Origin of the sequence: Streptomyces sp. CoH27 (genome assembly GCF_020181035.1) — a bacterium.
In the GTDB taxonomy this organism is placed as follows: domain Bacteria; phylum Actinomycetota; class Actinomycetes; order Streptomycetales; family Streptomycetaceae; genus Streptomyces; species Streptomyces camelliae.
Genome location: NZ_JAIQYY010000021.1, coordinates 121,849 through 204,278, shown reverse-complemented (window position 1 = coordinate 204,278; position 82,430 = coordinate 121,849). Strand labels below are relative to the sequence as shown.

Annotated in this window: 79 protein-coding genes and 4 pseudogenes; 57 read left to right on the top strand and 26 right to left on the bottom strand. The window is 70.2% G+C overall.

The genetic code is table 11. From position 1 onward, the window contains the following. Positions 1-332: 332 nt before the first annotated feature. Together LE548_RS32450 and LE548_RS32445 are read right to left on the bottom strand one after the other, a co-directional pair. Positions 333-860, bottom strand: a complete 528-nt coding sequence (locus LE548_RS32450; protein WP_225100578.1) for a DUF6083 domain-containing protein — start codon at positions 858-860, stop codon at positions 333-335. Between the two features lie 153 nt (positions 861-1,013). Further along, positions 1,014-2,033, bottom strand: coding sequence for a LacI family DNA-binding transcriptional regulator (locus LE548_RS32445; protein ID WP_225100577.1), 1,020 nt, complete (start codon positions 2,031-2,033; stop codon positions 1,014-1,016). 300 nt (positions 2,034-2,333) lie between these two features. Here LE548_RS32445 and LE548_RS32440 point away from each other — a divergent pair, with 300 nt between their 5' ends. From LE548_RS32440 to LE548_RS32415, 6 genes and pseudogenes are all read left to right on the top strand, one after another. Next, on the top strand, positions 2,334-3,722 hold the full coding sequence (locus LE548_RS32440) for an ABC transporter substrate-binding protein (protein ID WP_225100576.1): 1,389 nt from the start codon (positions 2,334-2,336) through the stop codon (positions 3,720-3,722). 5 nt (positions 3,723-3,727) lie between these two features. Further along, a complete protein-coding gene (locus LE548_RS32435) occupies positions 3,728-4,651 on the top strand; it encodes a carbohydrate ABC transporter permease (RefSeq protein WP_225100575.1) in 924 nt (307 codons plus the stop codon). 2 nt (positions 4,652-4,653) lie between these two features. After that, a complete protein-coding gene (locus LE548_RS32430) occupies positions 4,654-5,496 on the top strand; it encodes a carbohydrate ABC transporter permease (RefSeq protein ID WP_225100574.1) in 843 nt (280 codons plus the stop codon). A 46-nt stretch (positions 5,497-5,542) separates the two neighbouring features. Then, on the top strand, positions 5,543-7,195 hold the full coding sequence (locus LE548_RS32425) for a glycoside hydrolase family 13 protein (RefSeq protein ID WP_225100573.1): 1,653 nt from the start codon (positions 5,543-5,545) through the stop codon (positions 7,193-7,195). A gap of 200 nt (positions 7,196-7,395) precedes the next feature. Further along, positions 7,396-7,668: pseudogene (locus LE548_RS32420) on the top strand (YdcF family protein); the annotation flags it as partial. A 196-nt stretch (positions 7,669-7,864) separates the two neighbouring features. Further along, a complete protein-coding gene (locus LE548_RS32415; protein ID WP_225100572.1) occupies positions 7,865-8,191 on the top strand; it encodes a DUF6087 family protein in 327 nt (108 codons plus the stop codon). Between the two features lie 253 nt (positions 8,192-8,444). Here the strand turns inward: LE548_RS32415 and LE548_RS32410 are convergent, their stop codons facing one another. From LE548_RS32410 to LE548_RS32380, 7 genes and pseudogenes are all read right to left on the bottom strand, one after another. Beyond that, a complete protein-coding gene (locus LE548_RS32410) occupies positions 8,445-9,488 on the bottom strand; it encodes a serine hydrolase (RefSeq protein ID WP_225100571.1) in 1,044 nt (347 codons plus the stop codon). Between the two features lie 95 nt (positions 9,489-9,583). Continuing rightward, positions 9,584-10,672, bottom strand: coding sequence for a glycosyltransferase family 4 protein (locus LE548_RS32405; protein ID WP_225100588.1), 1,089 nt, complete (start codon positions 10,670-10,672; stop codon positions 9,584-9,586). Positions 10,673-10,695: 23 nt separating this feature from the next. Beyond that, positions 10,696-10,977 (bottom strand): annotated as a pseudogene (locus tag LE548_RS46650) (deoxycytidine triphosphate deaminase); the annotation flags it as partial. Positions 10,978-11,143: 166 nt separating this feature from the next. Further along, positions 11,144-11,350 (bottom strand): annotated as a pseudogene (locus LE548_RS46645) (dCTP deaminase); the annotation flags it as partial. Beyond that, the gene (locus LE548_RS32390; protein ID WP_225100570.1) at positions 11,347-12,585 is read right to left on the bottom strand and encodes a metallophosphoesterase; all 1,239 of its coding nucleotides are present in this window, start codon (positions 12,583-12,585) and stop codon (positions 11,347-11,349) included. The gene LE548_RS32390 and the pseudogene LE548_RS46645, both read right to left, overlap by 4 nt. Beyond that, the gene (locus tag LE548_RS32385; RefSeq protein ID WP_225100569.1) at positions 12,582-13,901 is read right to left on the bottom strand and encodes a UDP-N-acetylglucosamine 1-carboxyvinyltransferase; all 1,320 of its coding nucleotides are present in this window, start codon (positions 13,899-13,901) and stop codon (positions 12,582-12,584) included. The genes LE548_RS32390 and LE548_RS32385 overlap by 4 nt, the downstream gene beginning before the upstream one ends. 55 nt (positions 13,902-13,956) lie before the next feature. Then, positions 13,957-14,340 (bottom strand): ATP-binding protein, encoded by a 384-nt coding sequence (locus tag LE548_RS32380; RefSeq protein ID WP_308030857.1) that lies wholly within the window; start codon positions 14,338-14,340, stop codon positions 13,957-13,959. A gap of 176 nt (positions 14,341-14,516) precedes the next feature. Between LE548_RS32380 and LE548_RS32375 the strand changes: the two genes are divergently transcribed. Both LE548_RS32375 and LE548_RS32370 read left to right on the top strand, forming a co-directional pair. Beyond that, complete coding sequence (locus LE548_RS32375) at positions 14,517-15,788, top strand: helix-turn-helix domain-containing protein (RefSeq protein ID WP_225100568.1); 1,272 nt, start codon at positions 14,517-14,519, stop codon at positions 15,786-15,788. Continuing rightward, entirely contained in the window at positions 15,785-16,333 is a 549-nt protein-coding gene (locus LE548_RS32370; protein ID WP_225100567.1) for a flavoprotein, read from the top strand. The genes LE548_RS32375 and LE548_RS32370 overlap by 4 nt, the downstream gene beginning before the upstream one ends. Before the next feature lie 222 nt (positions 16,334-16,555). On the opposite strand, the gene LE548_RS32365 is transcribed toward LE548_RS32370, so the two are convergent. Next, on the bottom strand, positions 16,556-17,182 hold the full coding sequence (locus LE548_RS32365; RefSeq protein WP_225100566.1) for a hypothetical protein: 627 nt from the start codon (positions 17,180-17,182) through the stop codon (positions 16,556-16,558). 319 nt (positions 17,183-17,501) lie between these two features. On the opposite strand from LE548_RS32365, the gene hemL reads away from it, so the two are divergent. From hemL to LE548_RS32325, 8 genes are all read left to right on the top strand, one after another. Continuing rightward, complete coding sequence (hemL, locus tag LE548_RS32360) at positions 17,502-18,818, top strand: glutamate-1-semialdehyde 2,1-aminomutase (RefSeq protein ID WP_225100587.1); 1,317 nt, start codon at positions 17,502-17,504, stop codon at positions 18,816-18,818. A gap of 44 nt (positions 18,819-18,862) precedes the next feature. Further along, positions 18,863-19,522, top strand: a complete 660-nt coding sequence (locus tag LE548_RS32355; protein WP_225100586.1) for a histidine phosphatase family protein — start codon at positions 18,863-18,865, stop codon at positions 19,520-19,522. A gap of 147 nt (positions 19,523-19,669) precedes the next feature. Next, complete coding sequence (locus LE548_RS32350) at positions 19,670-20,938, top strand: hypothetical protein (RefSeq protein ID WP_225100565.1); 1,269 nt, start codon at positions 19,670-19,672, stop codon at positions 20,936-20,938. 130 nt (positions 20,939-21,068) lie between these two features. Then, a complete protein-coding gene (locus tag LE548_RS32345) occupies positions 21,069-21,659 on the top strand; it encodes a TlpA disulfide reductase family protein (RefSeq protein ID WP_225100564.1) in 591 nt (196 codons plus the stop codon). Position 21,660: 1 nt separating this feature from the next. Beyond that, positions 21,661-22,431 (top strand): cytochrome c biogenesis CcdA family protein, encoded by a 771-nt coding sequence (locus LE548_RS32340; protein WP_225100563.1) that lies wholly within the window; start codon positions 21,661-21,663, stop codon positions 22,429-22,431. 3 nt (positions 22,432-22,434) lie between these two features. Further along, positions 22,435-24,147, top strand: a complete 1,713-nt coding sequence (locus tag LE548_RS32335; protein ID WP_225100562.1) for a cytochrome c biogenesis protein ResB — start codon at positions 22,435-22,437, stop codon at positions 24,145-24,147. Between the two features lie 186 nt (positions 24,148-24,333). Continuing rightward, a complete protein-coding gene (gene ccsB / locus LE548_RS32330; RefSeq protein ID WP_225100561.1) occupies positions 24,334-25,413 on the top strand; it encodes a c-type cytochrome biogenesis protein CcsB in 1,080 nt (359 codons plus the stop codon). A 25-nt stretch (positions 25,414-25,438) separates the two neighbouring features. Next, positions 25,439-25,840 (top strand): hypothetical protein, encoded by a 402-nt coding sequence (locus LE548_RS32325; protein WP_225100560.1) that lies wholly within the window; start codon positions 25,439-25,441, stop codon positions 25,838-25,840. Here the strand turns inward: LE548_RS32325 and LE548_RS32320 are convergent. From LE548_RS32320 to LE548_RS32310, 3 genes are all read right to left on the bottom strand, one after another. Beyond that, positions 25,837-27,378: an ABC transporter substrate-binding protein gene (locus LE548_RS32320; RefSeq protein WP_225100559.1), complete on the bottom strand. Its 1,542-nt coding sequence runs from the start codon at positions 27,376-27,378 to the stop codon at positions 25,837-25,839. The two genes, LE548_RS32325 and LE548_RS32320, sit on opposite strands and share 4 nt — an antisense overlap. Next, complete coding sequence (locus LE548_RS32315; RefSeq protein WP_225100558.1) at positions 27,378-29,483, bottom strand: ATP-binding protein; 2,106 nt, start codon at positions 29,481-29,483, stop codon at positions 27,378-27,380. Before LE548_RS32315 ends, LE548_RS32320 begins: the two co-directional genes overlap by 1 nt. Before the next feature lie 131 nt (positions 29,484-29,614). Continuing rightward, a complete protein-coding gene (locus LE548_RS32310) occupies positions 29,615-31,030 on the bottom strand; it encodes a condensation domain-containing protein (protein WP_225100557.1) in 1,416 nt (471 codons plus the stop codon). Between the two features lie 161 nt (positions 31,031-31,191). On the opposite strand from LE548_RS32310, the gene LE548_RS32305 reads away from it, so the two are divergent. Together LE548_RS32305 and LE548_RS32300 are read left to right on the top strand one after the other, a co-directional pair. Then, the gene (locus LE548_RS32305; protein WP_225100556.1) at positions 31,192-31,665 is read left to right on the top strand and encodes a nucleoside deaminase; all 474 of its coding nucleotides are present in this window, start codon (positions 31,192-31,194) and stop codon (positions 31,663-31,665) included. Continuing rightward, a complete protein-coding gene (locus tag LE548_RS32300) occupies positions 31,658-32,623 on the top strand; it encodes an isopenicillin N synthase family oxygenase (protein WP_225100555.1) in 966 nt (321 codons plus the stop codon). The genes LE548_RS32305 and LE548_RS32300 overlap by 8 nt, the downstream gene beginning before the upstream one ends. A 107-nt stretch (positions 32,624-32,730) precedes the next feature. Here the strand turns inward: LE548_RS32300 and LE548_RS32295 are convergent, their stop codons facing one another. Continuing rightward, positions 32,731-33,333 (bottom strand): TetR/AcrR family transcriptional regulator, encoded by a 603-nt coding sequence (locus LE548_RS32295; protein WP_225100554.1) that lies wholly within the window; start codon positions 33,331-33,333, stop codon positions 32,731-32,733. An 85-nt stretch (positions 33,334-33,418) separates the two neighbouring features. Here LE548_RS32295 and LE548_RS32290 point away from each other — a divergent pair, with 85 nt between their 5' ends. Both LE548_RS32290 and LE548_RS32285 read left to right on the top strand, forming a co-directional pair. After that, positions 33,419-33,949 (top strand): hypothetical protein, encoded by a 531-nt coding sequence (locus tag LE548_RS32290; protein ID WP_225100553.1) that lies wholly within the window; start codon positions 33,419-33,421, stop codon positions 33,947-33,949. Positions 33,950-33,992: 43 nt separating this feature from the next. Then, positions 33,993-35,864: a serine/threonine protein kinase gene (locus tag LE548_RS32285; protein ID WP_225100552.1), complete on the top strand. Its 1,872-nt coding sequence runs from the start codon at positions 33,993-33,995 to the stop codon at positions 35,862-35,864. A gap of 21 nt (positions 35,865-35,885) precedes the next feature. Here LE548_RS32285 and LE548_RS32280 read toward each other — a convergent pair whose 3' ends face one another. Continuing rightward, positions 35,886-36,230 carry a hypothetical protein gene (locus tag LE548_RS32280; RefSeq protein WP_225100551.1) on the bottom strand — a complete coding sequence of 115 codons (345 nt, stop codon included), beginning with the start codon at positions 36,228-36,230 and terminating at the stop codon, positions 35,886-35,888. Continuing rightward, complete coding sequence (locus tag LE548_RS32275; RefSeq protein ID WP_225100550.1) at positions 36,227-36,802, bottom strand: DUF6232 family protein; 576 nt, start codon at positions 36,800-36,802, stop codon at positions 36,227-36,229. Before LE548_RS32275 ends, LE548_RS32280 begins: the two co-directional genes overlap by 4 nt. A gap of 337 nt (positions 36,803-37,139) precedes the next feature. Between LE548_RS32275 and LE548_RS32270 the strand changes: the two genes are divergently transcribed. Genes LE548_RS32270 through LE548_RS32260 form a run of 3 tightly spaced genes read left to right on the top strand, consistent with a single transcriptional unit; the run spans position 37,140 to position 40,787 of the window. Beyond that, a complete protein-coding gene (locus tag LE548_RS32270; RefSeq protein WP_225100549.1) occupies positions 37,140-38,417 on the top strand; it encodes a hypothetical protein in 1,278 nt (425 codons plus the stop codon). Further along, positions 38,414-40,009, top strand: coding sequence for a VWA domain-containing protein (locus LE548_RS32265; protein ID WP_225100548.1), 1,596 nt, complete (start codon positions 38,414-38,416; stop codon positions 40,007-40,009). The genes LE548_RS32270 and LE548_RS32265 overlap by 4 nt, the downstream gene beginning before the upstream one ends. Beyond that, positions 39,996-40,787, top strand: coding sequence for a hypothetical protein (locus tag LE548_RS32260; RefSeq protein WP_225100547.1), 792 nt, complete (start codon positions 39,996-39,998; stop codon positions 40,785-40,787). The genes LE548_RS32265 and LE548_RS32260 overlap by 14 nt, the downstream gene beginning before the upstream one ends. A 14-nt stretch (positions 40,788-40,801) precedes the next feature. On the opposite strand, the gene LE548_RS32255 is transcribed toward LE548_RS32260, so the two are convergent. Continuing rightward, positions 40,802-41,089, bottom strand: coding sequence for a PLD nuclease N-terminal domain-containing protein (locus LE548_RS32255; RefSeq protein WP_225100546.1), 288 nt, complete (start codon positions 41,087-41,089; stop codon positions 40,802-40,804). A gap of 151 nt (positions 41,090-41,240) precedes the next feature. Here LE548_RS32255 and LE548_RS46640 point away from each other — a divergent pair. The 10 genes and pseudogenes from LE548_RS46640 to LE548_RS32210 all read left to right on the top strand — a co-directional run. Further along, a pseudogene (locus LE548_RS46640) lies at positions 41,241-41,354 on the top strand (hypothetical protein); the annotation flags it as partial. 21 nt (positions 41,355-41,375) lie between these two features. Further along, positions 41,376-41,771 carry a hypothetical protein gene (locus LE548_RS32250; RefSeq protein WP_374116197.1) on the top strand — a complete coding sequence of 132 codons (396 nt, stop codon included), beginning with the start codon at positions 41,376-41,378 and terminating at the stop codon, positions 41,769-41,771. 68 nt (positions 41,772-41,839) lie between these two features. After that, the gene (locus LE548_RS32245) at positions 41,840-43,291 is read left to right on the top strand and encodes a menaquinone biosynthesis decarboxylase (protein WP_225100545.1); all 1,452 of its coding nucleotides are present in this window, start codon (positions 41,840-41,842) and stop codon (positions 43,289-43,291) included. After that, positions 43,279-44,184 carry a menaquinone biosynthesis prenyltransferase MqnP gene (gene mqnP / locus LE548_RS32240; protein WP_225100584.1) on the top strand — a complete coding sequence of 302 codons (906 nt, stop codon included), beginning with the start codon at positions 43,279-43,281 and terminating at the stop codon, positions 44,182-44,184. Before LE548_RS32245 ends, mqnP begins: the two co-directional genes overlap by 13 nt. Positions 44,185-44,363: 179 nt before the next feature. Beyond that, a complete protein-coding gene (locus LE548_RS32235) occupies positions 44,364-45,014 on the top strand; it encodes a UbiX family flavin prenyltransferase (protein ID WP_225100544.1) in 651 nt (216 codons plus the stop codon). Between the two features lie 53 nt (positions 45,015-45,067). Continuing rightward, on the top strand, positions 45,068-45,523 hold the full coding sequence (locus LE548_RS32230) for an Lrp/AsnC family transcriptional regulator (RefSeq protein WP_153539471.1): 456 nt from the start codon (positions 45,068-45,070) through the stop codon (positions 45,521-45,523). A gap of 38 nt (positions 45,524-45,561) precedes the next feature. Further along, positions 45,562-46,725, top strand: coding sequence for an aminofutalosine synthase MqnE (mqnE, locus tag LE548_RS32225; protein ID WP_225100543.1), 1,164 nt, complete (start codon positions 45,562-45,564; stop codon positions 46,723-46,725). Between the two features lie 45 nt (positions 46,726-46,770). Next, positions 46,771-47,295, top strand: a complete 525-nt coding sequence (locus LE548_RS32220; RefSeq protein ID WP_225100542.1) for a GNAT family N-acetyltransferase — start codon at positions 46,771-46,773, stop codon at positions 47,293-47,295. Positions 47,296-47,369: 74 nt separating this feature from the next. Continuing rightward, on the top strand, positions 47,370-47,690 hold the full coding sequence (locus LE548_RS32215; RefSeq protein WP_225100541.1) for a DUF4229 domain-containing protein: 321 nt from the start codon (positions 47,370-47,372) through the stop codon (positions 47,688-47,690). Positions 47,691-47,700: 10 nt separating this feature from the next. After that, the gene (locus LE548_RS32210; protein WP_225100540.1) at positions 47,701-48,345 is read left to right on the top strand and encodes a TetR/AcrR family transcriptional regulator; all 645 of its coding nucleotides are present in this window, start codon (positions 47,701-47,703) and stop codon (positions 48,343-48,345) included. 9 nt (positions 48,346-48,354) lie between these two features. Here the strand turns inward: LE548_RS32210 and LE548_RS32205 are convergent, their stop codons facing one another. After that, the gene (locus tag LE548_RS32205; RefSeq protein WP_225100539.1) at positions 48,355-49,164 is read right to left on the bottom strand and encodes a MaoC/PaaZ C-terminal domain-containing protein; all 810 of its coding nucleotides are present in this window, start codon (positions 49,162-49,164) and stop codon (positions 48,355-48,357) included. 221 nt (positions 49,165-49,385) lie between these two features. Here LE548_RS32205 and LE548_RS32200 point away from each other — a divergent pair, with 221 nt between their 5' ends. Both LE548_RS32200 and LE548_RS32195 read left to right on the top strand, forming a co-directional pair. Further along, positions 49,386-51,332: a long-chain fatty acid--CoA ligase gene (locus tag LE548_RS32200; RefSeq protein WP_374116196.1), complete on the top strand. Its 1,947-nt coding sequence runs from the start codon at positions 49,386-49,388 to the stop codon at positions 51,330-51,332. Between the two features lie 233 nt (positions 51,333-51,565). Next, positions 51,566-52,465, top strand: coding sequence for a LysR family transcriptional regulator (locus tag LE548_RS32195; protein WP_225100538.1), 900 nt, complete (start codon positions 51,566-51,568; stop codon positions 52,463-52,465). Positions 52,466-52,472: 7 nt separating this feature from the next. Here the strand turns inward: LE548_RS32195 and LE548_RS32190 are convergent, their stop codons facing one another. From LE548_RS32190 to LE548_RS32180, 3 genes are all read right to left on the bottom strand, one after another. After that, positions 52,473-53,123, bottom strand: coding sequence for a class I SAM-dependent methyltransferase (locus tag LE548_RS32190; RefSeq protein WP_225100537.1), 651 nt, complete (start codon positions 53,121-53,123; stop codon positions 52,473-52,475). A gap of 171 nt (positions 53,124-53,294) precedes the next feature. Continuing rightward, positions 53,295-53,609: an AzlD domain-containing protein gene (locus LE548_RS32185; protein WP_225100536.1), complete on the bottom strand. Its 315-nt coding sequence runs from the start codon at positions 53,607-53,609 to the stop codon at positions 53,295-53,297. Further along, positions 53,606-54,394: an AzlC family ABC transporter permease gene (locus tag LE548_RS32180; RefSeq protein WP_225100535.1), complete on the bottom strand. Its 789-nt coding sequence runs from the start codon at positions 54,392-54,394 to the stop codon at positions 53,606-53,608. The genes LE548_RS32185 and LE548_RS32180 overlap by 4 nt, the downstream gene beginning before the upstream one ends. Before the next feature lie 68 nt (positions 54,395-54,462). Here LE548_RS32180 and LE548_RS32175 point away from each other — a divergent pair, with 68 nt between their 5' ends. Beyond that, positions 54,463-55,026 carry a helix-turn-helix domain-containing protein gene (locus tag LE548_RS32175; RefSeq protein ID WP_225100534.1) on the top strand — a complete coding sequence of 188 codons (564 nt, stop codon included), beginning with the start codon at positions 54,463-54,465 and terminating at the stop codon, positions 55,024-55,026. Between the two features lie 101 nt (positions 55,027-55,127). Here the strand turns inward: LE548_RS32175 and LE548_RS32170 are convergent, their stop codons facing one another. After that, on the bottom strand, positions 55,128-55,331 hold the full coding sequence (locus LE548_RS32170; RefSeq protein WP_003974443.1) for a cold-shock protein: 204 nt from the start codon (positions 55,329-55,331) through the stop codon (positions 55,128-55,130). A gap of 286 nt (positions 55,332-55,617) precedes the next feature. Between LE548_RS32170 and LE548_RS32165 the strand changes: the two genes are divergently transcribed. The 6 genes from LE548_RS32165 (at position 55,618) to LE548_RS32140 (ending at position 61,816) form a co-directional block, all read left to right on the top strand. Further along, complete coding sequence (locus LE548_RS32165; RefSeq protein WP_225100533.1) at positions 55,618-56,466, top strand: menaquinone biosynthetic enzyme MqnA/MqnD family protein; 849 nt, start codon at positions 55,618-55,620, stop codon at positions 56,464-56,466. 107 nt (positions 56,467-56,573) lie between these two features. Beyond that, complete coding sequence (locus LE548_RS32160; protein ID WP_225100532.1) at positions 56,574-58,454, top strand: serine/threonine-protein kinase; 1,881 nt, start codon at positions 56,574-56,576, stop codon at positions 58,452-58,454. After that, positions 58,451-59,170, top strand: coding sequence for an A24 family peptidase (locus LE548_RS32155; RefSeq protein ID WP_225100531.1), 720 nt, complete (start codon positions 58,451-58,453; stop codon positions 59,168-59,170). Before LE548_RS32160 ends, LE548_RS32155 begins: the two co-directional genes overlap by 4 nt. A 78-nt stretch (positions 59,171-59,248) precedes the next feature. Next, on the top strand, positions 59,249-60,463 hold the full coding sequence (gene mqnC / locus LE548_RS32150; RefSeq protein WP_225100530.1) for a cyclic dehypoxanthinyl futalosine synthase: 1,215 nt from the start codon (positions 59,249-59,251) through the stop codon (positions 60,461-60,463). A 7-nt stretch (positions 60,464-60,470) separates the two neighbouring features. Next, the gene (locus LE548_RS32145) at positions 60,471-61,070 is read left to right on the top strand and encodes a hypothetical protein (protein WP_225100529.1); all 600 of its coding nucleotides are present in this window, start codon (positions 60,471-60,473) and stop codon (positions 61,068-61,070) included. Between the two features lie 50 nt (positions 61,071-61,120). Then, a complete protein-coding gene (locus LE548_RS32140; RefSeq protein WP_225100528.1) occupies positions 61,121-61,816 on the top strand; it encodes a demethylmenaquinone methyltransferase in 696 nt (231 codons plus the stop codon). 25 nt (positions 61,817-61,841) lie between these two features. On the opposite strand, the gene LE548_RS32135 is transcribed toward LE548_RS32140, so the two are convergent. Next, positions 61,842-62,150 carry a PASTA domain-containing protein gene (locus LE548_RS32135; RefSeq protein WP_225100527.1) on the bottom strand — a complete coding sequence of 103 codons (309 nt, stop codon included), beginning with the start codon at positions 62,148-62,150 and terminating at the stop codon, positions 61,842-61,844. 109 nt (positions 62,151-62,259) lie between these two features. Further along, positions 62,260-62,793, bottom strand: coding sequence for a GNAT family N-acetyltransferase (locus tag LE548_RS32130; RefSeq protein WP_225100526.1), 534 nt, complete (start codon positions 62,791-62,793; stop codon positions 62,260-62,262). A gap of 97 nt (positions 62,794-62,890) precedes the next feature. Here LE548_RS32130 and LE548_RS32125 point away from each other — a divergent pair, with 97 nt between their 5' ends. Next, positions 62,891-64,183 (top strand): geranylgeranyl reductase family protein, encoded by a 1,293-nt coding sequence (locus LE548_RS32125; protein WP_225100525.1) that lies wholly within the window; start codon positions 62,891-62,893, stop codon positions 64,181-64,183. Positions 64,184-64,190: 7 nt separating this feature from the next. Here LE548_RS32125 and def read toward each other — a convergent pair whose 3' ends face one another. Next, a complete protein-coding gene (def, locus tag LE548_RS32120) occupies positions 64,191-64,817 on the bottom strand; it encodes a peptide deformylase (protein WP_225100524.1) in 627 nt (208 codons plus the stop codon). A 163-nt stretch (positions 64,818-64,980) separates the two neighbouring features. Beyond that, a complete protein-coding gene (locus LE548_RS32115) occupies positions 64,981-65,796 on the bottom strand; it encodes a C40 family peptidase (RefSeq protein ID WP_225100523.1) in 816 nt (271 codons plus the stop codon). Between the two features lie 768 nt (positions 65,797-66,564). Here LE548_RS32115 and LE548_RS32110 point away from each other — a divergent pair. The 14 genes from LE548_RS32110 to nuoN form a co-directional block, all read left to right on the top strand. Continuing rightward, the gene (locus LE548_RS32110; RefSeq protein ID WP_003992243.1) at positions 66,565-66,924 is read left to right on the top strand and encodes an NADH-quinone oxidoreductase subunit A; all 360 of its coding nucleotides are present in this window, start codon (positions 66,565-66,567) and stop codon (positions 66,922-66,924) included. 15 nt (positions 66,925-66,939) lie between these two features. Further along, entirely contained in the window at positions 66,940-67,494 is a 555-nt protein-coding gene (locus LE548_RS32105) for an NADH-quinone oxidoreductase subunit B family protein (protein ID WP_225100522.1), read from the top strand. Further along, positions 67,491-68,261, top strand: coding sequence for an NADH-quinone oxidoreductase subunit C (locus LE548_RS32100; RefSeq protein WP_225100521.1), 771 nt, complete (start codon positions 67,491-67,493; stop codon positions 68,259-68,261). The genes LE548_RS32105 and LE548_RS32100 overlap by 4 nt, the downstream gene beginning before the upstream one ends. A 2-nt stretch (positions 68,262-68,263) precedes the next feature. Then, on the top strand, positions 68,264-69,598 hold the full coding sequence (locus tag LE548_RS32095; protein WP_225100520.1) for an NADH-quinone oxidoreductase subunit D: 1,335 nt from the start codon (positions 68,264-68,266) through the stop codon (positions 69,596-69,598). Beyond that, complete coding sequence (gene nuoE / locus LE548_RS32090) at positions 69,595-70,386, top strand: NADH-quinone oxidoreductase subunit NuoE (protein ID WP_225100519.1); 792 nt, start codon at positions 69,595-69,597, stop codon at positions 70,384-70,386. The genes LE548_RS32095 and nuoE overlap by 4 nt, the downstream gene beginning before the upstream one ends. Continuing rightward, positions 70,383-71,732, top strand: coding sequence for an NADH-quinone oxidoreductase subunit NuoF (nuoF, locus tag LE548_RS32085; protein WP_225100518.1), 1,350 nt, complete (start codon positions 70,383-70,385; stop codon positions 71,730-71,732). The genes nuoE and nuoF overlap by 4 nt, the downstream gene beginning before the upstream one ends. After that, positions 71,729-74,233, top strand: a complete 2,505-nt coding sequence (locus LE548_RS32080) for an NADH-quinone oxidoreductase subunit G (RefSeq protein WP_225100517.1) — start codon at positions 71,729-71,731, stop codon at positions 74,231-74,233. Before nuoF ends, LE548_RS32080 begins: the two co-directional genes overlap by 4 nt. Next, a complete protein-coding gene (gene nuoH, locus LE548_RS32075; protein ID WP_225100516.1) occupies positions 74,230-75,594 on the top strand; it encodes an NADH-quinone oxidoreductase subunit NuoH in 1,365 nt (454 codons plus the stop codon). Before LE548_RS32080 ends, nuoH begins: the two co-directional genes overlap by 4 nt. After that, positions 75,587-76,195: an NADH-quinone oxidoreductase subunit NuoI gene (gene nuoI, locus LE548_RS32070; protein ID WP_225100515.1), complete on the top strand. Its 609-nt coding sequence runs from the start codon at positions 75,587-75,589 to the stop codon at positions 76,193-76,195. Before nuoH ends, nuoI begins: the two co-directional genes overlap by 8 nt. Then, positions 76,192-77,034, top strand: coding sequence for an NADH-quinone oxidoreductase subunit J (locus tag LE548_RS32065; protein ID WP_225100514.1), 843 nt, complete (start codon positions 76,192-76,194; stop codon positions 77,032-77,034). The genes nuoI and LE548_RS32065 overlap by 4 nt, the downstream gene beginning before the upstream one ends. Further along, positions 77,031-77,330: an NADH-quinone oxidoreductase subunit NuoK gene (gene nuoK, locus LE548_RS32060; protein ID WP_071384283.1), complete on the top strand. Its 300-nt coding sequence runs from the start codon at positions 77,031-77,033 to the stop codon at positions 77,328-77,330. Before LE548_RS32065 ends, nuoK begins: the two co-directional genes overlap by 4 nt. 15 nt (positions 77,331-77,345) lie before the next feature. Beyond that, complete coding sequence (gene nuoL, locus LE548_RS32055) at positions 77,346-79,241, top strand: NADH-quinone oxidoreductase subunit L (protein WP_225100513.1); 1,896 nt, start codon at positions 77,346-77,348, stop codon at positions 79,239-79,241. Positions 79,242-79,246: 5 nt separating this feature from the next. After that, positions 79,247-80,818 (top strand): NADH-quinone oxidoreductase subunit M, encoded by a 1,572-nt coding sequence (locus tag LE548_RS32050; protein WP_225100512.1) that lies wholly within the window; start codon positions 79,247-79,249, stop codon positions 80,816-80,818. After that, positions 80,815-82,430 (top strand): NADH-quinone oxidoreductase subunit NuoN (gene nuoN / locus LE548_RS32045; protein ID WP_225100511.1); only part of this gene is annotated, 1,616 nt, incomplete at its 3' end. The genes LE548_RS32050 and nuoN, both read left to right, overlap by 4 nt.

Here is an 82,430-nt window from a genome sequence, read left to right as displayed (position 1 = left end):
GAGCACGTACGGGACCCGGAACCAGAATCCACCGGGCTGTGCAGGGAAGGGGGCCCGGCCCTCATAGAGTCAGGTCAGGGCCACACCAGGCAATACGGCTGATGCCCCACCTCATGCAACCGATGGCTGGAGTCCTGCCACTCGTGCAGCGAATGGGAGGGGTGGGGTGGTGACTTGGGGTTTCTCGGTGGAATGGGCGTTGACTTGGGGAAACTCGTCTCGGTAGTTCTCACGGGTCAACGCCGTTTCCCGGGCTCATGTGCCCTGGATGTGCCCTCCTCGGGACCCAGCGCCTATGCGCTCCTGTCAGTCTGGCACCGCGCAATCCGAACTCAGCCGACGTCCGGAAGACTGCCTGGGACGTGTTGCTCATCGGCCTGACGCTGCGCGCACCGCGCGTTCTCCTGACGCACTGCGTCCAGCCACCGCCACAGCCCGATCTCCTCCAGCGTCAGCCCCGGACACGCCAACCGGTGAGGCACCCGGCACTCTGCCCCCGGTGCGGGCTCCTCGTGGCCGCTGTTCCACGCCGTGCCGTTTGGGTCGACGTACCACCGGTGCCACGCCGGCACCATGTGCGCGGGCGCCGTCAGACCGGGCTGGAAGAGGACATACGCCCCGTAGTAGGTCGGGTGGCGCTCGCCGACCAGCCCACAGTGCGGGCATAGGGGCGGGGACGGCGGCTCGGGTGCGTCGGCGCCGTCCATGGCGGCTTGGGCGCGGTCGACGTTCATCCACGGCTGTGGGGTGCCAGGTGGCGGCTGCCACTGCTCGTCCGGGCTGGGTAACGGGATGACGCGCTGCATGGCATCGTCCGGGTCGGGTAATGCGCTGGTGCTCGTCTCGTCTGCTCCCCCCATGCTGTTGAGCGTCCGTGTACGGCTTATGTGTGGGTAGGGCGCAATCCGGGCGCATTGGTGGGGGAGTGCGGGGCAGGCAGGCGCGCCAAGTGACTCAGGGGGTACACGACGGCCCGACCGCCGCGCAGGACGTGGCCAGGTCGGTTCCTTGGCTCAGGATCGGGGTGGCGCGGTGCTGCCCCGGATGACGAGTTGGGTCGGTACGACGACATCGCGTTCGGTCTCCTCCCCGCGCAGGATGCTCAGCAGCATTCGCCCGGCCAGCTCTCCCTGCTCCCGTACCGGCTGCCGCACGGTCGTCAGGTCGGTCAGCTCGGCCACGGGATGGTCGTCGATGCCGATGACTGACATGTCGTCGGGGATGCGTAGACCCGCCCGGCGCAGGGTGCGGATGGCGCCGAGGGCGACCTCGTCGGAGTGGGCGTACACGGCGGTGGGCGGTTCGGGCTGGCTGAGGAGCTTGGCCATGGCGTCGGCGCCCTGGTCGCCGCCCCAGTCGACGGTGACGACGAGGCGTTCGTCGAGGGGGATGCCCGCGTCGCGCAGGGCGGCGTAGTAGGCGTGGGCGCGGGCGGAGGGTTGCAGTTCGCCGGGCTGGTCTGGGTCGACGGCGGCGATCATGGCGATGCGGCGGTGGCCCAGGAAGAGCAGGTGGTCCATGGCCTGGCGGCCAGCGGTCTCGTCGTCGATGGAGACGTTCGGGTACGGCGCGTGCTGGCCGCCCGCCGCGATGACCGTGACGCCCATCAGTTCCAGGCGCCGCTGTTCCTCCTCGCCGACCGGGAAGGCAAGGACGACCACTGCGTCGACCTTCCGTCGGGCTGGCAGGCGGTGGAAGAAGTCGTGGCGGTCTTCGATGCCGTCCACGTGGTACAGGAGTACGTCGAGGTCGGCGGCCCGCAGCACCGATTCCAGCCCTTCCAGCATCGCCGCGAAGAACCAGCGGGAGATGTGCGGTACGACGACCGCGACCCGCCCGGTGTCGCCGCCGGCCAGGCGGGATGCCTCGGGGGAGACGACGTAGGAGAGCTCCTCGGCGACCGCGAGGACGCGGCGCCGGGTGGCCTCGGCGACACCGCTCTCGTTGTTGAGCGCGCGTGAGGCGGTGGCCATTGAGACGCCGGCCGCGCGGGCCACGTCCGCCATGTTGATCTTCTGGGAGCTCTGCGCCATGCGGGAAGGCTAACTCACCTTCGGATGGTTTCGGAAACGCTTCCAAGATTTCTGGAAGAGTTTCCGAAGGGCTCGTCGGTATCGGTTACCGGGCTGTACGGCCATCTGATCGTTTCAGCATGTCACATGCGTGTTGCGCTTTCGTTACTTGACAGACGTGGTCGGCCACCTCAGTCTTTCGGCAACGGAAACGCTTCCGAAACCCGCTTCGCACTCCCCGCGGCCCGGTCCGAGAAGCACCCCGATCTCTGTCTGCCGACCCCAAGTGGCGCGGCAGCCGCATGGATGCGAGGAGGCATCATGCCTGAGCAGCACCCCACCTCCCCCGCCAGAATCGTCGGCCGCCGCCTGCGCGCCCCGCTGGCGGCCGTCGCCGCCGCGTCGGCACTGGCCACGCTCGCCGCGTGCAGCGGACCCGGCTCCAGCTCGGGCTCCTCCTCGGCCGGCGCGACCCCGACCGCCGTGAACACCGACGTCGCCGGCACCCCGGCGACCCTGAACCTGTTCTCCGCGGCCGGTCTGGAGACGTACGAGCAGGGACTGGCCGACGCCTTCACGGCCAAGTACCCGAAGATCAAGGTCAAGCTGCGGGTCGAGGCGGACAACAACTACAACACCGTGCTGCCGAGGCTGCTCGCCTCCGACTCCGCGCCCGACATCGCCGCGCCCAACGACCTCCTCGGCGGGGTGAAGGACAACCTGCTCACCAACCTCGACGCCTACGACAAGGCGTACGGCTGGAGCTCGAAGGTCCCCGCCTCCGCGCTCGCCCCCGGCCGGGTGTCCAACGGCGTGATCGGCTCCGGCTCGCTCTACGAGGCGGGCGGCTCGGCCGGTCCGCTGGTCGGCGTCTTCTACAACAAGGAGCTGGCCGCGAAGGTCGGCATGACGGCGGTGCCCTCCTCGATCGCCGAGCTTGAAGCGGTGATGGCGAAGGCGAAGGCGTCCGGGATCACCCCGATCGTCGCCTCCAACCAGGACGGTCTGATCGGCCACCTCTACAACCTGCTCCTCGGCGACTACATGGGCGCCCAGAAGCTGAGTGACTTCGTGAACCACAAGCCGGGCGCCACGCTGGACACCCCGGCGGCGGTCGAGGCCACGAAGACCCTGCAGAAGTGGATCAAGGCGGGCTACTTCGCCTCCGACGTCAACGCCGTCAACCAGGAGGCGTCGTACGGCCAGTTCACCGGCGGCAAGGGCCTGCTCTTCTTCCAGGGCAGCTGGATCACGCAGACCATCGACAAGACCTTCAAGGGCAAGTACGGCGTGTTCCCGATGCCGCCGGCGGAGAAGGGCGGCAAGTACGCGGGCATGACCAGCAACACGCTCGCCTACTCGATCGCGGCGCACTCCAAGAACAAGGATGCCGCCGCCCTGTTCCTCGACTTCCTCACCACGCCCGAGGCCGCGAAGGTCGCCGTCGCCAACGGATACGCCGCGGTGACGTCCGGCAGCCAGAAGGTGGCCGCGCCGTCCCTGTCCGGCACCGCGACCGACCAGATCCAGGCCGGTTACGCCGCCATCGCCGCCGACAACGGCTTCGACAGCTGGATCCAGAACGCGGCCCCCGCGGTCAACACCAAGCTGATCCAGCAGCTCCAGCTCCTGGTCTCCGGCAAGGTCGAGCCCGCCGCGATGGTCAAGACCCTCCAGACCACCTACGCCGACGCGATCAAGAGCAGCTGAGCCCCATGCCCTCCACCCGCCGACCGATCAGGAAGGGCGCCGTCGCTGCCCGGGGCCGCAACAGGCTCCGGGCCCGGCGGTGGGCCGGCTGGCTCTTCGCCCTGCCCGCCCTCGCCTTCTACGGCATCTTCAACTTCTACCCGGTGCTGCTGTCGATCCAGTACTCCTTCTACGACTGGGACGGCATCGGCGCCTCCACCTGGGTGGGCCTGAAGAACTACACGGCCGTCTTCACCGACTCCGAGCAGTTCTCCGCCCTGCTGCACGCCTTCTACCTGATCCTCTTCTTCACCGTCCTGCCGGTGACCCTCGCCCTGATCACCGCGTCCGTACTGCGCCGGATCGAGGGCCGCTTCACCGGGACCGTGGCCCGCACCTTCCTCTTCCTGCCGCAGATCATCCCGGGCGCCGCCGCGGGTGTGGCCTGGACGTGGATGTACTCCGACAACGGCGTGGTCAACCAGTTCCTGCGCGCCGTCGGCCTGGGCTCTCTCGCCCGCGCCTGGCTCGCCGACTTCCACTGGGCTCTGACGGCCGTGGGCTTCATCGGCACCTGGCTGTCCACCGGCCTGTGCACGATGCTGCTGCTGGCCGGCATCGGAAAGATCGACAACAGCCTGTACGAGGCAGCCCGCATCGACGGCGCGGGGCCCATCCGCCAGTTCTGGGCCGTCACCCTGCCCGGCCTGCGCAACGAGATCGGCGTCTGCGTCACCATCACGATCATCGCCGCCCTCGCCAGCTTCGACGTCGTCTACCTCGCCACCCAGGGCGGCCCCGGCACCCAGACCATGGTCCCCGGCGTCGCCGTCTACAACCTGGCCTTCAACGACAGCCGCCTCGGCGCCGCCTCCGCGCTCGCCGTCGTCCTCGCCCTGATCGTCATCGCGGTCGTGGCCCCGCTCCAGCGCCTGTTCCGGGAGAAGTGACCATGCCCGAACGCACGCAGACCGTGCGGGCCCTGCGCCGCCGCGCCCCCGGACTCGTCCTCATCACGGCCGCCGCGCTCTACTCGGTCGTACCCCTGCTGAGCATGGTCACCGCGGCCCTCGCCCCGCAGGGCTCCTTCCCCTCCGGCCTGAGCTGGCCCACGCACCCCCACTGGCACAACTTCGTCGACGCCTGGAACGTCGCCAACATCACGACCCTGCTGAAGTCCAGCACGCTCATCGTGCTCGGCGTCGTCCCGGTGGCGGTCCTGATCTCGACGATGGCCGCGTACGCGATCACCGTCCTGGAGATCCCGCTCGGCAAGATCTTCTACACGGTCCTCGTCCTCACCCTGACCCTGCCGTACGAGATCGTGATCGTCCCGCTCTACGAACAGACCAAGGCCATGGGCCTGCTGGGCAGCCAGTGGGCGCTGATCCTCCCGCTGATCGGGATGAACATGCCGTTCGCGGTGTTCTGGATGCGGGCGCACTTCGTGGGCGTACCGAAGGACCTGTCCGAGGCGGCGAGCATGGACGGCGCGGGCCCCTGGCGCGCCCTGTTCCACATCCACCTGCCGCTCGCCCGCCCCGCCATCGCCTCCCTGGCGCTGCTGATGTTCCTGTCCACCTGGAACCAGTTCCTGCTGGCCCTGGTGCTGATCGACGACCCCAACAAGCGCACCATGGCGGGCGCGTTGCAGGCGTTCACCACCAAATACAGCACCGATCAGGTCCTGTTGAACGCCGGAGCCCTGCTCATCATGGCCCCCACGATCCTCGTGTTCCTGTTCCTGCAACGCCACTTCGTCAAGGCGCTGCTCCAGGGCTCGGTCAAGGGCTGACCACCACCCCCCACCCTTTACTTTCAGACAGTAAGGACCGAGCACCATGAGCAACCCGACCCCCACCTCGCCGTCCGCCGACGCCGACTGGTGGCGCTCCGCCGTCATCTACCAGGTCTACATACGCAGCTTCGCCGACGGCGACGGCGACGGTACCGGCGATATCGCCGGCCTCCGCTCCCGCCTGCGGTACCTGGCCTACCTCGGCGTCGACGCGATCTGGATCAACCCCTGGTACCCGTCCCCGCTGGCCGACGGCGGCTACGACGTCTCCGACTACCGCGACATCCACCCCGCGTACGGCACCCTCGACCAGGCGAAGCAGCTGATCACCGAGGCCCACGAGGTCGGCCTGCGGGTGATCCTGGACATCGTCCCCAACCACACCTCCGACCAACACGCCTGGTTCCAGCAGGCGTTGGCGGCCGGGCGCGGCTCCTCGGAACGAGACCGCTTCATCTTCCGCGATGGCAAGGGCGAGGACGGCTCCCTGCCCCCCAACGACTGGTACGCGGCCTTCGGCGGCCCCACCTGGACCCGCACCCACGACGGCCAGTGGTACCTCCACCTCTTCGCGCCCGAACAGCCCGACCTCAACTGGGACAACCCCGAGGTGCGGGCCGAGTTCGAGTCGATCCTTCGCTTCTGGTTCGACCTCGGCGTCGACGGCTTCCGCATCGACGTCGCCCATGGCATGGTCAAGGACCCCGCCCTGCCCGACCTCGGCCTGACCGAGTTCTCGGTCCTCACGGGCGAGGGCCAGCAGAACCACCCGCACTGGGACCGCGACGGCCTGCACGACATCTTCCGCAGCTGGCGGGCCCTCGCCGACAGCTACCCCGACCCCCGCGTCTTCGTCGCCGAGGCCCACGTCCGCCCCAACCGCATGCCCGAATACCTCCGCCCGGACCAGCTCCACACCGCGTTCAACTTCGACTTCCTCAAGTGCCCCTTGGACGCCGACAAGTTGCGCGAGGTCATCGACCGCAGCATCACCAGCCTCGGCACCGTCGGCGCGCCCGCCACCTGGGTCCTGTCCAACCACGACGAGACCCGCCACGTCACCCGCTACGGCCGCGCCGACACCGGCGTCCAGGCCCTGTTCCGGGACCGGTCGATCCCCACCGACCTCGCCCTCGGCACCCGCCGCGCCCGCGCGGCGGCCCTGCTGATGCTGGCTCTGCCCGGCGGCGCGTACATCTACCAGGGCGAGGAACTCGGCCTCTACGAGGTCGAGGACATCCCCGAAAACCTCCTCCAGGACCCCATCTGGGAACGCTCCGGCCACACCCTCCGAGGCCGCGACGGCTGCCGCGTCCCCCTCCCGTGGACCGGCGACACCCCGCCCTTCGGCTTCAGCGAGAACGGGGCTGCCCCCTGGCTGCCCCAGCCGGGGGACTGGAAGTCGTACACCGCGGAAGCCAACCAGGTCGACCCCAACTCCATGCTCCGGCTGTACCGCTCAGCCCTGCGCCTGCGCCGCGACCACCCGGGACTGCGGGGCGAGGAGTTCCGCTGGTTGGAGAGCCCGGAGGGCACGCTGTTCTTCGAACGGGGCGACGGTTTGCTCTGCGCGGTCAACCTCTCCGACCAGTCGGTCCCGCTCCCCGACGCTTCCAGCCCCCTCCTCGCCTCAGGGCCGCTGGGCGAGGACGGGTTCCTGCCCCCGGACACCACGGTCCTGCTGCAGCGGGACTGAGGGACTGCGACGGGACTCTCCGCAGACGTCCGATCCAGCGCGCCTCTGCGCACCCCATTCCGCCAGGGCCTGTCCGGTGTTCCTCCCCGCCGACCGGACAGGCCCTGGTCCAATCGTGGGAGACCGAACCCGCCCTCCGGCGCCCCCGTGCAGAGGCCGCCCAGCACCATGGGCAGGATCGAGAGCGAAGGGGCAGCAGGATGAGGCAGAGCCAGGGAGGACCAGTGCAGGAGCACTATCAGCGCCGGACCACCAACGAGCAGTTCCGTGACGTGACGCTGATCTGGAACTACCACCAGATGGGGCACGAGCTGCGACCTTGCTCGGCGGCGATCGGTTTGGGAAGCCACGATCTGGGCGTGGCCACCACAGCCGCCGACCTCTACCAGGCCGGCCTCTTCCCCGTCCTGGTGTTCAGCGGCGGCAACAGCCCCACCACCCGCGCCCGCTTTCCGCGCGGCGAGGCCGTCCACTAAGGAGGCCCCCGCCGTCTGTGGGACGTGGTCGAGTCGGCAGTGAGCACCTGGGAGGAGTACGGCTCACCGAACACCGCCACGTTCGGTGTGACCGCCACTCGCGACGAGCAGGTCGTCTGGCTCGGGAACCCGAACGGCCCGCAGTGGCCGCTACCCTGCTGAGACAGCCGCCACCGATGCGAGGAACGCCAGGATGGACGACGAGCCGCTGAAGAACTGGGCGGAACGCCGTGACGCGAAGATCGGCCGACTTCGCGCCGTACCTGTCGTATCCGGCGACGGCCCCAGGGCAGCGCATCTGAATCCGGATGCGCCCCGCGCTATCGAGCGCTGGAACGGGCACATGTGGGAGCCGTACGGATTCGCCGCCAACCTGGCCGAGGCCAAAGCCATCCTGTACCCGGAGTCCAACGAGCCGCCGCCACCCAGGCCCGTGCCGAAGCCGCTCGGCTCCGGCACCGGCAAGCACCGCAAACCCCAGCTACCCAGGTCGGACGGCGGGGGCTGGGCGCAGAGGTGACCAGCCCCTCCGCGCTTGCAGCTGCCGCACGGGTGGAGTGGATGGGGGGACGGGGGGAGCACGGTGCGCGTCCCCTCAGCGACGCGAGCATCCCACAGACTCACTCTGCCCCCCAGAGGCAGCCCGAATGCCGGAATGGTAGTTGCTTGTGAGGCGTACGGCAGCGGCTATGACCAGGCTGGCGGTTCCCGCAGATGGAAGGGCTTCGCAGGTGGGTGTTGGGGGGCGAACCCGGTCCACCGTGCAGTGTTCCCTACCTGAAAGCGAGTGTGCGGAACTCGTTGCGGATATCGGTCAGAGGGCTTCGGTCGCGGGTGTAGTAAAGCTTGTTGGTCAGGAGCACCGCCCACCGGCCGTCGGTGGGGGAGATCCACATGCCTGTTCCGGTGAATCCGTAGTGGACCCAGACGTCCTCCTCGGCGGTGGTGCCGGGAGCGGGGTGCCAGAACAGGCCACGAGCTGGCTGGAGCTCACCCGTCTGGATGGTCAGGGACCGGGTGATCCACCTGCTGCCGAAACCAGCCCGCAAATGGGACGTGTCAGGGGCGAGCATGAACCGGAGGAAGGCGGCGAGATCGTCGAGGACAGTGAAGGCGCCGGCGATGCCGCAGACGCCGCCGAGAAGGCGGGCCGAGAAGTCGTGGGCGACTCCCTTGAGGTGGGTGTCGGTGTCCTGGTCCAGTTCGGTGGGCGCGCAGCGGGCGGCGATGTCGGTCGGCAGGGGGCCGAAGCGGGTGGAGTTCATGCCCAGTGGGTGCCAGGTGCGGGCAGCGGCCAGTTGGTCCAAAGGCTGGCCGGAGAGGTGTTCGGCGAGGTAGCCCAGGATGAGGGCAGCCCGGTCGGTGTACTCGACGGCTTCTCCGGGTGTTCGATGGAGTCGTTCACGGAGGACGCCTCGGCGGATCTCCTCGGGGTTGGTGCCGTAGAGGTTCTTCAGTTGGGCTCGTAGCGGGACACCGGCGGTGTGGGTCAGCAATTGTTGGGTGGTGACGGTGCCGAGTGGGTGGCCGACGACCTCGGGCCAGAAGGTGCCGAGCGGCTGGTCGAGGTCGAGGGTTCCGTCCTCCCACAGGGCGCCGATGGAGGACCAGACGGCCAGGATTTTGGTGAGGCTGGCGGCGTCGAAGACGGTGTCGGCGCGCATCGGCACGTCCGGCTCGTCGGGGTCGAGGACGCCGGTGGCGCCCTGGGCGAGGATGCCGGTGGCGTCGCCGACGGCCCACACGGCGCCCGGGTACACCTTGTCGCGGACTCCCTCGTCGAGCAGGGCGTCGATGCGGTCGCGGTCGTACGTCATGGTCTCCCTCTTCGCCGGGGGTATCCCGTCGGTCAGCGTAGTGACGTTCGCGGAGCGGTTCGGGTAGTGACGTGTCGGGCCGTCTGGCGGTCGGTTCATGTGAGCTGTCGGCCGAGGTCGGTCAGGGATCGTGCGGTCGCCGAGAGGGGATAGCGTGCCGCGTTGGCATAGCTCGCCTGTCGGAGCGCGGTCAGCAGCCCGGGTGTCTTTCTCAGCCGGTCGAGGTCGCGCGCGAGTGCGGCGGAGTGGGTGAAGTCGGTGGCCATGCCGGAAGCGGCGAGGACTTCGTTGAGGCCGGGTACGGGCTGGTAGAGGACGGGGAGCCCGCACGCTTGGGCTTCCAGTGCGACCAGTCCCATGGCCTCCAGGGTGGTGGACGGCATGACCAGTACGTCGTGTTCGGTGAAGGCTTTCCACAGCTGTGGGCGACGGAGCCAGCCGAGGTAGCGGACTCGTACGCCGGCTCGTTGCAGCAGTGGGGCCAGTGCGTGGAACTGGGCTCTGGGCGCTGCGACGCTCAGCTCGACACCGGGCACGGGAGCCAGGCTTTTGATCAGGGCCGCGACACCCTTTTCTGCGGTCAGGCGTCCTGCGTACAGGAGCCGCAGGTGGCTGGTGGAGGTGCGTGCCGGCCGGGCGGGCGGGGCGGTGAGCAGGTGGTCGGGGATGCCCCAGGGGATATGGGTGATCTTGCGGCGTTCGATCTGCGGGGCGAGCTTGAGGAGGCGGTCGGCCATTGCGGTGGTCGGGACCACGATGGCGTCGGCGGCCCTGGCTGTTTCGCGTAGCACCTGGAGCTGGTCTCGGCGGGTCTCGGCGAAGAGCAGGTCCGTGCCGTGGACGAGGGCGATCCGGGGATGCGCGGGCATCGCCCGGATGAGGGCTGGGGTGGCGCCGAATGCGAGGTGCTGCAAGTGGATGACGTCGATCTGTGTGGGATCGAGCGTGGCTGTAAGCGCTCTGCGCAGGGTGGCGACGTAGCGGCTGAAGGCCGTTCCTTCCAGGCATTTGCCCGCTACGGGGAGCACGTTGAGTCCGGTGGGTGGACGGGGAGCGTGACCAGGTGGTGCGAGCATGAAGGCGCGGGCCGCGATGAGGGGTTGTTGGCCGGTGTAGAGGTCGAGGAAGAGCTCGACGCTGCCGCCGGGGCTTCCGACGGGGAGATCCAGGAAGGTGGCGGCCATCGGGCCGGTGGCCGAGCGAGCGTTCACCGCGCTCCTCCGTCGATCTCCTCGTAGAGGCGCGAGATGTCGATGCCTTCCGTGGACGCGTACTTGGAAGGCTGCTGCTGGTAGCTGGCCGGGGCGCCGAAGGTGGTGAGGAAGACGAGCTTGCCGAAGGTCATGCCCGGATACACGCGCACCGGTCGGGCGGCGCGGATCTCCAGCGTCCAGCGGATCGCATGGCCCTGGTGTCCGAGCGGAGCCGACACGTGAACCCAGACGCCCAGGGAGCCGGTGGTGCGGTCGCCGTTCAGCAACTGCGCGTAAGGTGAGCATCAGCGTCCACTGGCCGTGGAACCCGATGTCGCCGATGGGGGCGGTGATCTCGACGAACAGGCCGAGGCGGCCGACGGAGGAGCGGCCGAACAGCAGCGGCACGAAGGTGTCGGAGCCGACCTCTTCGAGGGTGTGGCCGAGGTAGAGCTCGCCTGGCTGGAGGACGTGCCCGTCCGGGCCGATGGTGGCTGCGCGGGTGGGGTTGGGCCGGTGGGCGTCCAGGACGGTGCTCGTGTACGTGATCAGGGTGGGGCCCAGACGCACGTTGTAGCTGTTGGGGTTGACCTGGCCGGCGGCGAACGGGGTGATGCGGAGGCGGCCGTCGTGAGCGGCAGCGCTGATTTCCGGGCCGGTGAGGATCATTGCCTGCCTCCTTCCGCGGTGTCGGGAGCGGTGAGGACGTGCTGGACGGCCTGGTCCAGGCGCAGGCCGGCCTCGTGCGTGCGCTCGCCGAGGTAGGTGTCGGCGAGGTAGTCGGTGGTCAGTACGGTGGTGATGGCGTCCGGCAAGGGATCGGGGGCGATGACGAGCGGGCCGGTCTGGGCGGTCAGATGTGACAGCCAGCCAGTGAAGTCCCTGCGTGCCGGCTCAGGTACGTGGGCGTTCACCAGCTGGTTGGCGAACGGCTCGATGGAGAGCAGGTCGCCCTGGGTGAGGGTGTTGCCGAGTGGTACGGCGCGTAGTGCCGTCTCGTTGAGGATGACCGCGTCTGATCCGAGTGCCGTACGCAGGCGGGCGGCGAGGTCCATGAGCAGGCTGCGCCGGTCAAGGGACTGGTGGCGGTAGGCCGGTCTGATCGGGCCGAGGACGCCGGCCAGCTGCTGCTTGACGTCCTCGATGCGTGAGCGCAGGCCCGCAAGTTCCGTGGGAACGACGCTCGGGGCCCGATCCGGGAAGGACGTGGTGCCCGCACCCCATCCCGTGCCCACGGGCGTGGCGATCGCATAGCCGTCGGCGAGTTCCCTGCCCTTGACGACCAGTGTGTCGCCGACTCGGACCGGCCTGTACTGATCGCTGTGGCAGTGCCCCGCGAAGACCACGTCGAGAAAGGGACAGGCCGCAGCGAGTTTCCGGTCGTCGTCGAAGCCGGAGTGGCTGAGCAGGACCCAGCTGTCCACCTCGTGGTGGTGAGCGAGCATCAGCTCGCGTAGGGCCTGGAGGGGATCGATGACACAGTGGCCGGTTCGCTGGGCGGCTGGGATCGAGTGGAAGGCTTGCCGACCGATCACAGCGGTTACGCCGACGCGACGTCCAGCGATGTCCGCGATGTGCAAGCGGCGGAAGAGTGCGTCGCCGGTGTTGGCGTCGACGGCGTTGGCACAGACAGTGCGCCGGTGAAGGTCCGGCTCGAAGTGGTGACCCCAGCCGTGGTTGCCGGGGGCCAGCACGTCGTACAGCCTGAGCAGGATCTCCCGCTCGATGGTTCCGCGGGCGAGGCGGTAGTAGCCGCTGCCTTCGAAGAAGTCGCCGCAGTCCACGATGAGCGAGGTCGGGCGCAGCGCGTGGAGGTGGGTCAGGAACGGCGTGGCGTTGTGGAAGGAGGAGTGGACGTCGGTCGTGGCAACGATCTGGCGTAGGTTCCGGCCGTCGGTGGTCATGGGGTGACCTCGCAGATGTCGGCGCCCAGGGCGCGCAGCTTGCCGGACAGGTCGGCGTGGCCGCGGCGCAGCTGGTCGAGGCCGCCGATGGTGGTGACGCCTCGGGCGGTGAGGCCGGCGACCATGAGGGCGGACCCGGTGCGGATGTCAGTGGCTTCGACGCCCGCGCCCGTCAGCTGCTGGGGCCCGGTCAGGCGGCATTCGGTGGGGGAGATCTCCTCGATCTCGGCGCCCAGGCGGGACAGCTGCGGCAGCAGGTTGCCGTGGCGGCCGGGATTGATGGCGTCGGCGAACAGGTGCGTGCCGGGCAGTCCGAGGGCGAGTGCCATGAGCGGTGGTTCGAAGTCGGCGTCCAGGCCGGCCGGGCTCAGGGAGGCGATGGCCCGCAGGGGACGGCCAGTGGGGGCTGTCTCTTGGGCGCGGACGGTAAGGCCATTCGGCTCCGCGTCTGCGGGGATGCCGAGCTGATGAAGGGCAGCCACGAACGGGCCTACGTCCTTGCCCTGCACGCCGTCGATACGGGCAGTACCGCGCGTCGCGGCGATCGCGCAGGCCAGCGTGGCTGCCTCGATCTTGTCTCCGGGCACTGTCCAGGCAGCGGGGGCAGTCGGCGGCCAGGAGGGCGGTGCGAGAGTGAGTACATGCTCGCCGGCGTGCGTCTCCCAGCCCACCGAACTCAGGGCGTCGAGCACGCTCAGGACTTCGGGTGAGAGGTTTGGCTGACCCAGCCGTAAAGGTCGGCCGGTTGTGAAGGCGCGCAGTGTCGCGGCCACGGTCGCACCGCGGGAGCGGAAGGGCAGTGCGATGGAGACGGTGCCGGTCTGTGAGGTGTGGGCCTCGATGCCGTATCCGGAACTGTCCTGCCGGCTCCGGTCGCCGAACGCCTCGTACACCTTGAAGTGCAGATCCATCCCGCGCGCACCGATCCGGCAGCCGCCTGGCCAGGGCAGCCGCGCCTGGCCGTAACGCGCGAGCAAGGCGGGGACGAGGTAGTACGAGGCTCGGATGTGGGCTGCCTGCGCCAGATCGGGCAGTCCCCGAGATGACTCCGTCGGCAGGATCACATAGGTGGTCGGTTCGCCGACGGGCTGCGTGACATGCCAGCCCGCTTGTTGCAGCAGAACGAGCATGATCTGGACGTCCGTGCTGTCCGGGACGTTGCTCAGCCGAACCGGGCGGCCGAGGGCAGCCGTGGCGGCCAGGAGCGGCAGAGCGGCGTTCTTGGACCCGTCGACGCTCACGGTGCCGGCGAGTGGTGGCCCAGGGCGTACGGCGATCACCTCGGCGGCCACGCCGGGGGCGTGGGTGGTCGTCATCATCAACTCCTCTGCAGAGGAAGGAAACAGGCCATGTCCTGGCTGGGTTTGGTGATCAGATCGATCTCGGCCCAGCAGCGCTTGCCGTTCTCCGTCGGCTCGGCGCGGTACCGGTCAGCGAGAGCGGCGACGAGGTCAGGCCCCGGCCGCCCTCGCTGTCCACATCGGGCAGAGCCGGCTGGGGCAGCACCGGGCTCGCGTCGCAGACCTCGACTCGCAGGACGGCCTCGTCGAGACAGACTGTGAGCGAGGCCGATCCGGTGCCGGCGTACTGCACCGCGTTGGTGACGAGCTCGCTGACCAGTAGTGCAGCCGTGTGCACCACCTCGGCGTCCAGCTCCGTGTCCCAGCCCGCTATCGCGACCACGGCCTGGTGCCGGGCCTCGCTCGCTGCGGCGGGCGTCGAGGGCAGGGAAAGAGCGAGCTGGTGCGCTTCCATGAGCGGCCTCCCGGTGTAGGTGGGGGCCACACCAAGCAACCAGCCCGTCGCCATGAGTGGTTAGCTCGTGCGCGGGCGCTGCATGAGTTATGCAGGAGCTGCATCACCGCCAACTACGACTGATCTATGCTCGATTGAGCAGGCAGGATCAGCGACGGCGGAGGGAGCCGTGGCAGATGGCCGATGCATATGGGGAAGCGAGACGGATCGGAGAACGGATCCGTCGGGCACGGGTGTTACAGCGGCGTTCACAGCACGACGTGGCCGCAGCGCTCGGGTATCACCAGTCCAAGGTGAGCCGTCTGGAGAGCGGTCGCGGCACGGAGGACATCCGCGTATTACGCGCCGTCGCGCAGGAACTGGACATCTCACCCCACGAGTTGGGCCTCGCCCCCGCTCAGGGCGCCTCTGTCGCCGACCCAGAAGCTGATGACATGCACCGCCGCACCTTCCTCGCCGCGAGCATTGCAGCGCTCGCGGCCCCGGCTGGCTTTTCGACCCCGCACACCGCCCTCGTTCAGGCACTCCTGCCCGGCCCCGGCCACGCGGGCACCGGTGGCCCGCAGGACACGGCCGTCCTGTACGAACGAGTCGGATCGGCGCTCAGGCTCTTCCACACCTGCCACTACACAGAGCTGGAGCGCACCCTCCCGGATCTGATCGGTGACCTGCGACTGGCCGCCAGCGAGGCGACGGACAGGGATACGGTGTCCGGGCTCCTGGCCACGGCTTACCAGACCGCGACCAGCCTGCTGCTCAAACAGCACGACCAGGGCAACGCATGGCTCGCCGTCGGCCGGGCGATGGCTGAAGCAGAACGTTCGGGCGACCCGGTGGTCCTCGCCTCCAGCGTCCGTGTCCAGGCCCACGTCCTGGTGCGCGAGAAGCACGCCACCGAAGCCGTCACTCTGGTCCGGCACACCGCCGACCAGCTCACCGGTTCCTACGACCGGCGCTCTCCGAAGTACCTCGTTGCCGTAGGACTGCTACTCCTGCGCGGCGTGACCGCGGCCAGCAGTCGCGGTGATCGCGCGGCCACAAAGGAATTCCTCACCGAGGCCAAGGAAGTCTCCCGGTACGTCACCCTGGACCGGCCCGACGCCTGGGCCACCTTCAGCCCGACCAATGTCGCCCTGCACGAGCTGAGTGCCCTGGTGGCCTTCGGTGACGCCGGCCTTGCCCTCCAGGCGGCCCGCCCCCTCATGCGCCGGCACATCCCGGTCCCCGAGCGACGCGCCGCCCTGTGGGTGGAGGCGGCCCGCGCCTACAGCCAGCAGGGCCGTCTCGCCGACGGCTACCAGGCCCTGCGCATCGCCGAGACCTGCGCCGCACAGGACATCCGCCGCCCCGACGTCCGCAACCTGGTCGCCGACATGGCTGCTCGGGACCGTCGTCGTACGCTGCCGGAGCTGCACCACTTCAGCCGCCAACTGGGAGTCCCCGCGTGACCGAACCGACCGCCCTGGACAAGAAGCCCTTCCTGTACGTCGTCGTGTGCGCGGCCGGTGTCGCCCGTGACGTCGGCAAGCTGATCACCGCTGCCCAGGAGGCGAACTGGGACGTCGGTGTCGTCGCCACACCGCAGGGCCTCGGCTTCATCGACGCGACGGCGGTCGAGGCACAGACCGGCTACCCGATCCGCTCCGCCTGGCGCTCGCCGGGCGACCCTCGCCCGCTGCCGCCGGCGGACGCCATCGCGGTCGCCCCGGCTACCTTCAACACGATCAACAAGTGGGCAGCCGGGATATCCGACACCCTCGCGCTGGGCATCCTGTGCGAGGCGTATGGCATGGGCACCCCGACTGTGGCTCTGCCCTACCTGAACTCCGCCCAGGCCGCCCACCCGGCCTACGAGCAGAGCCTGGAGCGGTTGCGGGGGATGGGCGTCATGATCGGCTCGTGCGAACCGCACAAGCCGAGGGTCGGCGGCGGGGCGGACCGGTTCCGCTGGGAGGAAGCTCTGGACCTGCTGGAGCCCAGGCTCGCCGGCTGATTCCGGGGTGTCAGGAGCCAGGCAGTAGCGCCAGGGCCGTGGACTGGACGAGCTGGGCGGCGACGAGGCTGGGGAACTTCACCCTGCCGTGGGGCAAGCCGGACGGTGATCCGAAGACCTTGCCGCAGCGAAACCAATGCGCCCTGGCCGCCTGACAGCCCCTCTCCGGCACTGAAAAAGGCGAGGCCCGAAGACCCCGCCCAAACCTCACGAAACCCCAGCTCAGGGCCACACAAGGCAATAAGGCTGATGCCCCGCCTCATGCAACCGATGCGAGAAGTCCTGCCACTCGTGCAGCAACTGGTACACATTGAACGCGTCCCGTGGACCGCCCCGGTCCGGGACCGTCGACCAGATGAAAGCCGCCGCGCCGACCGCTTCCTCGCCGATGCCGCGCAGGGGGTCGACGACGGTCATGGGGAGTTTGACGACCGCGTAGTCGGGGTGCAGGACGACCAGTTCGAGGGGTGGCACCTTGTGCAGGGGGACGCCCTCGATGCCGGTCAGGACCATCGCGGCCATCGTCTCCGGCTTGATCTTGGTGAACATGCCGTTCATGCCCAGCTCGTCGCCGCCGAGTTCCTCGGGACGCATCGAGATGGGGACGCGGGCCGCGGTCGCGCCGTCCGGCGCGCCGAAGTATTTGTACGTCACCCCCACCCGACCACCATTCCTGCTCCCCGCCCTGAGGCGGTCGGCCCGCCGGTCGTGCCGCTCGGGCTCGCCCGGTCCACCCTGTGTCCGATGTGCTTCGGTCGCTTCCTCCGCCTCGCGCCGGTGCCTTCCCCGCCGGGCACGTCGAGGACCCAGGTCATCAGTCCCCTCGCCCAGTCCGCCACCGCGATGCATATCTCCACCCGACTGCTTTTCTAGGACGCGTGGCCCCCGCCGCGCAACCCGATCATCGTGTCAGTGACCTCCCCCACGGCCGCCCGCCGAAACGTGCGGTGAAACACCAGTCCGCAGGATCTTCAACAGCTCATGACCACTACCAGTACTACGTGCTCATGAGCTGTGTGTATCAGGTCTCAGTCTCGCAGATGCCCAGGGTCCGATCACGGTTCCGATCCGAGGCGGGCCACTCGCGGGGCGAGCCGCGGCCTACCCTGAGGAGGTCACCACGCAACCGGAGTCAGAGAAGCCGGAGAAGCCGCACGTCATGAGTGCCCTGAGCGAAACGCCCTATCCCTACGACGCGCCCGTCTCCCAGGCGCTCTTCGACCGCGCCTGCGCCGTCACGCCCGGCGGTGTGAACTCCCCGGTGCGCGCCTTCCGTGCCGTCGGCGGCACGCCCCGCTTCATGGCGTCGGGCAAGGGGGCCTACCTCACCGACGCCGACGGGCGTGAGTACGTCGACCTCGTGTGCTCCTGGGGGCCGATGATCCTCGGGCACTCGCACCCCGAGGTCCTCGCCGCCGTTCAGGAGGCCGTCGCGCGCGGTACGTCCTTCGGTACACCCGGTGAGGGCGAGGTCGCGCTCGCCGAGGAGATCGTCGCCCGGGTCGAGCCCGTGGAGCAGGTCCGGCTGGTGAGCAGCGGGACCGAGGCGACCATGAGCGCCATCCGGCTCGCCCGCGGGTTCACCCGGCGGTCCAAGGTGATCAAGTTCGCCGGCTGCTATCACGGGCACGTGGACAGCCTTCTCGCTGCCGCCGGGTCCGGGGTCGCCACGTTCGCACTGCCCGACACGCCGGGTGTCACCGGCGCCCAGGCCGGCGACACGATCGTGCTGCCGTACAACGATCTCGAAGCCGTGCAGGAGGCCTTCCACCGGCACCCCGGGGAGATCGCCTGCGTCATCACCGAGGCCTCGCCGGGAAACATGGGCGTCGTGCCGCCGGACCCCGGGTTCAACCAGGGGCTCCGGGACGCCTGCCACAAGAACGGCGCCCTCTACATCTCCGACGAGGTCATGACCGGCTTCCGGACCAGCCGGGCCGGGTGGTACGGGATCGACGGGGTCAAGCCCGACCTGATGACCTTCGGGAAGGTAATGGGGGGTGGGTTCCCGGCCGCCGCCTTCGGGGGGCGCGCCGATGTGATGGCCCACCTCGCGCCTGCCGGGCCCGTGTACCAGGCGGGCACGCTGTCCGGTAACCCCGTCGCCACCGCCGCCGGTCTCGCCCAGCTGCGGCTGCTCGACGACGCGGCGTACGACAAGGTCAACGCCGTGTCCGCGCAGATCCAGGGCCTGGTCAGCGAGGCGCTGAGCAAGGAGGGCGTCGCGCACCGGGTGCAGAACGCCTCCAACATGTTCACCGTCTTCTTCACCGACCGTCAGGTGCGGACGTACGAGGACGCCAAGCGGCAGGAGGCCTTCCGCTTCACCGCGTTCTTCCACTCCCTCCTCGCGAACGGCGTCTACCTGCCGCCGTCCTGCTTCGAGTCCTGGTTCGTGTCCACGGCCCACGACGAACGGGCCGTCCAGATCATCGCCGACGCCCTCCCGGCGGCGGCCCGAGCCGCTGCGGAGGCCACCGCGTGAGCACCCCCATCGACGGCAGCAAGGACGTCACCGTCGTCCACCTCATGCGGCACGGTGAGGTCGAGAACCCGACCGGGATCCTGTACGGGCGGCTGGCCGGGTACCACCTGTCCGAGCTGGGGCGGCAGATGGCCGACCGGGTCGCCGAGCATCTCGCGCCCCGCGACGTCACCTACGTCTGCGCCTCGCCGCTGGAGCGGGCCCAGGAGACGGCCACCCCGATCGCCAAGGCGCACGGGCTGGACCTGGACACCGACGAGCGGCTGATCGAGGCCGACAACGTCTTTCAGGGGAAGACGTTCGGGGTCGGGGACGGCGCGCTGCAGCGGCCCGGGAACTGGAAGCACCTCGTCAACCCGTTCCGGCCGTCCTGGGGCGAGCCGTACGTCGATCAGGTCGTGCGGATGATGGGCGCGCTGAACGCGGCCAAGGACAAGGCGCGCGGGCACGAGGCGGTGCTGGTCAGCCATCAGCTGCCGATCTGGATCGTCCGGTCCTATGTGGAGCGGCGCCGGCTGTGGCACGATCCGCGCAAGCGGCAGTGCACCCTCGCCTCCCTGACGACGTTCACCTACCTCGGCGACAAGATCGTGTCGGTCGGCTACAGCGAGCCCGCCATCGATCTGGTCCCGGCCCATCTGCGGGCCGGAGCCAAGCCGCAGAAGGGCAAGAACGCCGCTCAGGGCAAGGCCTTCGGGGCCTGACCATTTTCTGACGGTCCGTTTGACCGGGCTTGGATCGCTTTTGCCGTAACTATTGCGAAAAACATAAGAATTAACGGAACCTCCCCGATCGCTGTGCCCTCTCTGTGGGTGACCCACACCGAAGGCGCGACGAATCGGGGATCTTCCATGCGCACCGTCTCCCGGACCCTCTCCCGCCGGGGCATACTCAGCCTCGGCGCAGGCGCGGCGGCCGCCGCCACCCTTTCCGGCTGCGGGAGCAACACGTCATCCGACGGTGCCGGCGGCTCGGGCGGTTCCGGCGGCGGAAAGAGCGGACAGGGCGGCGACGCGAGCAGCGCGCCCCAGGGCAAGCTCATCGGCGACGGCTCCACGTCGTACACCGGCAAGCAGCCGCACCAGCCGGACGCCCCCCGGCCGCTGGAAGCGGGCGAGACCCCGCCGCAGTTCGTGGTCTTCTCCTGGGACGGTGCCGGCGAGGTCGGCAACGGGCTCTTCCCGCGCTTCCTGGACCTGGCCAAGGAGCACGGCGCGTCCATGACCTTCTTCCTCTCGGGGCTGTACCTGCTGCCCGAGTCGAAGCGGCGCATGTACGAGCCGCCGAACAACAAGATCGGCGCCTCCGACATCGGCTACCTCAACGACGAGCACGTCAAGGCGACGCTGACCAACATTCGCCGGGCCTGGCTCGAAGGCCACGAGATCGGCACCCACTTCAACGGGCACTTCTGCGGCGACGCCCACACGTCGGTCAAGTGGTGGACGCCCGCGCAGTGGCACAGCGAGATCAAGCAGGCCAAGTCCTTCGTGCAGAACTGGAAGACCAACACCGGCTTCACGGACATGCCGGCCCTGCCGTTCGACTACGAGAAGGAACTCGTCGGCAGCCGCACGCCCTGCCTGCTCAACCAGGAGAACCTGCTGCCGACCGCCCGTGAGCTGGGCTGGCGCTACGACGCCTCCTCGCCGGGCGGGCTGCAGATGTGGCCGGTGAAGAAGCACGGGCTGTGGGACTTCCCGCTGCAGGCGATCCCCTTCCCCGGCAGGAAGTTCCAGGTCCTCTCGATGGACTACAACATGATGTTCAACCAGTCGGCGAACTCCACCAAGGCGCCCGCCTACAACTACCCGGCCTGGCGCGAGCAGGCGGCCGGGGCGTACATCGCCGGCTTCAAGCGGGCGTACTTCTCGAACCGGGCGCCGTTCTTCATCGGCAACCACTTCGAGCACTGGAACGGCGGCATCTACATGGACGCCGTCGAGCAGGCCTTCAAGCACATCGCGCAGGCGAAGGAGAAGGGCGCCGACGTCCGGCTGGTCTCCTTCCGGCAGTTCGCCGACTGGATCGACGTGCAGAAGCCCGAGGTGCTCGCCAAGCTGCGCACGCTGGCCCCCGGACAGGCGCCGACCGGCGGCTGGAAGACCTTCCTCGCCTGACCGCCGCAGCCATACCCCCTGCGGTGCCCCCCTGTCGGAAATGTCCCGTGTAAATACGCCCTGAAATGCGGTTTTCCGACCGGCAGGGGGGCGCGCGAGATCCCCGGAACGGCCATGCGAAACTTTTCACATGAGTACCCGTAGCCGCGCCGCCCTGCTCAGCGCCATGGCCGCTGTGGCGGCCCTGACCCTGTCCGCGTGCGGCAAGGGCGGCACCTCCGGCGGCGGTGGCAACACCAACTTCGTCACCGGCAACAACGGCATCGCCACCGCCCCCGTGGGCAAGCGCGACGCGGCCCCGGACCTGTCCGGCACGACCATCGACGGCAAGACCCTCGACGTCGCCTCCTTCAAGGGCCAGGTCGTCGTCGTCAACGTCTGGGGCTCGTGGTGCAGCCCGTGCCGGGAAGAGGCGAAGTACTTCGCCAAGGTCTCGCAGAGTTACGCGGGCAAGGGCGTGCAGTTCGTCGGGATCAACACCCGCGACACCAGCACCACCCCCGCCGTCAACTTCGAGAAGGAACACGGCATCACCTACCCGAGCCTGTACGACCCGACGGGCAAGCTGATGCTCCGCTTCAAGAAGGGCACCCTCAACCCGCAGCTGATCCCCTCCACGCTCGTCATCGACAGGCAGGGGAAGGTCGCCGCGCGGGCCCTGGAGGCGCTCGACGACACCGCGCTGCTGAAGATGCTCCAGCCCGTCCTGGCGGAGAAGTGACGTGAGCGCCCTCGTGACGCTCGCGGCGACGGGCGAGAACCAGACCGTGCTCAACGGCGCCCTGCTGATCGCCCTGCCGGTCGCCCTGCTCGGCGGACTCGTCTCCTTCTTCTCGCCCTGCGTCCTGCCGCTGGTCCCCGGCTACCTCTCCTACGTCACCGGCGTCGCCGGCACCGACCTGGCGGAGGCCAGACGGGGCCGGATGGTCGGCGGGGCCGCGCTGTTCGTGCTCGGCTTCAGCTCCGTGTTCGTCTCCGGCGGCGCGCTCTTCGGCTTCTTCGGCTCCACCCTCCAGGAGTACCAGGGCACGCTGTCCAAGGTGCTCGGCGTGCTCATGATCGCCATGGGCGTCTTCTTCATGGGGCTGATGCCCTGGCTCACCCAGCGCGAGTTCCGCTTCCACAAGCGGCCGACCGCCGGCCTGATCGGCGCGCCCGTCCTCGGTGCCCTGTTCGGCATCGGCTGGACGCCCTGCATCGGCCCGACCCTCGCGTCCGTGAACCTCCTTTCCATGAACCAGTCGAGCGCCGGACGCGGCGCGGTGCTGATGATCGCCTACTGCGTCGGCCTCGGGGTGCCCTTCGTGCTCGCCGCGGTCGCCTTCCGCAAGGCGCTCGGCGCCTTCGGCTGGGTCAAGCGCCACTATGTGTGGGTGATGCGCATCGGCGGCACGATGATGATCGCGACCGGTGTGCTGCTGCTGACCGGCGCCTGGGACAGCCTGGTCCAGCAGATGCAGACCTGGTCCACCGGCTTCACTGTGGGGATCTGATCGATGACCAAGACCGCAACCGACACCGGCCAGGACCAGGAGGATCTCGGCGCGGCCGGCTCCCAGCTGTCCACCGCGCCCCAGGAGGAGATCTCCGTGGCGCCCGGCCTCGGCATCATCGGCTGGGCCCGCTGGTTCTGGCGGCAGCTGACCTCCATGCGGGTCGCGCTGCTGCTGCTCCTGATGCTCTCGCTCGCCGCGATCCCCGGCTCGCTGATCCCGCAGTCCGGCGCCGACCTCAACAAGGTCGACGACTTCCGCAAGGCCCACACCGCGCTCGCGCCGATCTACGACAAGCTCGGCCTGTTCCACGTCTACAGCTCGGTGTGGTTCTCCGCGATCTACATCCTGCTGTTCATCTCCCTCATCGGCTGCATCATCCCGCGCGCCTGGCAGTTCACCGGCCAGCTGCGCGGCCGCCCGCCGGGCGCGCCCAAGCGGCTGGACCGGCTGCCCGCCTACACCACCTGGCGCACCACCGAGGACCCCGAGAAGGTCCGCGAGGCCGCGCTCGCCCTGCTGAAGCGGAAGCGCTTCCGCGCCCATGCCGCCGGTGACGCCGTCGCCGCCGAGAAGGGCTATCTGCGCGAAGTGGGCAACCTGGTCTTCCACATCGCCCTGATCGTGCTGCTGATCGCCTTCGCCTGGGGCCAGCTGTACAAGTCGGACGGCACCAAGCTGGTCGTCGAGGGCGACGGCTTCGCCAACTCGATCCTCCAGTACGACGACTTCAAGTCCGGCAGCCTGTTCCGCGACGACGACCTCGTGCCGTTCAGCTTCGACCTGAAGAAGTTCACCGGCACCTACGAGATCAGCGGCCCCAACAAGGGCACGCCGCGCACCTTCCAGGCGACGCTCGGTTACAGCGAGGGCGCGTACGGCAAGGAGAAGGCGACCACCATCAAGGTCAACCAGCCGCTGCACATCGGCGACGCCAAGGTCTACCTGGTCAGCCACGGCTACGCACCGGTCATCACGGTCCGCGACGGCAAGGGCAAGGTCGTCTACCACGACGCGGTGCCGCTGCTGCCGCTCGACGGCAACGTCAGCTCCAACGGCGTGATCAAGGTGATGGACGGCTACAAGAACGGGCAGGGCGTCTCGGAGCAGCTCGGCTTCCAGGCCTTCTTCGTGCCGACTTTCGACCCGAAGAGCGGCACGATGCTCTCGCAGTTCCCGGCGCTGCTGAACCCGCTGCTCGCCGTGAACGCTTACCACGGCGACCTCGGCGTCGACTCGGGCATCCCGCAGAGCGTGTACCAGCTCGACAAGACGCACATGAAGGAGTTCAAGGACAGCAAGGGCCAGCTGCTGAAGAAGCTCCTCCAGCCGGGCGACACCATGACGCTGCCGAACGGCGCCGGGTCCATCACCTTCGAGAAGGACATCAAGCAGTGGGCCGGCTTCGAGATCGTCCAGGAGCCCGGCAGCATCTGGGCGCTCGGCGGTGCCGTCGCCGCGATCTTCGGCCTGGCCGGGTCCCTGTTCATCCAGCGCCGCCGGGTGTGGGTGCGCGCGGTGCGCGGCGCCGACGGCGTGACGGTCGTCGAGATGGCCGGCCTCGGCCGCAGCGAGTCCGCCAAGGTGCCCGAGGAACTGGGCACCCTCGCCGGAACCCTCTACGACCAGGCGCCGGGCGCACCCGACGCCTCGGAGGCGGAGCCGGACGCCGTGTCCGACTCCGACACCGCAGCTGCCGAAGGGGCTGAGAATTGAATCCGCTCCCTCGCGGTTCCAGGGAGCTTCCTGGCTCACGCCGCCCGACGGACCAGCGGCCCGCCAGGTCTTCCACGATCAACGCCAGCCGGGTTGAAACCAGCCCGGTAACACGGCCACAAGCTTCCTCCAGACCTCATCGCCGGGCCGCAAGTCGCCGGGACATTCACCCGAAGGAGTGCTGAGGTGACACTCGCCGCTGCCACCAACGAACATCTGGCGAGCATGAGCAACACGCTCATCTACTCGTCCATGGCCGTCTACACGCTGGCCTTCTTCGCGTACATCGCCGAGTGGCTGTTCGGCAGCCGCAGCAAGGTGGCCCGTACGGCCGACGCGCTCACGGCGGACACCCGGGCCGGCCAGGGCCCCGCGGTCACCGTCAAGCAGGCCGGCGGGACCGCCGTACTGGAGCGGCCGAAGGTCGTCGTCCGCGCGGCGGCCGGCGCCCGGGACGTGCCGGACGGCCCCGGCGCGCACGGCGGTGACGTCCAGGGCGACCTCTACGGCCGGATCGCGGTCTCCCTCACGGTCCTCGCGTTCGTCGTGGAGCTGGCCGGGGTGATCACCCGCGCGGCCTCCGTGCAGCGGGCGCCGTGGGGCAACATGTACGAGTTCAACATCACCTTCTCCACGGTCGCGGTCGCCGTCTACCTCGGGCTGCTGGCGCTGAAGAAGAACGTCCGCTGGATGGGTCTGTTCCTGACCACCACGGTCCTGCTGGACCTCGGCCTCGCGGTCACGGTCCTCTACACGGCGAGCGACCAGCTGGTCCCGGCCCTGCACTCGTACTGGCTGTACATCCACGTCTCGACGGCCATCTTCTGCGGCGCGGTCTTCTACGTCGGCGCGGTCGCCACGATCCTGTACCTGTTCAAGGACTCGTACGAGACCAAGCTCCAGACCGGCGGCAAGCCCGGCGCCTTCGCGACCTCGGTCCTGGAGCGGCTGCCCGCCTCGGCGACCCTGGACAAGTTCGCCTACAAGGTCAACGCGGCGGTCTTCCCGCTGTGGACGTTCACGATCATCGCGGGCGCGATCTGGGCGGGCGACGCCTGGGGCCGCTACTGGAACTGGGACCCGAAGGAGACCTGGTCCTTCATCACCTGGGTCGCCTACGCCGGCTATCTGCACGCCCGCGCGACGGCCGGCTGGAAGGGCCGCAAGGCCGCCTACCTGGCGATGATCGCCTTCGGCTGCTTCCTGTTCAACTACTACGGCGTCAACATCTTCGTCACGGGCAAGCACTCCTACGCGGGCGTGTGACCGCCGGGTCGGTGACACTGGTGTCATGAGCGGTTCCATCGCACAGGGCACCAGTCAGACCCACGGGAACACGCACATACTCCACTTCCTGGTGCGGCTCCCGAAGCCCATGGAAGGCGTCTGGCCGGCGGTGGCCACCCCTGAGGGACTCTCGGGGTGGTGCACCGCCGTCGAGTTTCTCCAGCCCCGCCTGGACGGGGCGGTCGCCCTGCGCGGGCTGGGTTCCGGGCGGGTGACCGCCTGGGACGTGGACCGGGTGGCCGAGTACAGCTTCGAGGGCGGCGGGCGGATCCGGTTCCATCTGGAGCGGGACGGGGCGGCGGCGAGCGTGCTGCGCTTCACCCGGGAGTTCCAGGGCGAGGAGGAGTCCGAGGCCCAGTGGCGCGTTCGCTTCGAACAGCTGATCGGAATGCTCGGCTCTGTCTAGGCCGGCGGCAGGCACTCCTTCGCCGGCGGCTTCCCCTCCGGCCAGGCGATCCGTACGAAGCGCGAGCCGCCCTGCGGGGTGAGCTCCACGATCGGTACGGCCTTGTCGTACGGGTTGCCGTGCACGTCCAGGCAGATCCAGCCGCTCGCCCCGTCGACCCGCAGCGGGCCCTTGACCTGCGGCCACTGCAGGCCCACGTCCGCCAGCGCGGGCACGCTCCGGCCGTCCGGCACCGCCTCGCGGATGCCGTGCACGGCGAGGCGCAGGGTGTCGTAGCCGATGATCAGCTGGCCGTCGTCCAGGGCGGCCGGGCCGATCGGGCCCACCGGCGCCCGCGTGGCGGACGTCAGCAAGGTGTGCAGCGTGGTGAAGTCGGCCGTCGAGCCGCCCGTCGCCGGCGCGTCCTTCACCCAGGCGTCCGGATGGGCGAGCGAGGTGTAGCGCACCGACAGGCTGTGCCGCAAGGCGTCGAGGTCCAGCGCCTTGTCATGGGTGAGATAGGACGCCTCGTCGCCGGTCAGCACAGTGAACTGCCGGTCCATGCAGCCGCGCTGGCCGAGCGCGTTGATGAACTGCCGCAGCTGGGTGTGCCGGCCCGCGAAGAGAATCGTGTCCGTCTGCCGGGAGGTGCCGCACAACAGGGTCGTGATCTGCCGGAACGTGTTCGGGGTCGTGCCCTCCTGGCTGCGGTCGGCGGGCGGGGTGAACGGCTGCGCCCCGTACGGCGAGCCCTTGATCAGCGCCTGGAACGAGTTCTCCAGCGTCTGGGTGTACGGGTCGCCCGGCTTGTCGTACACCAGCAGCGCCCGGCCCGCGCTCACCTTCGCGAAGGAGGCCAGCGCATGAGCCTCGTCGGTGTTGGTCGGCGCCACCCGGGCGAGGCCGGGGTAGGGATCCTTGCCGCTCTGCCCGTTGGCGAGGTCGTCGGCGGTGATGGAGGAGCCGATCACCGGGATGCCCCGCTGGGTCAGCCGCGCCACGGCCGCCTTGTTGGAATCGGTGCTCTGCCCGATGCCCGCGACCGCCCGCAACTGGTCCGCGCTCTTCGTCATCGCGGTCAGCTGGTCCACGGTGTACTGCCAGCGGTCGCCGCTCGTCCCCGGGCTGGCGAGCACCAGCCGGATCTGCGGGGTCTGCCCGTTGGCGTCGTGATTGGCCTGGTACTGCGCCAGATAGGCGCCCTGCAACTGATGCTGGATGTCGTTCACGCTCGTCGCGGAGGTCGAGGTGTACGGCAGCATCATCGCCACGGTCACATAACTGCCGGACTTCAGGCCGCTGTTCTCCCGCCAGATCGCCTGGACGACATCCCGCAGCGCGGACTGCCCGAAGTCGTACGGCCCCGTCGCCACCCCCACGCACTCGTCGCTGCCCTCCGGCCGGGACACCCCGGGCGCGCAGGAGCGGTCCTCGTGGGTGAGGGCGCGGACGCCGAACACCGCACCGGCCACCAGCGCCGCCGCGGCCAGCAGGGCCATATAGCGGCGCAGCGGGATCTCCCACACGCTCTCCCGCAACCAGCTCCCCACGCGCGCCATCACGCCTCCCCGCCGTCGTCGTCCGGCCCGTCCGCCGGGTCCTCCGGGCCGGTCATGGGCCGCCCGGCGAGTGCCGCCGCCGGCCAGTCCCGCGAGGCCCGCCACAGCATCGCGCCCGCCGCCGGCCGCAGATTGGACAGCTGCTCCAGCTCGAACCGCAGCCGGTCGGCGACCTGCGGATCGGGCAGCACCAGCGGATCCGCCAGCTGCCACACCGCGTGCAGCAACCGCCGTATCCGCAGGTGCAGTACGGCGTCCACACCCTCCGGCACCGCCTGCCCGGCGTCCGTGCGGCCGAGCGCCACCGCGGTCCGCCCGTCGCCGCGGCCGGTGAAGTCACGGCCCTCGGCGTCGTGCGCGTGGAAGTAGGGCGCGGAGGCGACGAAGCGCAGGGTGCGCAGCCAGGCGCCGGTGTCCGCCGTGGCGAAGGTGTCGCGCAGCTCGGCGACCGCGGACTCCGTGACGCCGAGGGCGAGTTCGTGGTGCAGCCGGTAGCGGGCGTGCTCCTGCCCGGTGTAGCGGGCGGCCAGCGTCTCGTGCGCGGTACGCCAGCTCGCGTGGGCGGCCCCTTCCGTGTCCAGCAGATGCAGCCGGAGCAGCAGCAGGGTCCGTACGAACCGGTCCCCGACGAACCGGCCCGGCACCTGAGGCACGCCCTCCGCGGCGAGCAGGGTCTGCAACTCCCGTACGCTCGCCGGGCCGAAGGTGTCCGGCAGCAGCGCGGACGCCAGCGCGCACGCCGAGTCGTGGTCGTGGGCGGCGGCCAGCACGGTCAGCTCCGTCAGCCGCTCGGGTGGCACCAGCCGGTCCAGCAGCGCCTCGTAGGCGGGCGCGGCGGGTTGGTCCTCGGCGGGCCGCACGGGCGCGGTGAGCAGCTCGCCCAGCGAGGACGCGCCGGGGAGGTTCTGCGCGGCCGACTCGGCGAGCAGCACGATGCCCAGCGGGTTTCCGCCGGTCAACCGGTGCACGGCGTGCGGGAGATGGGGCGGCACCGGCACGTCCGCGCAGACCGAGCCGACCAGGTGCAGGGTGTCGTCCGCGCTCAGCGGCGGCAGCGCGACCAGCAGGGCGTGCGAGGACCACGCCGCCGCGTCCGGCGTCCAGTCGGTGCGCCGGGCCACCTCCGCCAGCTCCCGCCGGGCCGCGCTGCGCAGCCCCTCGCCGCCCTCACCGCGCCGGGCCGCGACGAACGCCACCTGGTCGGCGATGCCATCGGCCCGGTCGCGCAGCACGGCGGACACGAGCCCCGGACCGGGCGCCGACTGGGCGTTGTCGAGCAGCACCAGCGGGCGGCCCAGGCGCTGCATCCTCGACATCACCCCGGTGTAGGCCTCCGTCAGGTCGGCCAGCAGCGCCCGCACCAGATACCGCTCGGCGTGCTCGCGGGCGGGGCCGCCCTCGTGGAAGTGCTGGGAGAGCAGGATCAGCCCGCGCTTCGCGTGCCCGCCCGCGTTCGGATACGTCCGATACCACACGGACGCCTTCTGGTGCCGCCGGCCGGCGAACCCCTCGGCGATCGCCTCCAGGGTCGCCTCGATCGCGCCCGACACCAGCGGGCCGGTGCCGGTGGCCGCGGCGACCACCTTGGCCGCGACCTTTCCGGCCCAGCGGCCGGCGAACCCGCCGAAGCGCGAGCCGCTCTCGTTCAGCAGCAGGATCCGCTCCACCTCGCGGCGGATCCGCTCCGAGTCGGCCTCGCCCCAGCCGCCGGCGGCCACCGCGACCAGGCCCGACATCAGCCGCGGGAAGGTGATCCGGCCGGCGCCGGTCACCGGCTCCGCGAGCTGCTCGGCGATCACCAGCAGCGCCTGCGCGAGCGGCGACCAGGACGCGGCGGGCCGCTCCGCGGGCGGCCGGGCGAACTGCTCCTGTGCGCAGTCGATCAACGCGACCGGGGTGTGCCCGGCGTAGGCCTCCCGGAACTCGCCGAGGACCGCGCTCTTGCCCAGCCCGCGCGCCCCGGTGAGCACCACGAACGGCGGCTCGCCGGGATGCTCCAGGGCGGTGGCGCGATGGTGATGGGGGCGCAGGCCGATGAGCCGCGGGGCCAGACCGGCCGGATCGACATCGAACAGCGCCCCGCGCCCGTGCAACCGTCTGCCCACCCGATCGCCCCCCTCAAACGATCGCCCCCTCAACAGCAGTGTAGGAAGGGGTAGTTGCTTCAGGCCAGCGCCAGTGGTGTCCGTTGGGTTACGAAATCCGGCGATGTCTGTTCCGGGTCAGGAGAGGCCGGTCAGGACGCGGCGGTGAGACCGCTGTGCTGGACCGAGGCGATGTGATCACGCAGCCGCTCCACGTACAGCCGCAGGTTCTTCGCCGCGACGTCCGTGTCCGGATAGCGGCTCGCCAGCCACAGCCCCTCGTACAGCCGGTTCACCCACACGCACACCTGGTCGCCGTACGACACCCGGATCAGCCCGTGCGCCCGCTGCTCGGCCCAGTGGCCGGCACCCGGGATGGACCGGGTGTCGCAGTAGGAGACGATCGAGTACAGGTCCGGCGAGGTCGGCCGGAAGTCCGCGCCGAGCAGGCTCAGCACCCGGGCCAGCGGCATCCGGGACAGCGGCCGGCTCGCGCGCAGCTCGTCCCGCACCGCCCGCATGGCCTCCCGCAGGCCCGTCGTACCGTCGACCGGGACCTCGATCGGGGCGCCCCCGACGTACCAGCCGACCGAGTCGCTCCACCGCGACTTCACCCGGGTGTGGAACGGCACCACCGTCCGGTACACCGGCTGCCCGCCCAGCTCGTGCACGATCAGCGCGGTCGCGGCCAGCAGGCCGACCTGGCTGCCGCCGTAAGGCCTGCAGTACGCCTCGAACGCCGCCGCCCCGTCCGCGTCGGCCAGCGCCTCGCACAGCATCCGCTGGCGCGGCAGCGGCCCGCCCGGCGCCAGCCCGAGGTCCACGGGGAAGCCCGGCAGCATTCCGTCGCAGCGCCGGATGAAGTCCCGCCAGCGCTCCACGATCGTGTGCCGGGCGTCGATGCCGTCCGCGTCCGCCCGCTCGATCTGGCAGAAGTCGACGTAACTGGCCACCGGTCCGGGCGAGTCGGGCGCGGCACCGGCCAGACCGGCCGCGTACAGCTCGTGCACCTCGGCGGCGATGCGGTGCAGGGAGTAGGCGTCGACGTTGCTGTGGTCGAAGGCCATGTACACGCTGACGCCGTCGTCCCGTACGACGGCGGTGTAGATGAGGTTGGGCCAGCGCAGCGCGTCCGCGACGGAGTCGAACCGCCCCTGGAGATGCCGGACGAGCTCGTCGGCGTCCGGGAAGTCACCGGCGTCCTCCCGGTGCAGGGACACATCGGCGGCGTCGAGGGTGAACCGGCGCAGCTCGTCCCCGGTGCCCCCGGCCCAGCGGAAGCCGCTGCGCAGCGTCTCGTGCCGGACCGTCCAGGCGCGCAGGGCCTCCTGGAGCACGTCGAGGTCGACCGGGCCCGGCAGGTCGAAGGCGGTGCCGAGCCAGGTCGGCACGAACAGCCCGTCCTCCCGGACGCGCCGGGCGGTCCGGATGTGCGACTCCTGGATGTAGGCGGGGGGCCTGGAGTCCTCCGGGAGCGCCGTCGCCGCCGCCACGGTCGCCGGGCTCAGCGTCCACTCGACGAGCCGTCCCGGCCGGACCTCGCAGCGCTGGATGTCAGTGATTCGCACGCGTCTCCCATCACAGAAGGGGGCCCCTGGATGCGGGCCCCCCTCAAGGCAATGCCGGGGGACGGGGCGGGGACATGCGTGTCCGGTCCATTTCAGCGGAACGGGTGGCGGGACGAACGCGGGATTGATTAACCGAGGGTGATCGAGGCCACACTGGCGGCATGGAGAAGGAACAGGTCAAGGAACAGGTCGAGGAACAGGCCCGTGTCTGGCTCGCCACCGCCGTCGCCGAGGCCCGTGCCGGGCTCGCGGAGGGCGGTATCCCGATCGGTGCGGCGCTCTACGGCCCCGACGGCACACTCCTCGGGCGCGGCCGCAACCGCCGGGTTCAGGACGGCGACCCGTCCCTGCACGCGGAGACGGCCGCGTTCCGCGCGGCGGGGCGGCGACGGACGTATCGCGGTACGACCATGGTGACCACCCTCTCGCCGTGCTGGTACTGCTCCGGTCTGGTCCGGCAGTTCGGCATCTCGCGGGTGGTGATCGGGGAGGCCACGACGTTCCACGGCGGCCACGACTGGCTCGCCGAGCACGGCGTGGAGATCGTCCTGCTGGACGACCCCGAGTGCGTGGAGCTGATGCGCACCTTCATCGAGGACAACCCGGCTCTGTGGAACGAGGACATCGGTGAGTGACTCGCGCATTCCGACCATCGATCTGGCGCCCTGGCGGGCCGGCGACGCCGAGGTGCGCGCCGGGCTCGCACGGACCGTCGACCGGGCGTTGCAGAGCGCCGGTTTCCTGCTGGTCACCGGGCACGGCGTGGACCCGGGGCTGCGCAGTCGCATCCGGGAGGTGGCCCGTCGCTTCTTCGTGCTGCCCGCCGAGGTGAAACAGGCCTACGAGGCGAAGGTCGGCGGACGCGGCTGGCTCGGGCCCGGCGCCGAGGCGAACGCGTACGCGGAGGGCACCGAGACCCCGCCCGACCTGAAGGAGTCGCTCACCTTCGCCACGCACGAGCCGTTCGACGACCCGGTCGTCAACGCCGAGTGGTACGCGCCCAACGTGTGGCCGGCGGAGACCCCCGAACTCAGGCCGCTGTGCGAGGAGTACCTCGCCCGGATGGCCGCGCTGGAGAAGGAACTGCTGACCCTGCTGGGGCACGCCCTCGGCCTGGCACCCGACTTCTTCAGCCGCCACATGGACCATCCCACCTACGGCTTCAACATCAACTGGTACCCGGGGACCGAGGTCGTCGGCGATCCGGAGCCGGGGCAGTTCCGGATCGGGCCGCACACCGACTTCGGCACCGTCACCATCCTCGACCGGCAGACGGGCAAGGGCGGATTGCAGGTCTACACCGACGAGGACGGCTGGCAGGACGCCCCCTGGGACCCGGCCGCCCTCACGATCAACATCGGTGACCTGATGGCCCGTTGGACCGGCGACCGCTGGCGCTCGGGCCGCCACCGCGTGCTCCCGCCGCCCGCCGACGCCCCTTCGGAGGAGCTGATGTCCCTCGTCTACTTCGGCGAGTGCACCCCGGGCACGAGGGTGGAGTCCGTACCGGCACCGGTCGGCCGGGTGGCGTATCCGCCGGTGGACTCGCATGCGTACCTGCGGGAGAAGCTGAACTCGATCACCGTGGGCTGAGCGCCGTGGTCCTTCCTCTGGTGGCGGCGGAGCAGGACGTTCGCGTGCCGAGCAGATCCATTGCGCTCGGTCGCTTGTGGCGCGCCCCCGTTCCGCCTGGTCGGCGTTCACCTCTTCTCTGCGCTGACCGACCTCCAGATCCTGTCCGGCAGGACCACCGCCGCCTCGTCGAGGTCGACGTCGTCGACGCCGGACAGCCAGCGGCGGGCCACCGCGATGACCGGGCCCAGGATCAGTGATTCGAGCAGCGGCGCCGGGAGCGGGACGAGTTCGCCGGCGTCGGCGTACCGCTGGGCCCACTGCGCCAGCGGCGACAGGCGGGCCTCCTGTGCGTCCCGCAGCCGCTTGCCGTCGGCCATGCCCTGACGGTCGGCGTAGGAGGAGTGCAGGAGCCGGGCGGCCTCCCGGTGCTCCTGTACGAAGCCCAGGTACGCGACGACCAGGGCGCGGATGCCCGTGTGGGCCGTACGCGTGTGCTCCAGGGCTTTGACCAACTCGCCCAGCAGCCGTTCCAGCCAGCGCATCACCAGCGCGTTCATCAGGCCGTCGATGCTGCCGAAGTGGTGGTAGAGGCTGCCGAGGCTCACCCCGCTCGCCTTGGTGACGGCGCCCACGGTCAGGCCCTGGTCGCCTGCCTCCGCGTACACGCGCAGGGCGGCGTCCAGGAGCGTCTCTACGGTCGCTTCACCGCGTTGTTGTTTCGGGCTCATGCTGGAATGCTTTTCTAGAAAGGTATTTTAGAACAGTGGTCTGCTGCACCAGGCTGGTGCACATCCTCACATCCGGGAGCCGCCCATGTCGTCACCCCAGTCCCCCGAGCAGAAGAGGCAGGGTGTCGCCTGTCTCGGTGTGTTCGGGGTCGTCGCCCTCGTGGTGATCATTCTCTTCGCGGTCAACCACAGTGGGAGCAGTGGAAGTTCGGCCGACGGTGCCGACGCCTCACCGTCGATCTCGTACTCGGGGACGTACGAGCCGATGACCAGTGACCCGTACACGAGCGAGCCGACCAGTGACCCCTACGGCTCCGCCGCCCCGTACAGCAGCCCGACCCCGGAGCCCAGCCCGTACACCTCCGGCACCTGTCTCAACGGCACCCTGCCGGACTCCACCACCGCCCAGTCCGTCAGCGGCGTGGAGGAGGTCTCCTGCTCCGCCGCCGACGCGCACTACAAGGTCATCGAGACCATCCCGCTGACCACCGACCTGAGCCGCTGCAACAGCAACTCGCAGACGCAGTACGCCTTCTCGTACCGCTACACGATCAACGGCGCGACGGTGAACTCGTACGTCTACTGCCTGGTGGGCCTCGGGTCCTACGCGCGCTGACCGGTAGGTTGCGCACAGCCAACTGATCAACAGGGGGAACGAGTTGAACGGGGAACACTGCGGAGTCGAGCCGCTCCAGGACGACGATCCGCGGCGGATCGGGCCGATCCCGCTGGTCGGACGCCTCGGCTCCGGCGGCATGGGGCGGGTCTACCTCGGTGTGCACCAGGGGCGGTACGCCGCCGTCAAGCAGGTCCTGCCGTCCGTCGTCGGCGAGGACAAGGACTTCGTCCGCCGCTTCGGACACGAACTGGACAACCTCTCCCGGCTGCCCGCCGGTGCCACCGCACCGCTGCTCGCCGGCGACCGGGACGCCCTGCCGCCGTGGTTCGCCACCGCGTACGTACCCGGGCTGACCCTGCGCGAGGCCGTTGAGGCGCACGGCGGACCACTTCCGGCCGAGTCCCTCTGGCTGCTGCTGCACCGCGCGGCGACCGGCCTGGCGGCGGTGCACGCGCTGGACATGGTGCACCGGGACGTCAAGCCGTCCAACGTCATGCTGACCCTTGACGGCGTCACCCTCATCGACTTCGGCGTCGCCCGCGCCGCCGAGCAGTCCCAGCTGACCCGGACCGGCATGGTCGTCGGCACCCCCGCCTACATGTCGCCCGAACAAGCCTCCGGCGCACGGCGGCTGACCGGCGCCGTCGACATCTTCGCGCTCGGGTCCGTGATGGCGTACGCGGGTTCCGGCCGCCCGCCGTTCGGCGACGAGTCCGGGCACGCGGTGCTGTACCGGATCGTGCACGAGCAGCCCGACCTGGACGAACTGCACGCGTCGGACCGGGAATTGGCCGCGATCGTCGCCTCCTGCCTGGACAAGGACCCCGAGGGCCGTCCGACCGCCGCGGAGCTGGCCGAGCTGACCGCCGCCCACGTTCCCACCGACTCCGGCTCCCCGCTCTGGCCGGCCGGCGTCACCGAACACCTCACCGCTCGGGCGGAGTTCGCGGTGGAGGTGCCGGAGGCGGGGGAGGCGGAGGAGACTTCGGAGCCCACCCGCGCCGCGGAGGAGCCCGAGGTCGTGGTCCGGCCGGAGGCACGGCAGCGGCCCGAGCGGGAGCGGGAGCGGGACCGGCGGCGCAAGCGCGTGATCCTGGCCGTCGTACCGATCGTCGTCGGCGCCGGTGTGGCGACCCTTGCCTTCCAGCTGGCCCCGTTCACCACCGACGCCCACGGCAACGGCGCCGCAGGCACGCCCGGCACCTCCGTCTCCGCGTCGGTCGCCCCGGGCCCCGGCGCCTCTTCGGCGAGCCCCTCGGGGTCGGCGAAGCCGAGCACGAAGGCCTCCGCCTCCCCGGTGAGCGACAAGAAGAAGGACGACAAGGGCGGCAAGGACGACCGCAAGACGGGCCAGGACCAGAAGGGGACGGGCGGGTCCGGCTCGGACGGAGCGTCCGGCACCGGGCCGGGGTCGGGCACCTCGGGTACCTCGGGCGGTTCGGGAGGTTCGAGTACCTCGGGAGGCGTCGGCTCCTCCGGAGGATCCGGCTCCTCCGGAGGAGCCGGCAGCTCGGGTGGCACAGGCGGATCCACCGGGGGAAGTGGCGGCACCGGCTCCTTCCACCTCCAGAACACCGAGAACGGCAAGTGCCTGACCCAGGTCTACGGCTCCACCGGCCTCGGCTCCTGCACGGACTCCACCGCCCGCTGGACCTTCCGCAGCGCGGCCGGCGGCAGTGTCAAGGTCGTCAACGTCTCCACCGGTGCCTGTCTGAGCGCCAACGGAACCAACCAGGCCGTCTTCGTCGGCGACTGCTCGCAGGGCGGCAGCAATCTGCGCTGGACGACAGGCTCCGGCAACCACCTGGCCATGGTCATGGACGGCGGCTGCCTCGACCTCGCCTTCGGCGGCGGGGTGAACGAGCAGACGTGCCAGTCGGGGGCGTCCTCGCAGAGCTGGGCGAGGACGTGATCCCCGACGCCGTGACGGCCACTACCCGCTGATCATCCCGATGATCGCGCGCACCGCCTCGGCCACCGGCTGGCCGACCGCGCCGACGGTGCTCGCGATCCCGGCGATCGCCATGAGCGCGCCGCGCCGCGCTTGCGCGGGCACGGCGGCGTCGGGGGCGAGGGCGGGCAGGGAGTCGTCCAGCAGCTGGGCGTCGGCCGCCGGCACCTGGGCGCGCAACTCGGCGATGAGCCGGTGCAGCTCGGCGAAGGCCGCCACCAGCGCCGGGTCCTGCCCGGCGTCGGCGGCACCGTAGTTCCTGACGATGCCCTGGTTGCCCTGGCCGCCGTACATGTTCACGTTGTCGCCGTAGTAGTAGTTGCTCATGCGCCGATCCCCACGTTTCCACTGCCGCCGTACATGTTGACGTTGTCGCCGAAGTAGTAGTTCCTGGGCGAGAAGTGCAGGCTCTCGACCAGCACCTTGAACTCGGTGTCCGGGTGATCGATGGCGTAGGAGATCTGGCCGACGAGCTGGTCCAGGTACTGCGGGTCCCGACTGGTCACCAGGGCGGTGGACGCGCCCGAGGTCTCGACCGCGAGGACGTAGTGGTTGGGGGCGAACAGCACCGAGCACAGGTCGACGATGAAGAAGATCTCGGCGGCGATGCCGACGAGCCAGATGAACCCGATGTAGCCGCCGCCGCTGTGCCCGCCGCTCAGTGCGAGGACGGGCAGGCCCGGCAGCATGACGACGAACCCGGTGACCAGCACCCCGGCCGTGTACCGCAGGAACCGCATCACGGCCTCTCTGCGCTTGGGACGCATGAGGAAGGTGTAGACGCGGGCGATGTTGTGCAGCGGATACACCGCCGCGCCGATCCACAGGATCCGCTTGCTGACCCGCAGCTCGACGCTGACGGGGGCCGGCTGCCGGGGCGGTGCGGGCACGTCCGGCATGTACGGCGCCTGGGCCGGTGGTGCGGTGGGCGGCGCAGGGGGCGGCGGGGCGGTCGGCGCGGCCGGTGGATCCTGCGCCGGGGGCCCCGGTGGCTGGCCGTTTTGCATGGGTCTTCGTCCCCCAGAGGTCGATCGATGGCTCGTAGCTCAGTAATGACCATTAACAACAGGTCGGTTCGGGGGTTGCAAGTCGTTACGAACAGCGAAGTGCGCTCCTGCCGAGTGAAATTGATGGAGAGTCATCTCCACATTCCATTCGTCCGGCGTTGGCGGGGCGTTCGACCCGGGATCGTCCGGCGAGCGGACGATCCTGTCCCGGCTGACGCAGGAGACACGGGTGGACACAGACAGAGCCGAGACCGGAAGACCGCGTTCGACCAGCGAGCCCCGGCTGCGGGTCGGGGCGCCCGCGGTCGCGCCCTCGCCGGGCTCCGCGGTGCGCCGCTGGATCCCGCGCGCCGTTGCCGCCGTCACCGCCCTGTGCGCGATCGTCGTCCTGGCCCAGGGCCATGTCGGCCTGCCCTTCACCCACATCGTCACGATCGAGGCGAAGATGGCCTCGAAGGCCGACTACTTCGAGGATCCCGAGGTCCAGCGGCTGCTCGTCCGGCACGGCTTCCGCGTGCACATCACCCGCATGGGCTCACGGGGGATCGCCGCGCAGAGCTACGACGGCTACGACGTCGTGTTCCCCTCCGGGCAGCCCGCGGCCGACCTGATCACCAGGAAGCGCGCGGCCGAGGGCCACCCGGCGACGACGTACCGCCCGTTCGTCAGCCCGATCGTGCTCGGCACCTACCGCGAGTACGCCGAGACGCTCCAGGACGCCGGGATCGCGACCCCGTTACCGGGGGTGCCCGCCGGGCAGAAGCCGCTCTACTACTCCCTGGACATGCAGAAGTTCCTGCAGGCGAGCGCCGACGGCCGCCGCTGGGACAGGCTCGGCATCGACCGGCACGGCATCCACAACGGCAACAAGGTGCTCGCCCAGACCTCCGACATCTGCGAGGCCAACTCCGCCGGCACCTATCTGGGCCTCGTCTCCTACGTGTGGAACCACGACAACATCCCGCAGAGTCCGGCCGAGGCGGCACAGTTCGCCGATCGGATAAGGCTCCTCCTCAACGACCAGGGCATGCCGTCCTCCGAGAAGAACGAGACCTATGTCTCCGCCGAGGGCAAGAGCATCGCGCCGATCGCGGTGATCTACGAGCACCAGTTCCTGGCCCACCAGATCGACACCCAGGCCGACACCGGGCACCTCGACGACGAGCGCGTGCTGCTCTACCCGTCCGTGCGGTTCGTCACCGAGCCGCAGCTCATCGCGCTGACCCCGGCCGGCGACCGGCTCGGCGACCTGATCAGCACGGACCCGGCGCTGCAGCAGCGGGCGATGGAGCTGGGCTTCCGGGTCCGGGACGCCGAGGGCGCCTCCGCCACCAGCGACGCGCTGACCCGGTTCCTCACCGACCACCACATCCAGGCGCCCGTCCTGTCGGACGACGACACCAAGGCGGTGCTGCCCCGGCTCGATCTGCTGGAGAAGATGATCGAGACCGTCGGCGACTGCGCCCCCGTGGCCCAGTCGGCGACGTCCGGCGGGGAGGCACCATGAGGGCCCGCGGGCTGCGGGCCGCCCTGTGCCTGGTCCTGCTCGCCGCGCTCGGCGGACTCGTCTCCTGCTCCGGCGGGGGCGGCGGCCCGGACACCACCCTGCACGTCCTGGCCAGCGACGAACTCACCGACATGGAGCCCCTGCTGGACCGGCTCCGGCAGGACACCGGCGTCCGCCTCGACATGGACTACCGGCCGACCAACGACGCCGGCGACACCCTGCTGACCGGCCGCCACTCCTACGACCTGGCCTGGCTCTCCTCCGACCGCTACTTCCGCCTGAAGGCCAAGCAGGCCGCCACCGGGACCCACCCGGCCACCCTCGTGCAGAGCACGTCGACGATGCGTTCCCCGGTCGTCATCGGCCTCACCCGGGACGTGGCCCGGACCCTGCGCGCCGAGGCGCCCGGCGGACGCCTGTCCTGGGCGGACCTCGCCGACGCCGCCGCCACCGGCACCGTACGCTTCGGCATGGCCGACCCCCGGCACAGCAACAGCGGGCTCGCCGCACTGGTCGGCGTCGCCACCGCCGCGGCCGGCACGGGCAGCGCACTGCGCCCGGCGGACGTCAGCTGCGACCGGCTGCGCGGCTTCCGCTCCGGGCAGACCCTCACCGCCGAGAGCTCCCACGCCCTGCTGGACGACTTCGCGAGCCACCCGGGCCGTACCAACGCCCTGATCACCTACGAGTCCGAACTGCTCACCCTGAATGCCTCGGGCCGGCTGAAGCAGCCCCTGGAGATCGTCCACCCGGCCGACGGCATGGTGCTGTCCGACTATCCGCTGCTCCTGCTCGACCAGCGCCGCCGGGACGCCTACGACCGCGTGGTGACATGGCTGACCGCCGCCGGCCACCAGCGGGAGATCATGCGGCGGACGCTGCGCCGCCCGGTCAGCACCTCCGTCACCCGCGACCCCCGGCTCACCGCCCCCCTGGACAACGCCCTGTACTTCCCGGACGACCCGGCCGTCCTCGACCGGCTGCTCGCCGACTACGGCGACCCCCGGCGGCGCGTCGCCGACCAGGTGATCTTCCTGCTGGACTCCTCCACGTCCATGCGCGGCTCCCGTACGACCGCCCTGCGGACCGCGTTCGCGGGGCTCAGCGGGGCGGACTCCTCCGCCACCGGCAAGTTCGTCCGCTTCTACCAGGGCGAGCGGCTGACCGTGATCCGCTTCGGCGGACGCCCGCTGGACGAGCGCACGGTCACCGTGCGCGGCGCCGCCGACCTCACGTCCCTCACGGACTTCGTCGCCGACGGCGGCTACGACGGCGCCACCGCCGTCTGGTCCGCCCTGGACCAGGGATACGCCACCGCCGGGAAGGCCCTGCGCGACGACCCGGGACGCGCGGTGTCCATCGTGCTGATGACCGACGGCGAGAACAATGCGGGCATCGACCGCGCGACCTTCGTCAGCCGCTACCGGGCCCGGCCCGCCGACGTCCGCGCCGTGGCCACGTACCCCGTCCACTTCGGCGACTCCGACGCGGCCGAACTGCGCCAGGTCGCCTCGGTGACCGGCGGCCGCATGGTCGACGCCCGCGCACAGTCCCTGTCCACCGCGTTCAAGGAGATCCGTGGCTGTTCTTGACGGCACCTGGTGGAGCGCCTGGTGGGGCGCGATGGTCTGGTGGCTGGTGGCCTTCGCCGGCCTGCTCGTGCTGGGCGTGCTCGTCGTACGGCGGGCCCTCACGCGGCTCAGGAAGGCACCCGAGGATCCTCACTACCTTCCGCTGTACCTGGACAACGACGCGGTCCTGGACGTGTTCAAGCTGGGCAACTACCGGTCGGCGCTGCGCAGGGAGGTCGAGGTACGGAACGTGCGCAACACCGGGTGTCTGGCGTCGATCCCGCTGCTGTCGCTGATGTTCCAGCTCACCGGGGACAGAACCACCGAGATCGTCGCCAAGTACGTCGAGGAGAGCGAGCCGATCTCGGTGATCGGCCTGCTGCTGTCCGTCCTGCGGCGGGGGGACGGGCTCGTCCGGGTGCGGCTGCGGCGGGACGAGCCCGGCACGGTCACGCCGAACCGCGCCCTTCTCGGGAGCTGGAGCGGGGGCGGGAGCGGGGGTGCCGGGACCGGGGTCGCCGGTGAGGTGGTCCTCAGCGAGATCGGTGAGTTCGTCATGGTCACCGGCCGGTTCGAGGCCCAGGACTCGCTGGGCGACACGCTGGTGATGCGGGCCCCCTACGGCGACGGCGCGCACTCCGCGCACCTGCGGGTCGTCCTGCGCGTCGACGGGCTGCGCTCTCCGGGGCGGCAGTTGCCGGAGGGCCAGTTCCAGGCCCACTGCCTGGGCAAGGTGACGACGTGGCGCCCCGACACCCGCGAGGTCGTGCTCCAGTACCCCGTGGCCGTCTTCCAGTGAACTCCGGCCGGGGTTCAGCCCTTCTCCGGGTCGTCCCTGTTCAATGACTTGAGGAACTCGGGGTTGTCGTCGGGCGCGACCCACTGTCCGGGTACGGCGCCGCCCGCCGGGGCCGGCTGCCGGACCTTGCCGGTGATCAGCCAGGCCACCGGTCCGACCAGTACCTCGCCGAAGAGCAGGATGACGATCACCCACACCACCTTCGGCAGATGGCGCACCTCTGCCTCGGGGGTGTTCAGACAGTCCACGAAGGCGTAGATCCACAGCGCCAGGACCAGCAGGAACGGCAGATATCTGAGCATGCTCGCACGAACTCCCCACACGTGACCCGGTCCCGGTGACCGGGCCAGGGTAGCCGGTGACCGCGGGGGAGTGAACATGATCACTGCGGCGGCCGCGCCGGGCTCTTGACATGTCGCCAGAAACCCCGGTGCGGCGCGCCCTTGAGGCGGTATATGCCTGTTTGGCCGGCACCCCGAGAGACTCTCGCAGCTGGACCGGGGTTCCCTCCGCGTCTACGACCGGACCCTCGGCAGATTCCTCTCCGCCGACCCGGTCCACGGCGGCAGCTGCAACGCGTACGACTACGTGTGCGGTGACCCCGTCAACGCCCTCGACCTCGGCGGCACCAGCCTCAAGTACCGCGACCAGCACCAGTGCACGAAGTACACGTGCATCGGAATCCGCCGCACCTGCGAGACCGGTCTCGCCGTCGAAGAGGCGCTCTGCTTCTCCCCGCCGGACGACCGTGAGCCGACCGGGCTGACACAGGTGGGCGACAGCGTGATCCGCGCGATCCGCGAGCCGGACGTCGCCGTGGAGACCGCCGAGGCGGTGCAGGACTACGTCATGGCCCGCTACCGGACGGTGTGGCCCGTGTGCCCGGTCCACCGGATCGGATTCCACCCCGTGTCCGCCGATGACGCACCGGCATGGGAGTGCTCGGCCGGCGAACACCGTGTGCCGATGCTCGACAGCAGGTGAGCGGCCGGGCCCCGGCCAGGCAGGGGTGGGCGCATGGACAAAGGGGTACGTCGGCGATACTTGGGCACATGGCTTACGACGATCTTCGCTCCCTGCTCCGGGCGCTGGAGCGCGAGGGAGACCTCAAGCGCATCAAGGCCGAGGTCGATCCCTACCTGGAAGTCGGGGAGATCGTCGACCGGGTGCAGAAGTCCGGTGGACCGGCGCTGCTCTTCGAGAACGTGAAGGGCTCGGCGATGCCCCTCGCGATGAACGTGTTCGGCACCGACCGCCGCCTGCTGAAGGCGCTGGGCCTGAAGTCGTACGGCGAGATCTCCGAGAAGATCGGCGGGCTGCTGCGGCCCGAGCTGCCGCACGGCTTCGTCGGGGTGCGCGAGGCCTTCGGGAAGCTCGGCGCGATGGCGCACGTCCCGCCGAAGAAGATCAAGGAGGCCCCGGTCCAGGAGGTCGTGCTGCGCGGGGACGAAGTCGACCTCGACCGGCTCCCGGCGCTGTTCACCTGGCCCAAGGACGGCGGCTCCTTCTTCAACCTGGGGCTCACCCACACCAAGGACCCGGAGACGGGCATCCGCAACCTCGGGCTGTACCGCCTCCAGCGCCACGACAAGCGCACCATCGGCATGCACTGGCAGATCCACAAGGACAGCCGGAACCACTACCAGGTGGCGGCGAGGAGGGGCGAGCGGCTGCCCGTCGCCATCGCCTTCGGGTGCCCGCCCGCCGTGACGTACGCCTCCACCGCCCCGCTCCCCGGTGACATCGACGAATACCTCTTCGCCGGTTTCATCGCGGGCAAGCGGATCGAGATGGTCGACTGCAAGACGGTCCCGCTCCAGGTGCCGGCGAACGCCGAGGTCGTGCTGGAGGGCTGGCTGGAGCCGGGCGAGATGCTGCCCGAGGGTCCTTTCGGCGACCACACCGGCTTCTACACCCCGCAGGAGCCGTTCCCGGCGCTGAAGATCGACTGCGTGACGATGCGGAAGCGCCCGCTGCTCCAGTCGATCGTGGTGGGCCGGCCGCCGACGGAGGACGGCCCGCTGGGCCGGGCGACGGAGCGTTTCTTCCTGCCCCTCCTGAAGATCATCGTCCCGGACATCGTGGACTACCACCTGCCCGAGGCCGGCGGCTTCCACAACTGCGCGATCGTCTCGATCGACAAGAAGTACCCGAAGCACGCGCAGAAGGTGATGCACGCCATCTGGGGGGCGCACATGATGTCCCTCACCAAGCTGATCGTGGTCGTGGACTCCGACTGCGACGTGCACGATCTGCACGAGGTCGCCTGGCGGGCCCTCGGCAACACCGACTACGCCCGTGACCTCACGGTCGTCGAAGGCCCCGTCGACCACCTCGACCATGCCTCCTACCAGCAGTTCTGGGGTGGCAAGGCGGGCATCGACGCCACGAAGAAGTGGCCGGAGGAGGGGTACACGCGGGACGGGGGCTGGCCGGACATGGTCCTCTCCGACCCCGATACGGCGGCCCTGGTGGACCGCCGTTGGAAGGAATACGGACTGTGACCACCGCCGCTATCCAGCCGCCGGGACGTACGCGGGCCTTCCTGCGCCTGGTGATGATCGAGCACTCGGTCTTCGCGCTGCCCTTCGCCTACATCGCCTCCCTGACCGCGATGTATCAGTGGGACAAGAACATCCACTGGGCCCGGCTGCTGCTGGTCACGATCTGCATGGTCGGCCTGCGCACGTTCGCGATGGCGGTCAACCGGATCATCGACCGCGAGATCGACGCCCGGAACCCGCGCACGGCCCACCGTGAGCTGGTGACCGGCGCGATGTCGGTCCGCCACGCCTGGACGGGCGCCCTGATCGCGCTGGTGATCTTCCTGGGCGCGGCGGCTCTCCTGAACCCCCTGTGCCTGGCGCTGGCCCCGGTCGCGGTGATCCCGATGGTGGTCTACCCGTACGGCAAACGCTTCACGAACTTCCCGCAGGCCATCCTGGGCCTCGCCCAGGCGATGGGCCCGGTGGGTGGCTGGCTGGCCATCTCCGGTTCCTGGTCCTGGGACGCGGTGATCCTCGGCCTGGCCGTGGGCATCTGGATCGGCGGTTTCGACCTGATCTACGCCTGCCAGGACGTCGAGACCGACCGCGAGATCGGCGTCATGTCGGTCCCGGCCCGCTTCGGCATCCCGGCCGCGATCTGGGGTGCGCGGGCCTGCCACGCGGTGACGACGGCCCTGTTCGTCTGGTACGGCGTGGCCACGCACGCCGGCGCCTTCTTCTGGCTGGGCCTGGTGATCGTCGCAGGCGCGTTCGGCTACGAGCACCGCATTGTCCGCCCGCACGACTTGTCCCGCCTCAACAGGGCGTTCTTCTCGGTCAACGGCTTCATCGGAATCTGTCTCTTCGTCTGCGCGCTCATCGACCTCCTGGTCCGGGGGCTCACGCTGTAGCCCCTTCGGGTGATGGCGCTCGCTGCTGCCGGCCGCTGTCGGCACTGTCCGGCCGTCCCGTCATCGCCTGACCGTCCCCGCCGCCGCTCTCCCTGTCGGGCCCAAGGCGTCCCACCCGGCCTGAGGCCTGCCCGACCCACCGGTACGCTCAAGGTGTGAACGCAGGAGAAACGCAGCGCGTGCCTTGGATCGTGGGGGTGTCCGGAGCTTCCGGGACGCCCTATGCGGCGGCGGTGCTGCGTGCGCTGCTGGGGGCGGGGGAGGCGGTGGACCTGGTGGTCAGCCGGGCCTCGCGGCTCACCCTGCTGGACGAGACGGGGATCTCGTTCCGGGACGCCCACTGGCAGGACGACCTGCGGGAATGGCTGGGCCGGGGGGCCGACGGCAAGCCCCACACCTTCGACGTGGACCTCGGTGGGGTGCGGTACTGGAGCGCGGGCGACCTCGCGGCCGGGCCGTCCTCGGGGTCGTACCGCTCGAAGGGCATGCTCATCGTGCCCGCCTCCACCGCCTGCGTGGCGGGTGTGGCGCTCGGGCTGTCCAAGGACCTCCTCCAGCGCACGGCGAGCGTGACCCTCAAGGAGCGCCGCACGCTGGTCGTGGCCGTACGGGAGGCTCCGCTGAACGGCCAGACGCTGCGTCACCTCGTCGCGCTGGACGACGCCGGCGCCATCGTCGTACCGGCCTCGCCCGCCTTCTACGCGGGCGCCACCCACATCCAGGACCTGGTGGACTTCGTCGCCGGGCGGGTGCTGGACGCGGCGGGCGTCGAGCACGGCCTGTACCGGCGGTGGCGGGGCGAACTGGGCGGCGGCGCGGCAGCCGACTAGCGGTACCCATCTCTCATCAACTTCGGAACTCTGCACCGGAAGGCTTCGATCGCATGGACGCGGTGGACAGGCAGCTCATCCAGGCCCTGAGGGAGAACGGCCGGGCCTCGTACGCGGAGCTGGGGCGCCTCGTCGGCCTGTCGGGACCCAGCGTCACCGACCGCATCAACCGGCTGGAGGCGGCCGGTGTCATCACCGGCTACCGGGCCACGGTGAACGCGGCCTCGCTCGGCCTCGGCGTCACCGCGCTGATCGGCATCTCGCTGTCCGACGCCGCCGACCACGAGGACGTCGCCCAGCGGCTGCGGGACCTGCCGGAGATCGAGGACTGCTGGTTCATCGCCGGCGACGACTCCTACATGCTCAAGGTGCGGGCGGCCGACGTGGACGGCCTGGAGCGGATCATCCGCCGGCTCAGCGGGACCAAGGGCGTCTCGCGGACCCGTACCACCATCGTGCTGTCCACCAAGTGGGAGAACCGGGTCGGGGAACTTCCGGAAGAGGTCTAGGGATACCGTGGGGCGAGCTGTCGAGGAAAGGTGTGGGCATGGACGTCGGGCTCAAGCGCGAGCTGGAGGAGAAGGTCCGTTCCGGTGAGCGGCTGACCCGCGAGGACGGCATCGCGCTGTACGAGTCGGACGACCTGGCCTGGCTCGGCGGTCTCGCGCACGAGGTGCGGACCCGTAAGAACGGTGACGTCGTCCACTTCAACGTCAACCGGCACCTCAACATGACCAACGTGTGCACGGCCTCCTGCGCCTACTGCTCGTTCCAGCGCAAGCCGGGCGAGAAGGACGCGTACACGATGCGCATCGAGGAGGCCGTCAAGCTCGCCAAGGCGATGGAGTCGGAGAACCTCACCGAGCTGCACATCGTCAACGGCCTCCACCCGAACCTGCCGTGGCGGTACTACCCGCGCTCGCTGCGTGAGCTGAAGGCCGCCCTGCCGCACGTCTCGCTGAAGGCCTTCACGGCCACGGAGATCCACCACTTCGAGACGATCAGCGGGCTGTCGGCCTCCGAGATCCTGGACGAGCTGATCGACGCCGGTCTGGAGTCGCTGACCGGCGGCGGCGCCGAGATCTTCGACTGGGAGGTCCGGCAGCACATCGTGGACCACCGCACCCACTGGGAGGACTGGTCCCGGATCCACCGCCTGGCCCACGAGAAGGGTCTGAAGACCCCGTGCACCATGCTGTACGGCCACATCGAGGAGCCCCGGCACCGCGTCGACCACGTCCTGCGCCTGCGCGAGCTCCAGGACGAGACGAACGGCTTCCAGGTCTTCATCCCGCTGCGCTACCAGCACGACTTCGTGGACATGAAGGACGGGAAGGTACGCAACCGGCTCCAGGCCCGCACCCAGATGGCGACCGGCGCCGAGGCCCTCAAGACCTTCGCCGTCTCCCGGCTGCTCTTCGACAACGTCCCGCACGTGAAGGTCTTCTGGGTGATGCACGGCGTGCAGACCGCCCAGCTGGCCCTCCAGCACGGCGCGGACGACATGGACGGCTCGGTCGTCGAGTACAAGATCACGCATGACGCGGACAACTTCGGCACCCCGAACAAGCTGACCCGCGAGGATCTGCTGGAGCTGATCCGGGACGCCGGCTTCCGCCCGGTGGAGCGCAACACGCGCTACGAGATCATCCGCGAGTACGACGGCCCGGACCCGGCCCGCCGGGACTCCCCGCAGCCGATGCGGGTGTGAGGAATTCCCTGGAAGGGGCATGCGGGTAATAGATACCATCCCTGCATGCCCCTTACCTTCACGCTCGACCCCGTCGTCACCCCCGGCCTGCGCGACGGCTTCCTCGACCTGTGGACGGACGTCTCCAACGCGGGCGGGGCCGTCGGTTTCGTGCCGCCGGTGACGCGTGAGGACATCCGCCCCGAGGTCGTTCGCTATCTCGCCCAGCTCGCCGAGGGCCGCACCCGGCTGCTCGCCGGACACGACGAGGAGGGGCGCCTCGCCGCGACCGCGTTCCTCACCCTCAACACGCACCGGCTGATGACGCACTGGCTGTGGCTGTACACGGTCATGGTCCACCCGCGGCACCAGGGCCAGGGGTACGGCCGTGACCTGCTCGCGGCCGCCGCCGACGCGGCCCGCACCATCGACGGCATCGAGGCGATCCGGCTGACCTGCCGGGGCGGCCTGGGCCTGGAGCGGTTCTACGCCTCCTGCGGCTACAAGGAGGTCGGCAGAGTGCCCGGCGCCATCCGGGTCGCGCCCGGTGACGACCGCGACGACATCACTCTGCTGCTGCCCCTCGCCTGACCCCCCTGCAAGATCGCCCTCCGGGCGTGTTTCACTGGACGCTGACCCTTTTGGAATCGGACGAGTGGATTGAGATGCTCCGCTACACGCTGATGCGCCTCGGCGTCTTCGCCGGCTGCCTCGTGGTCGTCTGGGGAGCCGTCTACTCCGGCATCTTCCCGCGCGGTTTCGGCGACTCCAACTTCCTGTGGGTGCTGCTGCTCTCCCTGATCCTGTCGGCGCCGATCAGCTGGGTGGTGCTGCGCAGGGAGCGGGAGCGGGCCTCGGTGCAGATCGTGACCAAGGTCGACCGGATGAAGGCCAACCTGGAGGCGAACCGCAGCCAGGAGGACCTCGCCGACGACAGCGCCCGCGCGCAGGGCGAGGCGGCGACCTCCAACCAGCTGTCCAACTAGTCTTGCCCTCATGGGCGGGGCGAGGACCAAGCGGATGCCGCGTGCGGTGCGGGAGCAGCAGATGCTCGACGCAGCCGTGCAGATCTTCGGCCGGCGTGGCTACATGGTCGCGTCGATGGACGAGATAGCCGAACTGGCGGGCGTCTCCAAGCCGTTGGTCTACCTGTATCTGAACTCCAAGGAAGACCTCTTCACCGCCTGCATCCGCCGGGAGGCCGCCGCACTGACGGAGGCGGTGCGCGCCGGGGTCCGCCCGGACCTGCCCGCCGACCGCCGGCTGTGGGACGGCCTGCTCGCCTTCTTCGCCCACACCGCCGAGCACCCCGAGGCCTGGTCCATCCTCCACCTCCATGCCCGCACCCACGGCGAGCCCTTCGCCGCCGAGGTCGCCGCGATGCGCGCGGAGATCGTCGCCTTCGTCACCCGTCTGGTGGCCGTCGCCGCCCGCGAGGCCCATGGGGATCCCGACCTCCCGGAGGACGAGGTGGCGGGCCTGGCGGAGGCGCTGGTGGGGGCGGCGGAGTCGCTGGCCACGTGGGCCAACGCGACACCGGGGGTCACGGCCCGGCAGACGGCGGGCACGTTGATGAACTTCGCGTGGGCGGGGCTGGGCAATCTGATGGCCGGCAAACGGTGGGTGCCTGAGCCGACCTGAGGGGTGTCCCTAGCTCACCTCCCCGATCAGGTGCAGTCGCCCCCCGTCCCCCCGCAGCTCGAAGCGACCGGACCCGTCCGCCCCGTAAGCCACCGTCCCGGGCAGCAGCACCGGCGCCAGAAACCTCGCCCGCACCCGCTCCCCGGCAAAGCCGCCCGCGGCCAGACAGCGGGCCACCGTCCACATGCCGTGCGCGATGGCCCGGGGGAAGCCGAAGAGGCGGGCGGTGAGGGGGTGGAGGTGGATGGGGTTGCGGTCGCCGGAGGCCGCGCCGTACCGGCGTCCGATGTCCCCGGCGAGCCGCCACTCGGCGACGACGGGCAGCGGGGGAGACCCTTGGCGTTCCCGGCGCTCGGCGGGCCGCTCCGTGTGATGCCGGGCGAGATACGTACTGCGTGACTCCCACACGACGTCACCGCCCGCCGCCAGCTCGGTGACCACCGTGGCCTCGGTGCCGCGTCGGTGCGGGGCCAACCCCGCCACGTGTACGGCGAGTTGGTACTCGCCCGTCGCCGGTACGGCGGCATGCCGGACGATGTCGATCGAGGTGTGCACCAGGCCCAGCAGCGGCAGCGGGAAGGCGCGGGCGCTCATCAGCCGCATGGCCGGCGGGAAGCCGAGGATGTGCGGGTAGGTCACGGGGAGGGCGGTCTCGCCGGTGGGGAAACCGCAGATCCGCTCGTAGGCGGTCACGTGGGCGAGGTCGATACGGATCCCGGGCAGCACGAGCCGGGTGCGCGGGAAGTCCGCCTCGGGGGAGGGGCGTTTGAACGGCGAGCGCAGGGCGCCCGTTATGAGATACAGCAACTCGTCTGTCATGTCCTGCCCCCAAAACGCTTACTCGGGAGTAAGGTTACCGCTGGTAAGTCTAACGTGAGTGCCTGTCACAAAAACCCCGAGGTTGCACATCCCCGACCCCGGACCATCCCCGAACCCGCACAACCCCCTCACAGTGGGCCCGTACGATCACCTGCCTAACCAGCGGTAACTCCTTTCTGTCGAGGCCCACCGCAGGTGTCTGCACGCCAGAGGAGCCGCCCGTGTCCACTCCGTACCCGAACGCCCCCGCCTCCTCCCCGGCCCCCGTCATCGCCGTCGACTACGACGGCCGCCCGGTCCTTGTGGAACCCTGGATCCAGCGACTCGACGGCGCCGTACGGGAGGTGCACGTACCGCCGTTCAAGCTTCCCGTCACCCACGGCTCGCTCGCGGACCTGCCGTTCGAGAACGCCGAGTCGGCGCCCGGCCAGATCGTGCTCAGCCGCCGTATGCCGGACGGGCGTTGGGAGGACGTGACCGCCGCCGACTTCGCCGGGCAGGTGCTCGCGGTGGCCCAGGGGCTGATCGCCGAGGGGCTGGTGCCGGGCGACCGGATCGCCGTCATGGCCCGGACCCGGTACGAGTGGACGGTGCTCGACTTCGCCGCCTGGGCGGCCGGTCTCGTCACCGTGCCCGTCTACCCGACCTCCTCCGTCTTCCAGACCCGCTGGATCCTGCACGACTCCGGCGCCCGCGCCCTCGTCACCGAGACCGCCGCCCAGGCCGCCGCCATCGGCCCCGAGCTGCCGCACCTGCCGGACCTGCGGCATCTGTGGGTGATGGACAAGGAACACGTGATCCGGCTCGCGGAAGCCGGCGCGCAGGTGCCGGAGAGCGAGGTCGCGGTGCGGCGCGGCATGCTGGGGCCCGACACCCTCGCCACGCTCATCTACACCTCCGGCACCACCGGCCGCCCCAAGGGCTGCGCGCTCTCCCACGGCAACTTCTTCGCCGAGGTGGACAACGCCATCGAGCTCCTCTACCCGGTCTTCAAGGCGCAGGACGAGGACCCGTCGGTGCTGCTGTTCCTGCCGATGTCCCATGTGTTCGGGCGGATGGTGGCCATCGCGTGCATCCGGGCCCGGGTGCGGCTCGGGCACGCGCCGAGCCTCGCCGCCGAGGATCTGCTGCCGGACCTCGCCGCCTTCAAGCCGACCGCCCTGCTGACCATCCCTTACATGCTGGAGAAGGTCTACAACTCGGCCCGCGCGAAGGCGGAATCGGGCGGGCGGGTCACCGTCTTCGACCGGGCGGCGGCGGTCGCCGTGCGCTACGGCGAGGCGCTGGAGGCCCGGCAGACCGGCACCGGCGGCGGCCCGGGCCGCTCACTGAAGACGGCCCGCACCTTCTACGACCCGCTCGTCTACCGCAAGATCCGCTCCGCGATGGGGGGAAGGGTCCGCCACATCATCTGCGGCGGCTCCCCGCTCGGCCGGCGCCTCGCCGCGTTCTACGCCGGCGCCGGCATAGAGATCTTCGAGGGGTACGGCCTGACGGAGACCACCGCCGCCACGACCTGCACCCCGCCGCTCAAGCCCCGCCTGGGCACGGTCGGCTGGCCGATGCCCGGCACCCGCATCCGGATCGCGGCCGACGGCGAGATCCTGGTCGCCGGCGACCACGTCCTGCGCGGCTACTGGGATCCCGCGGCCGGCGGTGTCGTACCCGCGACCCGGGACGGCTGGCTGGCGACCGGCGACATCGGCGAGCTGGACGACGACGGCTACCTCACCATCACTGGCCGCAAGAAGGAGCTGCTGATCACGGCGGGCGGCAAGTCGGTGGCCCCGGCCCCGCTGGAGAACTGGCTGCGCCAGCACCCGCTGATCTCCCAGGTCATGCTGGTCGGCGACGGCCGCCCGTTCGTCTCCGCGCTGATCACCCTCGACCCCGACGGCATCACCCACTGGCGCCAGATGATCGGCAAGCACCCCGTCCCGCCGGAACTCCTCGTCGGCGACCCGGAGTTGGAGGCGGTCCTGCAACGCGCGATCGACGAGGCCAACAAGATGGTCTCGCGCCCCGAGTCCATCCGCCGCTTCGCCGTCCTGCCCCGGGACTTCAGCGAGACGGAGGGGCATCTCACCCCCTCGATGAAGCTCCGCCGCGAACAGATCATGCAGGACTTCGCGCGCGAGGTGGAGGGGTTGTACGACACGGCCCGGTGAGAGCGTTCCGTGCGGCCTTTCCCGGTGCCGGCCTTGCCGGTGCGGGCCTTGCCGGCGAGCGGTCGGCACCCGCTCCCCGGCCGGCTCACGCCTGACGTCCGGACGCCCGGCGTGATGCGGGGAGCGGGTTGCCGCCTGGGTCGGTCGCGGCCCGGTACCGATCCTCGTACCGGGCCTGAGGCTCAGTCAATCCTTGGGTTTCCTCGGCAAACCCCAGTGTTAGCTTGGGTCTTGTGACCCTCGAAGACCTGCGTGTGTTCGTGGCCGTGTGCCGGGCCGGCAGCCTCTCCTCCGTCGCCCGGGACCTCGGCCGCACCCAGTCCGCCGTCAGCCAGCACGTCAAACGCCTGGAGCGGGAGACGGGCGTGGCCCTGCTGGAGCGCCGGCCGCGCGGGGTCGTGCCGACGCAGGCCGGGCGGATCCTGGAGGCCGCGGCCGCCGAGGGCATCTCCGGGCTCGACCTCGCCGTACGGCAGCTGCGCGATCTGCTCGACGGGCACAGCGGGCACGTCCGCGTGGCCACCGGAGCCACCACCGTGCGGCACTTCATGTCCGACGCGGTCGTCGCCTTCCGCCGCCGGCACCCCCGGGTCAACCTGGAGTTTCGCACGGTCAGTTCGGGCCGCGGCACCTTCGACGCGCTCGCCGACGGCACCCTCGACCTGGCCTGGATCACCCTCGGCCCGCCGGTGCGGGGCATCGAGCAGCGGCCCGTGGTCGAGCTGCCATGGGTGCTCGCCGTCCCGGCCGGCGACCCCCTGGCCGTCCGGTCCCGGCTCGACCCCGCCGAGCTGGCCGACGTCCCGCTCATCCGGCTGCCGCCGAACTCCGCCTCCGCCGCCCATCTGGAGGCCGCCTGCGCCGAGTCGGGCGCCCGGTTCGCCTACGACGCCTCCGTCGCGGACTGGGACACCGCGCTGCTCCTCGCCGAACTGGGCGCGGGCCGGGCCGTCGTACCCGCCGTACCCGGACTGCCCGTGCCCGGCGAGGGACCGCTGCGGCTGATACCGCTGCCGGGGCTGCGGCCCCTGCTGGTCGGCTGGGCGGTGCGCCGCTGGGACGCGCTCAGCCCGCCCGCCCGGGCCTTCGCGGACACGGTGCGCTTCCAGGGCGGCCTTCCAGGCGGCTTCTAGGCGGCTTTTAGGCGGTTTTCTGGGCGAACAGGAAGGCCTGGGGGACCTTCTCGTCGAGCCGCTCGTCGGGCTCGCGGACCGTGCGGGACAGCAGGGTGAAACCGGCGGCCGTGAGCAGCTCGGCCATGGTGTCCGGGCTGCGGCGGAGGAAGTCCAGCGTCACCGGGTGGCCGAAGGGACGCTCCAGGCGGCGGGGCTCCTCCCCGCACTGGAAGGCGAGCAGGAGCCGGCCGCCGGGCGCCAGGACCCGGCGGAACTCCGCGAAGAGCGCCGGGAGCCGGTCTGTGGGGGTGTGGATGGAGGAGTACCAGGACACGACACCGGCGAGCGTGCCGTCTGCCAGGCCGAGCTCCAGCATCGAGCCCTGCTCGAAGCGCAGCCCGGGGTTCTCACGCCGGGCGACCGCCAGCATGGACGCGGACAGGTCGAGCCCGAAGACGTCGAGCCCGAGCGAGGCGAGCCGCGCGGTGACCCGCCCGGGCCCGCAGCCGAGGTCCGCCACCGCAGCGCCCGGCCCCACCAGCTCCGCGTACAGCCCGAGCAGCGCGCGCTCCAGCGGCCGCTGGGTGTACTCCCCCTGGAAGTGGGCGGCGTAGTCGTCGGCGATGGCGTCGTAGAAGGTGCGGGTGGCGGTCAGGAAGTCCTGGGTGTCGGTCATGGGCAGGGACCGTAGCGCGGGGGACTGACAGTGCCCGGGAGAGCCGCGGTGCACAACAGTGGCCGGGAGAGCCGCGGTGCACAACAGTGCCCGGGAGAGCCGCGGTGCACAACAGTGCCCGGGAGAGCCGCGGTGCACAACAGTGCCCGGGAGAGCCGCGGTGCACAGGGGCTAGGCGACTCCCGCGAGGCGCAGCAGGGCCGTCGTGGCCGCCGCCCCCACGACCACCACCACGAACGGTGCCCTCTTCCACGCCAGCAGGCCGCCCACCAGCACCCCGGCCGGCCGGGCCCATCCGGCGAAGCCGCCGCTCTCGGTCAGTGCGCCCGTGGCCAGCAGGGCGACGAGCAGGACGACGGCCCCGGCCGAGGCCAGCTCCTGCACCCGGGCGGGTATCTCGACCCGTCCGTGCAGCACCGGCCCGACCAGCCGGAAGGCGTACGTCCCGACGGCGAGGGCCAGGATCACGACGACGGTGGCGTTCACAGGGCGGCCTCCTCACGGGCCGGTCCGGCGGGTCCGGCGGGTCCGGCCGGTTCGGCGGGTTCGGCGGGTCGTACCGGACCGGCGGCCGGTTTCCGGTGCAGGACGAGTCCGGCCAGGGCGAGCAGCACCGGCACCCCGGCCGGTACGGCGGGCGTCACGGCCAGGGCGAGCGCGGCGCCGAGCAGGGCGCAGCGCCGTACCGCCGCGTCCGCGCGCAGGGTGGGCAGGACCAGGGCGATCAGGACGGCGGGGAACGCGGCGTCCAGGCCGTAGCGGGCGGTGTCGCCGAGTGCGCCGCCGGCCAGCGCGCCCGCCAGCACGCCGGTGTTCCACACGGCGAACAGGCCGAGCCCGGAGATCCAGAACGCGCGCCGCTGCCGTACCGGATCGCTCTGGGCGAGCGCGAAGGCGACCGTCTCGTCGGTGACGAGGTGGGCGCCCAGGAAGCGGGCCGCGCGGCTGGTGCCGAGGATCTCCGCCACGGCGAGGCTGAACGCGGCGGTACGGGTGTTGAGGAGCAGCCCGGTGGCCGCCGCCGCGAGCGGGCCGCCCCCGGCGAGCAGCACGCCGACCGCGCTGAACTGGGCCGATCCCGCGTACACCACCACGGACATCAGTACCGGCACCCACAGCGGCAGCCCGCCGGCGACCGAGACCGCGCCGAAGGAGACGCCGACGATGCCACTGGCCAGCCAGACCAGCGAGCTGTCGCGGAGCAGGGAGCGGTCCCCGGACAGGGCGGGAGGCGTCCGGGGTGTCGAGGGTGTTCGTTGTAGCGAACGCATGTTCTCTACAATGGACAGCAAGCGCCCTGTTCGTCAAGGCGAACGATCGTACCGATGGAGCGAACGAGATGTCCGAGGTGCCCGCCCGGCTTCCGATGGAGTGGATCGCCGCGTCCCTCAAGCGCGAGCGCGCCCGCGCCGGGCTGTCCCTGTCCGAGCTGGCCAAACGGGCCGGAATCGCCAAGTCCACGCTGTCCCAGCTGGAGGCGGCGGGCGGGAATCCGAGCATGGAGACGATCTGGGCGCTCGCGGTCGCGCTCGGGGTGCCGTTCAGCGTGCTCGTCGAGCCGCCCGTGCCCGGCGTGCAGGTGATCCGCGCCGGCGAGGGACCCACGGTCCATTCCGAGCAGTCCAGCTATCTGGCCAGCCTGCTCTCCGCGAGCCCGCCGGGCGTCCGCCGGGACATCTACTACGTGTGGCTGGAGCCGGGAACCGTACGGGATTCCGATCCGCACATTCCGGGGACGACGGAACACATCGTCGTCAGTGAAGGGAAGGTCAAGGCCGGGCCACGCGGAGAAGGCGTGGAGCTGGGTCCGGGGGACTACATGTCGTATCGCGGAGATGTCCCGCACGCGTACGAGGCGCTCGCCGCCGGAACGAAGTTCGTCCTGATCATGCAGCACATGTGAGGCGGCGGCCGGAAGCGGCGACCGGAAAAGGCAGGAGCCCCGTCGCCTTACGGCGTGGGGCTCCTTGGGTACTGCACTCAGGTTCTGCGATCAGGCAGTGATCAGACGGGGGTGACGTTCTCCGCCTGCGGACCCTTCGGGCCCTGCGTCACGTCGAAGGAGACCTGCTGGTTCTCCTCCAGGGAACGGAAGCCCTGGGCGTTGATCGCGGAGTAGTGAACGAAGACGTCGGGGCCGCCGCCCTCCTGGGCGATGAAGCCAAAGCCCTTTTCGGCGTTGAACCACTTAACGGTTCCGGTAGCCATAAGCCCTCCTTGGGCTCAAAAGGGTTGCCCTGCTCCAGAACCTGCACGTGCGAAACGGTGCTGCACAACTGCATTCGTCTGAAAACGACGAGAGCCCGCGGTCACATGCTCCGCAGGCTCTGTACTGCAAGGGAAACCAAACTGCAACTTGCGGCGAGCCTAGCACGCAGGCAGCCGAAAGCAATAGAGGTCAAGATCACTTCACCCGGATGTTTGAACGTCTGCTAGTCCGTTCGACGGCGGGGTCGGTCCGAGCACCGTACAGCACGGGGTCTAGTCTCGCGATGTGGACCATTCCCGCACCCGGCCGCGCGTCGGCCACATCCAGTTCCTGAACTGCCTGCCCCTCTACTGGGGGCTCGCGAGAACCGGCACGCTCCTCGACTTCGAGCTGACCAAGGACACCCCGGAGAAGCTGAGCGAGCGGCTCGTGCGTGGCGATCTCGACATCGGTCCCATCACCCTCGTCGAGTTCCTGCGCAACGCCGACGACCTCGTCGCCTTCCCCGACATCGCCGTGGGCTGCGACGGTCCCGTCATGTCCTGCGTGATCGTCTCGCAGGTCCCCCTCGACCGCCTGGACGGCGCCCGGGTCGCCCTCGGCTCGACCTCCCGCACCTCGGTCCGGCTGGCCCAGCTGCTGCTCGCCGAGCGCTACGGCGTCCAGCCCGACTACTACACCTGCCCGCCCGACCTCAGCCTGATGATGCAGGAGGCCGACGCGGCCGTCCTGATCGGGGACGCGGCCCTGCGGGCCAACCTGCTCGACGCCCCGCGCTACGGCCTGACCGTGCACGACCTGGGCGCGCTGTGGAAGGAGTGGACCGGGCTGCCGTTCGTCTTCGCGGTGTGGGCGGCGCGCCGGGACTACCTTGAGCGCGAGCCGGCGCTCACCCGTGAGGTGCACAGCGCCTTCCTCGACTCCCGCAACCTCTCCCTGGAAGAGGTCGACAAGGTCGCCGAACAGGCCGCCCGCTGGGAGGCCTTCGACGAGGCGACCCTGGCCCAGTACTTCACCACCCTCGACTTCAGCTTCGGCGCCCCGCAGCTGACGGCCGTCGCCGAGTTCGCCCGCCGGGTCGGGCCCACGACGGGTTTCCCGGCGGACGTGAAGGTGGATCTGCTGCGGCCGTGACGCGGGTCGGCACCGGGTTGCCGCCCGGCAGACGCCACCAGGCTGCTGTCCGGGCGGCGCCGGGTCGCTAACCTGCTCTCCAGGAGGCGTTGGGGGGAGCGTGCGCCATGCGGCAGCTGGAAGCCGACGAACCGGCCACCGTCGGGCCCTACCGGCTGCTCGGCCGGCTCGGTTCCGGTGGGATGGGCCGGGTCTACCTCGGCCGCAGCGCGGGCGGCCGGACGGTCGCCGTGAAGATCGTGCACCCGCACTTCGCGCTGGACGACGAGTTCCGCGCCCGCTTCCGGCGCGAGGTGGCGGCCGCCCGCCGGGTCGGCGGCGCCTGGACCGCGCCCGTCCTGGACGCCGACCCCGACGCCCCGGTGCCCTGGGTGGCCACCGCCTACGCGGCCGGCCCGTCCCTCGCCGCGGCCGTCACCGACACCGGCCCGCTGCCCGCGCACACCGTACGGGCCCTGGGCGCGGGCCTCGCCGAGGCGCTCACGGCCGTCCACGAACTGGGCCTGGTCCACCGGGACGTGAAGCCGTCCAACATCCTGCTGACCGTCGACGGCCCGTTGCTGATCGACTTCGGCATCGCCCGCGCCATGGACGGCACGGCGTCCCTGACCTCCACCGGTGCGTCGATCGGCTCTCCCGGCTACATGGCGCCCGAGCAGATTCTCGGCAAGGGCATCACGGGCGCGGCCGACGTCTTCTCCCTCGGCGCGGTCCTCGCCCACGCGGCCACCGGCGAACCCCCCTTCCGCGGCGACACCTCGGCCGCGCTGCTCTACAAGGTCGTCCACGAGGAGCCCGAACTCGACTCCCTCGGCGCCGGGTTGCGGGAGGTGGTCGCCGCCTGCCTGGCCAAGGACCCGGCGGCCCGGCCCGCCCCCGCCGAGGTGAGCCGCCGGCTCGCCCCCGAAGGCGCCGCCCGCCTGATCGCCGGCGGCTGGCTGCCGGGCCCCCTGGTGGAACAGGTCAGCCGCAGCGCCGTACACCTGCTGAACCTGGACACGGGGGAGACGGTGCACTCGGGGCCGGTGGCTTTCGAGAGTGCTTCGGTGGACGCCGCCGTCGCTCCGGAGATCCCCGTCGTCCCGGGGACCGGGGCCTTCGGTCCTCCTCCCGTGATGCATCCCGGGGGGTCTCTCGGGGGCTCCTTCGGCGGCCCCTTCGGCGGCCCCTCGGGAGTGCCCGCCGATGTCCCCCCGCCGCCCGCCGTACCGCCCGCTGTGCCGGCCGGCGTACCGCCCGCTGTGCCGGCCGGCGTACCGACCGCAGTGCCGGCCGGCGCGGCGCCGTCGCCCGATGCCACGGTCCCCGGAGTCTCGCGGCCCGGCCGGGTCTCCGTCAGCGTCGCGGCGAACTCCGCTCCGGGGGACGGCGGCCTGGGGCGGCGGCTGAGCTGCACGGTGGTGCTCGCCGTCGCCGGGGCGATGGCCGTGGGAACCCTGGCCATCGGCGTGCTGCGTCCCTGGGCCCAGGGCGGCCACGACACGAGCGCCGGCGCCATCCCGTCCCACGCCCCCAGCGCCTCGGCGCCGACCGAAGACCCCGGCAGCGGCAGCACCGGCGGTGGCGGCAGCACCGGGGGCGGCGACGTCAACGGCGGTGGCAACGGCACGGGTTCCCGGCCCGGCGTGATCCCGGCCCGCTACCTCGGCACCTGGGAAGGCCAGGCCACCGGCCTCGGCGGCACGCTGCCCATGGGCACGTTCCGGCTCACCGTCCACCAGGCGGCGGTGGGGCAGAAGCTGGGACAGCTGCGGCAGACCGACCAGATCGGCGGCGTGTGCACCGACATCCTCACCCTGAAGAAGGTGACGAAGACACAGCTCCTCGCGACCTCGGCCGGCTCCCCGGACAACCCCGGGCACTGTGTACCGACCCCCCATCAGGTGGAGTTGACCCCGGTCGGCGACGATCTGACGTTCACGTCGGACAGTTCGGCCGAGGGCAACCCGGTGGCGCGCCTGTCGAAGGCCGGGAACGGGGCCGGATGAGCACGGGCGCACTGGCGGCCGCCGCCGCGCTGTGGGGCGCGCCGGCCGGCGCCCTGCTGCCCCGCGCCGCCCACCGCTTCGCCGTACCGCCGGAGGAGCCCTGGCGGGACCACTGCCCGGCCGGGCACCCGATCCGGGGGTGGGTGGGGACGACGGGCTGCGGAACCTGTGGCCGCAAGGGCGAGGGCGTCCGCACCGCCGTCGTCACCGCCCTCACCTGCGCCGCCCTCGCCGCCGCCACCGGCGCCCGCCCCGAGCTGGTGGCGTGGCTGCTGCTCGCGCCCGTGGGTGTGCTGCTGGCCGTGGTGGACGTGCGGGTGCGGCGGCTGCCCGACCCGCTGACCCTGCCGCTCGCCCCGGCCGCCCTCGCCCTGCTGGGCCTCGCCGCCCTGCTGCCCGGCCACGCCGGCCACTGGCCCACCGCGCTCTACGGCGCCCTCGCGCTCGGCGCCGGCTACTACGTGCTGCACCTCGTCAACCCGGCCGGCATGGGCTTCGGCGATGTGAAGCTGGCGTTGGGCACGGGCGCCGCGCTCGGCTGGTACGGCTGGTCCACCGTGCTGCTCGGCGCCTTCGCCGGGATCCTGCTGGGCGCGCTCTACGGCGGTGCGCTCGTCGCCGTACGGCGCGCCGGGCGCGGATCGGCGATCGCATTCGGCCCGTTCCTTCTGGCGGGCGCCCTGGCCGGACTCCTGCTGGGCGCGCACACGGCCTGAGGTCGGCGGGCAAAAACCCCTGGCGTAGGCTGGTCCGGTCCGTCCACAACCTTGACGAACCCTGCGAAAGGCACGCCGGTGACCGAGAAGGCCGACCTCACCTCTTTTGATGTCACAGCCGTCCTCGACCGTGCCGCCGCCGGTGGCCGGATCACCGCCGAGGAGGCGCTCGCCCTCTACCGCGACGCGCCCCTGCACGCGCTGGGCGCCGCCGCCGACGCCGTGCGCCGCCGTAAGTACGCCGGGACCGAGCACATCGCGACGTACATCATCGAGCGCAACATCAACTACACGAACGTGTGTGTCACGGCGTGCAAGTTCTGCGCCTTCTACGCGGCCCCCAAGGACAAGGACAAGGGCTGGACCCGCGACCTCGACGACATCCTGCGCCGGTGCGCGGAGACCGTCGAACTGGGCGGCACCCAGATCATGTTCCAGGGCGGCCACCACCCGGACTACGGCGTCGAGTACTACGAGAAGCACTTCAAGGCCATCAAGGACGCCTTCCCGCAGCTGGTGATCCACTCGCTGGGCGCGTCCGAGGTGGAGCACATGGCCCGGATCAGCGGAGTGTCGGTCGAGGAGGCCATCACCCGGATCCACGCGGCGGGCCTCGACTCCTTCGCCGGCGCCGGCGCGGAACTGCTCCCCGAGCGCCCCCGCAAGGCCATCGCGCCGCTGAAGGAGTCCGGCGAGCGCTGGCTGGAGATCATGGAGACCGCGCACCGGCTGGGCGTGGAGTCCACCTCGACCATGCTGATGGGCACGGGCGAGACGAACGCCGAGCGCATCGAGCACCTGCGGATGATCCGGGACGTCCAGGACCGCACGGGCGGCTTCCGCGCCTTCATCCCGTACACCTACCAGCCGGAGAACAACCACCTGAAGGGCCGCACGCAGGCCACGATCTTCGAGTACCTGCGGATGATCGCGATCGCCCGTCTCTTCCTCGACAACGTCCAGCACATCCAGGGCTCGTGGCTGACCACGGGCAAGGAGGTCGGCCAGCTGTCGCTGCACTACGGCGCGGACGACCTCGGCTCGATCATGCTGGAGGAGAACGTGGTCTCCTCGGCCGGCGCCAAGCACCGCTCCAACCGCCTGGAGATCATCGACCTGATCCGCAAGGCGGGCCGCGTCCCGGCGCAGCGCGCGACGACGTACGAGCACCTCGTCGTCCACGACGACCCGGCGAACGATCCCGTCGACGACCGCGTGGTCTCCCACATCTCCTCCACAGCCATCGAGGGCGGCACGGCCCACCCCGAGCTGAAGCTGCTCTCCGCCAACTGACCCCGTCGTGCTGACACTTCACCTCGCCGAGCGGTCTCCCGAGGCGGCTGTTCTGGTCGACGGGGACTCCGTCGCCGCGGTCGGCCCGTACGAGGAACTGGCCGCCGCCGAACCCCGGGCGAGAGTGCGGCGCTGGCCCGGCATCCTCACCCCGGGGCTGCTGAACCCGTACGGTCCGGAGCTGCTGGAGGGCACCTACCATCCCGACCCGCGCGAGGCCGACGTCCTCGGCACCGAGCCCATCGGCGGGGTGCGGGCGAGGGAGATCTTCCGCGCTGATCCCGCGCGCCTCGGCGCGAGCGCGCGACGTGGGGTGCAGCGGATGCTGGCGCACGGCACGGTGGCGGTGGCCGGGGAGCTGCGGTCGCGGGTCGTGGTCGACGCCGTGCGCAGGGCCGGGCTCGCGGTGGGGCAGCGGCCCGACCGCCTTCCCGGCCCGGCGGCGCTGTCCCCGACCCCGCTGATCCTGCTGCCGCGGCTCGTCCCGGGCGGGCCCGCCCGCTTCGCCGTGTTCGACGTCGCGGACCGCGCCGAACTGGTCCGCCGCGGCGCCGGCACCTGCGTGGCGACCGTGATCGGCGGGCGCCTGGTGTACCGCCGCCGCTGAAACCGAGGCTGCTGCCGGGACGCTGTACCCCCTGCTGCCACAATGGGCGGGTGACCCGCGCATCCCTGGACAAGCAGCCGCACGAAGTCGCCTCGATGTTCGACAACGTGGCGGAACGGTACGACCTGACGAACGACGTGCTGTCGCTCGGCCAGGACCGGCGCTGGCGCAAGGAGGTGGCGAAGGCGGTCGACGCGCGTCCCGCGCAGAAGGTCCTCGACCTCGCGGCCGGTACGGCGACCTCCTCGCTGCCGTTCGCGCGGACGGGCGCGTACGTCGTCCCCTGCGACTTCTCGGTCGGGATGCTCCAGGTCGGCAAGAGGAAGCACACCTGGCTGCCGTTCACGGCCGGGGACGCGACGAAGCTGCCGTTCAAGGACGACACCTTCGACGCCGTGACGATCTCCTTCGGGCTGCGCAACGTCCAGGACACGGACACGGCCCTGCGCGAGATGTACCGGGTGACCCGCCCCGGCGGCCGCGTGGTGATCTGCGAGTTCTCGACGCCGACGTGGGCGCCGTTCCGCACCGTCTACACCGAGTACCTGATGCGGGCGCTGCCGCCGGCCGCCCGCGCGGTGTCCTCGAACCCGCACGCCTACGTCTATCTCGCCGAGTCCATCCGTGCCTGGCCCGACCAGCCCGCCCTCGCCGAACGGCTGCGCAAGGCGGGCTGGTCGAAGGTGGCGTGGCGCAACCTCACCGGCGGTGTGGTCGCACTGCACCGGGGCTTCAAGGAGAGCTGAGACCCCGCTGGTGCGGCGGTGCGGTCTAGCGGTTGATCATCTCGAACGTGTCGCCCGGCTCGCCGAGTTCGCGCCGGATCCCGCCCGTCGGCGGCCGTGGGATGCGTGGCTCGCGCACGCCTCCGCCGCCCTCGCCCTCGCCGAAGTCGAACCACACGTACACCATCGAGTCCGGCGGCACCTCGGCGCCGGGCTGCGGATACTGGCGTACGACGTAGTCGACGACGGTGAGATGGAAGTCCGGGCGGTCCGGCGCGTTGAGGAACAGGCCCCGCGCCTGGGCCGTTTCGCGCGCGTCCACGGCCATCAGTCCGACCAGCCGCGGCACGCGCACTTCGGGTGTTTTGGGTGTTATGCGCACAGATGTCACCCCCAGCGGTACTGGAAGGGTAACTCCCGTGCGCCCGACCCGGAAGGCTCCGGTGTCTTTCTGTAACAGACGACTACTGTCCGTGATGGACGGCTTCCTGGTGAAGGGTGAGCCGGAAGCAGAGCGCCCGCTCGTCCAGCGTGGGGTGCGGATAGGTCTCCGCAGGGCGCATGCCAAGCCGGCGGGTCACCGCGATCGACCGCTCGTTGCCCGGCCGTACCACCGCCACCACTTCCCTGATCCCGGCCGTCCGCACCCGCTCCAGGGTCTCGCGCGCGGCCGCGGTGACGTACCCCTTGCCCCAGTGCTTCCGGCCGAGCCGCCAGCCGATCTCTGTCTCGCCGACCGGACCCCAGCCGGGCCGCCAGGGCTGGGCGCCGGTGAAACCGATGACCTCGCCGTCCGCGTCGAGCATCGTCCACAGACAGAAGCCGTGCTCGGCGTCGTGCCGCCGCTGACGCGCGGTGAGTTCCTCGTAGACGGACAGGGCCGCCGCCTTGCCGCCGTAGAACTCCATGACCTCGGGATCGTCGAAGACCCGGTGCCAGGCGACCGCGTCCTCGTGCGTGGGGACGCGCAACCGTACCGCGGGGAGAGGTCCGTTCACAGGGCAGCCCTTCAGCCGGGTGATCAATTCTGCTGAATAGACTGCCCATGTCCAGTGCCGGTCGGCACGCAGATTTCGAACTTGGGGAGATCCCGCCGTGACCGTCGTGAAGGAGCCCCTCTCCGAGAACAACGCCGACGTGATCGTCGTCGGCGCGGGGCCGGCCGGCTCCACGACCGCGTACCACCTCGCCAAGGCCGGTCTCGACGTCCTGCTCCTGGAGAAGACCGAGTTCCCGCGCGAGAAGGTGTGCGGCGACGGCCTCACCCCGCGCGCGGTCAAGCAGCTCGTCGCCATGGGCATCGACATCTCCGAGGAGGCCGGCTGGCTGCGCAACAAGGGCCTGCGCATCATCGGCGGCGGCTCCCGCCTCCAGCTGGACTGGCCGGATCTCGCCGCCTACCCGAACTACGGACTCGTCCGCAAGCGCGACGACTTCGACGAGCAGCTCGCCCGCAACGCCCAGAAGGCGGGCGCGCGGTTGTACGAGCGCTGCAATGTGAGCGGCCCGGTCGTCGACGACCGCACCGGCCGCATCACGGGCGTCACCGCCAAGCTCGGCGAGGAGAAGCGCGAGGTCACCTTCCACGCGCCGCTGGTCGTCGCCGCCGACGGCAACTCCACCCGGCTGTCCCTCGCGATGGGCCTGCACCGCCGCGAGGACCGCCCGATGGGCGTCGCGGTGCGCACCTACTTCACCTCGCCCCGCCACGAGGACGACTACCTGGAGTCCTGGCTGGAACTGTGGGACCGCCGCGGCGCCCAGGACCGGCTGCTGCCCGGCTACGGCTGGATCTTCGGCATGGGCGACGGCACGTCCAACGTCGGCCTCGGCGTCCTCAACACCTCCGCCTCCTTCAAGGAGCTGGACTGGCGCGAGATCCTCAAGGCCTGGTGCGCCTCCATGCCGGAGGACTGGGGCTACACCCCGGAGAACATGACCGGACCCATCCGCGGCGCCGCCCTGCCGATGGCCTTCAACCGCCAGCCGCACTACACGCGCGGGCTGCTGCTCGTCGGCGACGCCGGCGGCCTGGTGAACCCCTTCAACGGCGAGGGCATCGCCTACGCCATGGAGTCCGGCCAGATCGCCGCCGACGTCATCGTCCAGGCCCACGCGCGGGCCACGCCCGCACAGCGCGAGATCGCCCTGCAGCGCTACCCGCGCGTCCTCAAGGACACCTACGGCGGCTATTACACCCTCGGCCGCGCCTTCGTGAAGCTCATCGGCAACCCGAAGGTCATGCAGATCGCCGCCCAGCGCGGCCTCACCCACCCGATGCTGATGAAGTTCACCCTCAAGCTCCTGGCGAACCTCACCGACCCCACGGGCGGCGACGCGATGGACCGCATCATCAACGGCCTGAGCAAGGTGGCCCCGAAGGCGTGAGCCCCTGCTAGCCCCGGCTCAGCTCCCCGGCCCGAGTGGCCCGGCGGGCGAACACCTCGTCCCGCCGGTCCGCCATCTGCCTGAGCGCGTCCTTCTTCTCCCGCTTGGACAGCCGGTCCAGATAGACGTGCCCGTAGGTGTGGTCGGTCTCGTGCGCCAGGCAGCGGGCGAAGTACCCCGTGCCCTCGATGACGAGCGGGTTGCCGTCCTTGTCCTGCCCGCGCACGACGGCCCGCTCCGGCCGCGGTACGGCCATCACGGCACCCGGCACCGACAGACAGCCCTCGCCCTCGTCGAGCAGCCGCCGCCCGCTCGACAGCGTCTCCAGCACCGGATTGACCATGTGTCCGACATGCCGGACTCCGTCGTCATCGGGGCAGTCGTACACGAAAAGGCGCAGATCGACCCCGACCTGATTCGCCGCCAGTCCCGCACCCTCGGCGACGTACATGGTGAGGAACATGTCGTCGATGAGCGCGGCGAGGTCGGGTCCGAACTCCGTGACATCCCGGCACGGCTTGTGCAGGACCTCCTCGCCGACCTCGGTGATCCGCCGTACCGCGCCACGCCCGGCCTCGGGGGCGTGACGGGGGTAGTAGTCGGCGGGGCTTCCCTGGACGAACACGCGTGGCATCGCGCGGTCTCCTTCGCTCGTGGACGGACCGCCGGACGGCGGCCCGAGCCGAGCATGTCAGGTACGGCCGGCCTGACGCACGGGAGGGCCCGGGGGAACGGCGCAAGGGCCGCTGCCCCTGAGCGGCTGCGGCCCTACGCGCGTCGAAAGGTGCGGGATGCCCTCAGAGCACCCGCACGGCGCCGGTCGGCGGGTCGTACGACAGCGGGTGCTCCCCGACGCCGCTGGAGGGGTTCTGCGCGCCGACGAACATGCCGTCGCCCACGTACACCGCGACGTGGTACGCGCTGCCCGCGCTGCCCCAGTACAGGATGTCGCCCGGCTGGAGGTTGCTCAGCGAGACCTGGGTGCCGGCCGTCGACTGGTCCTGGGAGACGCGCGGCAGGCTGACGCCCACCTGCTTGAAGGCCGTCTGCACCAGACCGGAGCAGTCGTAGGCGGAGGGGCCGGTGGCACCGGAGACGTAGGCCTTGCCGATCTGCGCCTTCACGAAGCTGACCACGGCGGCGGCCGAACCGGTCGCCGTGGAGGAGCCGGTGGAGGACGACGAGTCGGTGCTCGACGACGCGGAGAGGACCGTGCGCTCCGCGTTGCGCGAGGCGCGCGCGGCGGCCTGGATGCGGGCCTCCTCGTCGGCCTTCTTCTTGGCCTCCGCGGCCTTCTGCTTCGCCTCGGCCAGGTCCGCCTTGGCCTGCTTCGCGGCATTCGCGGCGGCCGCGTCTCGCTCGGCCTGCAGCTGGTAGTTCGCGGCGGCCTGCTGCGTGGCGTCCGCGGTCTGGGCCGCCTGGGCGGCCAGGTCGGCCGTCAGGGTGGGCAGTTCGAGGGTCTGCGTCACCGGCTCGGCCGCGTTCGCCGAGCCGGACGCCCCGGCGACTGCCAGGGTGCTGAGGACGCCACCGGCAACTCCGGCCCGCATCGCGAGGGTCGACGCGCTGCGGCGGGGCTTCCGGTGGCTGCGTATGTGAGCGGTGTGGGACATGGGAACAACCGGTATCAGGGGCTCCTTCATATCTTCAAGAAACGTGTCCTGCGCCACAGTTGCTCAATCGAGACTTTAAATGCCGGGCGTGTCGCTCTTTATTGACGCCGTAACGGACATTGCGGACTGCGGTGATCAAGCCCTTGATCACGCTCTTTGATCATTACGCCCGAATTGCCCCCGACCTACCACTGGTTGCGGTCGTTGGCCAAGCCCGGTTCTCGGGGGCCTCTCGTCGGTGTGGCGGAGGTCACGGAACGGTTACCGGAATGGCGGCGTCCCCTGCGCACAGGAAATGACGGCACCCCTGCACGCGGAGCTCGTGAACGCGCGCACACGTCCGGCCGCCGTCCACATCGCGCCCCGCGCTCCCCCTGATGTGTGAACGCGGTCCTCTATCAAGGAGTCGCGTCCAGCGCCAATTTGCATGCAGGCGAACTCTCTTGATATGGAGACGCCCCCTCCGGCCTGCGGCGACGAGCCGGAATGTCACTTCTAGTGATCAACTGAACGCTTCGCGTATGAAGATCACTCATCATCCGACTTCATGATCCTTCGTCAGGTGGTGGAGATCACAAAGCTTGTGGAATACCCCGTGTCGCAGATCACAGAGCGCCGGGCATAAGATGCGTGGCAGCTGGGCTTGTGACCTGCTTCACATGTTCTCGATCTTCGCCCGGGACGAGCGGGGTTCGGGGGACCGGTGAGGCCGGTGTGGGCCCTGTGCAACCGCCAGCAGTCAGCGCCGACTGAGAGGAGCGAGGAGCGGTGAACGCGTATGCGCCCATCCTCGTACTGGGAGCCCTCGGGGCAGGCTTTGCGATCTTCTCCGTGGTCATGGCCACGCTGATCGGTCCGAAGCGGTACAACCGCGCCAAGCTCGAAGCCTACGAGTGCGGTATCGAGCCGACCCCCACGCCGGCGGGCGGCGGGCGCTTCCCCATCAAGTACTACCTGACGGCGATGCTCTTCATCGTCTTCGACATCGAGATCGTCTTCCTCTACCCCTGGGCCGTCACCTTCGACGCCCTGGGGATCTTCGGGCTCGTGGAGATGCTGCTCTTCGTGCTCACCGTCTTCGTCGCGTACGCGTACGTATGGCGGCGCGGCGGCCTGGAATGGGACTGAGGGGCCTTTAACGACATGGGATTCGAAGAAAAGCTGCCGAGCGGATTCCTGCTGACCACCGTCGAGCAGGCCGCGGGCTGGGTGCGCAAGGCGTCCGTCTTCCCCGCCACCTTCGGCCTCGCCTGCTGTGCCATCGAGATGATGACCACCGGCGCCGGCCGTTACGACCTGGCGCGCTTCGGCATGGAGGTCTTCCGCGGCTCACCGCGCCAGGCCGACCTCATGATCGTCGCCGGCCGGGTCAGCCAGAAGATGGCGCCGGTGCTCCGGCAGGTCTACGACCAGATGCCCAACCCCAAGTGGGTGATCTCCATGGGCGTCTGCGCCTCCTCGGGCGGCATGTTCAACAACTACGCGATCGTCCAGGGCGTCGACCACATCGTCCCGGTCGACATCTATCTGCCGGGCTGCCCGCCCCGCCCCGAGATGCTGATGGACGCGATCCTCAAGCTCCACCAGAAGATCCAGACCTCCAAGCTCGGCGTGAACGCCGAGGAGGCCGCCCGCGAGGCGGAGGAGGCCGCGCTCAAGGCCCTGCCCACGATCGAGATGAAGGGGCTGCTGCGGTGAGCGACGCGAATGGCAACGGCACGGCCGGCGTGAACGGGTCCCCGAACGGGGTGAACCCCGAGAAGGACCTCTCCGCCTCCAACCTCCCCGGCCAGCGCGGCCAGGGCGGCGAGGAGATCCGCGTCCAGCGGGGCATGTTCGGCGCCAACAACGGCGGTGACACCTCCGGCTACGGCGGACTCGTCCGCTCGGTCCGCCTCCCCGGACCGGCGAGCAGGCCCTACGGCGGCTGGTTCGACGAGGTCGCCGACGAACTCGAAGGCGCCCTGGAGGAACAGGGACTCCTCCCCGAGAACGTCATCGAGAAGACGGTCGTCGACCGCGGCGAGCTGACCTTCCACATCGAACGCGAGCACCTGCTCCGCGTCGCCCGCACCCTGCGCGACGACCCCGCCCTGCGCTTCGAGCTGTGCACCGGCGTCAGCGGCGTCCACTACCCGCACGACAAGGGCCGCGAGCTGCACGCCGTCTACCACCTGCGCTCGATCACCCACAACCGGCTGATCCGCCTCGAAGTCAGCGCCCCTGATGCCGATCCGCGCATCCCGTCGCTGGTCTCCGTGTACCCGACGAACGACTGGCACGAGCGCGAGACCTACGACTTCTTCGGCATCGTCTTCGACGGTCACCCGGCCCTGACCCGGATCATGATGCCGGACGACTGGCAGGGCCACCCGCAGCGCAAGGACTACCCCCTCGGCGGCATCCCCGTCGAGTACAAGGGCGCCCAGATTCCGGCTCCGGACCAGCGGAGGTCGTACTCGTGAGCATGCAGTCAGCATCCGCGGCCGACGCCGCATCGGCGCGCGAGACCACCGAGGGCACCGTATACACGGTCACCGGTGGCGACTGGGACGAGATCGTCCAGTCCGCGACCCGCGCGGACGACGAACGCATCGTCGTCAACATGGGTCCTCAGCACCCCTCCACCCATGGAGTGCTCCGCCTCATCCTGGAGATCGAGGGCGAGACCGTCACCGAGGCCCGCTGCGGCATCGGCTATCTGCACACCGGCATCGAGAAGAACCTCGAATTCCGCACGTGGACGCAGGGCACCACCTTCGTCACGCGCATGGACTACCTGACGTCCTTCTTCAACGAGACCGCGTACTGTCTCGCCGTCGAGAAACTCCTCGGCATCGAGGACGACATCACCGAGCGCGCCACGATCATCCGGGTGCTCCTGATGGAGCTGAACCGGCTCTCCTCCCACCTGGTCGCCATCGCCACCGGCGGCATGGAGCTGGGCGCCACCACGATCATGATCTACGGATTCCGTGATCGTGAAATGATTCTCGACCTCTACGAGCTCATCACGGGCCTGCGCATGAACCACGCGTACATCCGGCCCGGCGGACTCGCCCAGGACCTGCCGCCCGGCGCGGTGGACCAGATCCGCGAGTTCGTGAAGAAGATGAAGAAGAACCTCCCGGAGTACGACAAGCTCGCCACCGGGAACCCCATCTTCAAGGCTCGCATGCAGGACATCGGCTATCTCGACCTGGCCGGCTGCATGGCCCTCGGCGCCACCGGCCCGATCCTGCGCTCCGCCGGCCTGCCGCACGACCTGCGCAAGGCACAGCCGTACTGCGGCTACGAGACGTACGACTTCGAGATCCCGACCGCCGACACCTGCGACGCCTACGGCCGCTTCCTGGTCCGCCTGGAGGAGATGCGCCAGTCGCTCGGGATCGTCGAGCAGTGCCTGGACCGGCTCCAGCCCGGACCGGTCATGGTCGCTGACAAGAAGATCGCCTGGCCCGCCCAGCTCGCCCTGGGACCGGACGGACTCGGCAACTCCCTCGACCACATCAAGAAGATCATGGGCACCTCCATGGAGGCCCTGATCCACCACTTCAAGCTCGTCACCGAGGGCTTCCGCGTCCCGCCGGGACAGGCGTACGCGGCCGTCGAGTCCCCCAAGGGCGAACTCGGCGTGCACGCCGTCTCCGACGGCGGCACCCGCCCCTACCGGGTCCACTTCCGCGACCCGTCCTTCACCAACCTGCAGGCCATGGCGGCGATGTGCGAAGGCGGCCAGGTCGCCGACGTGATCGTCGCCGTCGCGTCCATCGACCCCGTGATGGGAGGCGTCGACCGGTGACCACCTCTTCTTCGGAGCGGGGCGTCAGCCTGGGCATGCCCGAACTGCCCGCGCCCGCGTACCCGGACGACGTCCGGGCCCGGCTGGAGACGGACGCGCGCGAGGTCATCGCGCGCTACCCGGACTCCCGCTCCGCCCTGCTGCCGCTGCTCCACCTCGTGCAGTCGGAGGAGGGCCATGTCACGCGCACCGGAATGCAGTTCTGCGCGGACATGCTGGACCTGACCACGGCCGAGGTCACCGCCGTCGCCACCTTCTACACCATGTACCGGCGGCGGCCCTCCGGTGACTACCAGGTCGGCGTGTGCACCAACACGCTGTGCGCGGTGATGGGCGGCGACGAGATCTTCGAGACCCTCCAGGAACACCTGGGCGTCGGCAACGGCGAGACCACCGACGACGGCAAGGTCACCCTGGAGCACATCGAGTGCAACGCGGCCTGCGACTTCGCGCCGGTCGTGATGGTCAACTGGGAGTTCTTCGACAACCAGACGCCCGGCAGTGCCAAGCGCCTGGTCGACGATCTGCGCGCGGGACGGCCCGTACAGCCCACGCGCGGGGCGCGGCTGTGCACCTTCAAGGAGACCGCGCGGATTCTGGCCGGCTTCCCCGACGAGCGGCCCGGGGCCGTCGAGGAGGGCGGCAGTGCGGGACCCGCGTCGCTGGTGGGCCTTCGCCTGGCAAGGGGAGAGGCCGCACCCGCGCGCGTGGTCCATCCGCGCGGAGGTCCGCATGAGGAACCCCAGGACGCGCCGTCCGCGGAACGTGACGCAGAGGAGGGGGAGTGATGACCGTGGCAGCCGAACTCAAGGACACCAGCCCCGAAAAGCTGCTCGCACCCGTGCTGTCGGCCTTCTGGGACGAGGACCGGTCCTGGAGCCTGGACGTCTACCGGAGGCACGAGGGGTACGAGGGGCTGCGCAAGGCGCTCGCCATGTCACCGGACGACCTGATCGCGTACGTCAAGGACTCCGGGCTGCGCGGCCGAGGCGGCGCGGGATTCCCGACCGGAATGAAGTGGCAGTTCATTCCGCAGGGTGATGGAAAACCGCACTATCTAGTTGTCAACGCCGACGAATCGGAGCCCGGGACCTGCAAGGACATCCCGCTCCTCTTCGCGAACCCGCATAGCCTCATCGAGGGCATGGTGATCGCGTGTTATGCCATCAGGTCGTCGCATGCCTTCATCTATCTGCGTGGTGAAGTCGTTCCTGTTCTGCGGCGGTTGCACGAGGCCGTGCGCGAGGCCTACGCGGCGGGCTACCTCGGCGAGAACATCCTGGGCAGCGGGCTCGACCTGGAACTCACCGTGCACGCGGGCGCCGGCGCGTACATCTGCGGTGAGGAGACCGCACTGCTCGACTCGCTCGAAGGCCGCCGTGGTCAACCGCGGCTGCGTCCCCCTTTCCCTGCTGTCGAAGGGCTCTATGCCTGCCCGACTGTTGTGAACAACGTCGAGTCGATCGCGTCGGTTCCCGCCATCCTGAAAAACGGGAAAGAATGGTTCAGGTCGATGGGCAGCGAGAAGTCCCCGGGCTTCACGCTCTTCTCGCTCAGCGGCCATGTCGCCAGCCCCGGCCAGTACGAGGCACCGCTCGGCATCACGCTCCGCCAGCTCCTCGACATGAGCGGCGGCATGCGCCCCGGCCACCGCCTCAAGTTCTGGACGCCTGGCGGCTCCTCGACGCCGATGTTCACCGACGAGCACCTCGACGTCCCTCTTGATTACGAAGGAGTGGGCGCCGCCGGTTCCATGCTCGGCACCAAGGCATTGCAGTGCTTCGACGAGACCACGTGCGTGGTACGGGCGGTGACCCGCTGGACCGAGTTCTACGCCCACGAGTCCTGCGGCAAGTGCACGCCCTGCCGTGAAGGGACGTACTGGCTGGTGCAGTTGCTGCGGGACATCGAGGCCGGCAAGGGCACCATGTCCGACCTCGACAAGCTCGCCGACATCGCCGACAACATCAACGGCAAGTCGTTCTGTGCCCTCGGCGACGGCGCCGCCTCCCCGATCTTCTCCTCGCTGAAGTACTTCCGCGAGGAGTACGAGCAGCACATCACGGGCCGGGGCTGCCCCTTCGACCCGGCCAAGTCGACGGCCTGGGCGGACCGCCCGGAGGTGAACGCATGACCGTGACCACCAACGCCCCCGGCGCCGGGGGAGAGGCGGCGGTCCCGCCGGAGGACCTCGTCACGCTGACGATCGACGGCATCGAGATCAGCGTGCCCAAGGGCACCCTGGTCATCCGCGCCGCCGAGCAGCTCGGCATCGAGATCCCGCGGTTCTGCGACCACCCCCTCCTCGCCCCCGCCGGTGCCTGCCGGCAGTGCATCGTCGAGATCGAGGGCCAGCGCAAACCGGTAGCGTCCTGCACCATCACCTGCACCGACGGCATGGTGGTGAAGACCCAGCTGACCTCGCCGGCCGCCGAGAAGGCCCAGCACGGTGTGATGGAGCTGCTGCTCATCAACCACCCGCTGGACTGCCCGGTCTGCGACAAGGGCGGCGAGTGCCCGCTGCAGAACCAGGCCATGTCGCACGGCAACGCCGAGTCCCGCTTCGACGGAAAGAAGCGGACCTACGAAAAGCCCGTGGCGATCTCCAGTCAGGTGCTGCTCGACCGCGAACGGTGCGTGCTGTGCGCGCGCTGCACCCGGTTCTCCAACCAGATCGCCGGCGACCCGATGATCGAGCTGCTGGAGCGGGGCGCACTCCAGCAGGTCGGCACCGGCGAAGGTGACCCGTTCGAGTCGTACTTCTCCGGCAACACCATCCAGATCTGCCCGGTCGGCGCCCTGACCTCGGCGGCCTACCGGTTCCGCTCGCGCCCCTTCGACCTCATCTCCTCGCCGTCCGTGTGCGAGCACTGCTCCGGCGGCTGCGCCACCCGCACCGACCACCGGCGCGGCAAGGTCATGCGGCGGCTCGCCGAGAACGACCCCGAAGTCAACGAGGAGTGGATCTGCGACAAGGGACGCTTCGCGTTCCGGTACGCGCAGGCCAAGGACCGCCTCGACACCCCGCTGGTCCGGGGCGCCGACGGCGTCCTGGAGCCCGCCTCCTGGCCGGAGGCGCTGGACGCGGCCGCGCGCGGGCTGAGCGCCGCCCGCTCCCGGGCCGGCGTTCTCACCGGCGGCCGGCTGACCGTCGAGGACGCCTACGCCTACAGCAAGTTCGCGCGCGTGGCGCTCGACACCAACGACATCGACTTCCGCGCGCGCGTGCACAGCGGCGAGGAATCGGACTTCCTGGCCTCCCAGGTGGCCGGCCGCGGCCGTGACCTCGACGGTACGGGTGTCACGTACACCTCGCTGGAGAAGGCGCCCGCCGTCCTGCTGGTCGGCTTCGAGTCGGAGGAGGAGGCGCCCGGCGTCTTCCTGCGGCTGCGCAAGGCCTGGCGGGGGCGCAAGCAGCAGGTGTTCTCGCTGGCCACGCACGCCACGCGCGGGCTGGAGAAGGCGGGCGGCACGCTGCTGCCGGCCGCGCCCGGCACCGAGACCGAGTGGCTGGACGCCCTCGCGAGCGGTGTCGGCCTGGAGGAACCGGGCACCAGGGCCGCGGAGGCGCTGCGCGGTGAGGGCGCGGTGATCGTCGTCGGTGAGCGGCTCGCCTCGGTCGCGGGCGGCCTCACCGCCGCCGTACGGGCGGCCACCGCCACCGGCGCCCGGCTGGTGTGGATCCCGCGCCGGGCCGGAGAGCGCGGCGCCGTCGAGGCGGGCGCGCTGCCGTCGCTGCTACCGGGCGGCCGTCCGGCGACCGACCCGCGCGCGCGGGAGGAGGTCGCCGCCGCCTGGGGGCTCGCCGAACTCCCGCTGCGCTATGGCCGCGACACCCACCACATCGTCGAAGCCGCCGCCACGGGCGAACTGTCGGCCCTCGTGGTCGCGGGCGTCGAGGTCGCCGACCTGCCCGACCCGGCACGCGCGCGTGAGGCACTGGACAGCGTCGGCTTCCTGGTGTCGCTGGAGCTGCGGCCCAGCGAGGTCACCGAGCGCGCCGACGTCGTCCTGCCGGTCGCCGCGGTCGCCGAGAAGGCGGGTACCTTCCTCAACTGGGAGGGCAGGGTGCGGTTCTTCGACGCCGCGCTCAAGCCGGACCAGATGACCCGCCGCCTCGCCCCGACCGACGCGCGCGTGCTGCAGATGCTCGCCGACGCCATGGACGTCCATCTGGGCCTGCCGGATCTGCGCACCACGCGCGCGGAGATCGACCGGCTCGGCCCCTGGGACGGCCCGCGCGCCACCGAGCCCCAGGAGTCCGCGGGTGTGCTGCCGCGACCGGCCGCCGGTGAGGCCGTGCTCGCCGGGCACCGGCTGCTGCTCGACCAAGGCGTCCTCCAGGAGGGGGACGAGGCGCTCGCCGGCACCCGGCACGCCGCACACGCGCGCGTGTCCGCGGCAACGGCCGCCGAGGCGGGCGTGCGGGACGGCGACCTCCTCGCCGTCACCGGCTCCGCCGGAACCGTCGAACTCCCGCTCCGGATCACCGAGATGCCCGACCGGGTGGTCTGGCTCCCGCTGAACTCCGTCGGCACCGGCGTCGCCTCCGACACCGGGGCACAGCCCGGCTCCCTCGTCCGCATCGGCCCGGCGGCAGTCGCCGAAGAGGCCCCCAAGGAGGTGGAGGCATGAGCCCGTACCTTGCCGCTGAAGACCTCTCGATGTTCGGCCGCGACCCCTGGTGGCTGGTCGTCATCAAGGCCGTCTTCTGCTTCGCCTTCCTGATGGTGACCGTGCTGTTCTCCATCGTCTGGGAGCGCAAGGTCGTCGCCTGGATGCAGCTGCGCATCGGCCCCAACCGGCACGGCCCCTGGGGCATGCTCCAGTCGCTCGCCGACGGCGTGAAACTGATGCTCAAAGAAGACGTCATCGTCAAGCGCGCGGACAAGGTGGTCTACATCCTCGCGCCGATCGTCGCGGCCATCCCGGCCTTCATGGCGATCGCGGTGATCCCCTTCGGCCCGGCCGGCAACGAGATCTCGATCTTCGGCCACCGCACCACGATGCAGCTCACCGACCTGCCGATCGCGATGCTCTACATCCTCGCGGTCGCCTCGGTGGGCATCTACGGCATCGTCCTCGCGGGCTGGAGCTCCGGATCCACCTACCCGCTCCTCGGCGGCCTGCGCTCCTGCGCGCAGATGATCTCCTACGAGATCGCCATGGGCGCCGCGTTCGCCTCCGTGTTCCTCTACTCGGGGTCGATGTCGACGTCCACGATCGTGCAGCAGCAGCACGACCGCTGGTACATCCTGCTGCTGCCGGTCTCCTTCATCCTCTACATCGTCACGATGGTCGGCGAGACCAACCGCGCCCCCTTCGACATGCCGGAGTCCGAGGGCGACCTGGTCGGCGGCTTCAACACCGAGTACTCGTCCATCAAGTTCGCGATGTTCATGCTCGCCGAGTACGTCAACATGGTGACGGTCTCGGCCGTATCCACCACCCTCTTCCTCGGCGGCTGGCGCGCTCCCTGGCCGATCAGTGCCTTCTGGGAGGGCGCCAACCACGGCTGGTGGCCGCTGCTCTGGTTCGTGATCAAGGTCCAGCTGCTGCTGTTCTTCTTCATCTGGCTGCGCGGCACTCTCCCGCGCGTGCGCTACGACCAGCTGATGAAGCTCGGCTGGAAGGTCCTCATCCCGGTCTCGGTGACCTGGCTGATGCTGGTGGCGACCGTACGGGCCCTGCGCAACGAGCACTACGACTTCGCCGACATCGCCCTCTACGTCGGTGGCGGTGTCCTCGCCCTGCTGCTGCTCTCCTTCGTCGCCGACATGTTCCGCGAGAAGGCGAAGACGACCGAGGAGCCCGGCGTGCAGGAAGCCGGATTCGACCCGATGGCGGGCGGATTCCCGGTCCCGCCGCTGCCCGGACAGGAGCTGCCGCCGGTGCCGAGGCGCCGCCCCCGCCGTGAGCGCGAGCTGATTGTCAGTGGTGGGTCGGACACTGTCAGTGACGGAACTTCGGATGGAAAGGAGGCGTCCGATGGCTGAGGAGCCCAAGGAGACCAAGCCCGGTTTCCAGAACCCCGTGGCCGGCTTCGGCGTGACCTTCAAGGCCATGTTCAAGAAGCGGCTGACCGAGCAGTACCCGGAGCAGAAGAAGACCACGGCCCCGCGGTTCCACGGACGGCACCAGCTCAACCGCCATCCGGACGGCCTGGAGAAGTGCGTCGGCTGCGAGCTGTGCGCCTGGGCCTGCCCCGCCGACGCCATCTACGTGGAGGGCGCCGACAACACCGACGAGGAGCGCTACTCGCCGGGCGAGCGCTACGGCCGCGTCTACCAGATCAACTATGCCCGCTGCATCCTGTGCGGCCTGTGCATCGAGGCGTGCCCCACGCGCGCGCTGACGATGACCAACGAGTTCGAACTGGCCGACTCCAGCCGCGCCAACCTCATCTACACCAAGGAACAGCTCCTCGCCGGCCTCGAAGAGGGCATGGTCGACACGCCCCACGCGATCTTCCCGGGGACGGACGAACAGGACTACTACCGGGGCCTGGTGACCCAGGCCGCGCCCGGCACGGTACGGCAGGTCGCCGTCTCCGAGGGCGAGACCGCCGAGGACCAGGAGCAGGAGGTGGACGCATGAGCCCGCAGCTCGCCGCCTACACCACCTCCACCGGTGAGGCCTTCCAGTTCTGGGTGCTCGGCACGGTCGCGGTGATCGGCGCCCTGGGTACCGTCTTCATGAAGAAGGCCGTGCACAGCGCGCTCTGCCTCGCCGGGACCATGATCGTCCTGGCGGTGTTCTACCTCGCCAACGGCGCCTACTTCCTGGGCATCGTGCAGATCGTCGTCTACACGGGCGCGATCATGATGCTGTTCCTGTTCGTGGTGATGCTCGTCGGCGTGACGGCCGCGGACTCGCTGCGGGAGACCATCAAGGGCCAGCGCTGGCTGGCCCTTCTCTGCGGGGTCGGCTTCGGCGTCCTGCTGTTCGCCGGCATCGGCAACGCCTCCCTGAAGGAGTTCGACGGCACCGGCCAGGCGAACGCGCACGGCAATGTGGAGGGCCTCGCCTCCCTCATCTTCACCAAGTACGTCTTCGCCTTCGAAATCACCGGCGCCCTGCTGATCACGGCCGCCGTCGGCGCCATGGTGCTCACGCATCGGGAGCGCACCGAGCGCGCCAAGACCCAGCGTGAGCTGTCCGAACAGCGCGTCCGCGAGGGCAAGCACGTCCCGCCGCTGCCCGCCCCCGGTGTCTACGCCCGGCACAACGCCGTGGACATCGCCGGTCTGCTGCCCGACGGCACGCCGTCCGAGCTGACCGTCAACAAGACGCTGCGCGAGCGCGGCCAGATCCGTGACGTCTCGGCGGAGGCACTCAGCGACCTGCGGGCGCTGGAGCAGCGCGCGGAGGAGCGCCTGGAGCGCACGGCGATCGAACCGGCGACGTTCAAGCGGTCCGAGGAGGCGTCGAAGTGAACCCGGTCAACTACCTCTATCTCTCGGCCCTGTTGTTCACGATCGGTGCGACCGGCGTTCTGATCCGGCGCAACGCCATCGTGGTCTTCATGTGCATCGAGCTGATGCTCAACGCCTGCAACCTCGCGTTCGTCACCTTCTCCCGGATGCACGGCAACCTCGACGGCCAGATCATCGCCTTCTTCACGATGGTCGTCGCCGCCGCGGAGGTCGTGGTGGGCCTCGCGATCATCGTGTCGCTGTTCCGTACCCGCCACTCGGCCTCGGTCGACGACGCCAGCCTGATGAAGCTGTAAGGGGTCGGAAGAATCGTGGAGAACCTGATCGCGCTGCTCATCGCGGCGCCCCTGCTCGGAGCGGCCGTCCTGCTGACCGGCGGCCGGCGCCTGGACCGCGTCGGCCACTGGGTCGGCACGCTCCTGTCGGCCGTCTCCTTCGTGTTCGGCCTGATCCTCTTCGCCGACCTGCTCGGCAAGAACGCCGAACACCGCACCCTGATCAAGCACCTGTTCAGCTGGGTCCCGGTGGCCGGCTTCCAGGCGGACGTCACCTTCCGCCTCGACCAGCTGTCGATGACGTTCGTCCTGCTCATCACGGGCGTCGGCTCGCTGATCCACCTGTACTCGGTCGGGTACATGGAGCACGACGAGCGCCGTCGCCGCTTCTTCGGCTATCTGAACCTGTTCCTCGCGGCGATGCTGCTGCTCGTCCTCGCCGACAACTACCTGCTGCTGTACGTCGGCTGGGAGGGCGTCGGTCTCGCCTCGTACCTGCTGATCGGCTTCTGGCAGCACAAGCCCAGTGCCGCGACGGCCGCGAAGAAGGCCTTCCTGGTCAACCGTGTCGGCGACATGGGGATGTCGATCGCCATCATGGTGATGTTCACGACGTACGGCACCTTCGCCTTCGGTCCGGTCCTCGGCCACGCGACCGAGGCCTCCCAGGGCAGGCTCACCGCGATCGGCCTGCTGCTCCTGCTCGCTGCCTGCGGCAAGTCGGCCCAGGTGCCGCTGCAGTCCTGGCTCGGGGACGCCATGGAGGGCCCGACCCCGGTCTCGGCCCTGATCCACGCGGCGACGATGGTGACCGCGGGCGTGTACCTGATCGTCCGCTCCGGAGCCGTCTTCAACGCGGCGCCCGACGCGCAGCTGGCGGTCACCGTCGTCGGCGCGGTCACGCTCCTGTTCGGTGCGATCGTCGGTTGCGCCAAGGACGACATCAAGAAGGCGCTGGCCGGCTCGACCATGTCGCAGATCGGCTACATGGTGCTGGCCGCGGGCCTCGGCCCCATCGGCTACGTCTTCGCGATCATGCACCTGGTGACGCACGGCTTCTTCAAGGCCGGACTGTTCCTCGGCGCCGGTTCCGTCATGCACGGCATGAACGACGAGGTCGACATGCGCAAGTACGGCGGCCTGCGCTCGTACATGCCGATCACCTTCGTCACCTTCGGCCTCGGCTACCTCGCCATCATCGGCTTCCCCGGCCTGTCCGGCTTCTTCTCCAAGGACAAGATCATCGAGGCGGCCTTCGCCAAGGGCGGCACCGAGGGCTGGATCCTCGGCGGCGCGGCCCTGCTGGGCGCGGCCATCACCGCCTTCTACATGACGCGCGTGATGCTGATGACGTTCTTCGGCGAGAAGCGGTGGCAGCCGGACGAGAACGGCAACGAGCCGCACCCGCACGAGTCCCCGAAGGTCATGACGATCCCGATGATCGTGCTGGCGGTCGGCTCGGTCTTCGGCGGCGCCTTCTTCAGCATCGGCGACCGCTTCCTGCACTGGCTGGAGCCGGTCACCGGGCACAGCGAAGGACACTCCCCGGTGAGCGCCTGGACGGTCACCGGGGCGACCATGGTCTGCCTGGTCATCGGCGTCGGCATCGCCTGGGCGCAGTACGGCCGCAGGCCCGTCCCGGCCGTCGCCCCGCGCGGCTCGCTGCTCACCCGCGCGGCCCGCCGCGACCTGCTCCAGGACGACTTCAACCATGTGGTCCTGGTCCGTGGCGGCGAGCACCTGACGCGCTCCCTGGTGTACGTCGACCACACCCTGGTCGACGGCGTCGTCAACGGCACGGCGGCCGGCTTCGGCGGCCTGTCCGGGCGGCTGCGCCGGCTCCAGAACGGCTTCGCCCGCTCCTACGCGGTCTCGATGTTCGGCGGTGCGGCACTCCTGGTCGCCGCGACCCTGCTGATGAGGGCGGTCTGATACCGATGTCCTTTCCTCTGCTGACAGCGACGGCGGCGCTCCCGGCCGTGGGGGCCGTCGCCACGGCCGCCGTACCGGCCGCGCGACGCACCGCCGCCAAGTGGCTGGCGCTGGTCGTCTCGCTCGCCACACTCGCCCTGGCGATCACCGTCCTGGTCCGCTTCGACCCGGGCGGCGCCCGCTACCAGCTCACCGAATCCCACGCCTGGATCAAGGACTTCGGGGTGCGGTACGAGCTGGGCGTGGACGGCATCGCGGTGGCGCTGATCGCGCTGACCGCAGTGCTGATCCCGTTCATCGCCCTCGCGGGCTGGCACGACGCCGACCCGCTGGAGACCGGAAGCAAGCGGTGGCGGCCCACTCAGGGCTTCTTCGCGCTGATCCTGGCCGTCGAGGCGATGGTGATCATCTCCTTCGAGGCCACCGACGTCTTCCTCTTCTACATCTTCTTCGAAGCCATGCTCATCCCGATGTACTTCCTCATCGGCGGCTTTGGGGACCGGGCCCACGCACAGGGCGAGGAAGCCGCCTCGACGCAACGGTCGTACGCGGCCGTGAAGTTCCTGCTCTACAACCTGGTCGGCGGTCTGATCATGCTGGCCGCGGTGATCGGCCTCTATGTGGTCGCCGGGAACTTCAGCCTCGCGGAGATCGCGCACGCGCGCGCCAACGGCTCGCTGCACATGGCGACGAGCACCGAACGCTGGCTCTTCCTCGGCTTCTTCTTCGCCTTCGCGGTGAAGGCGCCGCTGTGGCCGCTGCACACCTGGCTGCCCAACGCCATGCAGGAGGCCACCGCCCCGGTCGCCGTCCTGATCACCGCGGTCGTCGACAAGGTGGGCACCTTCGCGATGCTCCGCTTCTGCCTCCAGCTCTTCCCGGAGGCCAGCAAGTGGGCGACACCGGTGATCCTCGTCCTGGCGCTCATCAGCATCGTCTACGGCGCACTGCTCGCCGTCGGCCAGCGGGACATCAAGCGCCTGGTGGCGTACGCGTCGATCTCGCACTTCGGCTTCATCATCATGGGTATCTTCGCGATGACCAGCCAGGGCCAGTCCGGCGCCACGCTCTACATGGTCAACCACGGCATCTCCACGGCCGCGCTGATGCTGGTCGCCGGCTTCCTGATCTCCCGGCGCGGCTCGCGGCTCATCGCCGACTACGGCGGTGTGCAGAAGGTCGCCCCGGTGCTCGCCGGCACCTTCCTGATCGGCGGCCTGGCCACCCTCTCCCTGCCGGGCCTCGCGCCGTTCGTGAGTGAGTTCCTGGTCCTGGTCGGCACGTTCACGCGTTACCCGGCGATCGGCATCATCGCCACCTTCGGCATCGTCCTCGCCGCGCTCTACACCCTCGTGCTGTACCAGCGGACGATGACGGGCCCGGTGAAGCCCGAGGTCTCGGCGATGCCGGACCTCCGCGCGCGCGAGCTGGTGGTGGTCGCCCCGCTGATCGTGCTGCTGATCTTCCTGGGTGTCTACCCGAAGCCCGTCACGGACATCGTCAACCCGGCGGTCAAGCAGACCATGTCCGACGTACACAAGTCCGACCCCAAGCCCTCGGTGGAGGCGGCCAAGTGAGCACAGCAGCCGTCCACAGCCTGTGGACAACCGCGGCCGACCCGATCTCGAAGATCCCGGCACCGAAGATCGAATACGGACAATTGTCGCCGACGCTGATCGTCGTCGGTGCCGCGCTGGTCGGCGTGCTGGTCGAGGCGTTCGTCCCGCGCAAGTCCCGCTACTACGCGCAGGTGTTCGTGTCTATCGTGGCCCTGTGCGCCGCGTTCGCCGCGGTGGTCGCGCTCGCGGCCGACGGCTACGGCACCACCAAGGCGCACATCGCGGCGATGGGCGCGATCGCGGTCGACGGCCCGGCCCTGTTCCTGCAGGGCACGATCCTGCTGGCCGGCCTGGTCGCCCTGTTCACCTTCGCCGAGCGGCGCCTGGACCCGGCCGCGCACGGCAACCGCGTCGACTCCTTCGCGGCGCAGGCCGCGTCGGTGCCCGGCAGCGACAGCGAGAAAGCGGCGGTGAAGGCGGGCTTCACCACGACAGAGGTCTTCCCGCTGCTGCTCTTCGCGATCGCGGGCATGCTGGTGTTCCCCTCGGCCAACGACCTGCTGACGCTGTTCGTGGCCCTGGAGGTCTTCTCCCTGCCGCTGTACCTGCTGTGCGCGCTGGCCCGCCGCAAGCGGCTGATGTCGCAGGAGGCCGCGGTCAAGTACTTCCTGCTCGGCGCGTTCGCCTCGGCATTCACCCTGTTCGGCATCGCCCTGCTGTACGGCTACGCGGGCTCGGTGTCGTACGGGCGCATCGCGCAGGTCGTCGACGGCACGGTCACCAACGTCGACCCGGCGCTCGCCAACACCATGGGCAACGACGCGCTCCTGCTGATTGGCGGGGCCATGATCGTGATGGGCCTGCTGTTCAAGGTGGGCGCGGTGCCGTTCCACATGTGGACGCCCGACGTCTACCAGGGCGCACCGACCCCGGTGACCGGCTTCATGGCGGCGGCGACGAAGGTGGCCGCGTTCGGCGCGCTGCTGCGCCTGCTCTACGTCGTCCTGCCGGGCATGCGCTGGGACTGGCGGCCGGTGATGTGGGCAGTGGCGATCATCACCATGCTGGGCGGTGCGATCGTCGCGATCACGCAGACCGACATCAAGCGACTGCTGGCGTACTCGTCGATCGCGCACGCCGGGTTCATTCTCGCGGGTGTCATCGCCACGTCGAAGGACGGTGTCTCGTCGGTCCTCTTCTACCTGGCCGCCTACTCCTTCGTGACGATCGGCGCCTTCGCGGTGGTCACGCTGGTGCGCGACGCGGGCGGTGAGGCGACGCATCTGTCGAAGTGGGCGGGCCTGGGCCGCCGCTCCCCGCTGGTGGCAGCGGTCTTCGCCGTCTTCCTGCTGGCCTTCGCCGGTATCCCGCTGACCTCCGGCTTCGCCGGGAAGTTCGCCGTGTTCAAGGCGGCGGCGGCCGGTGGCGCGGCCCCGCTGGTCGTCATCGGTGTGATCTCCTCGGCCATTGCCGCGTTCTTCTATATCCGCGTGATCGTCCTGATGTTCTTCAGCGAACCGAAGCCGGAGGGCCCGACGGTCGCCGTACCGTCCCCGCTGACCACGGCGGCGATCGGCGTGGGCGTGGCGGTGACGCTGGTGCTGGGCGTGGCCCCGCAGTACTTCCTTGA

Bases quoted from the DNA above. Each gene is read 5' to 3' on its own strand.
- LE548_RS32450 (WP_225100578.1), bottom strand. From the start codon at position 860: ATGGGGGGAGCAGACGAGACGAGCACCAGCGCATTACCCGACCCGGAC.
- LE548_RS32445 (WP_225100577.1), bottom strand. From the start codon at position 2,033: ATGGCGCAGAGCTCCCAGAAGATCAACATGGCGGACGTGGCCCGCGCG.
- LE548_RS32440 (WP_225100576.1), top strand. From the start codon at position 2,334: ATGCCTGAGCAGCACCCCACCTCCCCCGCCAGAATCGTCGGCCGCCGC.
- LE548_RS32435 (WP_225100575.1), top strand. From the start codon at position 3,728: ATGCCCTCCACCCGCCGACCGATCAGGAAGGGCGCCGTCGCTGCCCGG.
- LE548_RS32430 (WP_225100574.1), top strand. From the start codon at position 4,654: ATGCCCGAACGCACGCAGACCGTGCGGGCCCTGCGCCGCCGCGCCCCC.
- LE548_RS32425 (WP_225100573.1), top strand. From the start codon at position 5,543: ATGAGCAACCCGACCCCCACCTCGCCGTCCGCCGACGCCGACTGGTGG.
- LE548_RS32415 (WP_225100572.1), top strand. From the start codon at position 7,865: ATGGACGACGAGCCGCTGAAGAACTGGGCGGAACGCCGTGACGCGAAG.
- LE548_RS32410 (WP_225100571.1), bottom strand. From the start codon at position 9,488: ATGACGTACGACCGCGACCGCATCGACGCCCTGCTCGACGAGGGAGTC.
- LE548_RS32405 (WP_225100588.1), bottom strand. From the start codon at position 10,672: ATGGCCGCCACCTTCCTGGATCTCCCCGTCGGAAGCCCCGGCGGCAGC.
- LE548_RS32390 (WP_225100570.1), bottom strand. From the start codon at position 12,585: ATGACCACCGACGGCCGGAACCTACGCCAGATCGTTGCCACGACCGAC.
- LE548_RS32385 (WP_225100569.1), bottom strand. From the start codon at position 13,901: ATGACGACCACCCACGCCCCCGGCGTGGCCGCCGAGGTGATCGCCGTA.
- LE548_RS32380 (WP_308030857.1), bottom strand. From the start codon at position 14,340: ATGGAAGCGCACCAGCTCGCTCTTTCCCTGCCCTCGACGCCCGCCGCA.
- LE548_RS32375 (WP_225100568.1), top strand. From the start codon at position 14,517: ATGGCCGATGCATATGGGGAAGCGAGACGGATCGGAGAACGGATCCGT.
- LE548_RS32365 (WP_225100566.1), bottom strand. From the start codon at position 17,182: ATGCATCGCGGTGGCGGACTGGGCGAGGGGACTGATGACCTGGGTCCT.
- LE548_RS32355 (WP_225100586.1), top strand. From the start codon at position 18,863: ATGCGGCACGGTGAGGTCGAGAACCCGACCGGGATCCTGTACGGGCGG.
- LE548_RS32350 (WP_225100565.1), top strand. From the start codon at position 19,670: ATGCGCACCGTCTCCCGGACCCTCTCCCGCCGGGGCATACTCAGCCTC.
- LE548_RS32345 (WP_225100564.1), top strand. From the start codon at position 21,069: ATGAGTACCCGTAGCCGCGCCGCCCTGCTCAGCGCCATGGCCGCTGTG.
- LE548_RS32335 (WP_225100562.1), top strand. From the start codon at position 22,435: ATGACCAAGACCGCAACCGACACCGGCCAGGACCAGGAGGATCTCGGC.
- LE548_RS32325 (WP_225100560.1), top strand. From the start codon at position 25,439: ATGAGCGGTTCCATCGCACAGGGCACCAGTCAGACCCACGGGAACACG.
- LE548_RS32320 (WP_225100559.1), bottom strand. From the start codon at position 27,378: ATGGCGCGCGTGGGGAGCTGGTTGCGGGAGAGCGTGTGGGAGATCCCG.
- LE548_RS32305 (WP_225100556.1), top strand. From the start codon at position 31,192: ATGGAGAAGGAACAGGTCAAGGAACAGGTCGAGGAACAGGCCCGTGTC.
- LE548_RS32295 (WP_225100554.1), bottom strand. From the start codon at position 33,333: ATGAGCCCGAAACAACAACGCGGTGAAGCGACCGTAGAGACGCTCCTG.
- LE548_RS32290 (WP_225100553.1), top strand. From the start codon at position 33,419: ATGTCGTCACCCCAGTCCCCCGAGCAGAAGAGGCAGGGTGTCGCCTGT.
- LE548_RS32280 (WP_225100551.1), bottom strand. From the start codon at position 36,230: ATGAGCAACTACTACTACGGCGACAACGTGAACATGTACGGCGGCCAG.
- LE548_RS32275 (WP_225100550.1), bottom strand. From the start codon at position 36,802: ATGCCGGACGTGCCCGCACCGCCCCGGCAGCCGGCCCCCGTCAGCGTC.
- LE548_RS32265 (WP_225100548.1), top strand. From the start codon at position 38,414: ATGAGGGCCCGCGGGCTGCGGGCCGCCCTGTGCCTGGTCCTGCTCGCC.
- LE548_RS32255 (WP_225100546.1), bottom strand. From the start codon at position 41,089: ATGCTCAGATATCTGCCGTTCCTGCTGGTCCTGGCGCTGTGGATCTAC.
- LE548_RS32245 (WP_225100545.1), top strand. From the start codon at position 41,840: ATGGCTTACGACGATCTTCGCTCCCTGCTCCGGGCGCTGGAGCGCGAG.
- LE548_RS32230 (WP_153539471.1), top strand. From the start codon at position 45,068: ATGGACGCGGTGGACAGGCAGCTCATCCAGGCCCTGAGGGAGAACGGC.
- mqnE (WP_225100543.1), top strand. From the start codon at position 45,562: ATGGACGTCGGGCTCAAGCGCGAGCTGGAGGAGAAGGTCCGTTCCGGT.
- LE548_RS32220 (WP_225100542.1), top strand. From the start codon at position 46,771: ATGCCCCTTACCTTCACGCTCGACCCCGTCGTCACCCCCGGCCTGCGC.
- LE548_RS32215 (WP_225100541.1), top strand. From the start codon at position 47,370: ATGCTCCGCTACACGCTGATGCGCCTCGGCGTCTTCGCCGGCTGCCTC.
- LE548_RS32210 (WP_225100540.1), top strand. From the start codon at position 47,701: ATGGGCGGGGCGAGGACCAAGCGGATGCCGCGTGCGGTGCGGGAGCAG.
- LE548_RS32205 (WP_225100539.1), bottom strand. From the start codon at position 49,164: ATGACAGACGAGTTGCTGTATCTCATAACGGGCGCCCTGCGCTCGCCG.
- LE548_RS32190 (WP_225100537.1), bottom strand. From the start codon at position 53,123: ATGACCGACACCCAGGACTTCCTGACCGCCACCCGCACCTTCTACGAC.
- LE548_RS32180 (WP_225100535.1), bottom strand. From the start codon at position 54,394: ATGCGTTCGCTACAACGAACACCCTCGACACCCCGGACGCCTCCCGCC.
- LE548_RS32175 (WP_225100534.1), top strand. From the start codon at position 54,463: ATGTCCGAGGTGCCCGCCCGGCTTCCGATGGAGTGGATCGCCGCGTCC.
- LE548_RS32170 (WP_003974443.1), bottom strand. From the start codon at position 55,331: ATGGCTACCGGAACCGTTAAGTGGTTCAACGCCGAAAAGGGCTTTGGC.
- LE548_RS32160 (WP_225100532.1), top strand. From the start codon at position 56,574: ATGCGGCAGCTGGAAGCCGACGAACCGGCCACCGTCGGGCCCTACCGG.
- LE548_RS32155 (WP_225100531.1), top strand. From the start codon at position 58,451: ATGAGCACGGGCGCACTGGCGGCCGCCGCCGCGCTGTGGGGCGCGCCG.
- def (WP_225100524.1), bottom strand. From the start codon at position 64,817: ATGCCACGCGTGTTCGTCCAGGGAAGCCCCGCCGACTACTACCCCCGT.
- LE548_RS32115 (WP_225100523.1), bottom strand. From the start codon at position 65,796: ATGTCCCACACCGCTCACATACGCAGCCACCGGAAGCCCCGCCGCAGC.
- LE548_RS32105 (WP_225100522.1), top strand. From the start codon at position 66,940: ATGGGATTCGAAGAAAAGCTGCCGAGCGGATTCCTGCTGACCACCGTC.
- LE548_RS32095 (WP_225100520.1), top strand. From the start codon at position 68,264: ATGCAGTCAGCATCCGCGGCCGACGCCGCATCGGCGCGCGAGACCACC.
- LE548_RS32080 (WP_225100517.1), top strand. From the start codon at position 71,729: ATGACCGTGACCACCAACGCCCCCGGCGCCGGGGGAGAGGCGGCGGTC.
- nuoH (WP_225100516.1), top strand. From the start codon at position 74,230: ATGAGCCCGTACCTTGCCGCTGAAGACCTCTCGATGTTCGGCCGCGAC.
- nuoI (WP_225100515.1), top strand. From the start codon at position 75,587: ATGGCTGAGGAGCCCAAGGAGACCAAGCCCGGTTTCCAGAACCCCGTG.
- LE548_RS32065 (WP_225100514.1), top strand. From the start codon at position 76,192: ATGAGCCCGCAGCTCGCCGCCTACACCACCTCCACCGGTGAGGCCTTC.
- LE548_RS32050 (WP_225100512.1), top strand. From the start codon at position 79,247: ATGTCCTTTCCTCTGCTGACAGCGACGGCGGCGCTCCCGGCCGTGGGG.